At 60.9% G+C, this 108,743-nt stretch carries 127 protein-coding genes and 1 tRNA gene (2 of these 128 running past the window's edge); 74 read left to right on the top strand and 54 right to left on the bottom strand.

From position 1 onward, the window contains the following. Positions 1 to 143, bottom strand: partial view of a tetratricopeptide repeat protein gene (locus ACK509_RS08360; protein ID WP_410766020.1) — the 5' portion only. It extends 601 nt beyond the left edge of the window; 143 of the gene's 744 nt are visible here — the first part of the coding sequence; it begins with the start codon at positions 141 to 143; its stop codon lies off the left edge, out of view. A 90-nt stretch (positions 144 to 233) separates the two neighbouring features. Here ACK509_RS08360 and ACK509_RS08355 point away from each other — a divergent pair, with 90 nt between their 5' ends. Together ACK509_RS08355 and thpR are read left to right on the top strand one after the other, a co-directional pair. Then, positions 234 to 854, top strand: a complete 621-nt coding sequence (locus ACK509_RS08355) for a histidine phosphatase family protein (RefSeq protein WP_410766019.1) — start codon at positions 234 to 236, stop codon at positions 852 to 854. A gap of 42 nt (positions 855 to 896) precedes the next feature. Continuing rightward, positions 897 to 1,451: an RNA 2',3'-cyclic phosphodiesterase gene (gene thpR, locus ACK509_RS08350; protein ID WP_410766018.1), complete on the top strand. Its 555-nt coding sequence runs from the start codon at positions 897 to 899 to the stop codon at positions 1,449 to 1,451. A gap of 3 nt (positions 1,452 to 1,454) precedes the next feature. On the opposite strand, the gene ACK509_RS08345 is transcribed toward thpR, so the two are convergent. Further along, positions 1,455 to 2,390, bottom strand: a complete 936-nt coding sequence (locus tag ACK509_RS08345; RefSeq protein ID WP_410766017.1) for a DMT family transporter — start codon at positions 2,388 to 2,390, stop codon at positions 1,455 to 1,457. A gap of 151 nt (positions 2,391 to 2,541) precedes the next feature. Here ACK509_RS08345 and ACK509_RS08340 point away from each other — a divergent pair, with 151 nt between their 5' ends. The 6 genes from ACK509_RS08340 to ftsY all read left to right on the top strand — a co-directional run bounded on the left by ACK509_RS08340 (position 2,542) and on the right by ftsY (position 5,786). Further along, complete coding sequence (locus tag ACK509_RS08340; RefSeq protein WP_007544136.1) at positions 2,542 to 2,694, top strand: 50S ribosomal protein L39e; 153 nt, start codon at positions 2,542 to 2,544, stop codon at positions 2,692 to 2,694. A gap of 3 nt (positions 2,695 to 2,697) precedes the next feature. Beyond that, positions 2,698 to 2,976 carry a 50S ribosomal protein L31e gene (locus ACK509_RS08335; protein ID WP_410766016.1) on the top strand — a complete coding sequence of 93 codons (279 nt, stop codon included), beginning with the start codon at positions 2,698 to 2,700 and terminating at the stop codon, positions 2,974 to 2,976. Between the two features lie 3 nt (positions 2,977 to 2,979). After that, positions 2,980 to 3,645, top strand: a complete 666-nt coding sequence (locus ACK509_RS08330; protein WP_410766015.1) for a translation initiation factor IF-6 — start codon at positions 2,980 to 2,982, stop codon at positions 3,643 to 3,645. A gap of 164 nt (positions 3,646 to 3,809) precedes the next feature. Continuing rightward, the gene (gene rpl18a, locus ACK509_RS08325; RefSeq protein ID WP_410766014.1) at positions 3,810 to 3,986 is read left to right on the top strand and encodes a 50S ribosomal protein L18Ae; all 177 of its coding nucleotides are present in this window, start codon (positions 3,810 to 3,812) and stop codon (positions 3,984 to 3,986) included. After that, positions 3,986 to 4,456 (top strand): prefoldin subunit alpha, encoded by a 471-nt coding sequence (gene pfdA / locus ACK509_RS08320; protein ID WP_410766271.1) that lies wholly within the window; start codon positions 3,986 to 3,988, stop codon positions 4,454 to 4,456. The genes rpl18a and pfdA overlap by 1 nt, the downstream gene beginning before the upstream one ends. Before the next feature lie 22 nt (positions 4,457 to 4,478). Then, positions 4,479 to 5,786, top strand: a complete 1,308-nt coding sequence (ftsY, locus tag ACK509_RS08315; protein WP_410766013.1) for a signal recognition particle-docking protein FtsY — start codon at positions 4,479 to 4,481, stop codon at positions 5,784 to 5,786. 21 nt (positions 5,787 to 5,807) lie between these two features. On the opposite strand, the gene ACK509_RS08310 is transcribed toward ftsY, so the two are convergent. From ACK509_RS08310 to ACK509_RS08300, 3 genes are all read right to left on the bottom strand, one after another. Then, on the bottom strand, positions 5,808 to 6,425 hold the full coding sequence (locus tag ACK509_RS08310) for a LysE family translocator (RefSeq protein ID WP_410766012.1): 618 nt from the start codon (positions 6,423 to 6,425) through the stop codon (positions 5,808 to 5,810). Positions 6,426 to 6,432: 7 nt separating this feature from the next. After that, positions 6,433 to 7,416 carry a D-2-hydroxyacid dehydrogenase gene (locus tag ACK509_RS08305; protein WP_410766011.1) on the bottom strand — a complete coding sequence of 328 codons (984 nt, stop codon included), beginning with the start codon at positions 7,414 to 7,416 and terminating at the stop codon, positions 6,433 to 6,435. A gap of 73 nt (positions 7,417 to 7,489) precedes the next feature. Then, the gene (locus tag ACK509_RS08300; RefSeq protein ID WP_410766010.1) at positions 7,490 to 8,539 is read right to left on the bottom strand and encodes a type IV pilin; all 1,050 of its coding nucleotides are present in this window, start codon (positions 8,537 to 8,539) and stop codon (positions 7,490 to 7,492) included. Positions 8,540 to 8,695: 156 nt separating this feature from the next. Here ACK509_RS08300 and ACK509_RS08295 point away from each other — a divergent pair, with 156 nt between their 5' ends. From ACK509_RS08295 to ACK509_RS08280, 4 genes are all read left to right on the top strand, one after another. Continuing rightward, the gene (locus ACK509_RS08295) at positions 8,696 to 10,084 is read left to right on the top strand and encodes a signal recognition particle protein Srp54 (RefSeq protein WP_410766009.1); all 1,389 of its coding nucleotides are present in this window, start codon (positions 8,696 to 8,698) and stop codon (positions 10,082 to 10,084) included. A gap of 133 nt (positions 10,085 to 10,217) precedes the next feature. After that, positions 10,218 to 10,799 carry a magnesium transporter gene (locus ACK509_RS08290; RefSeq protein WP_410766008.1) on the top strand — a complete coding sequence of 194 codons (582 nt, stop codon included), beginning with the start codon at positions 10,218 to 10,220 and terminating at the stop codon, positions 10,797 to 10,799. Then, positions 10,800 to 11,360: a magnesium transporter gene (locus ACK509_RS08285; RefSeq protein WP_410766007.1), complete on the top strand. Its 561-nt coding sequence runs from the start codon at positions 10,800 to 10,802 to the stop codon at positions 11,358 to 11,360. Between the two features lie 52 nt (positions 11,361 to 11,412). After that, a complete protein-coding gene (locus ACK509_RS08280) occupies positions 11,413 to 12,381 on the top strand; it encodes a nucleoside recognition protein (protein ID WP_410766006.1) in 969 nt (322 codons plus the stop codon). Between the two features lie 2 nt (positions 12,382 to 12,383). Here ACK509_RS08280 and ACK509_RS08275 read toward each other — a convergent pair whose 3' ends face one another. Together ACK509_RS08275 and ACK509_RS08270 are read right to left on the bottom strand one after the other, a co-directional pair. Continuing rightward, the gene (locus ACK509_RS08275; protein ID WP_410766005.1) at positions 12,384 to 12,800 is read right to left on the bottom strand and encodes an RNA-binding domain-containing protein; all 417 of its coding nucleotides are present in this window, start codon (positions 12,798 to 12,800) and stop codon (positions 12,384 to 12,386) included. After that, the gene (locus tag ACK509_RS08270; protein ID WP_410766004.1) at positions 12,797 to 13,366 is read right to left on the bottom strand and encodes an AAA family ATPase; all 570 of its coding nucleotides are present in this window, start codon (positions 13,364 to 13,366) and stop codon (positions 12,797 to 12,799) included. Before ACK509_RS08270 ends, ACK509_RS08275 begins: the two co-directional genes overlap by 4 nt. 102 nt (positions 13,367 to 13,468) lie before the next feature. Here ACK509_RS08270 and ACK509_RS08265 point away from each other — a divergent pair, with 102 nt between their 5' ends. From ACK509_RS08265 to ACK509_RS08255, 3 genes are all read left to right on the top strand, one after another. Next, positions 13,469 to 13,843 carry a YccF domain-containing protein gene (locus ACK509_RS08265; protein ID WP_410766003.1) on the top strand — a complete coding sequence of 125 codons (375 nt, stop codon included), beginning with the start codon at positions 13,469 to 13,471 and terminating at the stop codon, positions 13,841 to 13,843. 43 nt (positions 13,844 to 13,886) lie between these two features. Beyond that, a tRNA-Arg gene (locus ACK509_RS08260) sits at positions 13,887 to 13,960 on the top strand. 348 nt (positions 13,961 to 14,308) lie between these two features. Then, the gene (locus ACK509_RS08255; RefSeq protein ID WP_410766002.1) at positions 14,309 to 14,506 is read left to right on the top strand and encodes a hypothetical protein; all 198 of its coding nucleotides are present in this window, start codon (positions 14,309 to 14,311) and stop codon (positions 14,504 to 14,506) included. 147 nt (positions 14,507 to 14,653) lie between these two features. Here ACK509_RS08255 and ACK509_RS08250 read toward each other — a convergent pair whose 3' ends face one another. The 5 genes from ACK509_RS08250 to eif1A form a co-directional block, all read right to left on the bottom strand. Beyond that, positions 14,654 to 15,067 carry a hypothetical protein gene (locus ACK509_RS08250; protein WP_410766001.1) on the bottom strand — a complete coding sequence of 138 codons (414 nt, stop codon included), beginning with the start codon at positions 15,065 to 15,067 and terminating at the stop codon, positions 14,654 to 14,656. A gap of 308 nt (positions 15,068 to 15,375) precedes the next feature. Next, a complete protein-coding gene (thsA, locus tag ACK509_RS08245) occupies positions 15,376 to 17,019 on the bottom strand; it encodes a thermosome subunit alpha (RefSeq protein ID WP_410766270.1) in 1,644 nt (547 codons plus the stop codon). 291 nt (positions 17,020 to 17,310) lie between these two features. Beyond that, positions 17,311 to 17,850, bottom strand: a complete 540-nt coding sequence (locus tag ACK509_RS08240) for a KH domain-containing protein (protein ID WP_410766000.1) — start codon at positions 17,848 to 17,850, stop codon at positions 17,311 to 17,313. Positions 17,851 to 17,958: 108 nt separating this feature from the next. Next, positions 17,959 to 18,819, bottom strand: a complete 861-nt coding sequence (rio1, locus tag ACK509_RS08235; RefSeq protein WP_410765999.1) for a serine/threonine-protein kinase Rio1 — start codon at positions 18,817 to 18,819, stop codon at positions 17,959 to 17,961. An 84-nt stretch (positions 18,820 to 18,903) separates the two neighbouring features. Beyond that, on the bottom strand, positions 18,904 to 19,191 hold the full coding sequence (eif1A, locus tag ACK509_RS08230) for a translation initiation factor eIF-1A (RefSeq protein ID WP_390225098.1): 288 nt from the start codon (positions 19,189 to 19,191) through the stop codon (positions 18,904 to 18,906). A gap of 105 nt (positions 19,192 to 19,296) precedes the next feature. Here eif1A and ACK509_RS08225 point away from each other — a divergent pair, with 105 nt between their 5' ends. After that, the gene (locus ACK509_RS08225; RefSeq protein WP_410765998.1) at positions 19,297 to 19,476 is read left to right on the top strand and encodes a hypothetical protein; all 180 of its coding nucleotides are present in this window, start codon (positions 19,297 to 19,299) and stop codon (positions 19,474 to 19,476) included. An 18-nt stretch (positions 19,477 to 19,494) separates the two neighbouring features. Here the strand turns inward: ACK509_RS08225 and ACK509_RS08220 are convergent, their stop codons facing one another. After that, positions 19,495 to 20,481, bottom strand: a complete 987-nt coding sequence (locus ACK509_RS08220; protein WP_410765997.1) for a tyrosine--tRNA ligase — start codon at positions 20,479 to 20,481, stop codon at positions 19,495 to 19,497. Between the two features lie 86 nt (positions 20,482 to 20,567). On the opposite strand from ACK509_RS08220, the gene ACK509_RS08215 reads away from it, so the two are divergent. Next, entirely contained in the window at positions 20,568 to 20,879 is a 312-nt protein-coding gene (locus ACK509_RS08215; RefSeq protein WP_410765996.1) for a PLDc N-terminal domain-containing protein, read from the top strand. A gap of 61 nt (positions 20,880 to 20,940) precedes the next feature. Further along, the gene (locus ACK509_RS08210) at positions 20,941 to 21,168 is read left to right on the top strand and encodes a hypothetical protein (protein WP_410765995.1); all 228 of its coding nucleotides are present in this window, start codon (positions 20,941 to 20,943) and stop codon (positions 21,166 to 21,168) included. Between the two features lie 12 nt (positions 21,169 to 21,180). Here the strand turns inward: ACK509_RS08210 and ACK509_RS08205 are convergent, their stop codons facing one another. After that, positions 21,181 to 23,169: a DUF460 domain-containing protein gene (locus ACK509_RS08205; RefSeq protein ID WP_410765994.1), complete on the bottom strand. Its 1,989-nt coding sequence runs from the start codon at positions 23,167 to 23,169 to the stop codon at positions 21,181 to 21,183. 112 nt (positions 23,170 to 23,281) lie between these two features. Between ACK509_RS08205 and ACK509_RS08200 the strand changes: the two genes are divergently transcribed. Both ACK509_RS08200 and ACK509_RS08195 read left to right on the top strand, forming a co-directional pair. After that, entirely contained in the window at positions 23,282 to 24,205 is a 924-nt protein-coding gene (locus ACK509_RS08200) for a prohibitin family protein (RefSeq protein WP_410765993.1), read from the top strand. Next, complete coding sequence (locus ACK509_RS08195) at positions 24,205 to 24,549, top strand: hypothetical protein (RefSeq protein WP_410765992.1); 345 nt, start codon at positions 24,205 to 24,207, stop codon at positions 24,547 to 24,549. The genes ACK509_RS08200 and ACK509_RS08195 overlap by 1 nt, the downstream gene beginning before the upstream one ends. 23 nt (positions 24,550 to 24,572) lie before the next feature. Here ACK509_RS08195 and ACK509_RS08190 read toward each other — a convergent pair whose 3' ends face one another. Continuing rightward, positions 24,573 to 25,445, bottom strand: coding sequence for a PhzF family phenazine biosynthesis protein (locus ACK509_RS08190; protein ID WP_410765991.1), 873 nt, complete (start codon positions 25,443 to 25,445; stop codon positions 24,573 to 24,575). 48 nt (positions 25,446 to 25,493) lie between these two features. Next, positions 25,494 to 26,420: a ribonuclease Z gene (gene rnz / locus ACK509_RS08185; protein ID WP_410766269.1), complete on the bottom strand. Its 927-nt coding sequence runs from the start codon at positions 26,418 to 26,420 to the stop codon at positions 25,494 to 25,496. Between the two features lie 100 nt (positions 26,421 to 26,520). Between rnz and ACK509_RS08180 the strand changes: the two genes are divergently transcribed. Continuing rightward, positions 26,521 to 27,546, top strand: a complete 1,026-nt coding sequence (locus ACK509_RS08180; protein WP_410765990.1) for an AAA family ATPase — start codon at positions 26,521 to 26,523, stop codon at positions 27,544 to 27,546. After that, a complete protein-coding gene (locus tag ACK509_RS08175) occupies positions 27,546 to 28,151 on the top strand; it encodes a protein sorting system archaetidylserine decarboxylase (protein WP_410765989.1) in 606 nt (201 codons plus the stop codon). Before ACK509_RS08180 ends, ACK509_RS08175 begins: the two co-directional genes overlap by 1 nt. A gap of 533 nt (positions 28,152 to 28,684) precedes the next feature. Here the strand turns inward: ACK509_RS08175 and ACK509_RS08170 are convergent. Both ACK509_RS08170 and ACK509_RS08165 read right to left on the bottom strand, forming a co-directional pair. Continuing rightward, positions 28,685 to 29,722: a nitrous oxide reductase family maturation protein NosD gene (locus ACK509_RS08170; protein ID WP_410765988.1), complete on the bottom strand. Its 1,038-nt coding sequence runs from the start codon at positions 29,720 to 29,722 to the stop codon at positions 28,685 to 28,687. Positions 29,723 to 29,848: 126 nt separating this feature from the next. Next, positions 29,849 to 30,805 (bottom strand): methyltransferase domain-containing protein, encoded by a 957-nt coding sequence (locus ACK509_RS08165; RefSeq protein WP_410766268.1) that lies wholly within the window; start codon positions 30,803 to 30,805, stop codon positions 29,849 to 29,851. A 98-nt stretch (positions 30,806 to 30,903) separates the two neighbouring features. Here ACK509_RS08165 and ACK509_RS08160 point away from each other — a divergent pair, with 98 nt between their 5' ends. From ACK509_RS08160 to ACK509_RS08150, 3 genes are all read left to right on the top strand, one after another. Next, a complete protein-coding gene (locus tag ACK509_RS08160) occupies positions 30,904 to 31,215 on the top strand; it encodes a DUF5658 family protein (RefSeq protein WP_410765987.1) in 312 nt (103 codons plus the stop codon). 83 nt (positions 31,216 to 31,298) lie between these two features. Continuing rightward, complete coding sequence (locus ACK509_RS08155) at positions 31,299 to 31,868, top strand: TATA-box-binding protein (protein ID WP_410765986.1); 570 nt, start codon at positions 31,299 to 31,301, stop codon at positions 31,866 to 31,868. A gap of 51 nt (positions 31,869 to 31,919) precedes the next feature. Then, positions 31,920 to 32,300 carry a hypothetical protein gene (locus tag ACK509_RS08150; RefSeq protein ID WP_410765985.1) on the top strand — a complete coding sequence of 127 codons (381 nt, stop codon included), beginning with the start codon at positions 31,920 to 31,922 and terminating at the stop codon, positions 32,298 to 32,300. A 32-nt stretch (positions 32,301 to 32,332) separates the two neighbouring features. Here ACK509_RS08150 and hisG read toward each other — a convergent pair whose 3' ends face one another. Beyond that, positions 32,333 to 33,178 carry an ATP phosphoribosyltransferase gene (gene hisG / locus ACK509_RS08145; RefSeq protein ID WP_410765984.1) on the bottom strand — a complete coding sequence of 282 codons (846 nt, stop codon included), beginning with the start codon at positions 33,176 to 33,178 and terminating at the stop codon, positions 32,333 to 32,335. A 62-nt stretch (positions 33,179 to 33,240) separates the two neighbouring features. Further along, a complete protein-coding gene (locus ACK509_RS08140; RefSeq protein WP_410765983.1) occupies positions 33,241 to 33,753 on the bottom strand; it encodes a winged helix-turn-helix transcriptional regulator in 513 nt (170 codons plus the stop codon). A 152-nt stretch (positions 33,754 to 33,905) separates the two neighbouring features. Here ACK509_RS08140 and ACK509_RS08135 point away from each other — a divergent pair, with 152 nt between their 5' ends. Beyond that, positions 33,906 to 35,198 carry an amidohydrolase gene (locus tag ACK509_RS08135; RefSeq protein WP_410765982.1) on the top strand — a complete coding sequence of 431 codons (1,293 nt, stop codon included), beginning with the start codon at positions 33,906 to 33,908 and terminating at the stop codon, positions 35,196 to 35,198. 48 nt (positions 35,199 to 35,246) lie between these two features. Beyond that, entirely contained in the window at positions 35,247 to 36,533 is a 1,287-nt protein-coding gene (locus ACK509_RS08130) for an adenosylhomocysteinase (protein ID WP_410765981.1), read from the top strand. 48 nt (positions 36,534 to 36,581) lie between these two features. On the opposite strand, the gene ACK509_RS08125 is transcribed toward ACK509_RS08130, so the two are convergent. Together ACK509_RS08125 and ACK509_RS08120 are read right to left on the bottom strand one after the other, a co-directional pair. Then, positions 36,582 to 37,298: a hypothetical protein gene (locus ACK509_RS08125; RefSeq protein ID WP_410765980.1), complete on the bottom strand. Its 717-nt coding sequence runs from the start codon at positions 37,296 to 37,298 to the stop codon at positions 36,582 to 36,584. 40 nt (positions 37,299 to 37,338) lie between these two features. Beyond that, positions 37,339 to 38,874 carry an ATP-binding protein gene (locus ACK509_RS08120; RefSeq protein WP_410765979.1) on the bottom strand — a complete coding sequence of 512 codons (1,536 nt, stop codon included), beginning with the start codon at positions 38,872 to 38,874 and terminating at the stop codon, positions 37,339 to 37,341. 122 nt (positions 38,875 to 38,996) lie between these two features. On the opposite strand from ACK509_RS08120, the gene hjc reads away from it, so the two are divergent. Then, complete coding sequence (gene hjc, locus ACK509_RS08115) at positions 38,997 to 39,419, top strand: Holliday junction resolvase Hjc (RefSeq protein WP_410765978.1); 423 nt, start codon at positions 38,997 to 38,999, stop codon at positions 39,417 to 39,419. Positions 39,420 to 39,433: 14 nt separating this feature from the next. Here hjc and ACK509_RS08110 read toward each other — a convergent pair whose 3' ends face one another. Then, entirely contained in the window at positions 39,434 to 40,081 is a 648-nt protein-coding gene (locus ACK509_RS08110) for an SWIM zinc finger domain-containing protein (RefSeq protein ID WP_410766267.1), read from the bottom strand. A 204-nt stretch (positions 40,082 to 40,285) separates the two neighbouring features. Between ACK509_RS08110 and ACK509_RS08105 the strand changes: the two genes are divergently transcribed. Beyond that, entirely contained in the window at positions 40,286 to 40,489 is a 204-nt protein-coding gene (locus tag ACK509_RS08105) for a hypothetical protein (protein WP_390225053.1), read from the top strand. A gap of 64 nt (positions 40,490 to 40,553) precedes the next feature. Here the strand turns inward: ACK509_RS08105 and ACK509_RS08100 are convergent, their stop codons facing one another. Continuing rightward, the gene (locus ACK509_RS08100; protein ID WP_410766266.1) at positions 40,554 to 41,621 is read right to left on the bottom strand and encodes a DNA primase; all 1,068 of its coding nucleotides are present in this window, start codon (positions 41,619 to 41,621) and stop codon (positions 40,554 to 40,556) included. Between the two features lie 131 nt (positions 41,622 to 41,752). Here ACK509_RS08100 and ACK509_RS08095 point away from each other — a divergent pair, with 131 nt between their 5' ends. From ACK509_RS08095 to ACK509_RS08075, 5 genes are all read left to right on the top strand, one after another. After that, complete coding sequence (locus tag ACK509_RS08095) at positions 41,753 to 42,346, top strand: hypothetical protein (RefSeq protein WP_410765977.1); 594 nt, start codon at positions 41,753 to 41,755, stop codon at positions 42,344 to 42,346. A 109-nt stretch (positions 42,347 to 42,455) separates the two neighbouring features. Continuing rightward, a complete protein-coding gene (locus ACK509_RS08090; RefSeq protein ID WP_410765976.1) occupies positions 42,456 to 44,378 on the top strand; it encodes an ABC transporter substrate-binding protein in 1,923 nt (640 codons plus the stop codon). A 5-nt stretch (positions 44,379 to 44,383) separates the two neighbouring features. Further along, on the top strand, positions 44,384 to 45,205 hold the full coding sequence (locus tag ACK509_RS08085; RefSeq protein ID WP_410765975.1) for a phosphatase PAP2 family protein: 822 nt from the start codon (positions 44,384 to 44,386) through the stop codon (positions 45,203 to 45,205). Positions 45,206 to 45,260: 55 nt separating this feature from the next. Beyond that, positions 45,261 to 46,625 (top strand): MFS transporter, encoded by a 1,365-nt coding sequence (locus ACK509_RS08080; RefSeq protein WP_410765974.1) that lies wholly within the window; start codon positions 45,261 to 45,263, stop codon positions 46,623 to 46,625. A gap of 59 nt (positions 46,626 to 46,684) precedes the next feature. Further along, positions 46,685 to 48,391 (top strand): histidine kinase N-terminal 7TM domain-containing protein, encoded by a 1,707-nt coding sequence (locus ACK509_RS08075; RefSeq protein WP_410765973.1) that lies wholly within the window; start codon positions 46,685 to 46,687, stop codon positions 48,389 to 48,391. 68 nt (positions 48,392 to 48,459) lie between these two features. On the opposite strand, the gene ACK509_RS08070 is transcribed toward ACK509_RS08075, so the two are convergent. After that, on the bottom strand, positions 48,460 to 49,203 hold the full coding sequence (locus tag ACK509_RS08070) for a DNA polymerase sliding clamp (RefSeq protein WP_410765972.1): 744 nt from the start codon (positions 49,201 to 49,203) through the stop codon (positions 48,460 to 48,462). A gap of 183 nt (positions 49,204 to 49,386) precedes the next feature. Between ACK509_RS08070 and ACK509_RS08065 the strand changes: the two genes are divergently transcribed. From ACK509_RS08065 to ACK509_RS08055, 3 genes are all read left to right on the top strand, one after another. Next, positions 49,387 to 49,785 carry an ArsR/SmtB family transcription factor gene (locus ACK509_RS08065; RefSeq protein WP_410765971.1) on the top strand — a complete coding sequence of 133 codons (399 nt, stop codon included), beginning with the start codon at positions 49,387 to 49,389 and terminating at the stop codon, positions 49,783 to 49,785. Next, positions 49,782 to 50,204 (top strand): low molecular weight phosphatase family protein, encoded by a 423-nt coding sequence (locus ACK509_RS08060; RefSeq protein WP_410765970.1) that lies wholly within the window; start codon positions 49,782 to 49,784, stop codon positions 50,202 to 50,204. The genes ACK509_RS08065 and ACK509_RS08060 overlap by 4 nt, the downstream gene beginning before the upstream one ends. Positions 50,205 to 50,279: 75 nt before the next feature. Then, entirely contained in the window at positions 50,280 to 51,053 is a 774-nt protein-coding gene (locus tag ACK509_RS08055; protein WP_410765969.1) for a 23S rRNA (uridine(2552)-2'-O)-methyltransferase, read from the top strand. A gap of 286 nt (positions 51,054 to 51,339) precedes the next feature. On the opposite strand, the gene ACK509_RS08050 is transcribed toward ACK509_RS08055, so the two are convergent. The 3 genes from ACK509_RS08050 to ACK509_RS08040 all read right to left on the bottom strand — a co-directional run bounded on the left by ACK509_RS08050 (position 51,340) and on the right by ACK509_RS08040 (position 54,462). Next, the gene (locus ACK509_RS08050) at positions 51,340 to 52,059 is read right to left on the bottom strand and encodes a queuosine precursor transporter (protein ID WP_410765967.1); all 720 of its coding nucleotides are present in this window, start codon (positions 52,057 to 52,059) and stop codon (positions 51,340 to 51,342) included. Continuing rightward, positions 52,052 to 52,228 (bottom strand): ribbon-helix-helix domain-containing protein, encoded by a 177-nt coding sequence (locus ACK509_RS08045; protein WP_410765966.1) that lies wholly within the window; start codon positions 52,226 to 52,228, stop codon positions 52,052 to 52,054. The genes ACK509_RS08050 and ACK509_RS08045 overlap by 8 nt, the downstream gene beginning before the upstream one ends. An 80-nt stretch (positions 52,229 to 52,308) precedes the next feature. Then, positions 52,309 to 54,462 (bottom strand): twin-arginine translocase subunit TatC, encoded by a 2,154-nt coding sequence (locus ACK509_RS08040; protein ID WP_410765965.1) that lies wholly within the window; start codon positions 54,460 to 54,462, stop codon positions 52,309 to 52,311. A 131-nt stretch (positions 54,463 to 54,593) separates the two neighbouring features. Here ACK509_RS08040 and ACK509_RS08035 point away from each other — a divergent pair, with 131 nt between their 5' ends. Together ACK509_RS08035 and ACK509_RS08030 are read left to right on the top strand one after the other, a co-directional pair. Then, positions 54,594 to 55,865: a twin-arginine translocase subunit TatC gene (locus ACK509_RS08035; protein ID WP_410765964.1), complete on the top strand. Its 1,272-nt coding sequence runs from the start codon at positions 54,594 to 54,596 to the stop codon at positions 55,863 to 55,865. Positions 55,866 to 55,956: 91 nt separating this feature from the next. Further along, entirely contained in the window at positions 55,957 to 56,265 is a 309-nt protein-coding gene (locus tag ACK509_RS08030; protein WP_410765963.1) for a hypothetical protein, read from the top strand. 43 nt (positions 56,266 to 56,308) lie between these two features. On the opposite strand, the gene ACK509_RS08025 is transcribed toward ACK509_RS08030, so the two are convergent. Beyond that, positions 56,309 to 56,782 carry an SRPBCC family protein gene (locus ACK509_RS08025; protein WP_410765962.1) on the bottom strand — a complete coding sequence of 158 codons (474 nt, stop codon included), beginning with the start codon at positions 56,780 to 56,782 and terminating at the stop codon, positions 56,309 to 56,311. Between the two features lie 71 nt (positions 56,783 to 56,853). On the opposite strand from ACK509_RS08025, the gene ACK509_RS08020 reads away from it, so the two are divergent. Next, complete coding sequence (locus tag ACK509_RS08020; protein WP_410765961.1) at positions 56,854 to 57,492, top strand: histidine phosphatase family protein; 639 nt, start codon at positions 56,854 to 56,856, stop codon at positions 57,490 to 57,492. 9 nt (positions 57,493 to 57,501) lie between these two features. Here the strand turns inward: ACK509_RS08020 and larE are convergent, their stop codons facing one another. Next, the gene (larE, locus tag ACK509_RS08015; protein WP_410765960.1) at positions 57,502 to 58,380 is read right to left on the bottom strand and encodes an ATP-dependent sacrificial sulfur transferase LarE; all 879 of its coding nucleotides are present in this window, start codon (positions 58,378 to 58,380) and stop codon (positions 57,502 to 57,504) included. A 140-nt stretch (positions 58,381 to 58,520) separates the two neighbouring features. On the opposite strand from larE, the gene ACK509_RS08010 reads away from it, so the two are divergent. Together ACK509_RS08010 and ACK509_RS08005 are read left to right on the top strand one after the other, a co-directional pair. Beyond that, positions 58,521 to 60,512 (top strand): MutS-related protein, encoded by a 1,992-nt coding sequence (locus tag ACK509_RS08010; RefSeq protein ID WP_410765959.1) that lies wholly within the window; start codon positions 58,521 to 58,523, stop codon positions 60,510 to 60,512. Between the two features lie 86 nt (positions 60,513 to 60,598). Further along, on the top strand, positions 60,599 to 60,862 hold the full coding sequence (locus ACK509_RS08005) for a hypothetical protein (RefSeq protein ID WP_410765958.1): 264 nt from the start codon (positions 60,599 to 60,601) through the stop codon (positions 60,860 to 60,862). Here ACK509_RS08005 and ACK509_RS08000 read toward each other — a convergent pair whose 3' ends face one another. After that, positions 60,863 to 61,270 carry a hypothetical protein gene (locus ACK509_RS08000; RefSeq protein WP_410765957.1) on the bottom strand — a complete coding sequence of 136 codons (408 nt, stop codon included), beginning with the start codon at positions 61,268 to 61,270 and terminating at the stop codon, positions 60,863 to 60,865. Between the two features lie 156 nt (positions 61,271 to 61,426). Here ACK509_RS08000 and ACK509_RS07995 point away from each other — a divergent pair, with 156 nt between their 5' ends. Next, a complete protein-coding gene (locus tag ACK509_RS07995; RefSeq protein ID WP_410765956.1) occupies positions 61,427 to 62,551 on the top strand; it encodes an ORC1-type DNA replication protein in 1,125 nt (374 codons plus the stop codon). A 51-nt stretch (positions 62,552 to 62,602) separates the two neighbouring features. Next, entirely contained in the window at positions 62,603 to 63,295 is a 693-nt protein-coding gene (gene rpiA, locus ACK509_RS07990; protein WP_410765955.1) for a ribose-5-phosphate isomerase RpiA, read from the top strand. A gap of 54 nt (positions 63,296 to 63,349) precedes the next feature. Here rpiA and ACK509_RS07985 read toward each other — a convergent pair whose 3' ends face one another. Continuing rightward, entirely contained in the window at positions 63,350 to 63,517 is a 168-nt protein-coding gene (locus tag ACK509_RS07985; RefSeq protein ID WP_410765954.1) for a DUF1931 domain-containing protein, read from the bottom strand. A 193-nt stretch (positions 63,518 to 63,710) separates the two neighbouring features. Here ACK509_RS07985 and larB point away from each other — a divergent pair, with 193 nt between their 5' ends. The 3 genes from larB (at position 63,711) to ACK509_RS07970 (ending at position 66,490) form a co-directional block, all read left to right on the top strand. After that, positions 63,711 to 64,466 carry a nickel pincer cofactor biosynthesis protein LarB gene (gene larB, locus ACK509_RS07980; RefSeq protein ID WP_410765953.1) on the top strand — a complete coding sequence of 252 codons (756 nt, stop codon included), beginning with the start codon at positions 63,711 to 63,713 and terminating at the stop codon, positions 64,464 to 64,466. Positions 64,467 to 64,841: 375 nt separating this feature from the next. Then, positions 64,842 to 65,081 carry a GIY-YIG nuclease family protein gene (locus ACK509_RS07975; RefSeq protein ID WP_410765952.1) on the top strand — a complete coding sequence of 80 codons (240 nt, stop codon included), beginning with the start codon at positions 64,842 to 64,844 and terminating at the stop codon, positions 65,079 to 65,081. 35 nt (positions 65,082 to 65,116) lie between these two features. After that, the gene (locus ACK509_RS07970; protein ID WP_410765951.1) at positions 65,117 to 66,490 is read left to right on the top strand and encodes a phosphoglucomutase/phosphomannomutase family protein; all 1,374 of its coding nucleotides are present in this window, start codon (positions 65,117 to 65,119) and stop codon (positions 66,488 to 66,490) included. 19 nt (positions 66,491 to 66,509) lie between these two features. On the opposite strand, the gene ACK509_RS07965 is transcribed toward ACK509_RS07970, so the two are convergent. The 3 genes from ACK509_RS07965 to samp2 form a co-directional block, all read right to left on the bottom strand. Then, on the bottom strand, positions 66,510 to 66,878 hold the full coding sequence (locus ACK509_RS07965) for a winged helix-turn-helix domain-containing protein (protein ID WP_410765950.1): 369 nt from the start codon (positions 66,876 to 66,878) through the stop codon (positions 66,510 to 66,512). Positions 66,879 to 66,987: 109 nt separating this feature from the next. After that, positions 66,988 to 67,386 (bottom strand): GNAT family N-acetyltransferase, encoded by a 399-nt coding sequence (locus tag ACK509_RS07960; RefSeq protein WP_410765949.1) that lies wholly within the window; start codon positions 67,384 to 67,386, stop codon positions 66,988 to 66,990. Between the two features lie 9 nt (positions 67,387 to 67,395). Further along, a complete protein-coding gene (gene samp2, locus ACK509_RS07955) occupies positions 67,396 to 67,596 on the bottom strand; it encodes a ubiquitin-like small modifier protein SAMP2 (protein ID WP_410765948.1) in 201 nt (66 codons plus the stop codon). 149 nt (positions 67,597 to 67,745) lie between these two features. Here samp2 and ACK509_RS07950 point away from each other — a divergent pair, with 149 nt between their 5' ends. Further along, positions 67,746 to 68,039 carry a GYD domain-containing protein gene (locus ACK509_RS07950; protein WP_410765947.1) on the top strand — a complete coding sequence of 98 codons (294 nt, stop codon included), beginning with the start codon at positions 67,746 to 67,748 and terminating at the stop codon, positions 68,037 to 68,039. Between the two features lie 89 nt (positions 68,040 to 68,128). Continuing rightward, a complete protein-coding gene (locus ACK509_RS07945; protein ID WP_410765946.1) occupies positions 68,129 to 69,115 on the top strand; it encodes a replication factor C small subunit in 987 nt (328 codons plus the stop codon). Here the strand turns inward: ACK509_RS07945 and ACK509_RS07940 are convergent. Together ACK509_RS07940 and ACK509_RS07935 are read right to left on the bottom strand one after the other, a co-directional pair. After that, entirely contained in the window at positions 69,112 to 71,334 is a 2,223-nt protein-coding gene (locus ACK509_RS07940; protein ID WP_410765945.1) for a GAF domain-containing protein, read from the bottom strand. The two genes, ACK509_RS07945 and ACK509_RS07940, sit on opposite strands and share 4 nt — an antisense overlap. Positions 71,335 to 71,487: 153 nt before the next feature. Continuing rightward, positions 71,488 to 71,973: a TspO/MBR family protein gene (locus ACK509_RS07935; RefSeq protein WP_410766265.1), complete on the bottom strand. Its 486-nt coding sequence runs from the start codon at positions 71,971 to 71,973 to the stop codon at positions 71,488 to 71,490. A 123-nt stretch (positions 71,974 to 72,096) separates the two neighbouring features. Between ACK509_RS07935 and alaS the strand changes: the two genes are divergently transcribed. The 9 genes from alaS to ACK509_RS07890 all read left to right on the top strand — a co-directional run bounded on the left by alaS (position 72,097) and on the right by ACK509_RS07890 (position 81,233). After that, positions 72,097 to 74,865 carry an alanine--tRNA ligase gene (alaS, locus tag ACK509_RS07930; protein WP_410765944.1) on the top strand — a complete coding sequence of 923 codons (2,769 nt, stop codon included), beginning with the start codon at positions 72,097 to 72,099 and terminating at the stop codon, positions 74,863 to 74,865. A 132-nt stretch (positions 74,866 to 74,997) separates the two neighbouring features. Continuing rightward, a complete protein-coding gene (locus ACK509_RS07925) occupies positions 74,998 to 75,594 on the top strand; it encodes a hypothetical protein (RefSeq protein WP_410765943.1) in 597 nt (198 codons plus the stop codon). 48 nt (positions 75,595 to 75,642) lie between these two features. Further along, positions 75,643 to 76,416, top strand: a complete 774-nt coding sequence (locus ACK509_RS07920; RefSeq protein WP_410765942.1) for an alpha/beta fold hydrolase — start codon at positions 75,643 to 75,645, stop codon at positions 76,414 to 76,416. A 70-nt stretch (positions 76,417 to 76,486) separates the two neighbouring features. Then, the gene (locus tag ACK509_RS07915; RefSeq protein WP_410765941.1) at positions 76,487 to 77,194 is read left to right on the top strand and encodes a type 1 glutamine amidotransferase; all 708 of its coding nucleotides are present in this window, start codon (positions 76,487 to 76,489) and stop codon (positions 77,192 to 77,194) included. Positions 77,195 to 77,275: 81 nt separating this feature from the next. Further along, a complete protein-coding gene (locus ACK509_RS07910; RefSeq protein ID WP_410765940.1) occupies positions 77,276 to 78,439 on the top strand; it encodes an acyl-CoA dehydrogenase family protein in 1,164 nt (387 codons plus the stop codon). Between the two features lie 106 nt (positions 78,440 to 78,545). Further along, entirely contained in the window at positions 78,546 to 78,836 is a 291-nt protein-coding gene (locus ACK509_RS07905; RefSeq protein WP_410765939.1) for a hypothetical protein, read from the top strand. A 165-nt stretch (positions 78,837 to 79,001) separates the two neighbouring features. Then, positions 79,002 to 80,381 carry a PGF-CTERM sorting domain-containing protein gene (locus ACK509_RS07900; protein ID WP_410765938.1) on the top strand — a complete coding sequence of 460 codons (1,380 nt, stop codon included), beginning with the start codon at positions 79,002 to 79,004 and terminating at the stop codon, positions 80,379 to 80,381. Between the two features lie 85 nt (positions 80,382 to 80,466). Next, positions 80,467 to 80,790 (top strand): ferredoxin family protein, encoded by a 324-nt coding sequence (locus ACK509_RS07895; protein ID WP_410765937.1) that lies wholly within the window; start codon positions 80,467 to 80,469, stop codon positions 80,788 to 80,790. A 71-nt stretch (positions 80,791 to 80,861) separates the two neighbouring features. Continuing rightward, complete coding sequence (locus tag ACK509_RS07890; protein WP_410765936.1) at positions 80,862 to 81,233, top strand: VOC family protein; 372 nt, start codon at positions 80,862 to 80,864, stop codon at positions 81,231 to 81,233. Between the two features lie 47 nt (positions 81,234 to 81,280). Here the strand turns inward: ACK509_RS07890 and ACK509_RS07885 are convergent, their stop codons facing one another. After that, positions 81,281 to 82,408, bottom strand: coding sequence for an ATP-binding protein (locus ACK509_RS07885; protein WP_410765934.1), 1,128 nt, complete (start codon positions 82,406 to 82,408; stop codon positions 81,281 to 81,283). Positions 82,409 to 82,681: 273 nt separating this feature from the next. Here ACK509_RS07885 and ACK509_RS07880 point away from each other — a divergent pair, with 273 nt between their 5' ends. After that, positions 82,682 to 83,134 (top strand): ferritin-like domain-containing protein, encoded by a 453-nt coding sequence (locus ACK509_RS07880; RefSeq protein WP_410765933.1) that lies wholly within the window; start codon positions 82,682 to 82,684, stop codon positions 83,132 to 83,134. Positions 83,135 to 83,234: 100 nt separating this feature from the next. Here ACK509_RS07880 and ACK509_RS07875 read toward each other — a convergent pair whose 3' ends face one another. From ACK509_RS07875 to ACK509_RS07860, 4 genes are all read right to left on the bottom strand, one after another. Then, entirely contained in the window at positions 83,235 to 85,346 is a 2,112-nt protein-coding gene (locus ACK509_RS07875; protein WP_410765932.1) for a heterodisulfide reductase-related iron-sulfur binding cluster, read from the bottom strand. A gap of 65 nt (positions 85,347 to 85,411) precedes the next feature. Beyond that, entirely contained in the window at positions 85,412 to 86,134 is a 723-nt protein-coding gene (locus ACK509_RS07870; RefSeq protein ID WP_410765931.1) for an energy-coupling factor transporter transmembrane component T family protein, read from the bottom strand. Next, positions 86,128 to 86,838, bottom strand: a complete 711-nt coding sequence (locus tag ACK509_RS07865) for an energy-coupling factor ABC transporter ATP-binding protein (protein WP_410765930.1) — start codon at positions 86,836 to 86,838, stop codon at positions 86,128 to 86,130. The genes ACK509_RS07870 and ACK509_RS07865 overlap by 7 nt, the downstream gene beginning before the upstream one ends. Next, entirely contained in the window at positions 86,839 to 87,417 is a 579-nt protein-coding gene (locus ACK509_RS07860; protein WP_410765929.1) for a biotin transporter BioY, read from the bottom strand. An 87-nt stretch (positions 87,418 to 87,504) separates the two neighbouring features. Between ACK509_RS07860 and ACK509_RS07855 the strand changes: the two genes are divergently transcribed. Next, the gene (locus tag ACK509_RS07855; protein ID WP_410765928.1) at positions 87,505 to 88,110 is read left to right on the top strand and encodes a conditioned medium-induced protein 4; all 606 of its coding nucleotides are present in this window, start codon (positions 87,505 to 87,507) and stop codon (positions 88,108 to 88,110) included. A 44-nt stretch (positions 88,111 to 88,154) separates the two neighbouring features. Here ACK509_RS07855 and ACK509_RS07850 read toward each other — a convergent pair whose 3' ends face one another. Further along, positions 88,155 to 88,451 (bottom strand): hypothetical protein, encoded by a 297-nt coding sequence (locus ACK509_RS07850; protein WP_410765927.1) that lies wholly within the window; start codon positions 88,449 to 88,451, stop codon positions 88,155 to 88,157. Between the two features lie 183 nt (positions 88,452 to 88,634). Here ACK509_RS07850 and ACK509_RS07845 point away from each other — a divergent pair, with 183 nt between their 5' ends. The 6 genes from ACK509_RS07845 to ACK509_RS07820 are packed head-to-tail and all read left to right on the top strand — an operon-like array spanning position 88,635 to position 93,734. Then, positions 88,635 to 90,743, top strand: coding sequence for a minichromosome maintenance protein MCM (locus tag ACK509_RS07845; RefSeq protein WP_410765926.1), 2,109 nt, complete (start codon positions 88,635 to 88,637; stop codon positions 90,741 to 90,743). After that, positions 90,744 to 91,049: a hypothetical protein gene (locus ACK509_RS07840; RefSeq protein ID WP_410765925.1), complete on the top strand. Its 306-nt coding sequence runs from the start codon at positions 90,744 to 90,746 to the stop codon at positions 91,047 to 91,049. A gap of 44 nt (positions 91,050 to 91,093) precedes the next feature. Further along, the gene (locus tag ACK509_RS07835; protein ID WP_410765924.1) at positions 91,094 to 91,432 is read left to right on the top strand and encodes a hypothetical protein; all 339 of its coding nucleotides are present in this window, start codon (positions 91,094 to 91,096) and stop codon (positions 91,430 to 91,432) included. Further along, entirely contained in the window at positions 91,429 to 92,265 is an 837-nt protein-coding gene (locus ACK509_RS07830) for a hypothetical protein (RefSeq protein ID WP_410765923.1), read from the top strand. Before ACK509_RS07835 ends, ACK509_RS07830 begins: the two co-directional genes overlap by 4 nt. Positions 92,266 to 92,295: 30 nt before the next feature. Continuing rightward, positions 92,296 to 93,075, top strand: a complete 780-nt coding sequence (locus ACK509_RS07825; RefSeq protein WP_410765921.1) for a hypothetical protein — start codon at positions 92,296 to 92,298, stop codon at positions 93,073 to 93,075. Continuing rightward, entirely contained in the window at positions 93,072 to 93,734 is a 663-nt protein-coding gene (locus ACK509_RS07820; protein ID WP_410765920.1) for a P-loop NTPase, read from the top strand. The genes ACK509_RS07825 and ACK509_RS07820 overlap by 4 nt, the downstream gene beginning before the upstream one ends. A 36-nt stretch (positions 93,735 to 93,770) precedes the next feature. Here the strand turns inward: ACK509_RS07820 and ACK509_RS07815 are convergent, their stop codons facing one another. After that, positions 93,771 to 94,637: a transcription initiation factor IIB gene (locus tag ACK509_RS07815; RefSeq protein WP_410765919.1), complete on the bottom strand. Its 867-nt coding sequence runs from the start codon at positions 94,635 to 94,637 to the stop codon at positions 93,771 to 93,773. A 223-nt stretch (positions 94,638 to 94,860) separates the two neighbouring features. On the opposite strand from ACK509_RS07815, the gene ACK509_RS07810 reads away from it, so the two are divergent. Continuing rightward, on the top strand, positions 94,861 to 95,094 hold the full coding sequence (locus tag ACK509_RS07810; protein ID WP_410765918.1) for a hypothetical protein: 234 nt from the start codon (positions 94,861 to 94,863) through the stop codon (positions 95,092 to 95,094). A gap of 253 nt (positions 95,095 to 95,347) precedes the next feature. Continuing rightward, complete coding sequence (locus ACK509_RS07805; protein ID WP_410765917.1) at positions 95,348 to 95,869, top strand: hypothetical protein; 522 nt, start codon at positions 95,348 to 95,350, stop codon at positions 95,867 to 95,869. A 45-nt stretch (positions 95,870 to 95,914) separates the two neighbouring features. Here ACK509_RS07805 and ACK509_RS07800 read toward each other — a convergent pair whose 3' ends face one another. Both ACK509_RS07800 and ACK509_RS07795 read right to left on the bottom strand, forming a co-directional pair. Further along, the gene (locus tag ACK509_RS07800; RefSeq protein ID WP_410765916.1) at positions 95,915 to 96,658 is read right to left on the bottom strand and encodes an AAA family ATPase; all 744 of its coding nucleotides are present in this window, start codon (positions 96,656 to 96,658) and stop codon (positions 95,915 to 95,917) included. A 66-nt stretch (positions 96,659 to 96,724) separates the two neighbouring features. Next, positions 96,725 to 97,141 (bottom strand): HIT family protein, encoded by a 417-nt coding sequence (locus ACK509_RS07795; protein ID WP_410765915.1) that lies wholly within the window; start codon positions 97,139 to 97,141, stop codon positions 96,725 to 96,727. Positions 97,142 to 97,336: 195 nt separating this feature from the next. Between ACK509_RS07795 and ACK509_RS07790 the strand changes: the two genes are divergently transcribed. Continuing rightward, positions 97,337 to 98,287 carry a hypothetical protein gene (locus tag ACK509_RS07790; RefSeq protein WP_410765914.1) on the top strand — a complete coding sequence of 317 codons (951 nt, stop codon included), beginning with the start codon at positions 97,337 to 97,339 and terminating at the stop codon, positions 98,285 to 98,287. Positions 98,288 to 98,307: 20 nt separating this feature from the next. On the opposite strand, the gene ACK509_RS07785 is transcribed toward ACK509_RS07790, so the two are convergent. The 5 genes from ACK509_RS07785 to ACK509_RS07765 form a co-directional block, all read right to left on the bottom strand. Continuing rightward, positions 98,308 to 98,931: a uracil-DNA glycosylase family protein gene (locus tag ACK509_RS07785; RefSeq protein WP_410765913.1), complete on the bottom strand. Its 624-nt coding sequence runs from the start codon at positions 98,929 to 98,931 to the stop codon at positions 98,308 to 98,310. Positions 98,932 to 98,950: 19 nt separating this feature from the next. After that, positions 98,951 to 99,184: a hypothetical protein gene (locus ACK509_RS07780; protein ID WP_410765912.1), complete on the bottom strand. Its 234-nt coding sequence runs from the start codon at positions 99,182 to 99,184 to the stop codon at positions 98,951 to 98,953. 54 nt (positions 99,185 to 99,238) lie between these two features. Then, entirely contained in the window at positions 99,239 to 100,090 is an 852-nt protein-coding gene (locus ACK509_RS07775; protein ID WP_410765911.1) for a ribose-phosphate diphosphokinase, read from the bottom strand. A 93-nt stretch (positions 100,091 to 100,183) separates the two neighbouring features. Next, the gene (locus tag ACK509_RS07770; protein ID WP_410765910.1) at positions 100,184 to 101,002 is read right to left on the bottom strand and encodes a hypothetical protein; all 819 of its coding nucleotides are present in this window, start codon (positions 101,000 to 101,002) and stop codon (positions 100,184 to 100,186) included. Between the two features lie 52 nt (positions 101,003 to 101,054). Then, positions 101,055 to 101,399, bottom strand: a complete 345-nt coding sequence (locus ACK509_RS07765) for an SWIM zinc finger family protein (protein WP_410765909.1) — start codon at positions 101,397 to 101,399, stop codon at positions 101,055 to 101,057. A gap of 102 nt (positions 101,400 to 101,501) precedes the next feature. On the opposite strand from ACK509_RS07765, the gene ACK509_RS07760 reads away from it, so the two are divergent. The 3 genes from ACK509_RS07760 (at position 101,502) to ACK509_RS07750 (ending at position 105,005) form a co-directional block, all read left to right on the top strand. Further along, on the top strand, positions 101,502 to 102,638 hold the full coding sequence (locus ACK509_RS07760) for a tRNA (guanine(26)-N(2))-dimethyltransferase (protein ID WP_410765908.1): 1,137 nt from the start codon (positions 101,502 to 101,504) through the stop codon (positions 102,636 to 102,638). Positions 102,639 to 102,699: 61 nt separating this feature from the next. Next, complete coding sequence (locus ACK509_RS07755) at positions 102,700 to 104,061, top strand: YihY/virulence factor BrkB family protein (protein WP_410765907.1); 1,362 nt, start codon at positions 102,700 to 102,702, stop codon at positions 104,059 to 104,061. Between the two features lie 5 nt (positions 104,062 to 104,066). Then, positions 104,067 to 105,005: a phosphatase PAP2 family protein gene (locus ACK509_RS07750; protein WP_410766264.1), complete on the top strand. Its 939-nt coding sequence runs from the start codon at positions 104,067 to 104,069 to the stop codon at positions 105,003 to 105,005. Positions 105,006 to 105,035: 30 nt separating this feature from the next. On the opposite strand, the gene ACK509_RS07745 is transcribed toward ACK509_RS07750, so the two are convergent. Together ACK509_RS07745 and glnA are read right to left on the bottom strand one after the other, a co-directional pair. Then, positions 105,036 to 105,242, bottom strand: coding sequence for a hypothetical protein (locus tag ACK509_RS07745; protein WP_410765906.1), 207 nt, complete (start codon positions 105,240 to 105,242; stop codon positions 105,036 to 105,038). 105 nt (positions 105,243 to 105,347) lie between these two features. Continuing rightward, a complete protein-coding gene (gene glnA, locus ACK509_RS07740) occupies positions 105,348 to 106,718 on the bottom strand; it encodes a type I glutamate--ammonia ligase (protein WP_410765905.1) in 1,371 nt (456 codons plus the stop codon). Between the two features lie 126 nt (positions 106,719 to 106,844). Here glnA and lrp point away from each other — a divergent pair, with 126 nt between their 5' ends. Next, on the top strand, positions 106,845 to 107,303 hold the full coding sequence (gene lrp, locus ACK509_RS07735) for an HTH-type transcriptional regulator Lrp (protein WP_410765904.1): 459 nt from the start codon (positions 106,845 to 106,847) through the stop codon (positions 107,301 to 107,303). A gap of 176 nt (positions 107,304 to 107,479) precedes the next feature. Here the strand turns inward: lrp and ACK509_RS07730 are convergent, their stop codons facing one another. Next, positions 107,480 to 108,565 (bottom strand): aminopeptidase, encoded by a 1,086-nt coding sequence (locus ACK509_RS07730; protein ID WP_410765903.1) that lies wholly within the window; start codon positions 108,563 to 108,565, stop codon positions 107,480 to 107,482. A gap of 118 nt (positions 108,566 to 108,683) precedes the next feature. On the opposite strand from ACK509_RS07730, the gene ACK509_RS07725 reads away from it, so the two are divergent. Next, positions 108,684 to 108,743: the start of a threonine aldolase family protein gene (locus tag ACK509_RS07725; protein WP_410765902.1), read on the top strand. 966 nt of this gene lie beyond the right edge of the window; only the first 60 of its 1,026 coding nucleotides appear in the window; the start codon lies at positions 108,684 to 108,686; the stop codon falls past the right edge of the window.

The raw sequence follows: 108,743 nt of genomic DNA, 5'->3' as shown, positions 1-108,743 counted from the left end.
GTGAGGACGCGCGAGTCGACCGGGTCGACCTTCGTCGGGTCGACCTTCAGCTCCGGCGGGTCGAGCGAGAAGTCCGAGTAGTCTTGGTCGAAGCCCTGACCCTCAGAGAACTTGTGCGTTCGGTTGCCGTCGTCGTCGGTCATATAGCCGCGCTTGGGTGTCGAATCGGTTAAACGCTACGTCAGAACGCTGATATCGACCGCTTTTTAGCCTCGGGTGGTGGCCGTCTACCAATGAACGTCCCGACGGCGACGGTGGTCTCGTTCGTTCGCCACGCCCACTCGCCGTACGTCCCCGACACCGAGCGTACTCGCGGCCTCTCACGACAGGGTCGCCGCGCCGCCGCACGAGTTACGACGCTCCTCAGCCCTGTCGCGGATGTCGTCGTCACCAGTCCGTACGAACGGGCGAGAGCGACCGTCGAAGGCGTCGCGGACGTTGCCGACGTGCCGCTCGTCATCGACGACGACCTGCGAGAACGCGAACTGGGAGGCCAGCACGTCGAAGACTTCGAGTCGGCGGTCGAACACCTGTGGGCGAATCCGACTGACTCGCACCCCGGTGGCGAATCCCACGTCGAAGCCCAGGCTCGTGGTGTCGGCGCGCTCGACCGACTACTCGAAGCCTACCCCGGACGCCACGTCGTCGTCGGCACCCACGGCACGCTCTTGGCCTTGATTTTGAACGACTTCGACCCACACTACGGCTACGAGTTCTGGTCTGGTCTGTCGATGCCCGACGTGTACGAAGCGACCTTTATCGACGGGAATCTCGCTGGCGTCGTCCGGACGTGGATTCCCGACGAAGACAAGCACGCAGAATCGGACGCACTCGCAGACACAGACGACGATTGAGTCGGCGGAATCTATACGTCCGTTTCCGTGCTATCTCTTCTCATGCGGTTGTTCGTCGCTCTCGACCTCCCAGCGTCGCTCTCCGATTCGGTCGCGGACGCACAGGCACTCTTCTCCGATGCAGACGGTCTTCGATACACCAACCCGGCGCAGGCGCACATCACCCTCAACTTCCTCGGCGAGACACCAACGGACCAACTGCGTCACGTCACCGATGCCGTCGAAACCGCCATCGACGAATCGGGTGTCGAACCGTTCGACGCTTCTCTCGGTGGCTTGGGTGCGTTCCCGTCGCTCGATTACATTCGCGTCATCTGGGCCGGTGTTCACGACGGGGCCGACGAGATGACTCGAGTCCACGACGCACTCGACCCCGAACTGGCGGCGCTCGGGTTCGACCCCGACGAGCGCGACTTTTCGCCACACCTCACCCTCGCGCGGATGAACGACGCGCGAAGTAAGAACTACGTCCGCGATATTCTCGAAGAGGAAGCACCCGAGATTGGGTCGTTTCGCGTGCGCGAAGTTCGAATAAAGAAGAGCGAACTCACGTCGGAGGGGCCGAACTACGAGACGGTCGCTCGCTGTTCGCTCTGAAGGTCAGTCGTCGGTTGGCCGACTCCGCCGGCCATCGACCATACGCCGGAGTTCACCGCGAATCACCGTCCGCTTGAACAAGAGGAAGCCGACGAAGATGAACACGAACCCGAGAACGGTCGTGAGCGTCGGCACGCGGTCGAGAACAATCCAGTCAGCGAGAGCCGCAAAGAGCGGAATGACGTACTCTAAGAGGCTTGATTCGACGGGGCCGATTCGGTCGAGCAGCCAGAAGTAGAGGAGAAACCCACCCGCGCCCGCGACGACGGCGAGGTAGACGAGCGTCCCAACCGACGTCGTGGTCCACACTGCGTCGGACGCGGACTCCCACGGGAGGGCGATGCTCGTGAGGTGGAGCGTGACTGCGCCGATGAGCATCATCCACGCCTGCACGGCGAGCAAGGACATGTCCGTCTCGCTGTCGTGGGTAAACACCGCGCCGAGGGCGAACGCGAGGGCGGACCCGAAGACGAGGACTGCACCGAGAAGATTGGAGGAAAGAAGGTTCTCGGGATTCGGGTTGGCGATGATGACGAGACCCAGAAAGCCGAGGACGAGGCCGACTACACTGAGCGGCGAGAGCTTTCGGCGCGACGACGTGAGTCGGGTGAGCGTCGGCGTCATCAGCGGGATGATGCCGAGGAGGACAGAGGCGACAGAGCCGGGGATGTACACTTGCCCGGAGAACAACAGCGCGTGGTGTGCGCCGATGGCGAAGAAGCCGCCCGCGAGGATTCGACGCCACTCAGAGCGTTCGGGAAGGAGTCTGTCGCCGCGGGCGACGGCAATCACGAAGAGGAGGAGCGCCGCGATGTCGAACCGAATCGCGCCGAGGAACGCGGGTGGGATGAATTGAAGGGCGATTTCGGTCGAGAGAAATGCGCTCCCCCAGATAGCAGAGAGGGCGAGAAAGGCGACGATGGTGCGGGACCGACTCATCTTCTCGGCGTTGTCTGTCGAAGGTACTGAATGAGTCGGTTCGGCGGCGTCTGCGTCGCACGTGGCTCGATTCAACCGTGTGGGGACGCCTCACACTACTGAAACGCGAAGGAACAAGATTTTATGCGGAGGAAGGAAAGTGTAGCCCACTATGGGTAAGAAGTCGAAGGCTAAGAAGAAGCGTCTGGCGAAACTCGAACGCCAGAACAGCCGCGTTCCGGCGTGGGTTATGCTCAAGACCGACATGGAAGTCACGCGAAACCCCAAGCGTCGCAACTGGCGGCGAAGCAACACTGACGAGTAACCAATGAGCGCAAACGATTTCGAAGAGCGAGTCGTCACCGTCCCGCTCCGCGATGTGAAGAAGGTCCCGTCGTACGAACGTGCAGGCCGCGCGATGAAGCTCATCCGCGAACACCTCGCACAGCACTTCAAGGTCGATGCAGACGCAGTCCGCCTCGACCCGCAAATCAACGAGAACATCTGGGCACACGGCCGCCAACAGCCACCGAGCAAGTTCCGCGTCCGCGCCGCCCGATTCGACGAGGACGGCGAGGCAGTCGTCGAAGCCGAACCGGCAGAGTAAACGGTGATTCGCGCCTCCTTCGCCGGTTCTTCGTACATCGGCGTCTTCGCACGGACGACGAACGATGTCCTCCTCGTTCGCCCCGATGCTGACGATTCACTCGTCGACAACCTCTCCGACGAACTCGGCGTGCCTGCGGTCACAACGACCGTCGGCGGGTCGGCAACCGTCGGCGCGTTAGCGATGGGTAACGAAAACGGGCTGCTCGTCACGAACCGAGCGACGACCCGCGAAAAGGAGGCACTTGCCGAAGCTGCAGACGTTTCGGTGTACGAACTCCCCGGCCGAATCAACGCCGCCGGAAACGTCGTACTCGCCAACGACTATGGCGCGTACGTCCACCCGGAACTCTCTGACGAAGCCGTCGCCGCGGTCGAAGAGGCACTCGAAGTGCCCGTCGAACGCGGTGACCTCGCGGACGTTCGTACCGTCGGAACCGCCGCCGTCGCAAACAATCGCGGCGTGCTGTGCCATCCGAAATCACGCGAACCCGAACTCGAAGCGCTCGAAGACGTCCTCGACGTTCGAGCGGACATCGGGACCATCAACTACGGTGGCCCGCTCGTCGGGTCCGGGCTCGTCTGCAACGACGATGGGTACATCGTCGGCGAAGACACGACCGGTCCAGAACTCGGTCGTATCGAAGACGCGCTCGGCTTTATCGATTGAGTTGGTTCACCAACTGAGTGGATTCATCCACTGAGTGGGTTCATCGACTGAGTTGATTCATCAACTGAGTTGATTCATCAATTGAGCCGCGTCGGCGTCTTTTCTCTTGGCGCTTACTACTCCGAGTAGGAAGATTCTTCCCGCTCGATGCCCGAGCCACAGCCATGAGTCAGTTTACTATCAGCGGGACGTTTACGTCCCGAGGCGTCTCCCACGGCTTTACGAAGACCGTGGAGGCACCAAACGAGGAAGTTGCACGAGAACACGTGTTCTCCCAAATCGGCAGTGAACACGGCATCAAACGCGTCAAAATCGAACTCTCGGAGGTGTCCGCAGCATGATGGGCGGTGGCCAGCAGCAACTCCAGCAGCTCTCGCAGGAGATTCAGGCACTCGACCAGGAAATCGAACAACTCGAAGGCGAAGTCTCTGAGCTGAACGCAGAAAAGCAGGAGATGGACGAAGCCATCGAAGCCATCGAGACGCTCGAAACCGGTTCGACGGTGCAGGTGCCCCTCGGCGGCGGCGCATACGTCCGCGCAGAAGTTCAGGACATCGACGAAATCGTCGTCTCGCTCGGTGCGAACTACGCGGCCGAACAGGACCAGTCCGGTGCTGTCGAAGCCCTCCACCGCAAGCAGGACGCCCTCGACGAAGAGATTGCAGGTCTCCGTGGCGAAATCGAAGACCTCGAAGAAGAGAGCGAACAGCTCGAACAGCAGGCGATGCAGGCCCAACAGCAGATGCAGCAACAGCAGATGCAGCAGATGCAGCAGCAGATGCAGGGCGAAGAAGAAGACGCTGACGAGTAAACTCCCCTAACTCCTTTCACAGATGTTCGACGGACTGAAAAAGAAACTCAACCGCTTCCGCCAGGATGTCGAAGAGACGGCGGAAGAGAAAGCCGAAGAAGCCGCCGAGGAAGAAGCCGAAGCCGAGGCTGAACCTGTCGAAGCCGAGACGGCAGATGCAGACGCCGAAGAAGCAGCGGCGGCCGACACATCGACTGCCGAGGAGGCAGTCGAGGAACCACAAGAGTCCGAAGTGGTGTCGGAAGACGGCGACGCTGACGCCGAGGCCGAGCCTGTAGCCGAGACGGCAGACGCGGAACCGGCCGAACCGGCGACCGATTCCGAACCTGTGGACGACACAGATTCCGAGTACGTCTACGAGGGCGAGCGACCCGAATCGCTCGCCTCCGACGCGGCAAAGCAGGCGCTCGCCGCTGAGGAAAAAGAAGACTCGTCGAGTTCGAGTCGCCTGAAGCGCGCCGCCGCGTTCGCCACGGGGAAAGTCGTCATCGAGGAAGAAGACCTCGAAGACCCCCTGTGGGAACTGGAGATGGCGCTGCTCCAGAGCGACGTGGAGATGCAAGTCGCCGGAGAGATTCTCGAAACGATTCGCGAGAAGCTCATCGGCGAGACGCGCAAGCAGGTCCAGAGTACGGGCCAACTCGTCGAAGAGGCGCTCCACGACGCCCTGTACGAAGTCATCAGCGTCGGGCAGTTCGACTTCGACCAACGCATCGCCGAGGCGGACAAGCCCGTCACGCTCATCTTCACCGGCATCAACGGCGTCGGGAAGACGACGAGCATCGCCAAACTGGCGAAGTACTTCGAGAAACAGGGCTACTCGACCGTACTCGCTAACGGTGACACCTACCGTGCGGGCGCGAACGAGCAAATCCGCGAACACGCCGAGGCGCTCGACAAGAAACTCATCGCCCACGAGCAAGGTGGCGACCCGGCGGCCGTCATCTACGACGCCGTCGAATACGCCGACGCGCACGACATCGACATCGTGCTGGGTGACACCGCAGGCCGTCTGCACACGTCGAACGACCTGATGGCGCAGTTGGAGAAAATCGACCGCGTCGTCGGCCCGGACCTCACCATCTTCGTGGACGAGGCTGTGGCCGGACAGGACGCCGTCGAACGCGCTCGCAAATTCAACGAGGCCGCGTCCATCGACGGTGCCATCCTGACGAAGGCAGACGCCGACTCCAACGGTGGGGCGGCAATCTCTATCGCCTACGTCACGGGCAAGCCAATCTTGTTCCTCGGCGTCGGCCAGGGCTACGACCACATCGAACGGTTCGACCCCGAAGCGATGGTCGAACGACTCCTCGGCGACGACGAGTAACACTCCCAGTCCGTCGAACCTTTATTCGAGTAGCAGTACGACGCTGAGCAGCAGCATCGTCCCCGCGCCGACGTAGTTCAGCACACTCGAGAGGCGTGTCTCGACGAGTGCATCACCGAGTTTGTCGGCACCGAGTGCGACCCCTGAGAGATAGATTGCAGTCAAAACAGCGTATATCGCTCCCAACACGGCCATTCGACTGCCTGCACTGGGGCCGCCGCCAGCGAACCCGGGGAGGAAAGCGAGAAAGAACAGCGCAACTTTCGGGTTGAGGGCGTTGACGAGGACGCCACGACGGAAACTGTTCGCACGCTCGGTTTCGACTGCCGGGTCGAACTCGTCGTCTCGAAGGGCGACGACGCCGAGATAGAAGAGATACAGCGCGCCCGCGTACTGGATGGCGAGTGCGGCCTCAGGAACGGCTTGGAGGAGGGCGGCAACACCGAGTGCGGCGAGCATCGTGTGGAGCAGTACCCCGGTTGCGATGCCGAACGCCGATTTGACGCCCGACTCCCGTCCGTCGATGCCGCGCGCGAGGACGTACATCGTATCGGGTCCGGGCGTGAGGATGAGCGCAATCGCTGCCGCGGAGAAGGCGAGAACCGTCGAAAGTTGCAATCCGAAGACGAGACCAGCCATAGCCGACCTACGAATCCGTCTGCGATGAATCCGGGGCTTGCGGTAGCACTTGGTTTCGGAGTTCCTCGCCACTCGCTAATCGCCCGACGTTCTCGGTGAGGATATCAGCGACTCGCGTCCAGTAGTGTGGCGTGTAGCCCGAAACGTGGGGAGTGAGATAGACGTTCTCGAAATCCCACAGCAGATGGTCGTTCGGAAGCGGTTCGGGGTCGGTTACGTCGAGTGCCGCCGCGTGAATCTTCCCCTTCTGGAGTGCCGTGACGAGTGCGTCGGTATCGACCACGCCGCCGCGCGCGACGTTCACGAGAACGGCCTTCGGTGGGAGCGCGCCAAACGCGTCTTCGTCTATCAGTTTTCGTGTCGTGTCGGTCAGCGGGCACGCGAGAACGAGGTAGTCTGTCCGTGGGAGGATGGACTCCAAGTCATCGAATCCGACAACCTCGTCGATACTGTCGGGGCCGCCCTTCTCTGGAGAGTATCGCGCCCCAATCGTCGTGACGCCGAACGGTTCGAGGCGTTCGGTGATTGCCTGCCCAATCGCACCGAGGCCGACGACAGTGACGGTCGAATCCTTCAACTCGCCCATCGCTTGGAAATGCCGCCACTCGTGGCGCGCTTGGCGTCGCATCCCCTCGTCGAGACGGCGTGTAATCATGAGCATCCACCCGAGGACGTGTTCGGCGATGTTCGGGCCGTGAACGCCAGAGGCGTTGGTGAGTGCGATACCGCGCTCGCGGAGGGTTTCGAGCGGAAGGTGGTCGTACCCCGCGGCCGCCCCGGCAAAGAGCCGAACGTTGTCGGCGGCGGCGAGGACATCGTCCGGAAGGTGGACGCCCGTGATAATCGTCGCATCGGCGGCCAATTCGAGCGCCTCGTCGGTCGTTTTCGGATGGTCGAGAGAGACGTCTGGGAGGCGCGCCCGGAGCGCATCGACGTACACCTCGGCGGGAATGCCGTGTGTCGATTGGTCGAGAACGAGAATACGGGTCATCGTTCCAACCCTCGTGACGTGGCTGAATAAGTCCGTGCGACAGCGGCAGAGTCTAGTATTTACCGAGGGCGTCTCAGGTAGTTGGACAGACGATGACGCTCTCGCCGGTGGTCGTCTCTTCGACGCTCGCGGTGACGCGCTCGGTTTGGAGCGTAACGAGGAGGACGACGTCTTGGAAGTCGGCTGAAGAGCCCGTTTGGGAATTCCCGAGTTCGAAGAGGTAGATTGCCTCGTTGTCCGAGAGAGAGATGTTGCCGTCGTCGTCCAAGTACGGCCCGACGTACGAACTCGCGGAGTCCTGGTCGCCGAACCCGGCGATGTTCGGGGGCTGGTCACCATCACGGAGGACGTACACCCATCCGTTCGACTCGTTCGACCACCGAGTGCGCGGGCTGATGTAATCTCCGGGCTCGTCCGCGGTGGCCGCGACTTTGATACCTGCGCCCGCAGGTTGGTCGGTGAACGTGTGCGAACGGGGGTTTCCGTTGTTGTTCACGTTACCCGGCCACGGGTCGTAACTCGCGTTACCGACCGCAACGTCGAGCCGGATGTCGATGTTCGGGCCGCCAGCGCCATAGGTAAAGCCCGTCCCCAACACCGTCACCTCTGCTTGGTAACCCGAGTTCGGGACCACTGCTCCATCCTCGATGGTGAACCCCTCGCTCGTCACCGGGACTGTCTGTGTCGAGAGGACGTGCGACTGGTCACCGTCGGCGTAGGTGACAGAGACACCGAGGCTATCAGCGCCGGTACAGACCGTATCGGTGTCGATATCGAGTTCCAATCGCTCGCCTGCAGACCACGCCCCATCAGAGAGGTCGCCCGTCTCCGACGGTTCGACTTCGACGGTTCCGTTCCCCGTATTGAACTTGACGACGAGGTTCTCGGCCTGTACGTTCCCGCCTGCTTCGTGGACCAACACGAGTTTCTGGTCGGTTATCGACGCGTTCTCGACGGAGATTTCGACCTGTCCTTGCTGTGTGAACATCGGTGCAGGCTCGTTGAGCGAATCCGTGAAACCGAGAAATAGCACGACTGTCGTGCCCGAAAGGAGGACGATAATCACGAGCATGAGCGCGACGCCCATCACGGGCGAGATGGCCCGAGCGTGCTCTCTCGGCATTTCTCTATCGAACTTTACTCAGAAACATAGCTAAAGAAGTTCGATAAATGAAACTTGGATCTCATTTACTCGTGTTCACACGACGTGAGTATTTCGGCGTCGCTGGCGGCCGTGACGGATAAAGCCTTTACCAGCGCGACGGCCTAGAGGTGGACAATGGTACTCGACAATCTCGGGAGTTCGCTCCGTGGCAGTCTCGATAAGCTACGGGGGAAATCCCGCCTCGACGAGGAAGACGTCCAGGAGATTGTCAAGGAGATTCAGCGCTCCTTGCTCTCTGCTGACGTCGATGTCAGCCTCGTCATGCAACTTTCTGACTCGATTAAAGACCGGGCACTCAACGAGGAACCACCGGGTGGCACGAGCGCCCGCGACCACGTTCTCAAAATCGTCTACGAGGAACTCGTCGGCCTCATCGGCGACTCGACAGAGATTCCGCTCCAACCCCAGACCATCATGCTCGCGGGTCTGCAAGGGTCGGGGAAGACGACCACCTCCGCCAAGATGGCGTGGTGGTTCTCGAAGAAAGGGCTTCGTCCCGCGGTCATCCAGACCGACACGTTCCGCCCCGGTGCCTACGACCAGGCAAAGCAGATGTGTGAGCGGGCGGAAGTCGATTTCTACGGCGACCCCGACTGCGACGACCCGGTCCAAATCGCCCGTGAAGGACTGGAAGCGACGAAAGACGCCGATGTTCACATCGTGGACACGGCCGGTCGCCACGCGCTCGAAGACGACCTCATCGCCGAAATCGAAGAGATAGAGTCGGTCGTCCAACCCGACCTCAACCTGCTCGTCCTCGACGCGGCAATCGGACAGGGCGCGAAAGACCAGGCCCACCAGTTCGACGAGTCCATCGGTATCGGCGGCGTCGTCATCACCAAACTCGACGGGACGGCAAAGGGTGGCGGTGCGCTGACCGCCGTCAACGAGACGGACTCCTCTATCGCCTTCCTCGGCATGGGTGAGACGGTTCAGGACATCGAGCGCTTCGAGCCGAACGGTTTCATCTCTCGCCTGCTCGGTATGGGCGACCTGAAGCAACTCTCGGAGCGCGTCGAGCGCGCGATGGCCGAGACGCAGGCCGAAGACGAGGATTGGGACCCCGAGGACATGATGAAGGGGAACTTCACCCTCAAGGACATGCAAAAGCAGATGGAGGCCATGAACAAGATGGGCCCGCTCGACCAGGTCCTCGACATGATTCCCGGTCTCGGCGGCGGTCTCAAAGACCAACTGCCGGACGACGCGATGGACGTCACGAAAGACCGCATGTTCTCCTTCGAGGTCATCATGGACTCGATGACCGAAGAGGAACTCGAGAACCCCCGCAAGGTCGGCGCGTCTCGGGTCAAACGCATCGCCCAAGGCTCCGGTCGTGACGAGGAGACGGTCCAAGAACTGCTCGAACAGCACCGCATGATGGAGAAGACACTCAAGCAGTTCCAGGGCATGGGTGACGGCGACATGCAGCGGATGATGAAGAAGATGCAAAAGCAGGGCGGCGGCGGCATGGGCGGTATGGGCGGTATGGGGCCGTTCTAACTCGCTACGACTTTTTCGACACAGCTCTCCTCTCTACGGTTCTCTTTGCGGCCCTCTCTGTCACGATTCTTCCCGGTGTATCTCGATTCCGGATACACCCGACTTTTAACGCTCGCCCCCGTCGCACCCGACAATGACGGTACGAGACGTCGCAGTCGAGGCCTACCGCGAAGCCCTCCCTGCGCTCTCGACGAGCCTCGTTGGTGGCCTCATCGCGGGTGTCGTCCTCGGCGGTATGCGTGCTGAACTCCGCGCAGTCCCCGGATTGCTCGTCCTCGTCCCGGCGCTGCTCGCAACCCGTGGTAACGTCTACGGGTCGTTCGGTGCGCGAATCGCCACCGCACTCCACCAGGGTCTCATCGAACCGACGGTCACCGCTGGCGACACTCGATTGCGTGCTGCCGCTGCGGCCGCCATCGCAAACGGCATTTTCACGAGTACGTTCGCATCCATCGTCGCGTACTTCCTCTTGACCGCGCTCGGTGAGTCGGTTGCACCACTCCCGATTCTCATCGGTGTCGCGCTCGTCGCGGGCCTGCTCTCGGGTATCGTCCTCTCGGTCGTCGTCGTGACCGTCGTCTTCGCGGGCTATCGACGTGGACACAATCCCGATACGATTGTCGGCCCCGTGGTCACGACCACCGGCGACGTGTTCGGGATTCTCTTTCTGCTCATCGCCGTGAGAACCGTCCTCGTCATCGCAGGGGTGTTCTAAGTGGCGACAGACTGGACCGTTCGGGCGATTACGCGGGCGATGCTCCCCGTCTTACTCGTTCTTACACTCGTCGAACTCGGGAGTGGTCTCGTCCTCGGAAGTTTCGAGGCGAAGTTGCTCGAATATCCCGCGTTGCTCGTCCTCGTCCCCGTCACCATCGGGACGGCGGGGAATCTCGGGAGCATCCTCGCCGCACGCCTCTCCACGTCGTTCCACCTCGGGACGCTCTCGTTTTCGACGGATGACGACGAACTCGTCGGCAATGCGATTGCGACGATTGCGCTCGCACTGACGATGTTCCCGATTATCGGTGTGGGCGCGTGGGTGTTGACCTTCTTGCTCTCGGGGAGTACCGCACTCTCTATCGAGACGATTCTCCTCGTCGCACTGTCGAGCGGGGCGGCACTCGCCATCTTGGCCGTCGTCGTGACGTTCGCTGCGACGTACATCGCCTACCGATTCGGGCTCGACCCCGACGACGTGGTGATTCCCGTCGTCACCAACGTCTGCGACGTACTCGGCGTGCTGGTACTCTTTGCCACCGCGCAGGTGTTCGTCTGACTCCTGCGGTCTGACCGACGTGGCTTAGTTTCCTCACTTCGGACCACGACGTATGCAACCGTCGGTCGTCTTGCCCGTCCTGTTCGACGTACTCCCGCGAGTCGCACGCATCACCCTCTACATCGCTCTCGGGGTGTTCGCCGCGAACCTCGTGGTCTCTCTCGGTCTCGTCGAACGAATCGCCGGTCTCTCTCGGTATCTCACGGGTCCGGCGAACCTTCCCGACGAGGTTGGCACGGCCATCGTCACGACGGCCGCTTCGACGACTGCTGGCTACGGCATGCTCGCAGAGTTCCGCGAATCCGGAAATCTCGATGACCGAGAGACGCTTATTGCTGTTACTATCAACACGTTCTTCGGCTTCGTCCAGCACATTTTCACCTTCTACTGGCCGGTGCTGATTCCGATTCTGGGCTACGAAGTCGGCTTGCTGTACGTCGGTTCGCGCGCCGCAATCGCACTCGCCATCACGATTACCGGCGTCGTCGCTGGCGCGGTGCTACTCTCAAGCCGACCGACGACCACAACCTCCTCAGTCGAAACCGACGGTGCTGGCGACGAAGCCAACGACCAGACGAAACGCGAACTGGTCGAAGAAGCCGCCCACAAGACGTGGCGCAAACTGAAGCGTCTCGTGCCGCGTCTCGCACTCGTCTACACGCTCGTGACGCTCCTCGTCCAAACGACGGACCTTGACGCACTCACAGCCTTCGCCGACCCGCTCGCAACGCTCGTCGGCCTACCCGGTGCGGCAGTGCCCGTGATTGCCGTGTTCGCGTTCGATACGACCGCTGGCGCGGCGACGATTGCACCGCTCATCGGTGAGACGTTCACCTCCACGCAGGCGGTTGCGACGATGCTTCTCGGCGGCATCGTCTCCTTTACCGTCTCGACGTTCAAGCGGTCGATTCCGTTTCAGTACGGCATCTGGGGCCCGTCGTTCGGGTCGAAGGTCATCGTCGTCAACACCAGTCTCAAAATCGTCTTTATCGCGCTCGCGGTGGCGCTGTTGGTCGCCTGAAATTAGCGGTCGGCCGGGTCGATTGGCTTTCCGTCTTTCGTCGGCGGCGCGATGTGGTCGATGAGTTCGTCAACGGAGGGGTCGCGCACGCGAACGTGGACTTCGATGTCACCGAGTTCGTCGGGACTGCCGACCGAGAAGTTGACGACGCCCTTGAACGCGGCTTGCTTCTTGAGCGAAAACGAGAAGCCTTCGTCGTCCTTGCGCTTGGCGAACTCGCGGCGTGCGGTATCGAGGATGGTCTGTTCGTGCAGGCGTTGGGAGAACCGTTCGAGTTCGTGCGACTCGCCGACCAATCGGCCGGGTTCGGATTCCACTTCGACTGCCGGGAAGATGTTCGAGATTGCATCTTTCACCCGGTCGGTGACTTCCGTGTCACGAACGGGTGCTTCGATGCGGACATCGACGCTGTAAATCATTGTTCTGCCTCCGCGACGGCCTCTGGGCCGTCTTCGAATAGTCGCGTGATCTTCTCCCGGTACGCTTCGAGGGAGTCTGTATTTTGAATCACGACGTCGGCGCGCTCCATCGCCTTACCCATGCCGAAGTTCAGTTCGCGCTCTTCGCGCTTCTTCAGGGCTTCGAGGTCGGTATCGCTCTCGTCGCGCCCGCGGTCCAACAGGCGGTCGGCACGCATCTCGAACGGCGCTTCGACGCTCACGAGTACGAACTCGTCGCCGAACGCCCCGTGGAAGCAATCTAGTTCGACGCCCGAGCGAAGGCCATCGACGACCACCAAGTCGTTCGATTCGAGGTGTGACTCGATGACGGGAAGCGACCGTGCGGCGATAGCGTCGTCACCCTCTTCCTCGCGGAGTGCTTTGGCAATCTTCCCGTGGTCGGTCGCCGGGTCGAGACCGCGGTTTCGGCACTCCTCGCGGATGATATCGCCCATCGTCACGACAGGAATTCCTGCCTCGCGGGCGACGTCGGCGAGTTCGCCCTTTCCGCTTCCGGGCAGGCCAACTGTCCCGATGACTTTCATGGGCGGTCATACCGCGTTGGCGCTGTTAAACCCCTCCTTTCGAACCGTCCACTTCTTTCGGCCTGCCGCGTGATTTTTCCACCACCCCGACGTGTACTCACTATGGCAGACCGCTCTCTCCTCGTGCGGGCCCTCTGGTTCATCTTCATCGGTTGGTGGGCCACGCCCGTCGTCGTCAACATCGCGTGGTTCCTCAACGCCACCATCATCGGTATCCCGCTCGGCATCGCACTCATCAACCTCGTGCCCACCGTGCTGTCGCTCAAAGAGTCGCGAAACCTCTCGGCTGAAGACGGACGGAGTCAGCACTCACTGCTCGTCCGTGTTCCGTACTTCATCTTCGTCGGTTGGTGGCTCAGTTGGTTCTGGGCCAATGCGGCGGCGTTCTTCGCGGTCACGATTATCGGCCTCCCCATCGCGTACTGGATGTTCAATCGACTCCCCTACGTGACCTCGTTGTACCGGTTCGACGGATAGAAGCCGATTCGTTTTTCATTTGGCACCTGTTTGTGAGAGACGAGGGCGCGTAGCTCAGTTGGACAGAGCATCGGACTTCTAATCCGACGGCCGCGGGTTCGAATCCCGTCGCGCTCGCTCTCGTATTGAACGAAGTGAAATCGAGAGCGCCGCGTGCGGGATTCGAATCAGGGAGCAACTCGTTGCGACCGAGGTTCGAATCCCGTCGCAAACGCTTCGCGTTTGCTCAATCCCGTGAACTCTGTTCACTGAGTCCCACTCGCGTTGCTCTCGGGAGTCCTGTCGCGCTCTTTTGGTTTTTCATGGGAACCGTCGAGCGGCAGCGAGGTGTGTTGGAATCCTCTATGAGCGACAGTGACGTTCTCACTCTCGTCGTTCGATTAACGCACTCTTACTCCGGTGTAGGACTTCGTTATCTCTCTGTTTTGGCAAACATTCATCATTCCGTGGCGTGTGTTCGGACCAATGGTCTTCTCACCGATGTCGCTCCCTCAGGAACTCTTCGTCCACGAAATCGACCACGCCGTCGTCTACGGGGACGCTGAGAAGGAGACGATTCTGCACGAAGGGTCGGTTCGAATTCTTGGTAACGGATGGGTCGAGGTATCGAGCGGTCGATTGTTCTCGCCGAATGCCATCCACCACATCGACGACGAACGATAGTTAGCGGAGTTGCAACTCGCGGCCACACTCCGGGCACGTTTCATCGACGATAGTCACCGAGGCGTCGCACGCTGGACAGAACTCTCGGTAGCACGCTCTGTCGCCCATAGTTGACCTCTCCCCGCCAGCGACGAAATCGTTCGGGTGCTACTCGTCGGCGATGTCGGGGTCGGGGCCGGCGAAGTTCGCGCCAATTTCTTCGCTGTACCGATGGGCGTAGACACTCGGGAGCGCGAGTAACTCGTCGGGTGTGCCATCTTCGAGGACGCTGCCGCCATCGGTGACGATGATGCGGTCCGCGTCACGCGCGATTGCGGCGCTGTCTGTGGCGACGACGAGTGGTGCTTCTGGGTTGCGTATCGAAGCGAGCGTCGCACGAAGGCGTGCGGGTGCGGTGGGATGGGGCGCGTGGATGACGGGTGTGACGCCAGGGAGGACTGCGGTTGCGACGGCGGCCGCTTCAGCGACGTGGGGGCTGACTACTGCGAGGAACGGCTGTCGTCTGGACGAGGTTGGAGAGTCCGAGACGGCGAGGGTGTCCGTAGTCCCGGTGGAGGACATATCTTGTTAGTCGATGTCATGGGTCATAAGTAGGCGTCGGTGATTCGTCATTTCGATGTGAATAACCCCACGATTAGCTGTATTTGTCGAGAAATAGCTTCGAAAACGGATGTTTCGACACTCGGGTGTGTTCGTTGCGAAATACCTGTCTCGTGGGGTATCGTTTACGTCGATGTTAACGTCGGTTTCACTCGTAGAGCGACGGCTGGCTGGGGTGAAACCGTAGAAAATGATGTGAAACCGGGCCGACGGTCGTGTGTCGATTCGGGAGTCGGTGGTGAGTGTATGGTGGCCTATGAGGGAGCGATTTACATCGCGCCGCCCATGCCGCCCATACCGCCCATTCCACCCATGCCGCCCATACCGCCCATCTCGTCATCGTCGTCGTCACCGGTCTGGCCACCGGAGAGGTCGCCAGCCGCGATGACGTCGTCGATGCGGAGAATCATGACGGCGGCTTCGGTTGCGGATTCGATGGCTTGGGTCTTGACACGGAGGGGTTCGACGACGCCCTCTGCTTCCATGTCGATGACGTCGCCCGTGTAGGCGTCGAGACCGGCAGCGAACTCACCGGCGTCGTGGCGCGAGCGGAGGTTCACGAGCGAGTCGATGGGGTCGAGACCAGCGTTCTCTGCGAGGGTGCGTGGGATGACATCGAGTGCCTCGGCGAAGGCTTCGACGGCGAGCTGTTCGCGACCGCCGACAGAGTCAGCGAATTCACGCAGGGCGAGCGAGAGTTCCGTCTCGGGTGCGCCGCCGCCGGGGAGTACTTTGCCGTCTTCGAGCGTCGTGCGAACGACGCCGAGCGAGTCGTCGATGGCGCGTTCGAGTTCGTCGACGACGTGTTCGGTGCCACCGCGGAGGATGAGCGTGACGGACTTCGCGTCTTCGACGTCTTCGACGAAGATGCGCTCGTCGCCGCCGACGTCCTTCTGGGCAACAGAGCCAGCGAAGCCGAGGTCGTCTGCTTCGAGGTCGTCGAGGTTGCTGACGACGCGGCCACCCGTCGCGCGGGCGATGCGCTTGAGGTCCGAGGACTTGGCACGGCGGACCGCGAGGATGCCTTCCTTGGCGAGGTAGTGCTGGGCCATGTCGTCGATGCCGTCGCCGACGAACACGACGTCTGCGCCGACGTCAACGAGCTGGTCCACCATCTCCTTCAGCTGTTTTTCTTCCTGGTCGAGGAACTGCTGAAGCTGGTCGGGGTCGGTGACGTTGACTTCTGCGTCGATTGACGTCTCCTTGACTTCGAGTGCGTCGTCGAGGATGGCGATGTTCGCGTCTTCGACGCCGTAAGGCATGTTCTCGTCGACGCGTTCCTTGTTGACGATGACGCCTTCGACGAGTTCGGAGTTGTTGATAGTGCCGCCGACGACCTTCTCGACGGAGATGTTGTCCGTGTCGATGCCGTCTTCGTCCCGAACGGCGAGTACGCCGTCGACGACGAGTTCGGCGAGCAGATCCTTGGCGGACTCTGCGCCCTTGCCGGTCATCGCAGTAGCGGCAATCTTCAGGAGGGTTTCGCGGTCGTCCTCGGTCACGTCGATAGCCTTCGATTCGAGGACTTCCTTGGCCTTCTCGGCGGCCTGACGGTACCCCTGTGCGATGGTCGTCGCGTGGACGTCAGAGTCGAGGAGGTCTTCTGCTTGGTCGAGCAATTCGCCCGCGATAACGACAGCGGTCGTCGTCCCGTCTCCGACTTCGTCTTCTTGCGTCTCGGAGACTTCGACGATCATGTTCGCCGCGGGGTGGTCGATGTCCATCTCTTTGAGGATGGTGACGCCGTCGTTCGTGACGACGACCTGACCCGACGAATCGACCAGCATCTTGTCCATTCCCTTGGGGCCGAGCGTCGTGCGTACGGCTTCGGCCACGGCTTTTCCGGCTGTGATGTTCATCGACTGTGCATCTTTACCGGAGGTTCGCTGCGAGTCTTCACCCAGGATAATCATGGGTTGACCCTGCTGCATTCGCTGCGCCATGTTCAGCGCATTCTTTGTTTGTGATTCTATAAAAGCGTTTTGAACCATGGTATGTTAAAACGCAACACAGTGTCGCCATCGAATGGCTGCGGTGGCTGTCGATTATGCGGGTTTATTACCGTCGTTGGAGCGGAATTCGGCGTGCGCCGGAGAGGGGTCCAAATAGTCAGTTCCTCGTCCCGAACTGCGAACGTCGCGACTCGACGGGGGGTGATGATGAAAAAACGATACGTGGCGTCAGCACCGCATCGGTGTCGGTGACTAGTTGTTGCGGACGTTGAAGCCCTGGGTCAGTTCGTTGTGCTTCCGTTCGAGGAACGAGTACACTGCACCGTGCGGGGCACCATCGAGAATCATCTCGACGGCGCGGCGAACCACTTGGACCTCTTCGGCCTTGCCGATGATGCCGAGTGTCGACCCGTAGATGACGACGTCGGCACCGGTGAGTTCTTCCATGAGTTCGCGGGTGCGACCGTTCTCACCGATGAGGCGGCCTTTCTTCCGACGCATGTCGTTCTTGTTCCGCGAGTGGTTGTTGATGTCGATGAGTTCGAACATCATCATGTCGTCTTGCAGGAGCGCAAGTGCGTCCTCGGGGGCGAAGCCGCGACCGACGGCGCGAACGATATCGGGGGCAATCATGCCGAGAACGGGGTCGCCGACGCTGTCGATTGCGACGCTTCCGTTCTCCGAGTCGATATCGAGTCGAACTTCGGCACGTTGCTCGATTTCTCGCATCGTCGAGCCACCTTCACCAATGAGAACACCGATACGGTCCTGCGGCACCTTGACGTGCTGCATAGGAGTCGATACCCAGTGGAACGGTTTAAGCGTTCGCTCGCGGGGGCGCTACGTGTCCTGTTCGCATACATCGCTGCGACGAATGGCAGCTCGCGACCGATTCGAGTCTTACTCGTCGGCTTCCTCGTCGGCAGTCACAAAGTCGTACAATTGGTCGGCATCCACATCGGCACCCTGTCGGCTGAAGAACTTGGCGACGTTGCGGCAGTCGCGCTCTAAGAACGAGACGGCGTTCGGGTGGTGGATGGTGACCGCCTGACCGAGGTCGATGACGACGAGTTCGCCCTCGTGGATGATGAGATTGTATTCGGAGAGGTCACCGTGGACGAGTCCGGCGCGATAGAGTCGTCGCATATACTCGCGGACGACTTCGAAGGCGGTCTGTGGATTCTCGACGTTCACTTCCGAGAGCCGACGGGCACGGTCGTCGGCCTGTCCGACGAGTTCCATCACGAGGACGTTTCGCTCGACGGCGATTGGGTTCGGGACGCGAACCCCCGCTCGCTGGGCGCGTTGGAGGTTGGCGTACTCCTTTCGGACCCACGCCATGACGACTTGACCTTTGTCGTGGCCGATGCTCTGGAATCGCGGGTCGCCTTCGAGATAGTCGCGCATGTGACGGAAATCGGAGGCGTTGATGCGGTATATTTTGACCGCAACGTCGGTATTCTCGTCACCGAGCGCCTCGAAGACGTTCGCCTCTTTTCCCGTCGAAATCGGGCCACCGAAGGCTTCGATGTAACCGTCTTGGACGAGTTTGTAGATAGCCGCGAAGGTTGCGTCGTCGAACACCGATTGCTCGACTTTGAACTGGTCGGCATCCTTGAGCCGCATCCGAAACTCGTCGAAGTCTCTGTCTTTCCGCTTTGCGATGCGGTCTGCTTCCGACACTGAGAGGTCGATTTCCTCCCATTCGTCTCCGAACGCCTCCCCTTCTTGGGGTTCGACCAATCCGAACTCGTCAGTCATTGGACTGAGGCTACGGGAGGCGAGATGAAAAGCGCAAGGCTCTAGATGTCGAGCCTACGCGAGAACGCGAGTACGAAGTGAGCGTTACTGGATGTGACCTTCGCGACGGAGTTGGTCCGCTTCGGACTTCTCGTATCGCCAGGACACGTCTGCTTTCTCGTCTTGCCAATCCCACGGTTCGACGAGTACAACGTCGTCTTCTCGAATCCAGATGCGTTTTTGCATCCGACCGGGGATGCGCGCGGTCCGCTCGACGCCGTCAGCACAGCGGACGCGAATACGATTGGCACCGAGCATGTTCGTCACGACGGCGAACACTTCGTCGTCGTTCGGCATTCGGAGGTCTCGGCGGCGCTCGTTCTCGTCGCTCATATGCCACGATTCTACGTTATCGTGTTTAAACCCGCCGACGTTTGTTCGCATTTGAACCTCCCGTCAAGCGACGGGTTTAGGGCCGCTGGCCCTCGCGTTCGTGGTATGCTCGATAAACTCGGTACGAAAGGTCTTGCCGGAATCGCCTGTCTCGTCCTCGGAATCGCTATCGTCGCTATCCAAGCACCCATCGTCGCCGCTGGTCTCGCGTTCGTCGTCGCTGGACTCGGCCTCGTCGCTGGCGGTCTCGCAGAGAACGTGATGAAGATGTTCGGGATGGCCTGAGTCGGCCTCGTTCCCCAATTAGGCGTTTATCTTCTCGCGGCCAGGTGCGATGAGTTCGTCGAGGTAGCCAGCGAGCGCGCCCTTCGCGTCGAGCGGGTGGAGTTCGCCCGATTCGAGTTCCTCTTCCAGCGACTCGTAGTCGTCGTATTCGAGGTTGCCGCCGTACTTGTCGGGGCGTTCGACCACGACGCGCTCGAAGCGTGGGAAGATGTGGTACTCGAAGATTTGGAGGACGGGGTTCTCGCGTTCTTCGCCCTCGTCGGTCGGTTCGGGGTCCGCCGTCGGCGGGCAGTAGGCGTCGTTGACCTTCGCTTCGATATCTTCGGTGGAGTCCTCCATCGAGAGGCTGACACCCGACGACGAGGACATCTTGCCGATGCCCGTCGAAAGGTCCGCGATGAGCGGCGTGTGTACACAGGTCGGTGCCGCTTCGTCGATGCTCGGGAGCGTATCGCGGGCGAGCATGTGTACTTTGCGCTGTTCCATCCCACCGATAGCGAGGTCCACGTCGAGGTACACGATGTCGAGTGCCTGCATGATGGGGTAGACTGCCTGCGCGACGGTCACGCTCTCACCGCTCTTGATTTCGGCCATCGCGCGCTCGGCACGCGAGAGCGTCGTCTGGAGTTCGAGCGAGTGCAGGTCGAGTACGTAGTCTTCGTCCAACTGGAACTCCGAACCGAGGACGAACTCGGTCTGACTCTCGTCGAGACCGTAGGCGATGAACTGCTCTTTCATCCGCTCGGCCGTCTCGCGAATCTCCTCGAAGGTGCCCTTGCCGTTGAGGTATGCGTGTACGTCTGCGAGAAGCACGACGATTTCGAAGCCCGCCTCCTGCAGGTCGATGAGCTTGTTCGCCGTGAGCATGTGACCGATGTGGAGGACGCCTGAAGGCTCATAGCCCACGTACGCTCGCTTTCCATCGGGGTCTGTGGCCAGCGCGCGCACTTCGTCCTCCGTGACCACTTCGGAGGCGTTCCGAGTGATCAGGTCGTATGCGTCCATACGTGGTTTCTGACGGGGATATGGGATATGACTTCTGGAACGCGAGTGGCGAAACCGACAACATACTTCGACGCTAAGTCCGGGTGATGTCCGACTCCGGAAACACAACCCGTGCCCCGATTTTCATCTTTGCGGCGCTCATGCTGGCTGTCTTCGCCCTCCTCGTGGCGATGTGGGCCTCGGTCAGCGGCGGGGCGTTTATCCCCTACATCATCGGCTTCGGTGTGTACTTCCTCGTCTTCCACGTCTATCTGCCCTATCGGGTTCACCGAGATGCGACGTTCAAAGAGCGAAATGCAACAGTGTGGGCGGCGATTGCGTTCTTCATCCCGATTCTCGGGGCGGCGCTCTACTTCATCGTCGGCGGTTTGATGGGCGGCGAAGCGGCCGCAGAGTGATTTCCGCAGGTAAAGTTCACGAACCACGACCTTTTCGCAGATGGCGTGCCTTTATTGGACGATGCCCTCCGACACGCTCTTGAAATCGATACGACGCTGGCTCATGGTCGTCGTGCTGTTTCTCGCACTCCTCGTGTATCTCGTCGCCTCGACTACTTCTGGTGTCTATCTGGACAACCTAATCGTTCTTCTCGCAGGAGTCGTGGCGTTGAGTTCCGGTCTCTTGGTGATTATCTCGTTCACGCGAGACTACCTCGTGGGACCGTCGCCAACTGATTCGAGTTCTTAATCTAACACTCGCTCACCGCCGGTTTTCGGCGCGATGTTCCGAAATAATCTGGTCAACCATCGACTTTTGTTCTTCCTTCTGGCGCTCTTTCGCACGCGCCTCCCACTCGGCAATCGCCGATTCAACTTCTTTCTCGCGGGCAATCGCCAGTTCGTCTATCTCCTGAATCGAGACTCCATCAGAGGGTGATATCGGGATTTCAGCGTCGAAGAGAATCTCCTCTGCGACGTCCGAAAGATTTCCGTTACGGAGGACGACGCGAGGCTCGAACTCGGCGAGTCGCTCCGCCGTCGCCCGGCCCGCCCCACTCGCATCGCGGAAGTACACCACGTCGCCCGCCGAGATGCCGTACTGTTCGACCGTCTCGTCGAGTGCGGCCTTCGTGAACTGCTCGACGATTTTCACGGGCACGAGGTTCTTCTCCATATTTACGTCCGCGAAGTTCGAGTGGTCGAGTTTCCACAGCGACTTCAGGCGTTCGAGCTTTTCGGAGAGGGCTTCGTTCGTCTCCTCCAGCGATTCGACTGTACGCTCCAATCGGCCGTTGTCGCGTTCGAGTCGATTCACCTCGCGGCGTTCTCGTGCCTCTTGACGCTCTTTTCGGCGGGCGTCCGAGAGTTCCTTCTTGTACTCCTCGATGGTCTCGTCTTTCGATTCGAGTTCGTTGCTGAGTTCGTCGATGTGCGATTCGAGGCGTTCCACGCGGGATTTCAACTCCCGAATCTCGCGCTCTTCGGGCGACAGTTCGGGTTGTTCGGATGCTTTCGCACCTCCCTCGTTGTCGTCGCCATCGTCGTCGGACTGCATCTCTCTGAGGACGGCTTCGACCGACTCCTCGCCGGAGATTACCTGGGCGATGACTTCTTCGCGGTCGATTTCGGCGGGCACCTTTCTGGAGATGCGCTCGAACTGGTCCTCGTGGGCGTCGAAGGCGAACAGTGCCGCGGCGAGTGCGTCGCGTTCGTGGTCGTTCTCGTAGGCCACGTCGCGGGTGCGGTGGAGTTTTTCATCGACCGCGATATCGCTCGGTGGATTCCAGCCAGCGGCGTCGAAACTCCGCCGGAACTTCTCGACGGTTTCGGGCATTGGATAGACGTCTGCGGCGACGAGTGTCGGGCGACCGCGTTCGATGAGCCACTCGATGATTGCAGGTGTGTCGGCGGTTCGGGTCGAATGCACGTCCAGAACGCGACCGTCGAGGCCGACGACGGCGACGCCGGTGGTCGTGCCGGGGTCGATGCCAACGATGACGCGGTCGCGGCGCTTGACGAGTGGCTCGAAGTCGATACCGTCGCGGCGTTCACGCTCGATTTCGATGCGGGTATCGCCCGAACGCCTGCTCGACACGGGAATGTCCTGTGGTCGGGCTTCGACGGTGAAGATGGCGTTCGAGTAGCCGCCGTACTTCTCGGTTACGTCGCGTTCGTACTCCAGACTGGCCTCCTTGAGCGCGGATTCGACTTTTCGGGACTGGCGCTTGACAGACCCGTGAATCCGGCGCGTGTAGCGGTCTTGACTCCACCCACCCTTGCCGGTCGAGCGCCCGCGAGAGACCTTGACGGTGGTCGTGTTCTCGAAGGCTGCCACCTCGTAGCCGACGTTGGCGAGCGCAAGTCGTGCGGCCGCTTCGGCTTCTTTCATCGGGTCTTTGCCGTACGGGATGCCGTGGCGACCGGCCACCCGCGAGAGGGGTTCCGGTCGTTCTGCTCCCGTGACTTGCACCAACCGTGACTCGTGTGGAAGCCACCGCAAAAATCGGACGAGGTCGTCCTTGTCAGTCGCCAGTTCGTACATGTTGTCGGTCGCAATCAGCGCGGGTTCGTCCCGTTCGATGAGGCGACGCAACTTTCGGAAAGAGACCACGTCTCGCTCGACTGTTACCTCGTCGGCGCGGCTGTCCAACACGACGAGCGCGTACGAGGGAGAATCGCCACGAATGTCGCCGCTTTGGATGTCGATGCCGAAGACGACCGAGTCGAGCGCGCTCGTCCGGTCGTTCACGATACCGACTAGGTACGCACTGAATATATACTCCACGCCGGGGTGGAATCTGTACTCGTGGCTCCTCATGTAGGTCGAAGAAACTAATTAGCGAGCTGAAAAATCCGGCACGATGAGTTCTGACATTCCCTCCCCGCCCTCGACGACTCCCCGGTCGTTGACGCGGATGGTCCTCATTGGCTGTCTCGCCCTCCTGTTGATTGCGTCTCCCGTCGCCGGTCTCCTCGCGTGGGAACCCGTCGAAGAAGGGAACGTCAAAGTCGTGAAAAAGTGGGGTGCGACCACCGGGACCGTCTTCGAACCCGGTGCGCACGTCGTCAACCCAATCTCCCAATCGACCGTCTCCATGTCGGTCCGCCCGCAGTCCTACACGATGTCTGCGAAGAGTAGCGAAGGCAACCAACAGGGTGACGACGCCATCACGGTCCTGACACAAGATGGTCTCCGGACCGATATCGACGTGACCGTCCGCTATCGAATCGACGCCGCGAAAGCGGTCTCGTTTTACCAGAACTACCGAACGCTTGGAACGGCCGAAGAACGACTGATTCGCCCGTCGATTCGCTCGGTACTTCGGACCGAAGCGGGCCGACTTCGCGTCACCGAAATCTACACCGGTGAAGGACAGACGAAACTGAAAGCTGCCGCCGAGAAGGAACTCAGCGAAGAGTTCGCCAAAGATGGCCTCATCCTCGAAGCCGTCCAGATTCGCAACGTCGAACTTCCCTCGGAGTACGCCCAAGCAGTCGAACAGAAGGAAATCACCGAGCAGCGCCGCCAACAGAAACAAGACGAACTCGCCGTCGAAGAACTCGAAGCAGAGCGAAAACGCATCGAAGCACAGGGTGAGGCCGACGCGAACCGCATCCTCGCCGAATCGCTCTCTGACGAGGTACTCGCCCAGAAATACATCGAGAAGTTAGACGAGACCGACACGGTGTACATCCCGGTCGGCGAAGGCGGCTATCCGCAGTTCGTCCGCTCGCTCGACGACGATTCGTCTTCACAAGAACGTTCGACCAACAGTTCCGCCTGATGCGATTCGTTCGTGAACTCGCCGTCGTGGTCGTGCTCTTGGCACTGTTCGGCGCACTCGTGCGGTCGGGTACGGGCCGAATCGTGCTGCCACTGGTGAGTCTCGTGGTCGCCGCTGGACTCGTGATACTCTTGTTGAAACAACCAGCCTACGCCAGAACGACGGTTGGTTCACGGACACGAATCCTCGATTCGACGGGCTCGAAAACCGACGCGCAGTGTGTCGAATGCGACGCACCAGCGACGCGAGTTCGACGTTACGTCCGCGAGTTGGTCGTCCTCGGCGTCCCTGTGGTCTTACTCGAAGACGGTCGCGTGCCGGTCTGTGACGACCACCGCAAGTAAGGCGTCGCCACGCTCCGATACCGTCAGACGAGGTTCCCTTCTGCGACGAACTCGACACGTCCACCGACGCGGATGTCGATTCCGTCGCCGGTCGTCTCCGATTCGAGATGAAGGAGCGACGGACGGCCCATCTCGTAGCCCTGTTCGACAGTCGCTTCTACTTCACCGTCGCCGAAGTACTCGTGGTGTGCGAGATAGCCCGCGAGACACCCGTTTGCGCTTCCAGTCGCCGGGTCTTCGGGAATCCCGTAGCCGAGACAGTACATGCGCGCGGCGAAGTCGTTGGTTTCGTCGCGTGGGTCTGGGCAGAACAAGAGCAGATTCTCGACGCCAGTCTCTTCGAGCAGTTCTCGATAGGCGATTGGGTTCACCTCACTCCGGCCGAGTGCGTCGCGGTCGCGGAGCGGGACCATCACCGCCGGAAGCCCAGTCGAGACGACTTGCACGGGCCAATCGGCATCCACGTCCGATTCGCCCAGCGAGAGAACCTCTGCGAGTCTGTCGTGTTCCAGAGTCTCACCGAAATCCGGTTCGTTCTGCTTCATCCAGTAGGTCTCGTCGTCACCCGACCCGCGAACCGTGACGGTAATCGGGCCGACGCCGAGGTTCAGAGTGATTTCATCGCCCGCGTCGTAGTGTTCGCGGAGGACTGCGGCGGTTCCAAGTGTCGGGTGCCCGGCGAATGGAATCTCCGTCGCTGGCGTGTAGATTCGTACGTCGTAGCCTCCTTCGCTCTCGCCTTCGACGAACGTCGATTCTGAATAATTCATCTCGACGGCGAGTGCGGCTTGCTCGTCGTCCGAGAGCGAGTCTGCGTCTTCGAAGACGGCGAGTTGGTTTCCGGCGTACTTGGCCGTCGCGAACACATCGACGATGTGGAAAGCGTTCGTCGGCATGGTCGTTGATGGACCGAGAAGCGAGAAAAGCGTGCCTCCGATTCGTGGTTACTCCTCGGCGTCCGAAAACGGAATCTCCACCGTCTGGCCGTCTTCGGCGACGAACACGTCACCGTCGAAGACGCTCGTTGCTTGCTCTAAGAGCGGGTCTGGATGGGCCGCATAGCGGGCCGAGATGTGAGTCAGCGCGAGTTTTCGGACGCCTGCATCTCGGGCGACGCGAGCGGCCTCGCGAGCGGTTGCGTGACCGGTTTTGACCGCCCGCCCCGACTCTTCGTCGGTGAAGGTCGCATCGTGAATCAGCAAGTCTGCATCTTCGGCGACCTCGGCGGTCGAATCGAGCGGCCGTGTGTCACCGGTGTAGACGAGTTTGCGACCGGGCCGGGGTTCGCCGACGACCTGTTCGGGTTCGACGATGGTGCCGTCTTCGAGTTCCACCGACTCGCCGTTGTGGAGTTTGCTGAACTCGGGTCCGACCGGGACGCCGAGTTCTTCGGCGCGTTCGCGGTTGAATCGGCCGGGTCGGTCGTCTTCAACCAGTGTGTAGCCGACCGAGGAGGTTCGGTGTTCGGTCTCGAAGGCGCGGACTTCGTAGTCTTCGCCCTGATACGCGACGTTGCCGGGGCGGGTTTCGTGGACCGAGACGTGGAAACTTGGTTGGTAGCCACCGGAGTGAACGAGTTGCTGGAGGTGGCGTTTACTCCCCGGCGGGCCGTGGATAGCGAGTGGCTCTTCGCGTTCGTTGAAATCGAGCGTTTGAATCAGGCCGGGAATACCGAGAATGTGGTCACCGTGGAGGTGGGTGACGAAGAGATGCGAGATACCGAACCCCGTCCCGTACCGCATCATCTGGCGTTGGGTGCCTTCCCCGCAATCGAACAACAGGCGTTCGCCGTCGCGGTTGACCAGAACCGCGCTCGGCGCACGCACAGTGGTAGGAACCGCCCCACCGGTTCCGAGGAAGGTCGCGCGCATGGACATGGACGATACTCATCGCGGCGGCGGTAAACGTGCGTCGAATCCTTCTGAGTTCCGACCGACCGATTCTTACCCACCGGTCTGTTACCGCAGTCCAATGGACGCGCCGCTGTGGACTGAGACGCACGCACCGACGCTCGAAGACCTCCCACAGCCGGAGGCACGCGAGCGTCTCCGCCGCGCCGTCGACGAACCCATGAACCTCGTGGTGCAGGGACCGCCGGGCGTCGGCAAGACTGCCGCCGTTCGCGCTCTCGCCCGCGAGGCGCACGACGACCCCGAAAACGACCTCATCGAACTCAACGTCGCCGATTTCTTCAACCGAACGAAGAAGCAGATTCGCAGCGACCCGCGGTTCGAGCAGTTCCTCGACGGACGGAGCAGAATGGCGAAACGCGACATGATTAATCGCGTCCTCAAGGAGTCTGCGAGTTACGCCCCGATGTCGGGCACGTACAAGACTATCGTCCTCGACAACGCCGAAGCCATCCGCGAGGACTTCCAGCAGGCACTCCGCCGCGTGATGGAACAACATCACCGAACCACGCAGTTCATCATCGCCACGCGCCAGCCTTCGAAGCTCATCCCACCGATTCGCTCGCGCTGTTTCCCCGTCCCGATGCCCGCACCGGACGACGACGCTCTCGAAGCTCTCCTCGCCGAGATTCTCGATGCAGAGGGCGTCGAATACGACGCTGGCGGCCTCAAATTCCTCACCGACGCCTCGGACGGTAACATCCGCAAAGCCGTCCTCTCAGCCCAGCGAACTGCGAACGAGGCCGACGAGATTACCATGTCGTCGGTCCACGCTGCGCTCGGAGAAGTTGGCTTCGACGACGAACTCAAGACGCTCCTCATTCAGGCCCGAGACGGCGATATTCGGGATGCCCGAAAGAGCATCACGACGCTCCTCGACGACGAGGGCTACGAAGGCCAAGAACTCCTCGCCGACATTCTTCGAGTTGCGGACGCTACGCCCGAGAAGTTCGGCCCCGGCGAACTCGAACACCTCCACAAAATCGCTGGCTCGGTCGATTTAGACCTCGTGACTGGTATCGACGACCGACTGCACCTCACGCACCTGCTTACCAGTTGGGGCGCAGAAGTTCGGAACGAAGCATAATGAAGTTCGCACCCGGCTATCGACGCTTCGCGGTTCCTGCGTTCTTCGGCGCGGCCATCTTCGCCTTCGTGTTCCCACCAGTCGGCGCACTCTTGCTCGCCTTCGGTGCGTTCGTCCTCTGGTTCTTCCGCGACCCCGGGCGCTCGCCCCCAGACGAAGCAGGCGTTATTTCGCCTGCCGACGGCCACGTCTCGGTGATTCGAGAAGAGGGCGATAGGGTCCGAATTGGTGTGTTCATGAACGTCACCGACGTACACGTCAACCGTGCCCCGGTTTCGGGGACGGTACGAGAGGTGACCCACCGCCCCGGTGCCCACAAACCGGCGTTCTCGAAGGACTCGGACAAGAACGAGCGCGTGGATATCGTGGTCGAATCTGCGGATGGCGAGTTCGAGGTCTCCCAGATTGCGGGCGCGTTTGCCCGTCGGATTCACCCGTACGTGAGCGAGGGTGACGAACTCGCCCGTGGCGAGCGGTTTGGGCACATCGACTTCGGGTCGCGGGCGGACGTGTTGTTGCCGCCGGAGTTCGAAGTTGAGGATGTTGTCGTTGAGAAGGGTGAGAGTGTGAAGGCGGGCGAGACGGTGTTGGTGAATAGGGAGTAACTTGTGAGTTCAGTATTTTGACAACAACTTTCTAACGTTAGTGTGTCGGCCCTGTTGTGCCCTCCAACACCTCTCGTTCGTCGCCTTCTCAGTGGTGGTACGGCGTTTTGTTGTTCCCTCTCTCGGTCGTCCTCGGAATCATTTCGAGACAGACGCTGGTACTCTTTGTTCGAAATACCGGTTCGGAAGAACCACTCGTCCCAATTGGGTGGTTCGTCCTCAGTTTCCTCACAGATTTGGTAATGATTCTCCTCAGCCTCGTTATTCTGGTTTCTCTCCTACTGGACATCCGAAAGATACGGAAAGCAGAGACCGCGTGGCGGCCCCATTGGATATGGCTCGCCGTTGGTGTCCTTCATATAATCGCGTCGGTGTTCAACCCACTTTTCGTCGCGTCAGTGCCGCTTCTGATATTCTACCTCTACCGACGAGGAGTACAGGTCGGGGCACCGAAGTTGGCGTACAAGTAGTCTCTCGGCTACGTAGAACTCTGATTTTTGACTATCCTTCCCACACCCGGTAAGGCGCTCCACTCATCCCGAAACCGAATTGTTCTCCACCACGTTCCCCGACGACCGAATAACCGTCACACCACGCACATTTCCCGAGCCACTGTTCCCGGTAACCACGTTCTCGTCGCTCGATATCAGGAGAATCGCGTTGTCGCTACTGGACCGAACGGAGTTGTTCACGATGCGGTTCTCGTCGCTGGAACGAAGCCGAATTCCCACTGGATTCGAGGTGGCGACGTTCGCTGCGACAAGATTCCCTGTAGAGAAGTCGGCCAGCAAAATTCCGTAGAAGCGATTCGACACCGAGTTGTTCACGAGACGATTGTCACGGGCGGCAGACAGCCAAATTCCGGCGATTCGGTTTTCGTTCGCCCTGTTCTCCCGCAGAGTATTCTCGTGTGCGCCGATGAGTACGATACCGAACTCGTTGTTCGACGCCGTGTTGCCAACGAGGGTATTGTTTCGCGCTCCCGCTTCGACGAGGTGGATGCCGAACAGTGCGTTGTCTCTCGCGGTGTTGTTCACGAGCGTGTTGTTCGCGCTGGACTCGAGGAGCGAGATGCCCCGAAGTTGGTTGTCGCGGGCGACGTTGTCCGCGAGTCGGTTATCGTGGGAGTTGAGAAGCGAGAGTCCGACGCGATTGTTCGCCGTCGTCGTTCCAACGACGTTTCCGTCAGTGACGCCGATGTAGCGGATGCCATCGTCCCAGTCGGTGACGGTCACGTTCTGTACGGTGACGTTTTCGAGTGGTTGTTTGGTGTTCGAACGGGCGACGATACCGGCCGTTCCGAATGTGCCGACGCCGTCGAGGCGATGACCGCGACTGAGGAGAACGACATCATCTGACTGAATGCGGATGCAGGTCCCCGCTTCACTGTCAGTGATGTCAGTAGTGAGTGCGTACCGACCCGGTTCGCTAATCGTGGTACACGAATCGAGGGTTTGCGGTCGCTGCGCGTCGGTCACCGTTTCGTCGGCGACGACCCAGAAACCGCCACCGGCGACGACGAAGACGGCGATGAGAGCGAACGCTTTCCAGTACTCGGCGGTTCCCACCATCAGTAGATATTACCCACCAACGTCGATAGGAGTGTCTCCGAATTCGATTCGATACGTAGCGTTCAGGATGGGCATCGCTCAAACGTCGGAGATTGTTCTACGTGATATCGAGAACTGTTCGGCTCCCTACTCGTTCAACAGATGGACGTACCGAACCAGCGACCGGTGAACTCGCCGCTCGAACACCTGTTCTACGTCCCAGCCAACGTCCTCGGCAACGTCAACCCACGAGCGGTCGGCGACCATCACACACTGTCCTGAGACGCGTCGAACCTCGCTCAAAGCGCCGCGAACCAAGTCCTCCAGTGTGTGCCGGGCAATCTTCGATTGTCGGCCATACGGTGCGTCGAACACGACGCCGTCGATGGAGTCGTCGCAGAATGGGAGCGACGTCGCATCGCCGCGAACGACGTTTCCAGACCCGACGTAATGGTCCACGTTCTCCTGTGCGCCGTAGGCCATCTTCTCCTGTGCATCGACGCCGACGACGTCGGCACCGGCTAATCCGGCCTCTAACAACACGCCGCCGGTCCCACACATCGGGTCCAGAATCCGAGCGCCGGGTTTCGCACCGGCTATGTTGACGAACGCCCGTGCATCGAGCGGTGCCATACTCCCCGGTTGGAAGAACGGTCTATCGGTCGGCTTTCGGTCGCCGTAATCACGAATCGACTCGACGGCGGTCCAGCCAACGAGACACTTGCCCTCAGAGAAGTAGACGCGGAGTTCGTGGTCTGGGTCGTCCAAATCGACGCCGAACCCGCGTTCGACCAGCGCGCTTCCGATGCTCATCTCGGCGTCGCTGGTACTCACACCCGTGAGTCGGCGCACGTCGCGGGCGCGGACGGCGACGGTTCCCTCGCGGTCGATGTTCGCGGCTTCGACGAGCGAGCGGGCCGATTCGATATCGGGGTCGCAGTGGCCGACGAGTTCGACCATTCGGCGAGTGTAAGCCAAGGTTCTCGCGCGGTCGAAATCGACACCCCGAGCGGTCGCCAGTCCGGGCGCGACGATATCGACGCCCGTCGCGGCCGATTCGGCTTCGCGGGCGGCGAAGTCGTCTTCCTCACCGGCGAGTTCCAATCCGTACACGCTCGGACCTAACGGGCCGCAAAAATGAGGGTATCGGTCCCTGCTGAGCCGACAGTGAGAGTTATCTAATCGGCTTTGCATCCTCCTGCATGGCTTCACTCGACACGATGTTGTGGGGCGCGGCGGTTCTCACCTACGGGGTTGGCGACTACCTCACCACCGTCGTCGGCGTCAAGATGGCCGGTATTCAGGAAGGCAATCCAATCGTGCGACTGCTCTCTGGCGGTGACCCTGGCCCCGCGTCTTTCGCCGTGTTGAAGCTCATCTCAGTTGGGCTCTTTTTCGCTGTCTACTGGTTGGTCAAGCCCGCATTTGCGCGCGTTGCTGTTCCACTCGCGCTGACACTTCTCGGCATCGTTGTCACGGGAAAAAATCTGCACGTCATTCGTCACCGTCTGTGAATTCCTCGTCTTCTGTTACACCAAACCTGTCAGGTTACCGCACCAATCTTTTTAAACGTTAAATACGTGACTTAAATTGGTATATGACCGACCCGAAGGACACAATCAATATCGAAAACGTCGTCGCCTCCACGGGAATCGGCCAAGAACTCGACTTACAGAGTGTGGCGATGGACCTCGAAGGTGCAGATTACGACCCCGAACAGTTCCCGGGTCTCGTCTACCGAACGCAAGAGCCCAAATCTGCGGCCCTCATCTTCCGCTCCGGTAAAATCGTCTGTACGGGCGCGAAGTCAACAGACGCCGTTCACGAGAGTCTCGAAATCGTCTTCGACAAACTCCGCGAACTCCAGATTCCCGTCGATGAGGACCCCGAAATCACCGTCCAAAACATCGTGACGAGTGCCGACCTCGGTGTGAGTCTCAACCTCAATGCTATCGCGATCGGGCTTGGACTCGAAAATATCGAGTACGAACCCGAGCAGTTCCCGGGTCTCGTCTACCGAATCGACGAACCGAGCGTCGTCGCACTGCTCTTTGGGTCGGGGAAACTCGTCATCACGGGCGGCAAACAGCCGAAAGACGCCGAAGAGGCCGTCGATGTTATCTCTGAGCGCCTCTCGGAACTCGGTCTCCTCAACGGAAGTTTCTAAGTTCGAACCCGAATCGACTGCACCTAAGTTCGTCGCGTCCAAGATGGCGGTATGGACGCGCTCGCCTTGCAGACGGCCGGTTCTAATACGACGGTTCTCGCCGTTGCGGGAACCTTTGCGTTGTTTGCGCTGTTTCTCTCTCTTACTGCTCACATCGCCGCACGGAACGTCCTCGGCGACGTCGAGGTGAAGAAAGCATTCGCCATCGGTCCAGCGATTGCGGCAGTTGCAGTGGTCTCCACCACGTTCGGCCTCAACTCGTTTCTCGCACTCGGCGTCGCGCTCGTACTCGATTTCGTCCTCGTGCGGTTCTTACACGGCCAACCGAATCGGCTGTCTGCCTACGTCGTCTTCATCCACTTCATCGTCTCTGTCATCATCGGCGTGGTCCTCTTCGGCCTGCTCGTCATCCTCACGAGCGCGCCAGTGTAGAGAGATACGAGATAAACCGAGAAAGGCCCGACTTATTCGACGAGACGCTCGATTTCGGTGACGAGAATCCCGCTCGCACCGACGTTCTTCAACTCAGTGACGACTTCGAACACGTCACGTTCGTTGACGACGGCGTGAACGGCGACCGTATCGTTTCCGGCCACGTCCATCACCGTCGGCCCGCCGAGTCCGGGGATGACTTCGCGCACGTCGTCCAGTCGGTCACGTGGAGCGTTCATCATCAGGTAGCGTTTGCCCTCGGCAGTGAGGACGGATTCGAGCGCCATGACGAGTTGTTCGACCTTCGGGTCGTCCACGACGTCGGGGTGGGCGAAGAGTCGAACCGACGACGAGAGTACTTCGTCGATGATACCGAGGCGATTCACCCGAAGCGTCGTCCCCGTCGAGGTGATGTCGATGATTGCATCGGCCATCTCGACGTGCGGGGTCAGTTCTGTCGCACCCGTGACTTCCACGACTTCGGCGTCGATGCCTTCTCCTTCGAAGTAGGTTCGCGCGATGTGCGGGAACTCGGTAGCGACGACCTTTCCTTCGACGTCTTCGGGCGACTCGATATCACCGTCTTCGGGGGCAGCGAGGACCAGTCGGCACTTCCCGTATTCGAGGTCGAGGAGGTCGGCGAGTTCGTGTCCGGATTCACTTACTTGGTCCAGTCCAGTAATCCCGACTTCGGCGGCACCGTCGCGGATGTATTCGGGGATGTCGGCGGCGCGAGCGAAGAGGACGGTCACCTCGGGGTCGACCGTTCCGGCGTAGAGTTTTCGTTCGGCCCCATTGTCGAGGTGGAGACCGGCGCGTTCGAGGAGTTGAATCGTTGGCTCGTGAAGACGGCCCTTGTTGGGCACGGCAATTCGCATACTCGATTCTCACACTCAGGGGGTAACTGGCTTTCGCCACAGACAACGAGAATACGTCTCAGCTATCCTTCGATGGCGGCACTGAGCATACGGTCGAACTGCTCTACGAACGGTTCGGGAAGCGATGGAGAGACAGATTCGAGGAGGTGTGCGGTCCGGTCCGGGTGCGTGAGTTCGAGTGTGACGTGATTGTGAAGATCGCGCTTCTTGCAGACGATATCGCACTCGACGAGGTGGTCGAGATGCCATTCGAGCGTGCTTCGTGCGACGCCGATTTCGTCGGCCACGTCGCCGGGGCGTGCCTCACCGTGTTCGAGTACGTGTCCGAGAATTGCGCGAGCAGTGTCGCGGCCGACGAGCGCGAGGACGCCGCGCTCCCACGAATTGAACCCCGGTTCGAAGTAGTGGGTCCGGCCGTAGAACTCTCGGCGTTCGACAGCGCCGTCTGCAATCAACCGGCGAATGTGGTGTTGGACTTGGCCTGGTGCAAGGTCGAGCGAGCGAACGAGTTCGTTGAAGTGGACGCCCGGATTGTGCGTGATATACTCGGCGACGAGGGTGCGTGTCTCGGTCATGGTGCTGATACCCCGATTCGGAGTCGAACGGAGTCGATACTGACCGGTAGCAAATTATGAAAAGTAAGTAGGGAGGCTCGTTCCCAACTTCCGAGAAACGGTCAACGCGGCCGAGACGGTGGATTCACGACGCCCGCCACAGAACGCCTTGTATGAACACGCTTCGCATTACGGGTGGGCAGGTGCTCCGACCCGATATGACGGTCGAATCGGCGGACCTACTCGTCGACCGAGACGAGGGGACGATTCTCGAAATTGGAACCGAGATTGACGCCGACGCCACAGAAACGCTCGACGCCGAGGACTGTCTCGTCATGCCCGGTCTGGTCAACGCACACTGCCATGCCGCGATGACGTTGCTCCGTGGGCACGCCGACGACAAACCGCTCGGTCGGTGGCTCCAAGAAGACATTTGGCCCGCAGAGGCCGCGCTCACGCCCGAGGACGTGCGCATTGGAACCGAACTCGGTATTCTGGAGATGATCAAATCCGGCACCACAGCGTTCGCCGACATGTATTTCGAGGTTCCTGAAGTCGCCGCCGCCGTCGAGGAATCGGGCGTTCGCGCGCGAATCGGCCACGGTGTCGTCACCATCGGCAAGGACGAAGCGGACGCGTGGGACGACGCCGACGAGTCCCTCGAGATCGCCCGCGAGTTCGACGGGGCCGCCGAGGGTCGTATCCACACCGCAGTCATGCCCCACTCGCTGACGACGGTCGGCGAGGAGTATCTCCGAGAACTCGCTTCGACGGCGCACGAAGAGGGCATCTCGGTCCACTACCACGCCAACGAGACGACCGACGAAGTAGACCCAATCGTCGAAGAACGCGACGAGCGCCCTCTCGCTTACGCCGAGGAGTTGGGTATGCTCACCGAGGCTGATTTTATTGCTCACGGCGTCCACACCGACGCAGAAGAAATCGACTTGCTCGCCGAGTCGGGAACGGGTGTCGTCCACTGCCCGGCCTCGAACATGAAACTCGCCTCCGGCATGGCCCCGATTCAGGACATGCTCGATGCTGGTGTCACGGTCGGTCTCGGGACCGACGGCGCGGCATCGAACAACGACCTTGACCTCTTCGACGAGATGCGCGACGCCGCGATGCTCGGCAAACTCGCCAGCAACGACGCGAGCGCAGTCGCCGCCTCCGACGTGGTTCGCATGGCAACTGCCGGGTCTGCCGACGTAATCGGCCTCCCCGGTGGCCGCCTCGAAGTCGGTGCAGTCGCCGATATCGCAGTTATCGACCTCGACGCACCGCACCTCACCCCCGCGAACAATCTCGTCAGCCACCTCGCTTACGCCGTCCGTGGGTCTGACGTTCGCCACACCGTATGTGACGGGCAGGTTCTCATGCGCGACCGAGAGGTGCTGACGCTGGACGAAGAAGCGGTCAAAGCCCGTGCCCGCGACGCTGCAACCGAACTCTTCGAGCGCGTCTGAGTGATTTTTCTTCGGTAGGGTTTTCGGAACCCTCTTCGAATCGCCTGTATGAGCGAACACTACGCTCCCATCACCGAGCATCTCGACGATGTCGAGGCCGCTCGAAAAGAGGGACGCCGCAAGATGGACTGGGCACTCCAGCACATGCCCATCCTGCAAGAACTGCGCGAGCAGTTCGAGGCGAACAAACCGCTCGACGGTGAAGTCATCGGAATGGCCATGCACGTCGAAGCGAAGACGGCAAACTTGGTCGAACTTCTGGCCCTCGGTGGCGCAGAAGTCGCCATCACTGGGTGTAACCCGCTTTCGACCCACAACGACGTGTCTGCCGCACTCGACGCGAACGACGACATCACCTCCTACGCCGTTCGCGGCGTCGACGACGACGGCTACTACGCCGCTATCGACGCGGTCGTCTCGCACGAACCGACCATCACCGTGGACGACGGCATGGACATGGTCTTCACCATCCACGAGGAGTACCCCGAACTCATCGAGACCATCGTCGGCGGCGCAGAAGAGACCACGACGGGCGTCCACCGCCTGCGCGCGATGGACGCCGACGGAGAGTTGAAATACCCCGTCTTCGCCGTCAACGACACGCCGATGAAGCGCCTGTTCGACAACATCCACGGCACTGGCGAGTCGTCGCTGGCGACCATCGCCATGACGACCAACCTCTCTTACGCCGGGAAGAACCTCGTCGTCGCTGGCTACGGTCACTGTGGCAAAGGTGTCGCCAAGAAGGCCGCCGGACAGAACGCGAACGTCATCGTCACGGAAGTCGATTCACGTCGCGCGCTCGAAGCACACATGGAAGGCTACGAGGTCATGCCGATGGCCGAGGCCGCGAAAGTCGGCGACGTGTTCATCACGACCACCGGCAACCGCGACGTCATCACCCGTGACCACTTCGAGAACATGAAAGACGGCGTCCTCCTCGCCAACGCCGGTCACTTCGACATCGAAATCAACCTCGAGGAACTCTCGGACCTCGCCGTGGACGAGTACGAAGCACGCGACGGTGTGGACGCCTACGAGATGGCAGACGGCCGCCGCCTCAACGTCCTCGCCGAGGGTCGCCTCGTCAACCTCGCCGCACCCATCTCGCTCGGCCACCCGGTCGAAGTGATGGACCAGTCCTTCGGCGTGCAGGCAGTCGTCGTCCGCGAACTCGTCGAAAACGCAGACGCCTACGACGCTGGTGTCCACGACGTGCCCGACGAACTGGACCGCGAAGTCGCCGAAATCAAACTCGCCGCAGAGGGAATCGAATTCGACTCGCTCACCGACGAGCAGTCCGAATACATGAATAGTTGGGCGCACGGGACGTAATCGACTCCCGATTTTTCGTTTTTAGCGTTCGATAGCGACGTCGTCGAGTCAGGAGCGACGTCGCTGGGTCGATTCTGCGGCCTGCCGCCCGCGTTCGGTCCACTCACCTGCGCGCCAGAGACAGGCGATACCGCCAATCCACGCGGTCAATCGCATGGCGTCGAGGTGGAGTCTGGATGGTTCTTTCCACCCCCATCCAGTCGGTCGGCGCTCGCTCTCGACGGGACTCACTTTGTAGTAGGTTCCGCCGCGCTCGATGAACAGCGTCCCACTGTCGTACACCTCGTCTTCGATGACGGTCGCAGAGCCGTTTTCGATTGCCGAACGGGCGAACGAACGCGCGTCGGCGTACTCCTCTGCGGCCGCATTCCGCACGGTTTCGTCCGCGACTGGTTCGAGTTCGATGACGAGTGTGCTGTTTTCGATTGATTCGACCGGTTCGTAATATTGGCCGTCGATGCGAACGTAGTCGTAGTCGTTCGGAAGCGGTTCGTCGAGTGTTCTGTCGTGGTCGAGTGGGACGCGGAGCGAGTCGCCGTCTGTGAGGGCCGCCGCAACCCCACACTCGCGCGTCGAAGTCGCACCGTAGCACCATTTGATATCCGTCCACGTCTCTGCTTGCTTGGGGATTCGCGCCGTCTCTTCGGCTTCGTAGGTAAGTTCGGTTTCGTACGAGACCGACTCGGGATAGAGATAGAGGGGGTTCGCCAGCAGGGCGACACCGAGGACGAGGAGACCGAATGCACGCCAGTTTTGGCGGTTCATATTCGCGCCAAACCAGTCGAATCGTATAGGTTTGATGGCACTACCGCCGGGCAGAAATCCCGAGACCGAACACGCCACCGAACACTGCACCCCACACGATGTGTGCGAACACTCCCGGCAGCGAAAGACTCGGCAGTGGTGCGGGAATTCCGACGGCTTGGAGCCATAGCGGCATGATGACCCCTGCGGCGAAGAACGACAGAAACACCCCGTAGCCAGTGCCGAGGGCGGCCATTTTGAGAGGGCTTCGGATGACGCCGCGTGGATTCCGACGTACGACGGCGACGGCGAAGAGGACGCCGAAGACGACGCTGTGGAAGAGGTGCATCACCCACCCGACACCACCGTTCATGACGCCGTAGAGGACGCCGATGACGGCGAGCGACCCCGTGATGAGTTGGAAGACCACTCCCATCACGACACCCGCGACGATCCCTGCGATGGCTGTCACGCCGAGAACCCACGGTGGTACACCGTACTGGGTTGTGGTGTCGATGACGCCGTTCTCGCCGGGGCGGGTGAGCGTGACTCTCACGACCGACCCTGAATCCGAACTGTCGATTTCGACGTCGCCGCCGTACTTGTCGGCGACGAGCAATCGGACGAGCGTGAGTCCAAAGCCCATCGTCGGGTCGTCGTACTCTGGTAGGTCACGGTCTTCGACGACGGCGGCGATTCGGTCGGGGACGCCCGGTCCTTCGTCGGCGATGTCGATTGTGACTGCATCTGTGGTCACTGTGACGCCGATATCCACCTGTGGCGACTCGGTTTCGGCGTGGACGATAGCGTTCTCGATGAGGTGTGTCAGTGCCATATCGAGGTGTGCGTCGGCGAGGACGCGCACGGTCTCGTCGGCCACATCGAGCGAAACCCGAGAGTTCGGATAGTGGCTACGAACCTCTTGGGCGGCGTTCGTGACGGCCGTCTTCACGTTGGTCGAAACCGGTCGCTCGTCCACAGGGCCGACGATAGCTCGAAGTTCGGAAATCGAGGTGTCGATTCGGTCGGCGTTTCGCTGGATGACCTGGAGACTCGACGCGTTCGCGGCGGTGTCGGTGGTACCGAGGTCGGCATAGCCGCGAATGACGTTCACTTTGTTCAGTACCTCGTGGCGCAGGATACGATTGAGGACGGTCAGTCGGTCTGCTTGTGCGGCTAACTCTTGGCGGTGTTTGTTCGTTGTCGCGGCACGGATGCCGGTGAGGACGCCGCCAATTGCACCTGCGATGAGTACGTTTGCGACGAGCGCCGACCGAGTGAGTTCGCTCAGCATGAGTCCGTCGCCGATACCGACGAAGGTGAATCCCAACACGGCGACCATCGAGACCGTTCCGAGGACGCTCCAGATGGCGACCGTTCTCACGAATCTGCCGTCGTAGGAACTCACTGCGAGTCCCATTCCGAACACCGTCAACCCCATCCCGAGAGTCAGAAACACACCCTGTCCGAGGACGAACTGTCCGAGTGTCGCACTCGGTTCGACCGACTCAAGGACCGTGTATCGCGTTGCGATAAACCCAATCAGTGCGATAACGAAGCCCTCCGGCTTGATATCACTCCCTCGAACCCCCGCCATTTGTGCCACTTCTTCACAAGGCTAGATAGTTACTCTTTGGATGACAATCTTGGTTCTGAGAATAATGGGACGACGCGCTTGCGGTCGCCCAATTTAAGAACGGGGGCGGCAGACTCACGAGTATGTCCTCGAACAGAAAGGGCGACCGACGAGAGCGCGAACTCGTCAACAAACTCGACGAGGCCGGATTCGCGGTCATGCGGGCACCTGCATCGGGTAGTGCGACGACGCGCGAACTCCCCGACGTACTCGCAGGGAACGGCGAGGTGTTCTACGCAATCGAAGCGAAGGCCTCCAGCGGTCGGCCTATCTATCTCACCGGCGAAGAGGTCGAAGCCCTGATTTACTTCTCGCAGAACTTCGGCGCGAAAGCCCGTATCGCGGTTCGATTCGACCGCGAGGATTGGTACTTCTTCCACCCCGGCGACCTCTATGTGACCGATGGTGGAAACTATCGAGTGAAGAAAGAAACCGCACTCGCAGAGGGCGAGCACTTCGATACGTTCGTCGGCGACTCGACGCAGACGCGCTTGGGCGACCTGTAACGTCTCGTTTTTACTCAGGCCAGCGCGGCGGCGGATTCTGTCGCACGAGGTCGAATAAATTGGCGCTCTACACGGCGAAGCCGAGAAGCCGGGAATCGGTAGGCACGCTGGTGTTCGAGGGCCCCGAGGTTCGCCGTCGCACGAACTGATTCGAGATAGATGGCTTCGAACACCGGTTCGTGGTCGCCGTATTCTTGGTTCGTCTCGTACTCCGAGACGAGTTTCCCTGTCGGCGTGGGCGTCTCGTCTGCGCGGGTGTGGAGGCGGCGCGTCACGACGAGGAGGCCGCCGCTTTCGCGGTCGCGGACGAGGTCACCGGGTCGGTGTTCGTGGTCGGGACAGAGTGCAGGCCCGTGGAAGTCCATCGAGACGAACGTCTTCGACCCACAGACAGCACAGGTCGCGCTCTTCTCGCCTGGCAAGGGTATCTCACCGAGCGTAATTTCGATGGCGACGCGGCGGAGGTGCTTGCATCGCGCGTGTCGGATGGCGTTGTCTGGACAGGTGCAGGTTCGCTCGTCGATATCGACGACGTAGGTTCCACCCTTTGTTTCGACGACGTAGCGGCCGTCTCGAAGCGGCCTGACGGCCATCGGTTCGGTTCGCGCACGGCGAGCGCGGCCGGTCAAGCCGTCGGCTGGAAGGGTTGTCTTCTGTCGCACCGGGCGGCGAATCGACGCGGGTGTGTGTGCAGTGTGCGTCATGGTTGTGGTGCGGTAAAACGCCCGAAAGACCCACTTTCAGGCGTCTATCCGTCGTATTTACATACGCGCCGAAGCGACCTAAACCCTCGTTTCGCGTGGAATTCTCCCAACCGGCGTCGTCTCATCGAAGCCCTTTTAGAACGGCCATGGATACGTCGTCGCATGGCTATTGAAGCGGAGATGCGTCGAAAAATCGTCGTCTCCATCGTCGCGGTGGGGGTGTTCATCGCCCTCATCGTTGGGATTGGCTCGGTCTACAACACCGGTGGACTGGCCGCGACGGGCGGTCTCGCACTCATCGGGGCTATCACAGCGTTCGTACTCGTGATGGCCGGTATCGGCGTTTGGCTGTCGCGCACGTCCTAAAGCGGCGACTCTTCTCTCGTTCTCGAACTTCTCTCTTCCAGCCTCGGCGCTCTCAAAAACCACCTCAGTCGTCGCTCGTCGCTGCTTCGTTCATCGCCGTCTGGTAGTACATCATCGGGTGGGCGATGGTGTCGCAGTGGTCGTCGCGGTCAACACAGAGGTCGTAGGCCTGCATCGTCTCACAGGTCGGGGGTGCGTACTGCGAGCCACCGGAGTCCACGAGAACTGTCGCGCGTGCTTCGAGTGCCTCGGCGTGGTCGTCGCCGACGATGCCTCCGATCTCTTCGGGCGTCAGCCCAACGCCGACGAGGAACGCCGCGAGCGAGAACGTCGCCTGATTCGAGAGGTCCTCACCGTCGGCGACCTGGCCGAGCAGTGCTTGCATACACGGTGGGAACTGGTCGGGCTCGACCGATTCCGTGTGGACGATGTTGATTGCGCCCCGGTCGCTCAGGAGGTTGCCGAGGCGTTCGACGTGGGGTGCGAGGGCATCGGCGAGTTGGTCACCGGCATCGCTGCCGCGAACGGCAAAGGGGAGGCCTTCGAGGACGCGACGACGGACGGCCTCACGCAAGAGTTCGTACAGTTCTTCGCGTTGTATTCGGACGCCTCCACCGTTCAAGGCGCGGTTGACGAGTCGCCACTCGTCGCCCCAGTCGGGTGTCGAAAAGGTGAGATACGGGCCGACATCGACCCAGTAGTATTCGGGTGCGCGGCCACGCGGTGCGTTTTCGGCGCGAACCGCATCGCTCAGGTCGAACTCCCTGAGTACGTCGTCGAGCGATGCTCGGGTGTCGTCGTTCGCTCCGTCACTCGCTTCGAAGTCGGCGACGAATCGCTCGTAGGCGGTGTTTGCCTCGGAGCGGGCGTACTTATCGACGGCCGCAGGCGTCTCGACGAGCGAGACGAGAATCCGCGAAATCGGATAGGAGAGCAGTTCTTCTTGTGTGTCCCACGTGTAGGGTTCGGCGGCTTCCACCGTTCCTTCCATGAGGGCGCGCTCGACGCGCTCTGCGCCACGCTCGACGGCAGGGGCGTCTTCGGCGATGAGTGTCGCAACCGCAACGTCTGCCGATTCCACCGCAGTCCGTGCGGCGGTGAAGAACGGGTATCGTGCGTGGAGCGGGCGCATCCGCATACCGCCACGTTCCGAGTGCCCACCGATAAACACGACGGATTCGGTGATGGTTCGGGTGAGGGTGACTGTCGTAACGGTGCGGACGCATCATACAACCTATTACGGACCCTTTCTTCAGAGAAGGTGTGCCGTACTTCGACTACCCGTGTCCGACCTGTCGCAGCACGACGAGTCTCCACGATGCCGACTGCCAGTTCGAGGGCATGCCGTGGGTCGATGTCGAACGCGCCTACGTCGATATCGTCTCGGTCCTGACGGGCGGTCCGTGCGACGAAAAGACGCTTCGCCGGGAGTGCCCCGGCGAGTGGGAGTCGATTCACCACGCCGCGCTCTCGCGTCTCAAACGCGACGGGCGTATCTCGGAAGCCAAGTCGGGCATGCTCCGACTGCTGACTGCCGAAGAGTTCCGCGAGGAGGTCTCCGAACCGACACGCGAACCGATGCGCACCCTCTACACCAAAGGGAGTGTCCCCGGATGCCACGATAACGCCGTCTTCGCTATGATTGCGTGGTACGAGATGGTAGGTCTGTCCTGGTCCGAAACCCGTGAAAACGTCGTCAAGTGGCTTCGAGACACCGGAACGTGGAAACGTGGCGGATTCGAGGAAGCCACCCCAGAGGAACTGGTCGAGAAGAAACGCCACGTCTACGACGCCGGATACGGGTGGAAAGAGAAGGCGACGGCGGCGAAACGCGTCATCGACCGCTATCACAGTTAATTCGTGCCACGCTGACACTCACGGGAATCGACTATTTTTCACGAAGCGAGCCAGTGATTGATAACGTTTGGGCGCGTGACAATAGGTACGAAAGACGCTTTGCGAGCCAATGTCCGACGCTATCTTCACGCCGTCTCGGCGGTCGGTCCTCGCCGCCGCAGGGCTCGCCGCGACCACCGGGTGTGTCCGGCGCGTTCGCTCTGCTCTCGACCGTGAGACCCCGAGACAGCTTTCACTGTCTGTAAAGACCCTTCCCGCAGACGCGGACCCGGCAGCGACGCGTATCGCCCGCGTACTCACCCAGAACCTCCGTCTCGTCGGCATCAACGCGACGCTCGTCCCCATGGAACTCGAGGAACTCTATCGTGACGTCCTGTTGAACCAGTCGTTCGACCTCTACATCAGCACTTTCCCCGGCTTTTCGGACCCTGACGTCCTCCGACTTCTCTTACACTCGCAGTTCGCCGTCGAACCGGGCTGGCAGAACCCATTCGGCGTTTCCGACCTCTCGCTCGACGAGTTACTCGAAACCCAGGCGATGGAGTCCGGTCGTGACCGAAAACAGACGCTCGCGGCCGTCCAGCGCAGAATCGCACGCGACCAACCCTTTACCGTCATCGCCTTCCCCGACGAGATCCGGGCGACCCGCGCAACCAGTTTCCTTGGCTGGAACCCGCAGTGGACCGGAAAGGCCACCGACTTTCTCCAACTCACGCCTGCCGAACTCGCAACGTCGCCATCGATTCCACCAGCCATCAGGGACAGCGAGACGGTGGAGACGAACCCTGAGCCACCGGCAGCGGACTCGACGACACGGGCGACGAGGACCGACACCGAGTCTGCACCGGAGGCGACGACGACGACACCCTCGTCCGAAACAGACCTCATCACCGCGCGGATGACGATTGTAGACCCCCGCCCGACACGAAACAGAAACCCGCTTGCGGTCGAGTTCCGAGGCGGAGTCCCGCTGACAGACCTCGTCTACGACTCACTCGCCCGACGCGTCGATGGTAGTCTCGTGCCGTGGGCGGCCGAGTCGTGGTCGTGGGAGACCGCGGAGTACACCATGCCCTCCGTGACAGTCTCGCTTCGACCCGGCCAGACCTGGCACGACGGCGAAGCCCTCACTGCCGAGGACGTGGTGTTCACCTACGAGTTCCTCGCCGACACCTCGCTCGGTGAGTTTTCCACACCCGTCCCTGCGCCGATGTACCGTACCGAGTCGTCGCTCGTCTCCGATGTGCGCGCCCTCGACGACTTGACGGTCGAACTCTCGTTCGCCAACGCGAGTCCCGAAGTCGCCGTCAACACCCTCACGGTCCCGCTTCTCCCCGAACACATTTGGCGCGAGACGGCGAGACGCGCGAGCGTCGCTGGAATCGATACAGGGCGGCAAATCACCGAAGCACTCGTGTGGGGGAATCCCAGGCCAGTTGGAAGCGGCCCGTTCCAGTTCGCCGATGCGACGGTCGATACGTTCGTCTCGTTCGAACCGTTCACCGAACACTTCCTCGTCAGCGAAGACGAAAGCGGACCGCTTGGGCCGTATCAACACGCCTTCGCGTTCGACCAATTGCGCTTCGACTACGTTCCATCGAGCGCCGCCTGCGTGGAGTTGCTCACCTTAGACCGCGCGGACGCGACTGCCTCACCGCTCGCCCCGCAGTCTGCCCGCGACATCGGACGCGCCGAAAACCTCGACTTCCACGTCGTCCCCTCTACCGGGTTCTATCACCTCGGGTTCAACGTCCGAACTGCCCCGCTCAGCGACCCGCGGTTCAGGCGCGCGATTGCGAGTCTCTTGGACAAGCAGTATCTCGTCGATTCGGTCTTCGACGGCTATGCGACGCCTGCGACGAGTCCCCTCGATGGGACGAAATTCGTCCCCTCTGACCTGGAATGGAACGGTGAAGACGCCGAACTCCCCTTTGTCGGAACGAACGGCCAACTGAACGTCGAACGTGCCCGCCAGCGGTTCAAAGACGCCGGGTATCGCTACACGGACAGCGGTAAATTGGTGTACGGGTGAGTGCGATGGTTTCGACGCTTCTCATCCTCGCGGGGTACGTGCTTCTCGGAGAACTCGTCTTACTCGGACTCGCAACGGCGGTGTTCATCAGCGGTTCACAGCGTGCCGAGACTCGCCGCCACGCGATTCGACGCCTTCGCCAGCGGGCACCGTGGTTAGGGATTCTCGTCGGCGTCCTCGTCGTCAACAAACTCGTCCGCGACATCATTCCCGAAATCTCGTGGCTCATCGGGTGGAACATCACACCACTCATCCACCGCTTCGAGGGCGCACTCGTCGCCGACTTACAGTCGCTCGCCTCACCGACTGTGACGCTCTACTTCTCGTTCATCTACATCTACGGGTACGTCTTCCTCTTGGTCTTCCCTTTCATCGTCTACCTCGCACTCGAAGACCACGAACCGATGCAGACGACCGCCGTCGCCTACACGCTCAACTACACGCTCGGGCTCTTGCTCTACGTTCTCTTCGTCTCCTACGGCCCGCGAAACCTCATTCCGGACCTCGTGCAACCACTGCTGTACAGCACCTTCCCGCAGTCGCAGATTCTCACCAGTGCGGTGAACACGAACACGAACGTCTTCCCGTCGCTCCACACGTCGCTTTCTGTCACCGCCGCAGGATTGGCCTATCTAACCCGCAACCACTATCCTGCGTGGGCGGCCACCGCAGCATTCCTCGCGGTCAGTATCACCGCGGCGACGATGTATCTCGGTATCCACTGGGTCTCAGACGTCGTCGCGGGCGTCGCTCTGGGACTGTTGAGTCTCGTCCTCGCACGACGGTTCGTCGCCCGACGTGCGGCCAAAACGCTCGATACCGAGTGAACCGAGAATCGAATACAGCGTAATGGTTAGGGACTTCTCGCACGATTGAGGTGTTGTGAGTTCACCCGAATCCTCGACGGCCCCTGACGCATCGATTCCCTCGGACGATGCATCACCCGGCACGCGTCGCGCGCTGGCAGTGGTCGTCGCAATCGTCTTTATCGACCTCTTGGGATTCGGGGTCGTCATTCCGATTCTGCCGTTCTACGTCCGGAGTTTCGGCGTCAGCGACGTGTACATCGGCCTGCTCGCGGCCTCCTACTCGCTCATGCAGTTCGTCTTCGCGCCGATTCTCGGGCGCATCTCGGACCAACGCGGGCGCAGGCCGGTCTTGATGCTCTCGCTCGTCGGGAGCGTCCTCGCGTGGACCGTCTTCGGCCTCGCTGGGGAAGTCGAACTCGTCATCGGGACGACGTTCGCCGTCGCCACGCTCTTCGTCTCGCGGATGCTCGCGGGCGCGATGGGTGGCAATATCGCAACTGCACAGGCCTACATCGCAGATATCACGCCAGTCGAGCGCCGCGCTGGCGCGCTCGGTTTGCTCGGGGCATCGTTCTCGCTTGGATTCATCTTCGGCCCTGCTATCGGCGGATTGATGGCGTCTGAGCCGGTCGTCACCGCTGCCCGCGACGTACTGCCGAGTTTCATCCCAGCGACGCGCTTCTCTCTGCCGAGTTTCACCGCCGCGGCGTTCAGTCTCGTGAGCCTCGGCTCTGCGTTCTTGTTCCTCCGCGAACCCGAACGGCAGCGGAGTCCTGCTGGACAGGCGACGACGACGCTCATCTCGCAGTTCCGAGACGCCCTCTCCGACGACTCGCTTCGAGGATTGGTCGTCGCGTTCTTCCTCGTCTCGGTTGCCTTCTCGGGCGTGCAGGTCATGTTCATCCCGTATGCAGCCGACATCTACGGCTACAACGAGACGGAGACGGCGCTGTTTCTGACCTACATCGGACTCCTTGGGACGTTGAATCAGGGTGTCGTCGTCGGCCGACTCGCAAAGCGATACGCAGAAGCCTTGCTCGCCGTCGTCGGCGCGATCTGTCTCGCAATCTCGCTCGCCGTCCTCCCGTTCTCCCCGAACGTCGGATCGCTGTTGCCATCGATTAGCGGGCCTGCGTGGCTCTCACCCGAACTGCTCGTATTGCTCCTCGTGGGGGCGCTTCTCTCGTTCGGCAACGGCATGCTGAACGTCTCGCTCTCGACGCTCGTCTCGGCCTCCGCGTCGTCAGAGAGACAGGGCAATGCCTTCGGGGTCACCCAGGGGTCGGGAAGCCTCGGCCGGACGATTGGACCGCCGACGATGGCCGTGTTCTACGTCCTCGCTTACTGGTCGCCGTTCGTCGCGGGCGCGATACTCCTCGTTCCGGTCGTCGCCATTCTCGTCACGATTGTTCGTCGTCCGCGGCCCACTATTTCGTGACAGATTCCCATACATTCAATACCCGCAACTGTTAGGCCACCGCGTTCAGAGTCATAGACGTGCTTGTGGGTGGCGTCGTCTCTCCCCTCGTGGTGTTGTGCCTGCTCGCAGCGATTGTGTCGTTCTCTATCGGGACTGTCGCGTGGCGTGAGGGGACCGAACCGGGGTCGAAGTCACTCGCCGTCTTATTGTTCGCAGCGACGCTCTGGGCCGGGTCGTATGCAGTCGCACTCACCGTGTTCGACCTCGGGCGACGCTTCTGGTTTCAGGTTCCTATCGACCTCGCGCAGGCGATTATCGCCCCAGCGTGGTTCGCGTTCGCGCTCTCGTATACGGGCCGCGGCGAACTTCTTTCGCGCAAGGTCATCGCCGGGTTACTCGCGTTTCCAGCGGTCACACTCGGCGTCTTGATGACGAATCCGCAGCACAATTTGCTGTGGAGTAACTACCGACTCGACCCAATTTTCGGTGCGGCGACAGTCCACTTCGACCCGAATTTGTGGTACTACCTGCACGCAGTCTACGGGTACGTCATCATCGGCACGGGCCTGCTCTTGGTCGTCGAGATGCTCGTCGAACGCCTGCCACACTATCGGGCGCAGGCGACCGCGCTCGCAATCGGCTCGACTGCACCGACCATCGCCCACGTCGCTCACACCTTCGGTCTCGGACCGTTTCAGATGATTAACTTCACCCCTGCCGCACTCGCGGTCACGGGCGCAACATTCGGATATGCACTCTATCGATTCCAACTATTCGGCCTCTCTCCGGCCACGGGTCGATTGGGTCGTCGCGCCGCCATCGACGACGTTGCGGTCGGGATTCTCGTCCTCGACCGTGAAGACCGAGTCGTCGATGCGAACGCCGCTGCGCGGTCACTTCTCGACATTGACGTCGCTGCGGTCGCACTCCAACCCGTGACGACTGTGCTTCCAAATATCGACTTCGAAGCGACTCGCCAACTGACCGAGGTGACGGTCAACCGCCGGAGTCGAACATACGAGGTGACGATTTCTCCCGTCACCGACCAGCACGGCCGCCGTCTCGGACGAACCGTGAGTGTCTCAGACGTGACGTCGCGCGTCCACCGTCGTCAACGGTTGGAAGTTCTGAACCGTGTGCTTCGGCACAACCTCCGCAACGACATGACGGTCGTCATCGGCTACACCGACATGGTCGAAGACAAACTCCCATCGGGTGACCGAAAGGCAGTAGAGACGATTCGCGGCCGGTCGAACGGCCTGCTTTCGCTCGCCGAGAAAGCCCGAACCGTCGAACGAGTGATGGCCGATATCGACGACGGTGGGCAGTTCGACGCTGCCGCGGCGATTCGCCAAACCACACGAGATGTCCAAGAAGCGTTCGACGCACCGCCCGTGACGATTACCGGCCCAGAATCGTTCACCGTCTCCGGAAGCGAGTCGGCGACAAGATTGGTCGTCCGCGAACTCGTCGAAAACGCGTACGAACACGGTGGCGACGACCCGACGGTCAGCCTCGACTTTGCTATCGCCGATGGAACCCTCACGATTCACGTCACTGACGACGGCCCGGGCGTCCCAGAGTACGAGCGGACGGTCGTCGAGATGGGGAACGAATCGCCGTTAAAACACGGTAGCGGCATCGGTCTCTGGGCGGTTCGCTGGACGGTCGATGCCCTCGGTGGCTATCTCGCGTTCGATGTCGAAGACGGGACGACGGCGACAGTTCGGGTTCCCTACTGGGACGTTGACGAACGCAGTACCGCGGACACGCCGAAGAACTGACACTGTGAGTCGTCACAGTACTCGTCGCTACGAGCGTAGAGGAAAACGGAGAAGCCGCGAGTGCGCGCTTAGTCGCTCTGGATACGCGGGGCGAGCATGTAAGTGATGTCGCCGAGTCCTTCTGCGATTTGGTAGTGAAGTTTGACCGGGAACTCTTCGCCGAGTTCGATGGTGACCTCGGCGTCGGAGGGAATGGCCTTGTTCATGTCTTTCAGGTAGTCGAGCGAGAAGAGCGAATCTGCCGAGCCTGCCTCGATGCTGATGAGGTCTGCGGGAGGCAGCGAGAGGTCGACGTCGTCGGTGTCGCCTTCTGCTTCGATGTGGAACGTCTCTTCGCCAGCATCGACACGGAGACGGATGTGGTCAGAGACCATATCCGCGGCCTTGATACCGCGGTCGAGGTGGACGCCTTCGAGGATGATGTTCGCGGGCAGGTCGAGGTCCGGAATGTCGGGTTCCTGCCGGATGGAGTCGGGGTCGATGAGCGCGAGGGTGTACGAGAGACCTTCGATACGAATGTTGAGCTTTCGCGTCTCTTCGTCGAGTTCGAGATTGATGAGGTCGCCAGCACCTGCCATCCCGGCGACTTCTTCGAGACGAGAGAGGTTGACGCCGATGACGCCGCCGTCTGCCTCGTAGGATTCGAACGCTGCTGCATCGAGGTCGAGGTCGACCATGCCGACGTTCGCGGGGTCGACCGCACGGATGGCGAGACCCTCCTCGTTGAGTCGAATCTTACACTCATCGACGAGCACGCTCACCGAATCGAGTGCGTCCCGAAGCGTCGCGGCACTCACGATGGCCTTGAACATATGTGCGGTCGTACGATTGCGGTGTTAAAAATACTCCTGATTTGATTCCATAGCTTGTTCCCGCGCGCCCTCTCGCGTGCGCGAGAACGGACCGGGCGAATCGTCGGTGGAAAAAGCCGGGACTTCTCGGTGCAATTGCCCACGCCGACACAACTATATGAACGATTGCTCAACCATGCAGGTATGGCAGACGCCTCGACACGACTTCGCCACCTCATCGAAGACGAGGTCGGTTCTTGTTGCAGTACCGACGTCGATGCCCGACTCGACGAGTTAACCGCGCTCAAAGATGGGCTTCCGAGCGAGTACGACCGCGACCTCGGGGCAATGAAAGCACTCGGAAACGACACCCGCTATCTCATCACCCGCCTGCTCGCCGCCGCCGATGGCGAGCTCTGTGTCTGCGAACTCACGCCGCTGTTCGACGTGAGCGAGAGCGCGATTAGCCACGCGCTCTCGGACCTCACGGATGCCGGACTCGTCACGCGCCGCAAAGACGGGACGTGGCGGTACTACCGGACGACGCCGCTGGCCGAGCGACTCGTCGGCGCGCTCGATGCCGAACGAGGTGACAGCGAATGAACGAACACACGCGTGTCGCGTTCGTCTGCGTCCAGAACGCCGGTCGGAGTCAGATGGCGACTGCATTCGCTCGCCGCGAACGTGACCGACGCGGCGTCGAAGACCAAACCGACATCGTGACTGGTGGGACTGACCCCGCCGACAACGTACACGACGTGGTCGTCGAAACGATGTCCGAAGTTGGCATCGACCTCGCTGACGAGACGCCACGAGCGATTTCCGAAGACGAAATCATGGACGTGGATATCGTCATCACGATGGGTTGTTCTGCGGAGGGAATCTGCCCGATGACGTGGCGCGGTGACGCCCGCGACTGGGACCTTTCGGACCCCGACGGACAGGATTCCGAACGAGTGCGCGAGATTCGAGACGATATCGAGCGGCGGGTTGGCGAACTCTTCGACGAGCTGGAGTCGTAACATCCTGAAACGGGTTCACACGCGCCGAAACAAGCCGAAGCCGGTTTACGGACTGATACGCTAGAGTGGCCAACGATGGCGCGCAAGGACCACTACTACAACAAGGCCAAACAGGAAGGCTACCGTGCCCGGTCGGCCTACAAGCTCAAACAACTCGACGAGGAAGTCGGCTTGTTCGGCCCCGGCAACATCGTCGTTGACCTCGGTGCCGCCCCCGGTGGGTGGCTTCAGGTCGCCTCGGAGAAAGTCAAAGACAACGGCAAAGTCGTTGGCGTTGACCTCCAGCGTATCCGCAATCTCGACAGAACCAACGTCGAGACCATCCGCGGCGACATGACCGAAGACGAGACGAAAGACAAGCTCAAATCTATTATCGGTGAGAAAGGCGCTAACGCAGTCGTCTCTGACATGGCACCGAACATGACCGGCGAGTACTCGCTCGACCACGCTCGCTCGATTTACCTCGCCCGGCAGGCGTTCGAAGTCGCACAGGACTTGCTCGCAACCGGCGGCGACTTCGCAGTGAAGGTGTTCGACGGCCGCGACCTCGCGGACTTCCGCGCCGAGATGGAAGGGAGCTTCCAGTACGTTCGCTCGATTCGACCTAACGCCTCGCGCGACAGCTCTTCAGAGCAGTATCTCGTGGGCAAGCGCTACCTCACCGCACCAGTTCGCTCCGGCGACGAATTGGACGTCGAAATCATCGACGTGGGAAGCGAGGGCGACGGTATCGCCAAAGTCGAGGACTTCACTGTTTTCGTTTCTGGGACTGAAACCGGCGAGACGGTTCGCGTCAAAATCACCGACGTGAAGCCGAAGTTCGCGTTCGCAGAGCGACTCGACGAGTAAGCGCTCGGCTCCTTGTGTGCGCCCCGCACGTGGTTTATTTTACTGCCCGGCGTTCGTCGTTACTCTATAATTACAAGGTCGAGTTGAAGTCTCGTGGCGCACCCTCGCCAGCCCCCTCGACACGCTCCTGTCGCAAGAATATCTCCAAACGACGTGTACGTCCCACAGTTCGGACAACGAATGCCCATCTCCATTCCGTCGAGTTCTGTGAGTCGGACGCGGCGCTCATCGGCCATACGCCGTGTGGTATGCTACCAAAAGAGATAAGACGTGCGTCGAAGCGAAATTAGTCTGCGACCCACCCGTCGGTCGATTCGGTGCTTTCGTCGCCAAACAGGCTGACGACAGCGTAGACGAACGGTGTATCGACGAACGCGATGAGCAGTTTCAGGAGGTACTGTCCGGCGATGAGCGAGATAAGCACGCTGCCGGGGAAGGCAGTTCCGATACCGAGGACGGTCGGCGCGACGTAGAACGCGACGCCGACGAAAATGACCGTGTCGATGGCTTGACTCGTCGCCGTAGAGAGGATGTTTCGGAGCCACAAGTACGCACCGTCGGTCATGTCGCGGATGCTGTGGAAGACGATGACGTCCCAGTTCTGACTCACGAGGTAGGCGAGTAGACTTCCGGCGACGATGTTCGTTCCCGACCCAAGCACGTTCGCGAACTGAGTGGCGAACTCGGTGTCGGCGGCGGGTGCGGCAATCGTACTCCAGACGAGTCCGAGCAAGACGAAGTTCATCGCAAAGCCGACGTTGACCATGATTTGGGCTGGGCGGCGACCATACAACTCGGCATAACAATCGGAGGCGAAGAACGTGAGCGCGTACGCCAACGCCGCACCGGGCATGATGATAGCGGGCCCAATCACGGGAAGTTCACCAATCGCCGACGGGAGCGGGATAGCCAAGAGCTTCGAGGCGGTCAACTGTGCCGTCGTCAGCGCCGTGATGAACAGACCGACGAGGACGATTTGCCCGGTTCCTGCACGACTCTCACTCATTGGTATCTAGTCGATTGTGACGTTCGTCGATTTGGTCGAGAATGTCGAGCGTTTTACGGACCGATGCGCGAACTGCGTCGCTTCGGTTGACGAATTTCTTGTCCTCACCGACGTGCTCGTCGAGGTCTGCGAGCAACTCGTCGGGAATCTCGACGCTTATTTTGGCCATACCTGGCGATTCTCACGAGAATACTTACGCCTTTTCAAGGCCTCAGGCTTTACAATATAGCGGTTTGACAGGATGGGCTGTTACTCTGCCGCACCGCGTGCCGGAGCGAGATTCCGGCGACCACCGAGCGTGACCACGAAGAGGATGCCGAGTCCGGCGCCGTAGGCGGCCATCAGCGGAATCGTCACCATGAACATCGTCGTGATGCTCGCGGGGGTGAATATCGCCGAGAGGGCGAGGATAAGCACCGTGACTTCTCGCCAGCGGTTCCGCATCATATCGTAGGTGATGCCCGCGCTGTTGAGCAACACCATCAACACTGGCACGTCCGCCAGCAGGCCGATACCAGCCGTCGTGAAGAAGATGAGCCAGAAGAAGTTGGTGATGCGGTAGGCGATAATCATCTCTGCGGCGATGGCGTCCTCGACGAGGAACGTGATGACACCGGGTGCGACGTAGTTGTACCCGAGTACGAACCCACCGAGCAGACCAGCAGTCAGTGCGCCGGTCCAGAGGAAGACGGTCCGGCGGCGCTGGCGGACGACGTTGCGCTCGCGGAGCGCGGGCCACGCGAAGTACGCGACGAGCGGGAGTGTCGCCAGTGCGGCCACGATAGTCGAGAACTTCACTTCGAAGATGAGTGCCTCCATCGGGTGGAGGGCGACGACGTTCAGCACTTCTTCGGGGCGAACGGCCGCCGGAAGGCTTCGCAGGAAGTCGTCGTAGACGATTTTGATACCGCCGGTGTAGAGCCACCCGAACGTCACGGCGAGGACGGCCATGAACCAGCCGACGACCCAGAACGCTCTGGAGGTGAGCGATTCGACGATGAACGCGATGTCGGTGTAGTAGCCGCCGATGTCGTCTTCGTCGGTCTCGCCATCGGTGAGTTCAGAGAAGAACGCAGTCCCAGCGCGAGTGGTACGGTCTTCGAGTTCGTCCGGTTGGTCCTCGGACTCTGCTGCGGCCTCTCTCTCGGCTTCGGCTTCGTCAAAGCGGTCGAGGATCGCCTGTGCTTTGTCGTTGTTGCCCTCGTCGATTGCCGCCGAGGCGAGCGCCATCGCGCGGTCCTCGTCGACGTCGGTGAAGGCTTCCGGCGGTGCTGCGCGGATACCGTCCGCGTCGAGCGCGCCGAGGTCGAGTTTCGTCGGGTCACCGACACCGATTTTTGTCCGTTCTAATCGCTCGATGTCGCGGTAGACGAGGTAGCCGAGGCCGAGGACCAGCCCGACGATGCCGCCTGCGACGACGAACGCGCCGAGCGAAATCTGTGAACCGGGTTCGAGGAAGAAGTAGTCGCTGCCGATGTAGTCGAGTCCGACGTTCGCCAGCGCGACGCCGCCGTACTCGTAGAAGGCGTAGACGAGCAGTCCAGCCACGACACCGACGCCAGCCAAGAGATTCCAGTGGTACTTTGCGGTCGCCGCGATGTCCATCTTCTCGCTGCCGCGCTTGGCCGTGACGACGATTTTTGTGAGGTACAGGCTGATTCCGTAGAGCGTCAGCACCGGCACAGCCCACATGATTTGCGTGAAGGGGTCCGGCGGCGTGAACAGCGCACCGAACGCGAAGATGCCGACGGCGGCGTGACGCCACTTGTCGCGGAAGAGTTCGTAGGGGACGATTTCAGCGTACGACAGTCCCGTCATCGCGAGCGGGAGTTGGCTCGCAAGTCCGAACGAGAGGGTGAGCAGGAAGATGAACTGTGCCCACTTGACGATAGAGTACGTCGGCGCGAAGCCTGCGGCGTCGGCGTTCTGTGCGAGGAACGCGAACGTGAACGGGAAGAAGACGAAGTAGCCGTAGGCGACGCCGACGATAAACAGCACGACCATACTGACGCCGATGAGTACGAGTTTCCACGGGGCTACTGGTGACCGTGGCCACGCTCCGCGGGCCTTCAGCGCGTCCCGCGCGTAGTAGATGAACGGCGGCAGTGCCATGATAATCCCGACGACCATCCCGATTTTCGCCTGTAAGAGGATGACGTCGAACGGTGTTTGAGCGATAATTTCGACCTCACCGGCGACCGCGTCGTTCATCTGCGCGTACGTTATGCCCTTGAAGAAGTCCCAGACGTAGAGGCGCAGCGCGTAGAACGAGCCTAAAAACCCGATGAGAAAGACGATAAAGACCTTCTGGAGGTCTTTTTGCGCCGCTCTGAGCATCGCTCCGGCGGTCTCTCGGCCTGCCGAGAGGGCCGCTTGGGTGTCGTCATCGAGGGCGCTAGACATACGCGGTGAAAGCAGTTTGGCCGTTATCAATCTTTTTCACCGCGACGGCGCAGTCACGTGGCGTCGTCTCTCGATGAGCGACGGAGCCATCCGAAAAGACCTATAACTCGCCGGTTGCCTACATCACCTGAATGGCGGAGGACGAACGAGACGACGGGCCCTCTGCAGACGAACGTGAGCCGCCAGTCTCGACGACTGAGCGCCATCCACCGGCACTCGACGACGACGGTGATGGCGACGGGACCCTCGACGACGAGGACGACGAGACTACTGACGTCGATGCTGCGCCGGACGACAGCGACAGCGACGACTCTGATTCTTCCTCGACCGAGCCGGTTTACGGGCGTGTCACGCCACCTGAAGAGTCAGAACTCGGCTCCGACGAGGCTGACGAAGACGCTGCGCCTGACGGAGAGACGGACGACGAGTCCGAGACCGGTCACAGCGACCAGAGTCTGGTCGAGACCGACGAGGATGGAAATCTCGTCAGGAAAGACGAACAGACAAGCGAAGACGGCGAGGAGGGTGACTCCGACGAGCCTGGCTCGTCGCTGACCAAGACGCAACCCGAACTCCAAGCAGAACCCGAAGACGCGTACACCGATGACTTCGACGACGGACTCGTCGGTGGCGGCCCCGACACCGACCAAGAGATGCCGCTGACCGCCCACATCGAAGAGATGGTCCGGCGGGTCGCGGTCGTCTTGGGTGTCGCTGGGTTCGTCACGCTCCTCCTCTTCCCCGGTGCCGACATCGCCAACGCGCTGTTCGGATTGAACCTCCCGAGCGCGACGGACGTCATCAACTTCCTGTGGAACTCTCACATTCCCGGTGCAGACGCCATCGAATCGCGTCGCCCCCGCCTCTACGGTCCGCTCGAACTCATCATCACGAAGCTGAAAGTCGCCGGACTCGCGGGGACGGTCATCGGTCTGCCCGTCTTCGTCTACGAGACGTATCTGTTCATGCGTCCCGGACTCTACAAGCGCGAGCGCAAGTACTACCTCGCCGCTGTTCCGACGAGTCTCATCCTCGCGCTGGTCGGTGTCCTCTTCGCTCACCTCATCGTCCTCCCCGCGATTTTCGCGTACTTTACGTCCTACACCGAAGGGACCGCAGTCATCGCATTCGGCCTCAAAGAGACATTCAACCTCATCCTCATCCTGATGGGCTATCTGGCCATCGTGTTCCAGATTCCACTGTTCGTGCAGTTGGCCATCATGATGAAACTGGTCACGCGGACGTGGCTCGAAAACCGTCGCCTCCTGTTTTGGGGCGCGTTCCTCGGCATCGCGTTCCTCGTTAGCCCCGACCCGACCGGGATGGCCCCCATCCTCATCGCAATCACGATGATTGTGCTGTTCGAAGGGACGCTTGCGATTCTCCGGTGGACGGGTAACTAACCCTCTCTCGGCGTTTTAGCTGTTCGATAGCTGGTAGTATGTCCGACCCAAGCCAGAAGAATTATCGCCCGGAAGTTAAGTATCTGACAGAATGGCTGATGTCGTCTCCGTGCTTCTGTTGGCCGTTCCGCTGTGGCTCGTCGTGAGCGCGTGGGTTAGCCTCGACGCGTCGAACCGCAGTTCTCACAACGCCTTTCTCTGGGGACTCTCGGTGTTCGTCGGTGGCCCTCTCGGGTTACTTCTCTACTTCAATATCGGGAGAGACCGAACCTACGACACATCACCAGCAGAAACACGACACTCTCGAACAGGACTTATCCAGTGTCCGAACTGCCAGTCACTGGAGAAACCGACTCGTCGCTCGTGTCGGGTCTGTGACGAACCGTTGCAGTCGTCGTAGATTTCAGCACTCCACACAGTCGGTGACTACGACTCTGTAGGGACTACGCCGATTCCGTCGCCTCTCGTTTCTCTGTACCGTTCGGCTCTTCGACGCGCGCTTTCAGCGCCTCGTTCATCTCGATGAATCCTGCTCGCGTCTGCTCGCCGATGAACCGGAGAACGAGGCCCGCAAACAGCCCTGTAAATCGCTCGGCGTGGGTGAAGCGGGTTCGTTCGCCACCGTCGAGCGGTTCGAGGTGGAATCGGTGTTCACCGTCGAAGATGCCGGGGGTAAACAGGTGGCCAAGCCAGCGGAGTTCGCGATTCGGCTCACAGCCAACCACGTCGGGCGTGAACACCGATTCGCGGCCACCGGGTGGTTGCATGTGGACCGTCAGGGTCGCTCCTTCGTTCGCCCGACCCGCGATGCGCATGAAGGGATTCCAGTCGGGATAGTGGTCGAAATCAAGGAGAACCGCCCACACGTCGGTCGGTGGCGCGTCGATGTCGATAGTGGTCGAAAGTTCGTGAGCCATACACACTCTTCGTCGTCTGAGAGCGTGAATCACGCGCAAAGGTTGATAACCGGTGAGGTAAGAGACGACCTATGGCAACCCTCCTACTCGCCCGACACGGCGAGACCACGTGGAACCGTGCTGGGCGAGTACAAGGATGGGCGCCTACCTCACTGACCGACCGTGGTCAGGCGCAGGTACAGGCGCTTGCGACGCACGTCGCAACAAACTACGAAATCGACCGCGTCATCTCTTCGGACCTCGAACGCGCCCAAGAGACGGCTCGTCCACTCGTGAGTGAACTCGATATCGAACCCGCGTTCGACCCGTCGTGGCGCGAACGCGACGTTGGGTCACTGCAAGGTCTGTTGGCAGATGACCTCTTTAGGACCTACCCGCAGTACGCGCTCAACCAAGTCGGCGCACCCGCCGCCCGCGAACGCCCACCGAGCGGCGAGAGTATTATCGACACCCAACGTCGAGTCATCACCGCGTTCGAGGGGCTCTCAGCGTCGCTCGAAGCCGACGAGACGGCAGTCGTCGTCACGCATGGCGGACCGATTCGCCTCATTCTCGGCAAGCTTCACGGCCTCGACATCGAGACGACGATGCTCGACCTCTCGGTCGAAAACGCGAGTCTGTTCGAACTCGCTATCGAGGCCGACGAAGAGACCGAAGTGTCCGAATATCACGTAATCGCAGAAAACGAGACGCGTCACCTCCCGGCCTAAACTGGTCTCCTATTCTCGAACCGGGTAGTCCTGTGCGAACACGTCTTCGACGAGCAGGTCTTCGTCCGACTCGTCGGCCGCAGGGCTGACGCTCCCAGTTCGGTATCCATGGAGGTCCAGCGTGACGTGGTCGAAGCCGACGCCCTTCAGGTGGTCGCGGGCGGCACGAACGAAGTCGGGGTCGAGTGCGGCCTCCAGTTCGTCCGGAGCGACTTCGATACGGGCGAGACCGTCGTGGTCGCGGACGCGGAACTGTTCGAAGCCCCACGTCCGGAGGATGCTCTCGGCCTGTTCGACACGCGAGAGGCGCTCTTTGGTGACTTCGAGGCCAGTCGGAATACGAGATGAGAGACAGGCCATCGACGGCTTGTCGGCGACAGAGAGGCCGTACTCGTCGGCAATCTCGCGTACCTCGTCTTTCGTGATGTCGTGGCCAAGAAGTGGCGAGAGTACTTCGAGTTCTTCGACGGCGCGGAGGCCGGGTCGGTGTCCCTCGCCGGGGTCGGATGCGTTCGTCCCGTCGCACACTGTCTCGATACCGCGCTCGCGGGCGGCCTCGTACATTCGGCTGAGGCGCATCGTCCGACAGTGATAGCACCGGTCGCCGTCGTTGACGACGAAATCCGGGTTGTCGAGTTCGGAGAATTCGACGACGATGTGAGGAATCCCGATTTCGTCTGCGACGCGCTTTGCATCGTCTAATTCGGCTTCGGGGAGTGTCTCGCTCTTGGCCGTACAGGCGACTGCGTCGTCGCCGAGGGCGTCGTAGGCGAGTGCGGCCACCACGCTTGAGTCTACGCCGCCGGAGAAGGCGATGAGGGCACTATCACGCTCTGCGAGTGCCTCACGCGCTGCATCGGCCTTCGCCGCGACGGTTCGCTCGCTCATAGCACTCCTTTCCCAGTCGATGCTCAAAAGCCCCTCGTCACCGGCGCGGACGACCGGAAAATTGGTTTGCGGGTCGAATTCCTCTTCGGCCCCGCTCGCACCCGCTATTTTTTGGTAGCTGGCGCGATAGGTCCGGGCGAATGGAGTTCGAGACCATCCCCGGCGTGGGCGAGAAGACGGCAGCGGCGCTCTCGAAACTCGATAACGCCGAAGAAGCCCTCAGAGACGGCGACGTAGCGGCGCTCTCGAATGCCCCCGGACTCACCGTCGGGCGAGCGGCGGCCATCGCGCGCGGCGCGATTCGACGCGAACACGACGACGCTGGTGGCTTTCTCGCCACCGACCGCTCGACCGAACTCTACCGCGATGCACTCGCGCTCGTCCAGTCCCGAACTGTCACGAACTACGCCGAACGGCGACTGGAGACGCTGTTTCCGACCGGCTCTCACTCGCGCATCGAAGAAGTTCGCGCCTTCGCCCGCGATGCGCTCGAACACGAACCCACCCCCGACGTACTCGACGCGCTCTCGGGTGTCGAACCCCTATCCGAACCGCCGACAGTCCGCGTCCGCGAACGCTGTATCGCCACCGCCGACGCCGAGCGGTACGCCGACGCCAAATCGACCTTCCCCGAACTCTCTATCGAAGTCGTCGAAGACGCCCGCGGTATCGCCGAACTCGCTCGCTCGTACTCGACCGTCGTCGTCCTCGACGAGACGTTCGCCGGAATCGACGTGGAGGGTGACGTGCGCGTCACCCCCGACGCCACCTCCCGAATCGACGAACTCGTTCCCGAACGCCTCCTCAACTTCTTCGCCGAAAACCGCGAGACGCTCCACGCCGCGGCCGCGGTCCACGAAGCCGCCGAACTCGACCCCGCCTGCGACATCGACGCGCTCGAAGACGCGCTCTCGCGGCTTTCTGACGACGGAACCATCGTCGGCGACGACGAGTTGACGCGACTGTCGAACGCCGTCTCCGACCTCGACGCCGCCGTCTCGACTGCTGAATCCGTCGCTAACGACCGCCTGCGCGACGTCATCCGCGAGCGCGACGTGACCATCGAGGGCACGGACTTCCTCTCGCTGGTCGAACAGGGCGCTCGCGTCGATTCCTTGCTCGGTCGGGAACTCGAAGACGAGTTCGATGGCGCACTCGCCGCCGCCCGCGAACACTTCGTGGATTCGCTGGGCTTGATGGGTAGTGAGGCCGCCTTCGCCGAGCAAGTCTTCCCCGAGAATCCGTCGTTCCCACTCGAACACGACGAGGCCGCGGTCGGTCGGCTTCGAACCGAACTCAAAGCGGGACGCGACCGGCGCGCAGCGAAGTTGAAAGCCGAACTCGCCGCCGACTTGCAGACACTCCGCGGCCCGGTCGAGACACTCGTCCGCGACGCCCTCGAACTCGACGTGAAGTTCGCTGTCTCCCGATTCGCCCGCGACTTCGACTGTGTGTTTCCCGAGTTCACCGGCACTGCTGGCGACGGCGAACCCGGTTCGTTCGCTATCGACGGCGGGCGCTCGCCACTGCTCGACGTCTCTTTCGAAGACGTAGACCCCGTGGACTACGAGGTCGCGGGCGTCACGCTCCTCTCCGGTGTCAACAGCGGTGGGAAAACTTCGACGCTCGACCTCGTGGGTCTCATCGTCGTCCTCGCCCACATGGGGCTTCCCGTCCCTGCGGAGTCTGTCGAATTGAGTCGGTTCTCCGAACTCCACTACTACGCGAAATCGCAAGGCACCCTCGATGCGGGTGCGTTCGAGAGTACGCTCCGCGACTTCGCCAACCTCACCGACGGCGCGGCCGATAGACTGGTTCTCGTAGACGAGTTGGAGAGCATCACTGAACCCGGTGCCTCGGCCAAAATCATCGCCGGAATCCTCGAAGAACTCGCCGAACAGGGTGCGGCGGCGGTGTTCGTCTCCCACCTCGCTGGCGGGATTCAGGAGGCCGCAGACGTGTCGGTTGCAGTGGACGGTATCGAAGCAGTTGGACTGGAGAATGGTGAACTCGTGGTGAATCGCTCGCCAGTGAAGGACCACCTCGCGCGATCTACTCCGGAATTGATTGTCGAGAAGTTGGCTGGAGAGAACGAGACGACGTTCTATGCACGGTTGTTGGAGAAGTTCTAGCCCACTCTTTTCTGCGTCGGGGCCGCCAGAGACGACCCGCTCGCGGTGCAGTTCATTTTATTACATTTTGACATCAATTCCGGCCAATGCCCTCCAGCGAACTCTCCCCCGAAGAACAGTACGAACTCACCTATCGGGCGACGAAGAATGCGCTTTGGGACGTACTCGGCACCGCGGTCTATCTCGTGTTTCTCATCGTGGCGGCGAGTATCGGCCTGTTCGTCTTGTTCTTCCCGTCGGTGTTGAACTTCTCACAGAGTCCGAATCGTCCCGTCTTACTCGGTGCCGCCGTGGTCGGAGTGTTGATTTTTGCAGTCGCAGGCTACCGAATCTACCAACTCACGCGGTAATCAGTAGGCCACGTATCGACTCGTCACGTCCCAACGAATCGTTGCGATGAGTCCAACCAGACCGGCGAGCGACATCCCGAGTGGAACGAACGTCGTCGGGTCGGTGTAGTCGCGGCTTGTGTCGAAGTCGAAGTAGTAGTACACGCCGTCGCGTTCGACGACCTGTGGGAGTCGCCCGGGGCTCTCTTCGAAGTGAAGTGTCTCGCCTTCCAGTGCGCGGTCAACGTACTGCTGTTGTGTCGCCGAGAGCGAGTCGTACGACGGCTGGACTGTCTCGGGTACGTCGGTCCTCTCGCGGTCGAACTGATAGGTGTAGTCGCTATCACCAAAAAACCCGAAGCCGAGAATTCCGAACCCGAGGAGTGCAAGCGCGAGTACGAGAGCGGCGAGTTGGAGACGACTGGCCATACAGTCTCAATTCATGATATCGAGTTAACTTTTCTTCGACACATGCTCTGATGGCTGAACTGCCCGTAACAACCCGCTCAGGCCTCCTCACTGTCAGACTCTCGTCGGACAGTTCCCAGTAAACGATTAAGTCCCCCGCGCGTTGTATTCTAATCAATGAGGGAGGACCCCGAGGAGGGGATGCTGTCGTGGGATGAGACGGTATTCCGCGACGAACACGTCTTCGAGATCGATTTCGTCCCGGAGACGTTCAACCACCGCGAAACACAACTGCAAAGCCTGAAGTACGCACTCAGGCCCGCAGTTCGCGGTTCGCGTCCCCTGAATACGATGGTTCGTGGCCCGCCAGGGACGGGTAAAACCACGGCCGTACAGAAGCTCTTCGGCGAGTTGGGCGTCCAGTCGGGCGTTCGAACCGTTCGCGTGAACTGCCAAGTCGATTCGACACGCTACGCAGTGTTCTCGCGCGTCTTCGAACACATCTTTGAGTACGAACCCCCGTCTTCCGGAATTTCGTTCAAGAAACTGTTCGGGCAGATTACCGACCGACTCGTCGAAGACGACGAGGTGCTGGTCGTCGCACTCGACGACGTGAACTACCTGTTCTACGAAAACGAGGCGTCAGATACGCTCTACTCGCTCTTACGTGCCCACGAAGCGCATACTGGGGCACGCATCGGCGTCATCATCATCTCGTCGGACCTCTCGCTCGACGTTATCGACGAACTCGATGGCCGTGTCCAGAGCGTCTTCCGCCCCGAAGAGGTGTTCTTCCCGCGATACGACGTGGACGAGATTTTCGACATCCTCCGCGGGCGCGCAAAGCGCGGCTTCCACGATAACGTCGCTGGTGACCCCGAAATCGACCGTATCGCCGAACTGACCGCCGACAGTGGCGACCTTCGGGTCGGTATCGACTTGCTCCGTCGCGCCGGTCTCCACGCCGAGATGCGGGCCTCTCGAACCGTCGATTTAGACGACGTCGAAGCGGCCTACGACAAGTCGAAGTACGTCCACCTCTCGCGGGTCCTCCGCGGGCTTTCGGACCCCGAGCGCGAACTCGTCCGCGTCGTCGCCGAGTGCAACGGCGAACGCGCTGGTGAGGTGTTCGAGGCGTTCCACGAAGAGACCGGTCTGGGCTATACGCGCTACTCCGAACTCGTGAACAAACTCGACCAACTCGGTATCATCGAAGCCCGCTACACCGAAATCGAAGGCCGCGGCCGAACGCGCTCTATCTCGTTGACCTACGACGCCGACGCGGTGTTAGACCGCCTCTGAGCGGGCAGAAAGTCGGGTCCCTTTTTACTCGTTGCCGCAGTCGATTCGCGCATGAAGACCACTGGTGGAACCGACGAACAGAAGCGTCGCGCGGCGCTCGCCGCCGCCGAAGCAGTCGAAGACGGGATGGTCGTCGGCCTCGGGACCGGCAGTACGACCGCCTTCGCTATCCGCGAACTCGGCGAACTCGTCGCCGGGGGCCTCGATATTCGCGGCGTCCCCACCTCGTTTGCCGCCCGCGAACTCGCCCACGAAGAAGAGATTCCACTCGCGTCGCTCGACGAGATTTCGAGCATCGACCTCGCCATCGACGGGGCTGACCAAGTCGCAACGAGCGACGGTGCGCTCGTGAAAGGCGGCGGTGCGGCCCACGCCCGCGAGAAAATCGTCGATGCGTTCGCCGAGCGCTTTCTCGTCGTCGCTGACCCCTCGAAGATGGCCGAGACGCTCTCGCACTCAATCCCGGTAGAGGTCCTTCCGACGGCGCGAACGACGGTTTCGGCGGCCATCTCGGACCTCGGAGGCGACCCAGTACTCCGCCGTGCCGAGCGCAAAGATGGGCCTGTCGTCACCGACAACGGAAATCTCGTCCTCGATTGCGACTTCGGCGAAATTTCGGATTCCGAGTCGCTCGCAACCTCGCTGTCTACCGTTCCCGGTGTTGTCGAACACGGAATCTTCGTGGACGTCGCTGATCTCGTCTACGTCGGCACTGCTGACGGTGTCGATGTCGTCGAGTTCTAGAAGTGCGCTGTCGCTCTGCGCTTTGCGATAAATAGGAGTAGTTTTTGAACCGGTTTACAGGTCGCGGGGCTGGACCGTCTTACGGTCGTTCTCTTCTGCACGTCGTGCAGCGTCGTCGAGAAGTTCCTTCACTTCCTCGTCGAGTGCGTCGTAGAAGTCCGAGGCCACGTTTTTGTCCTTGAGCGCTTCTTTGACGGCTGCCTTGACAATGAGGTCTGCCATACATGATTCCTTACCGAAGCTCCTTTAATAAACGTTTCTATATTTTTGCCTAATAATGCCGTATTCGGCGGTTATGGCGCTTATCTAACGACGAAATTCGTGTGAGAATTCTCCCTTATATATCTATCTGGTTCGAGCCCCGATATCGACGCGAGAACGACGGGTATGAGTACACTCGGGCCAACTGACGGCCATGCGCGACATTCTCGACGCCGTGGCGTCCGGCGACCTTTCGCCTGCCGAGGCAGAGGCCAAGCTTGCAGGGTACACGACGACGGGTGCGGGCCGATTCGACGCCGCCCGCGAGACGCGTCGTGGTGTCCCGGAAGCGATTCTCGCCGAAGGAAAAACACCAGACGAGACTGCGACACTCGCCGCGGCAGCCGTCGAAACGAGTGGCCGGGCACTCATCACGCGTGCGTCTCACGACCACGTCGATGCCGTGAAAGCGATGCTCTCGGATGCCGATATCGACAGCGACCCCCGTGCTGGGACGATTGTTGCGACCGAACCGGGATTCGAGCGCCCGACCATCGATGCGACAGTCGGCATCATCACCGGCGGCACTTCCGACGCAGAGGCGGCTGGCGAGGCCGCTGCCGTCCTCCGTGAGATGGGTGCCTCCACCGAACGCATCGAAGACGTTGGCGTGGCCCACCTCGGGCGCGTCCTCGACCACCTCGAAACGCTTCGTGAAGTGGACGTGCTCATCGTCGCCGCGGGGCGCGAAGGCGCACTCCCCACCGTCGTCGCCGGATTGGTCAACACGCCGGTTATCGGTCTCCCTGTCTCGACGGGGTACGGCCACGGTGGCGACGGTGAGGCCGCCTTGCTGGGGATGATTCAGTCGTGTACCGTTCTCTCGGTAGTCAACGTCGATGCGGGGTACATCGCGGGAGCGCAAGCGGGACTGATTGCTCGCGCCGTCGCCGCCGCCCGCGACGACTGATTTTCTGTCACTCGTCCACTTTTCAGTTAGAAAACCGACCGGTTTTCGTGCGCACGCACACGCGCGAAGCGCCTATATGTGTAGACGTCTCTAGAACAAATTACCGGCTTGGTGGCTGCCGGATACCGACAATGCCAGTATGTGACCACTGCGGGTCACACGTTTCCGAGCGTTTCGCACGCGTGTTCGCCGACAAGCACGGGCAAGTCCTTGCCTGTCCAAACTGCTCGGCGAACGCGGGTATCGCGGAAGTCGCACGGCAACGTGCCCGCACTGCATGACCACTGAAGCGGCAAAAGACCACCACGCGAAGCCAACACCGAATGCACGAGTTCGAGCGGAGGATTCATCTCCTCAGACTTGAACCACTTTCTCGTGCATTTCGTCTACATGGTCGAGTGTAGCGATGGCTCACTCTACACCGGGTACACCACGGACGTCGAGCGACGCGTCTCCGAACACAATGCGGGGACTGGTGCGAAGTACACTCGCGGGCGGACGCCGGTCGAACTCGTCCACGTCGAGGAGTACGACTCCAAATCAGCGGCCATGTCCCGCGAGTACGAAATCAAGCAACTCTCGACGAAGAAGAAGCGCCGTCTCACAGAGTCGTAACGTAGTTTTTTGATGTGCGCCGGAGTGGTTCGAGTATGGACCAGATTGCTTTCGGGACCGATGGGTGGCGCGCCACGTTAGACACGTTTACCGACGACCGAGTCCGCATCGTCGGCCAGGCCGTCTCGGAGTACCTCTCCGACGAGGGTTACACCGACCCCGTCCTCGTCGGCTACGACGCCCGCGAAACCTCGCCCGGATTCGCCGAGTCGCTCGCCGAGGTCATCTCCGGAAACGGTTTTGATGTTTTGCTCCCCGAGCGCGACTGCCCGACGCCCCTCGTCGCCTACAACATCGTCGAGCGCGGCCTCTCTGGTGCGCTCATGGTCACGGCCTCCCACAACCCGCCTGAGTACAACGGCGTGAAGTTCATCCCCTCCGACGGCGCACCGGCACTCCCCGAAGTGACCGACTCGGTCGCCGAACGCCTCGCCGAACCCGACTTGCTCCCCGAATCCGAGCGCGGAACCATCGAGCGCGTGGACCTCGTCTCGCCCCACGCCGACCACGCGATGGACCTCGTCGGCAGCGACCTCTCGGAACTGACCGTCGTCTACGACGCCATGCACGGGAGCGGACGCGGTGTCACCGATGCGTTGCTCGAATCCGCCGGTGCGGAGGTCGTTCGCCTCCACTGCGAGCGCGACCCGACCTTCGGCGGAAAGTCGCCCGAACCCTCGGCCGAAAACCTCGAAGCCCTCGCCGACGCCATCGACGAACACGACGCAGACCTCGGTGTCGCGAACGACGGCGACGCCGACCGACTCGCGATTGCGACGCCCGACCGTGGCGTCCTCGACGAGAACCTGTTTTTCGCCGCCGTCTACGACTACCTCCTCGAATCCGACTCCGGCCCTGCGATTCGAACGGTCTCGACGACGTTCCTCATCGACCGCATCGCCGAAGCCCACGGCGAGGAAGTCTTCGAGACGGCTGTCGGCTTCAAGTGGGTCGCTGACGGCATGCGCGAACACGACGCCCTCATGGGCGGCGAAGAGTCGGGTGGCTTCTCCATTCGCGGGCACGTCCGCGAGAAAGACGGCGTCCTCATGGGCCTGCTCGCGGCCTCCGTCGCCGCCGAAGAGCCCTTCGACGCCCGCCTCGACCGAATTGCAGAGGAACACGGCGACATCGTCGCAGACAAAATTAGTATCGACTGCCCCGATTCCGAGAAATCTCGCGTCCTCTCGGACCTCGAAGGTGAACTCCCCGAGACGGTTGCGGGGCGCGAAATCGCCAAAGTCGTCACCATCGACGGCTTCAAACTCCTCCTCGATGACGGTTCGTGGCTCTTAGTGCGTCCCTCTGGAACCGAGCCAAAGCTTCGCGTCTACGCGGAAGCAGGCAGTGAAGAAGCCGTGTCGTCGCTCCTCGAAGCGGGCGACGCGTTGGTCAGACCGCTCGTCTAAGTCGCTGACTGGCTGTCGGTTACTCGTTTTTCTCGTCGCGTGGTCGGACGACACCCCGATACGTCGAAGTAAAGAGCGGCAGGTGTTCGGCGTGTTCGGTGAGCGTGACCGTCTCGCGTGAGACGCGCACTAAATTCGCCGCTTCGAGCTTTGGGAGGTGTTCTTCGGCGATGCCGACTGCCGTTCGCTCTCTGGTTGGTGTATCGACTTGATTCGGGGGAATATCCAGTAGCCGCCCTGCGAGTGCCGCTGTGAGCTCCGCGAACGAGACTGGCGTGTCTCGTCCGTGGAGATACTGGATAACGTATCGTCGCGCTGGGTCTGCTAACGCATCGAAGACGCAGTCCCAATCGCTGAGAATGTGTGGTTGTTCGTCTCGCTCTCCCATTGGTTCGACCCGTCGGCAATTGTCGGCGAGAGATTATGTCTGTGTCGGTTGTTAACATTAGACAGAATAGTTCTCCCCACAAGCACGTTCTCGGCTCACTGACGGTCCGTTACTGAAAATCGTCGTGGACGCCGCGGAATCGCTCGCCTTCGTCCTCACGTTCACCCTCGGCGCGCTCGATAGCGAAATCCAGTGCTTCGTAAAACGGGCGTACTCCGGCATCGAACGTGGCGACGAGTCGCTCTCGGTTGGTGGCGGCTGCCCGCACCAGTTTCGTTCCAATCCCACGTCCACGACGACTCGGCGAGACGGCGACTGCTTCGATGAAGTCGCCATCGAGGACGAGCGCGCCGACGACACGACCGGAAGATTCGGCGACCAGACAGTCGCCCGCGTCGAGTTTCGTGCGGATGTCCGATGCGTCGGCTTCGAGTAACCCCGCATCGAGGATGCGCATCACGTCGAGAAAGTCGTCAGCTGTCCCCGCTCTGACGGTCAACTTGCTCATCGACGTGACTTACCCACCTTTGATGAGACGAAGCACCTTCACGTAGTCCACTTCGACGGGTTGGTCTTCGGGGACGGGGCGGCCATCGACGAGTACGGACACCTCGTGGGGACTCAGGTCGACGGCCTTCACGAGGTCAGCGTAGGTGCCGTCGTCGTCCACGGTGAGTTCGTGGGTCTCCTCGCCGACGACTTCGACGGTGACGTTCATGCGGGTTCGTCTGGCGGCAGTGGCTTTCAGTCCGTCGGCTCGTGACTCTCTTCTCGCCGCAACTGTCTCGAATCGATGGCGATGTGAGTCTTTAATGTGATGTCTGAACAACATTTATGGGCGTCTTCGGACGCGAGGAAGACACCACTATGCCGACGTACGTCACCCTCTGGAACTACACACAAGACGGGATGAGCAAGATAGACGAGAGTCCGGCCCGCCTCGATGCTGCGACCGACCTCATGGAGTCACTCGGTGGCGAGTTGAAGTCGTTCTACCTCACGATGGGGCAGTACGACCTCGTGACTATTGCCGAATTCCCGGACGACGACACTGCGGCGAAAGCACTGCTTCGCATCGGCCAAACCGGCGCTGTCGCCGGTGAGACTCTGAAAGCGTGGCCGGAAGACGACTATCGCGACCTCATTGCGAACCTGCCCTGAGTGCGCGATTCGTCGTCGTTGCTTCCAATTTTTTCGCACGATGGACTACTCTCGGACGGTTTATGTGCCGGGCGCACTGTCAGTCTGCTATGAGCGAGGCCGCGGAGTCGGGCGACGCCCCGACGGGTCGTGAAATTTGGATCGAGAAGTATCGACCGCAGACGCTCGACGACGTCTACGGACAAGAGGCAATCGTCGAACGTCTTCGGAGCTATATCGAGCGCGACGAACTGCCTCATTTGCTCTTTGCAGGCCCGGCAGGCGTCGGCAAGACGACCTCTGCAACCGCGATTGCCCGCGCCCTCTATGGCGACAATTGGCGAGGTAACTTCCTCGAACTCAACGCTTCTGACGAACGCGGTATCGACGTGGTGCGCGACCGAATCAAGAACTTCGCGCGCTCGTCGTTCAACCCCGAACGCGGTTACACGATAATCTTCCTCGACGAGGCCGACTCGCTGACGAACGACGCACAGTCGGCCCTGCGCCGCACCATGGAGGAGTTCTCAGACAAGACGCGCTTTATCCTCTCGTGTAACTACTCCTCGAAGATTATCGACCCCATCCAGTCGCGGTGTGCGGTGTTCCGCTTTTCGCCACTCGGCGACGAAGCAATCGCCAACCAAACCCGTGATATCGCCGAAGCTGAGGGTATCGAACTCACCGACGACGGCCTCGACGCACTCGTCTACGCCGCAAGCGGTGACATGCGACGCGCCATCAACTCTCTCCAAGCGGCGGCAACCACGGGCGAAGTCGTGGACGAAGAAGCCGTCTACATGATTACGGCGACCGCCCGCCCCGAAGACATCGAGACGATGGTACAGGCGGCAATCGATGGCGAGTTCACGACGGCACGAAAGAAACTAGAGACACTCATCGTCGATACCGGGATGGCTGGTGGCGACATCATCGACCAACTTCACCGCGCCGTCTGGGACTTCGACCTCGACGAGCGAACTGCGGTCCAACTGATGGAGCGCATCGGTGAGGCAGACTACCGCATCTCCGAAGGTGCAAACGAACAGGTGCAACTCGAAGCGCTGCTCGCGTCGCTCGCCCTCTCGGAAAACTAAGTCTCGAACTCGAACCGCGCGCCGCCGATTTTTCCTTCGGTCACGCTACAGGTCCAGCCGTGCGCATCGGAGATTGACCGAACGATGGCGAGTCCATAGCCAATTCCGTCGTTGCCGGAAGTCTGTCCGGGCTCGAACACCTCGTTCCGGCGTTCGGGTTCGATACCAGGGCCGTCGTCTTCGACGTAGAACCCATCTCGGTCTTCGAGTTTGCCGACGGTGACGTGGACATCCTCACTCACGTGCTTGACGGCGTTTCTGAAGAGATTTGCGAGGAGTTCGACCAACCGGTCGGGGTCGGCATCGATGGCGACACCGGAGTCTGCTTCCAGCGTCGCGTCCATGGTTTCGGTCGTCATCCACGCTCGACGAGCGATGTGTTCGAGCGAAACCTCGACCGTCTCGCCGACGAGTTGGCCACGTCGAGCGAGCGACAGTAGGTCGTCGATGAGTACTTCCATGCGGTCGAGTGCGTTATCTGCGGTCTCGAACCGGGATTCGTCGCCCGTCTCACGCGCCAGTTCGAGGTTACCGCGAGCCACACCAAGCGGGTTTCGCAGGTCGTGACTGACGATGTTGGCGAACTCTTCGAGTCGCTCGTTCTGTCGCTCTAATTCGAGTTCGCGCGCCTTGCGATGGGTGATGTCCGTGTAGATTGCGTAGCCTGCGCCGCGTTCTTCTCCCGGCGAGAGTGGGACCACGTTCAAGATGAAGTCGCGAAAGCCGTTTTTCGTCTGGCGTCGGACCTCGCCACGATAGCTCTCGCCGCGTCCGACGAGGAGTTCCGGTGGGCACTCCGGTACGTCATCGGGTTGGTCACTCGTCGGCCCAACGGGGCAGATACGACTGAGGAGATTCGTGTCGTCGATTTCGTCCGAACAGTAACCGAACGTCTCTTTGAACACTTGGTTCACTTCGGTGACTTCGACGGTGTCGTCACGCACGTCGAATGCGACTGCGGCATCCGAAATGTGTGCGAACAGCGCGTTCAGGCGGTCACGCTCGTCTCGGAGGTTCGCTTCGGCCTGAATCCGCTCTGCGGTCACCGAGACGTGGTCCATGAGTAACTCGGTGAGTTCTGCGTCGCGCTGGCTGAACGTATTCGGCTCGAAAGACGCCGCTTGAAACACAGCGATGTCACCGATTGGGACGCTCAACCCCGAGCGGTACATCTGCTTGACTGGCTTTGCATCGCTGTCGGTGGCGATATCAGAGACGAGTTGTGTTTCGCCGGTCAGGTGCGTTTTGGCCGCGACGCCGCCGTCTTCGAGCGTGGTTCGCTGGGCACCGCCTTCGGGCGCGTCAGACGAGATTGCCATCGGAACGATTGCACCGTCTTCGACGACGCCGATATAGCTCAAATTGAATTCGAGAATGTTGTCGGTGACTTGAACGGTTCGTTCGAACAGTTCTTCGAGGGTCGTCGCCGCCGCGAGTTTCGCCGCACCTTGGTGAAGTCGCTCGATTTGTTCGCGGCCTTGGCGGACCTGTGCTTCCGTCTCGATGCGTGTTCGGGTTCCTGCGATGTACGACGCGAGAAGTTCGGCGAGTCGGAGGTCGGTTTCGTCGTAGGCATCTTGCTGTTTCGAAATCGCCTGGAACACGCCCACGTCTCCGATTGGAACGCTGACGGCCGACCGATACGAGGGTTCTCGTGGTTCGGCGATCGGGTGGCTGTGTACGTCGTCGATGAGGAACGACCGCGCGTTTTGAAACGTCGAGCCGACGATGCCTTTGTTCGGTGGAATCGGTCCGTCTGATTCGTCGTGGGAGTTACTCGCCCGGATGTAGAGGCCATCCGAGTCGGCGATGATAATCGACGTGTTGTCGAACGCCAAAATCCGGTCTGCGAGGTCGATGCCACGCTGATAGAGTTCATCGACCGTCTCCGACATGATGAGGCTCGTCGTTCCCTCGTAGAGCCGTTTGAGTCGGCTATCTTCGGACTCCCGCGCTGTACGTTGTGCGAGTACCCATCGGACCTGCCTTTCGAGGGCCTTCTGGTCGCCTGCGGGGACGTAGGCGTCGAATCGATTTGGGTCCGCAATCGCCTCCGGGTCGGCGTCGGTGTACAACACAACCGGAACGTCAGACGACACGCTCGCGCCCGGGTCGCTCACGACCACACACCCCGGCGTCGAAGTGCCATCACGGTCGCTTTCACGCAACACACGGACGCTCTCGCCGAAGTCAACGTCGTCAGCGAGCGCGTCGTCCACGAAAACAATATTCTCGGCTGTTTGCACGTCTGTCTCACTAACCCACGGTCACCCACTGCATAACCGTTGCGGCATGGGTGCCGAACGTATTAACTGCCTCCTTGTGGGCTCTGTCGGCTTTTCACAACGATTCTGAGTTCAAAATATACCCGACTAATTCAGCGACCAAAATCCGTAATTGAGGACGGTTGCGAAGGCGACCCACGCGAGATATGGGACGAGCAGGAGTGCGGCCCGCCGGTCCACCTGTGCGAACTCCCATATCGTCAGGAGAATCCCTCCGAGCAACCCCACGATGACGACTAACCCGAGTGCGGGCGACTCCAACCCGAAGAACGCCGCCGACCACGCGACGTTGACCACGAGTTGGCCGCCGAAGACGATGAGTGCCCGTCTGCTTCGAGGGCTGTTCGACTGGGAGACGAGATACGCCGCCACTCCCATGAGTGTAAAGAGCGTCACCCAGACCGGTCCGAAGACCCAGTTTGGCGGGGCGAACCACGGGCGGACGAGCGTGTCGTACCACGACCCAATTGCGGTGACGGTGAAGACGCTCCCGACGACACCAGCCAGTTGTGCAAGAATGACCCACCCGAGCAGTTCGGCGACGTTTCGCCGACGAATGGACGAGAGTTCCATACTGCTGTAATTGGTCGGCGTGCAGATGAGCGCCACGGTCGTGTCGGTGAAAAACGTCCCAAACCGGGCGTCTGCGGCCATTTCCCGGAACTGTTTTACCTCACGGTAGACCAGAGTTGGGCAATGAGCGAACTCGAAGCGGAGTACCGCCTCGACTATTTCGAGGAGGAAGACTTCTACCGGAAGCAGTGCCCCGTGACGGGCGCGTACTTCTGGACGCGAGACCCGGACCGCGAGACGTGCGGTGAGCCACCGGCCGACGACTACACCTTTATCGACAACCCCGGATTCGACGAGGAGTACACACTCGAAGAGATGCGCGAGAAGTTCCTCTCGTTCTTCGAGGAACACGACCACGAGCGTATCGACCCGTATCCGGTCGCCGCGAACCGCTGGCGTGACGACGTCCTTCTGACGCAGGCATCTATCTACGACTTCCAGCCACTCGTCACGTCCGGCGAGACGCCGCCACCGGCCAACCCGCTCACCATCTCCCAGCCCTGTATCCGCATGCAGGACATCGACAACGTGGGTAAGACCGGCCGCCACACGATGGCGTTCGAGATGATGGCGCACCACGCCTTCAACGCCCGCGAAGAGGCCGGTGACAAGTACGCCTACGAGGGTGAAGTCTACTGGAAGGACGAGACGGTCCGTCTCTGCGACGAGTTCTTCGAGTCGCTCGGCGCTGATATCTCCGAAATCACCTACATCGAGGACCCGTGGGTCGGCGGCGGCAACGCCGGACCCGCGTTCGAAGTCCTCTACCGCGGTGCCGAACTCGCCACCCTCGTCTTCATGTCGATGAAACAGGACCCAGACGGCGACTACGAACTCAAAGACGGCAACACCTACTCGCCGATGGACACGTACATCGTGGACACCGGCTACGGACTCGAACGCTGGACGTGGGTCTCCCAAGGCACCCCGACGGTGTACGAGGCCGTCTACCCCGACATGATTGCGTTCCTCAAAGAGAACGCAGGCATCGAACACACCGACGAGGAAGAGAAACTCATCCACCGCGCCGCTTCGATGTCGGGCAACCTCGACATCGACGAAATCGACGACCTCTCGACTGCGCGTGCGGAAATCGCCGACGAACTCGGTGTCGAGACGGAGAAACTCACGTCGCTGCTTCGCCCGCTCGAAGACATCTACGCCATCGCCGACCACTGCCGTACTCTGGCATATATGTTCGGTGACGGCATCGTCCCCTCGAACGTCGGCACGGGCTACCTCGCTCGGATGGTCCTTCGCCGCACGAAGCGCCTCGTTGACAACCTCGGCGTCGATGCGCCGCTGGACGAACTCGTGGACATGCAGGCCGAGCGCCTCGACTACGAGAACCGCGACACCATCCGCGACATCGTCCGCAGTGAAGAGCGCAAGTACCGCGAGACGCTCAAGCGTGGGTCTCGCCGCGTCCGCCAACTCGCCGACGACTACGCCGGGTCCGAAGAGTCCATCCCTGTGGACGAACTCATCGAACTCTACGACTCGCACGGCATCCAGCCCGATATGGTGCAGGAAATCGCCGAAGAGCGTGGTGCGTCTGTGGACATTCCCGACGATTTCTACTCACTCGTCGCCGACCGCCACGAACAGGTCAAAGCGAGCGAAGAGACCACCGAACGCGACGAGCGCCTCGCCGACCTCCCCGAGACGGACAAACTCTACTACGACGACCAGGACCGCACGGAGTTCGAAGCAGTTGTCCTCGACGTGTTCGAGCGCGAGGAGGGCTACGACGTGGTCCTCGACCAGACGATGTTCTACCCAGAAGGCGGTGGCCAACCCGCCGACCACGGGACGCTCTCGACGGACGATACGACCGTCGAAGTGAGCGATGTGCAAATCGAGGGCGACGTGATTCTCCACCACACCGACGAAGACCCCGGTAAGGGAGAGTTCGTCCGCGGCCAACTCGACGTCGAACGCCGCCGTCGCTTGATGCGACACCACACGGCGACTCACGTCATCGGCCACGCAATCCGCGAAGTTCTCGGTGACCACATCCGACAGGCCGGTGCCTCGAAAGGCGTGGACCGCTCGCGTCTCGACGTGACCCACTACGAGCGCATCACGCGCGAAGAGGTCAAGCAAATCGAACTCGTGGCCAACGAGTTCGTCATGCGGAACATCCCGGTCAAACAGGAGTGGCCGGACCGTCACGACGCCGAGAAGAAACACGGCTTCGACCTCTATCAGGGTGGTATCCCGCCGGGAGAACAGATTCGACTCATCCACGTCGGCAGCGACGTGCAAGCCTGTGGTGGGACCCACGTCAAGCGAACGGGTGACATTGGCTCCATCAAGGTGCTGACGACCGAACCCGTCCAAGACGGTGTCGAGCGCGTCGTCTTCGCCGCTGGCAACGCCGCTATCGAGGCGACCCAGCGCACCGAGGACGCGCTCTACGACGCGTCCGAAATCCTCGACGTGAACTGGGAGGACGTCCCCGCGACGGCCGAGCGGTTCTTCACCGAGTGGAAGGCCCGCGGAAAGACTATCGACCGCCTGAAGACCGAACTTGCGGAAGTTCGCGCGACCGCTGGAGCAGACGAAATCGACATCGGCGGCGCGTCCGCCGTCGTCCAGCGACTCGACGGCGACGCAGACGAACTTCGTGCGACCGCTAACGCCCTCGTCGAAGACGGCACCGTCGCCGTCCTCGGCTCTGCGGCAGGCGGGAGCGCCCAGTTCGTCGTCGGCGTCCCCGACGGTGTCGCAATCAACGCTGGTGAAGTCGTCGGCCAACTCGCTCGCAAAGTCGGCGGCGGCGGTGGCGGCCCTGCCGACTTCGCACAGGGCGGCGGCCCCAACGTTGACGCGCTCGACGAGACGCTCGAAGAAGCTCCTGACATCCTTCGAACCGTCCTGAACGCGTAAGCGGACACTCGTGGACTTTTCGCTCGTTTTCTACGTTGTCCTGTGAGCGATGCGTCTCAGACGCTATTTTTGGTATATTTTTTGTAATAACGTTAGATAGACATAAGTGGTGATACGTGTTGGTTGATGACAATGATTTATGGCGAATTGCTCGACGGGCGTACTTCCTGCCACTCTGTCTTGATTCTCGGAAGCGGCCGTTCGTCAGGGCTTACAGAACTCGTCGATGTCGGTTCGCCGTCACGAACGCCGTTACTCGTGATTTCGTTTTCGCCACAGGTCTCGTCTGACATCGACTATTGGCAGGACTTCCTCGGCTTTCGACCACCCGACCTTACGGTCATCACGACCGACTCAGCCACCGGAACTCCCAACACCGAAGACACCGTGTCGCACGTCTCTGCACCCTCCGATATGACTGGTATCGGTATGCAGGCGACCGAACAACTCGCGTCGTGGGACGACGAATCGGGCCTTCGGCCACTCGTCGTCGTCGATTCGCTCACGATTCTCCTCCAGTACGTCTCGGTCAAGTCGCTGTATCGGTTCTTACACGCGCTCACCGTTCGGTTGGACGCGTCCGGCGCGCGCGGACTCTTCTTTCTCGACCCGCAGACACAGGACGACAAAACCGTCTACACGTTCGCGTCACTGTTCGACGCGATTGCAGAGCGTGACGAAGAGACGGGTGCCGAGGAGTCGTCTGAATGGTCCATCCGTTCGCGGTAGCACCGAGAGACGGGCACGCCTAAGTCGGTCGGTCGCCGACTCGGCGATATGCCTACGGCAACAAACGACGGCGTCAGTCTCTATTACGACGCCGATGGGGACGGCGAAACGGTCGCGTTCGTCGGCGACGCGGGATACGGTGCGTGGCAATGGGGCTGGCAACACGCCGCTCTCGCTGGACCATTTCAGAGCCTCGTTATGGACGTTCGTGGGTCGGGCCGGTCCGAAGCGCCCGACGGTCCGTACCGAGTCGGTACGCTGGCACACGACCTGAACGCCGTCCTCGCGGACGCCGGTGTCAGAAAAGCCCACGTCGTCGGCCTCGGCTTGGGTGGGATGATTGGTCTGCAAGCCGCGCGAAGCACCTCGCGCGTGAAGTCGCTCACCGTCATCGGAAGCGCCGCATCGGGTGCCAACCTCGACGTCGAACCACTCTACGGTAACCCCACCATCGAGGACGAGGTTCGAGAGTCGCTGACTCCTGCGCTCTCCGAGGAGTTCCGTGCTGACTTCCCCGACGTGTGCGACCAGATTGTCGGGTGGCGGCGTGAGGAAGACGCCACACTCAGTTCGTGGGCGGCACAAGCCGCCGCTATCGAGGCGTTCGATGCCGGGCCGCTGTACGAAATTACGACGCCGACGCTCGTCCTTCACGGTGAGAACGACCCGGTGTGGCCCGTCGAAGGCGGTCGCACACTCGCAGATGGGCTGCCGAACGGTGAGTTCCAGTCGTTCGAGGGTGCGCGCCACCTCGTCACCGTCGAGCAGTCGCGTCTCGTCAACGACGCGCTCGTCGGCTTTCTCGAAGACAACATGGAGTAGGCGTCATCAGCAGCGGCCAATTCCGTCCCGGGCGCAACTCCTTTGGCCACCTATGGTCTGTATTCGGGTAATGACCAGGCCACGCTTTGCCTTCTTGGATGCGTCACACTCCGACTCGAGCACCTCTCGGAACTTCCGCCGCGAACTCGACGCCGACCTCTCGGAGTTCGACGTGACCGAGGGGAACCTTCCGGCACACTTCGACTACGACGGTGTCGTCATCACGGGGTCGTCGTCGTCGGTCTACTGGGACGATGAGTGGATTCAGAATCTCCTTTCGTGGGTCGCAGAAGCCGACGAGCGCGGCCTGCCGATTCTCGGTGTCTGTTTCGGCCATCAAGTCGTCGCTCAGGCCCTCGGCGGGACCGTCGAAGACATGGGTGAATTCGAACTCGGCTACAGCCGAATTTCGAAAACCGATGACGGCGACGAACTCCTCTCGGACATCTCAGAGGAGTTCCTCGTCTTCACCTCCCACGGCGACGTCGTGACCGAACTCCCGCCGGGTGCGACCCTGCTCGCCGAGAACGAGTTTGGCGTCCACGCGTTCCGCCGAAACCACGCCTTCGGCGTGCAGTTCCACCCCGAGTACGACATGGACACCGCAGAGAAGATTACCCGGTCGAAAGACTTCCTCCCCGACGACCAGATTCAGTCGGTTCTCGATGGCATCACCGCCGAGAACTTCGATGCGGCTTGCGAGGCAAAGCGCCTGTTCGACAACTTCGTCATCTACGTCGACCGCGTTCGCGCCGAATCTACTACATCTGCGGCCTGAACGACTTCGATTTTCGCGTCCGGCGTCGCCACGAGACGTGTGAGCGAATCGCTTTTCACTTCGCCAATCGCACGGTCTATCATGCTCGATTATCTAGGTCTCGAATCGGACCTCACCAGCGAAGAGAAGATGGTCCGCGACGAGGCCCGCCGATTCGTCGAAGAGCAGGTCAAACCCGACATTGGCGAGCATTTCGAAGACGGGACGTTCCCGACAGAACTCATCCCCGAGATGGGCGAACTCGGCTTCTACGCGCCCAATCTCGACGGATATGGCCTCCCCGGACTCGGCCAGCGCGCCTACGGTCTCTTGATGCAGGAACTCGAAGCAGGCGACTCCGGCCTGCGTTCGATGGCGAGCGTACAGGGGTCGCTCGTTATCTACCCGATTCACGCCTACGGCTCTGAAGAGCAGAAGGAAAAGTGGCTTCCAAAACTCGGGACCGGTGAGTACGTCGGGTGTTTCGGCCTCACGGAACCCGAACACGGGTCGGACCCGGCGGGCATGCAGACCCGTGCCGAACGTGATGATGACGGCTACGTCCTCAACGGGTCGAAGACGTGGATTACGAACTCTCCAATCGCCGACGTTGCGGTCGTCTGGGCGCGTGACACCTCGACCGAAGACTCGCCGGTCCGTGGATTCCTCGTCGAGACCGACCGCGACGGCGTGACGACGAACAAAATCGACGACAAACTCTCTATGCGCGCGTCGGTGACGGGCGAAATCGGTCTCAACGACGTGTGGATTCCCGAAGCGAACGTCCTTCCCGGTGTTGAAGGCATGAAAGGCCCACTGTCGTGTCTCACGCAAGCCCGCTACGGTATCTCGTGGGGTGTCGTCGGTGCGGCCCGCGACGCCTTCGAGACGGCCCTCCAGTATGCAAAAGACCGCGACCAGTTCGGCGGTCCAATCGCCCGCTTCCAACTCCAGCAGGGCAAACTCGCCGAGATGGCGACACAAATCACGAACGCCCAGTTGCAGGCCTACCGCCTCGCCGACCTGAAAGAGCGAGGTGACCTCCGACACCAGCACGTCTCGATGGCAAAGCGCCACAACGTCCGGGTCGCCCGCGAGGTGACGCGCACGGCCCGCGAGATGCTCGGCGGAAACGGCATCACGACCGACTACTCGCCGATGCGACATCTCGCCAACATCGAAACTGTCTACACCTACGAAGGTACCGACGACATCCACACGCTCGTTCTCGGTGCCGATTTGACCGGAATTCCGGCGTTCAAATAGTCGCAGAAGCGACTCACCGAGGCGCTTTCGACATTGTGTGTGACGCGTGCCAACAATACACATATCTATATACCCTGGGGGCCGTATCGTCTCACGGAACCATACAATGACTACTTCGGCACAAGACCGTCCAGCCCCTCTCGACCTCTCACACGAAGAGTCGTGGGTTGTCCACACTGCCCTGCTCGCCGCAATCGAGCGGGCATATTCCGAGGACGAAGAGCCGACGCCAGCGACAGACCTGCTCGTGCGGGTCGAAGCAGGCAACGAAGATTTCACCCGCGCAGAACTCGACTATATCGTAGACGCACTCTGCGACTATCGTGACGAAGCGCCCGACCGCGACGTCGAATTCGTCGCTCGAGCGCTCGCTCACATCGAGGCTGCAAAAGCGTAAGTACCGCCCTCCAACTGCCCTCCCGTTTCCTTTCACTCAGTCGCTTGTCGCTCACTACTGATACCACTCTGAAATGACAATTTAGAAAGTAATTAGTTGGTGGTTTGAAACTACCAACCAATGCGCCCCTCCAACATGAACGTCGTCCTGGTTATTGCTCTCGCAATGGCTCTTCTTACGACAGCAGTCGCACCTGCAACGGCCTCCCCAGAGCCCTACGAGTTCACAGAAAGTGCGTTCTACGGCGAACAGGGTGAGGTCGTCTCAATTACACTCGAAACGCCAGATAGCGCGAACAACACGTTCGACGTTCACATCGGCGACGAGAACCAGGGATTTCTCGTCCACGCAACGGTGGTTGACGAGAACGACGATGGAACCGTCACGCTCGAAATGAACACCTCGACTGCTGGTCAGACCGACCCTGAATCGTATCTCTCCGTTGCTGGTGACGACTCGATTCGAAACTCGTCGCAATCGACGTACTATCTCTCGAATCTCCTTGATGCCGGTGACTACGAACTTCGAACCGGACCAATAGACGACCCGAACGATACGGCGACGCTCGTCATCGAAGAGAACGACTCTGCGGTTGACCCGATTTCGGCGACGCCTATCCCGAAGCCACCGGAGGAACCCGAGTTCGTAGACCCTCTTTATCTGGCAACTCCCGGTATCGATAACACCGCGACGATTCAGGTCGCGTTCGATTCGAGCAGAACCGCAACGCTCCGTATCTCGGCCAACGAAGGGGAGTCCAACGGCACCGGATACAACACGACCGTCGAACTCGCCGACGGTAACGGCGACCGGAAAGCCACCGTGAGTATCGACTTGACTGCATCCGCCGACGCAACGCCAGACGAGTATCTCTCTGTCTCAAATGGTGACCGAATCGAGGATCTCTCGTGGAACGACTCGGCGACGACCATCACGGCAGAGACGGACTACGACCTCTCACTCTCCGACGGGAACGAGACCGTTGACATCGGCACGCTCGTCGTGCAAGCAAAACAGGTTCCCGAGACCACTGGTTCGAACGCGTCGTTCGCCGAGTCTATAGTACACGCCCCCCTGAACAACAACAGCGTTGCAAACATCACCGTCGAGTTCGGCCCTACCACAGAGCGTGCGACGTTCACCGCTGGGTCCGAATCTGACGGCTTCTACTCGACCGGCCAACTCATGGATGCCGACGGCGACGGACAAGTCGTCTTCTTACTCAACCTGACTGCACCCTACAACTCCGACCACTTCATGACCGTTTCCGAGGGTGACGAGGTTCATGGGTTCTCCATATCCCGACCGAGAAATTACACCGAGAGCGAACCTGACCTCGAATACGACCTCGAACTCACTGCCGGAGGAAACGTCACCGACATCGGGACGCTGGTGCTTTCGGAAGGTCTGAAGACGACGCAAGCGACAGCGACCGACACAACGACCGAAGCGACCTCTACCACTGGCTCCGACACGCCGGGATTCGGCCCAGCAGTTGCAATCATCGCGCTCGCCGCAGTTGCACTGGTCGCCACTCGTCGCTGACTGGTCTCGAATCACTTCGTTGTCTTCGAATTCTCTGACCCGTGATGAAGACGCTTTAGTATCTCCCCCAGCGAATTTTCAGCAAATGGCTATCGACCCGAATTTCGACCAGAACCGCAAGAAAGCAGGAGAAGAAAACGGTGTTACTGTCTGGGGCCCCGTCGAACCACCGGAGAAACTCGGCATCCACGGCACCCACGTCGCCGTCGATTACGACATCTGTCTCGCAGACGGCGCGTGTCTCGAAAACTGCCCCGTGGACGTGTTCACGTGGGTCGATACGCCCGACCACCCCGTGAGCGAGATGAAAGTCGAACCCACGAACGAAGACCAGTGTATCGACTGCATGCTCTGTGTCGATATCTGCCCCGTGGATGCAATCGACGTGGACGCCTCCCGGCAAGCCTGACCCGTCTCACACACGCCCGAGAAACTGCCCATAGGCCGCCGTTTATTGTTCTCGCTCGCGTCAGTCGTCTCATGGGACTTATTCACACTGCACTCGTCATCTCGGACCTCAAAGCGACCCGTGAGTTCTACACCGTCCTCGGACTCGAACAGACCTCTCAGTTCGAACTCGATGGGGTACAAAACGTCTATCTCGGGAGCGACGACACCGATATGGAACTCCAACTGAAGTACGACCCAACCTCGACGGCGCAAATCGAACCGTCGGGTATCGACCACGTCGCCATCGAAGTCGAGAACGTGGACCAGGCGTTCGAAGAGATTCTGGAAGCCGAGAATCCCGACGTGGTGAAAGCACCGCTGAATATCGACGCCGCGGATGCCCGTGCCGCGTTCGTCAAAGACCCGGACGGCTACGTAGTCGAACTGGTCGAGTACATCTAAGATATTCTCGGCGTTCGCCCTACACATCGCGGAAAACCCGTCGTAAGTCACTCGCTCGACGATATCGAAGTGGCGCTTTGCAACCGAAGTTCGACTGTCGTCCCCGATGGGGTCGCATCAACCGTGATTGTGCCGTCTAAGTTCGTAATAATCCAAAAGACGAGCGCCAAGCCGAGGCCGCTTCCGTGGGTCAATGGCTCTTCCGCACCGCCGGTCAGAACTTGTTGTTCGTCAACTGGTAGCCCCGGTCCGTCGTCGTCGATACGAACAACAGTCTCGTCGGATTCGTGGGTGAGCATCACCTCGATAGTTGGTTCGCTCCCGCTGTACGTCGCCGCGTTGTCGAGGAGTTCGGTGACGGCGTCTGCGAACTCCGGTGAGGCAAATGTCACTGCCTCTTTTGGAGCGGTGAGCGCCACCTCGACGGCTGGGTGTTGACGGTTGGTTTCATCGACTGCCTCGTGGACGACAGGAACGATGTCTGTCGGTCTGGTAACCGGGACGGTGCGCGTCAACTGCTCCAGTTTCCGACTCTTTTCAGCTGTCGCCAGTAATCCTGTCGTGGTCGAGCCGATAATCTGTGACCACCGCTTTTCGTCGCCGCTCGTTCGGCTTTCGAGGAGTTGCGCGTATCCATTGACGACGTTCAGGTCGTTGCGGAGGTTGTGACGGAGGACGCGGTTGAGAACCGAAATCAGACGGTCACGGTTCGCGAGGTCCTTTTGATGATAGAACCGTTCGAGTACCTGCCGCGTGACCTCTCCGGCGAGTTCGATGAAGATGCGTTCGACTTCGGTAAACTCTCCGTCTCGTGATTCACGCGCTACAAAACACATCGTTCCGTAGGGTTCGCCGAACACGTCGATTCGAATTCCGAGATACGTATCGAGTCGATGGAGTTGATAGGCGTAGTCGTCAGCCCACCCTTGGTTCCCCGCGTCGTTGAGTGCTACCGGTCGAGATTGCGCTACCGTTCGTCGGCAGTACGAGTTACTGAGTTCTGCTGTGAGTCCTTCAGGATATGGGCCGTCGGGCGAGTCAGTCGAACTGACGACTTCCCACTGATCGGTGGCTTTGTCGATATCCGTGATGTGGCCGTGTTCGATGCCGAGGTATCGGGTCCCGATTTCGAGAACTCGCGCCAAGGCTTGTTTGCGCGGCAGTGGCTGATGCATCAGCCTGTAAAGTTCGCTTCGTGCCTCGTCACCCGACAGCGACCGAGATGCATCACCCTGATTCACGATATAAGGTTCCGATTTTCCGGTCTGTTTTTTCGACGGGCGGACACTCTCACCCGGAGCAATCTGGTATGGTTGTTGAATATTGTTCTCAATCTGTCTTTATACCTGTTTCTACGACTGAACTACCGGGGTCTCTCTGAACAAATGCGGACCTTCCTGCCGGAGGCGAACAGGTATTTGTGGTCAGAGATTCAACAGTAGAGTGCCATGTCTGAGGACGTAACTGCGCTGTTGAAGCGCGCGTATCATGACGAACTGGAAACGGTGATGAACTACATGACGAACTCCATCGTCCTCGACGGAGTCCGGGCCGAGGAGATAAAGGAGTCGCTCAAGGCGGACATTCAAGAAGAGTTGGGCCACGCCGAACAAATCGGCAACCGTCTCAAACAACTCGACGAGAAACCACCGGGTTCGGGAACGTTCGAGGCCCGCCAACCTAACCTCCAGCCACCGGAAGATAGCACGAACGTCAGCTCGGTCATCGACGGCGTCCTCGAAGCCGAAGAGGACGCAATCGAGACCTACCGTTCGCTCATCACCGCTGCAGAGGAGGCCAACGACCCCGTCACCGAGGACCTCGCGGTGACTCTCCTCGGCGACGAAGAAGCCCACCGGACGGAGTTCCGCGGCTTCAAGAAAGAGTACGACCGCGACTAACGCGCGTCGCCTCGGTTCGACCCGTTTTCACGTTTTTTTGCCCAGTGAGCAACTGCTACCGCTCGTCAACACAGCAAAAATAAAAAACGCTGAAACCTGCTCAGTCCGCCGAGGCGGGCGTCGTTTCCGACCCGACTGCGCCAGCCTTCGCGTCGAGTGCTTCGACGATAAGCTCTGAAATATCGATAATCTCGATGTCCTCCTCGTAGTTTCCGGTCTTGCGTCCGTCTTCGTACATCGTCGCGCACATCGGACAGGCGACGACGAACCGCTCGACACCGCCCTCTGTATCTTCGAGGGCTTCGCGGAGGCGCTCTTCGGAGGGCTTGGACTCTTCTTCGTGGTCGATCCAGAGACCGCCGCCGCCGCCACCGCAACAGAACGAGTCGGCGCGGTTACGCGGCATCTCGGCGAGAGAGACGCCCGTCGAACGGATGACCTCACGTGGTGCCTCGTACTCACCGTTGTAGCGTCCGAGGTGACACGGGTCGTGGTAGGTGACCGTCTGGTCGGTGAGTTCGCTCCCCGAGAGACCGAGGCGGCCGTCGTTCACGAGCGACTCGACCAGTTGCGTGTAGTGGAAGACTGGGTAGTCGAACGAGTCGTCCATTTCCGGGTACTCGTTCTGGAACGTGTTGTACGAGTGGGGGTCCGTACAGACGATTTTCTCGAAGTCGCAGTCGGCCATCGCGGCGACGTTGTCCTCGACGAGCATCTCGTACAGACCTTCTTCGCCGACGCGGCGCACGTCGTTGCCGTCGTGCTGTTCGTCCTCGTAGAGGATGCCGTAGGAGACGCCGGACTCCTCGAAAATTCGGGCGAGCGAGCGAGCGACGGCGCGGTTGCGCTCGTCGTAGGATGGGTAGTCGCCGACGTACCAGAGGAACTCCACAGGTTCGTCGCGGGCGTCCGGAACCTCGAAGTCGAGTTCTTTGGTCCAGTCCGGGCGCTTGCGTTGTGGGTCGCCGAAGGCGTTGCCGTTCGAGAAGATGTTCATCATCGCTTCCTGAACCGATTCCTGTTGCTGACCCGTTTCGGTCAGGCGACGGTTCATCTCGGTGAAGTGCGCGAGGTGTTCGATATCGACCGGACAGGCGTCCATGCAGGCCATGCAGGCCATACAGGAGTCCATCGACTCACTGGCGATAACCGAAGTTCCGCCGTCCGCGACGATGTCGATTGAGTCGCCGCCCGCGTCAAGTGAGTCTCGGTAGGTCTTCAAGTCGAGAATCACGTCGCGGGGGTCGAGGTTGCGACCGGAGGCCTTCGCCGGACAGGCGTCCGAACAGCGGCCACACTTCGTACACGCGTCGAAATCGAGCAGCGCCTTCCACGAGAAGTCGTCTTCCGAGACGTAGCCAATCTCGTCTGGCGGGGTGTCTGCCGGAACCTTGGGCAGGCGAACGCCTGCTTTCTCGTCGGCGGTGATGAGGTTCGCATACGACGTGAGCATGTGGAGCGGTTTGGCGTACGGAATCGCCGCGACGAACGCGAGTGCGAGAATCGCGTGCGACCACCAGCCGAGGCGGTAGAGGCTTTCGGCCAGTCCCGGACCCATGCCGACGCCCTCGAACACGAGCGCGACGAACCAGCCGACGAAGCTCACCGTCTCGAAGTCGGGGAAGCCAGTGCCGACGATGCGGAGGGCTTCGATGACGTAGCCACCGACGCCGAGCAAGAAGAGCGTCCAGATGAACGCCGCATCTTCGAAGCCGGTGTGCTTGCCCCACAGGCGGGGGTGACGGACGCCGTAACGACGCCAGAGGGCCATGCCGATGCCGACGACGAAGGCGAGGCCCATGAAGTCCATCACGAAGGAGTACGAGAGGTAGAACTGGCCGACGAAGAAGGACTCTTGGGAGAGAAGCTTCGTCCAGATGTCCATGTCGATAGCGAGGATGGTCGTTCCGATGAGGAGCGTCAGAAAGCCCCAGAGGATGAGCGTGTGCATCACGCCCGCGTAGGTGTCTCTGTCGAACTGCTTTCGATTCGAGAAGACGAGTCTCGTCGCGCGCACTGTTCGCCCCGGTAAATCAGACAGGCGGTCAAACGGGTCGTCGCCACCACGAGCGTATCTCGCAATCCGCTCGTACACCCCATATATGAATACGAGGATGGCGATACCAGCGAGGCCGTAGAAGAGCGCCTCACCGGTTGGACTAATCGTCCAGAAGGTCTCCCGAGTGACCTCCGCCTGGGCCACAAATACCATAATCAATCACCGGAGAACGAGGTGTTAAATCTTGTCAACGGAAATCGCCGCTGTCCGCCGAAATCTCAGGCAGATATGACGAGAGAAAGTATTGCAGCAATCCCAAGTCCGAGTGCGACAAGAAGTGCCGGGAAGTCGTGTCGCCCGAATCGAAGTTCCGGAAGCGTCGGGTTCCACGCGAAACAGCGTGCCCGAAGTGCGAGTGCGAGCGAATCTGCCCGTGCAAACGACCGACGAAGGCCACCCGCTGCGACGAGCGAGAGTCGTTCGTGGAGTCGCCGTTCGGTTCCCAGTCGGGCCGCCTGCGCTTCTCGAACTCGCAGTAAATCGCGTCGCACGAGCGGGAGAAACCGGAAGACGAGCGAGACGCCGACGCCGAGCATGATTCCAACTCGCCCCGGGACGAGTCGCTGCACTGCGGCGCGCGAGTCTCGAACCGGCGTCGTTCGGACGTAGGCGGCCGCAACGAGAAACACGAGGACGACACGAATACTCGCCAGTGCGGGGTCGATGGCGTCGCTTGGAACGAACCACGGCGACCCGAGTGTGACCCCTTCCACGATGGGTGCGAGAAGGAGGAACGGAACCGCGAATTTGAGCGCCGAGAGCGACGCCCGGACAGACGTGTTCGCGGCGCGCAGACAACCGAGTGCGACGACGCCGAGGACGAGCAATCCCATGGGTGTCGTGTAGGCCAGCGCCGCCGCCGCGAACGTGACTTGGACGGCGAGTTTCGCTCGCGGGTCGAGTCGGTGGGCGAGTGAGTCACCCGGTTCGTAGCTCAACACGGCGAATCAGGCGCTCGAACGTCGAAGTGGGCGAGTTCGTCGTTCACGTCGGCCGGTTCACCGTCGAGGACGACCCGCCCGTTCGAGAGTACGACCACGCGGTCGGCGAGCGAAATCACGTCGCGCAGGTCGTGGGTGACGATGATGAGGCTCGTTCCATCTTCCCGAAGTTCCCCTAATCGGTTCAGTACGGACTGTCTCGCCGGTTCGTCTAACCCCGTAAACGGTTCGTCGAGAACGAGGTGGTCGGGGTCCATCGCCAGTGCGCCAGCGATAGCGAGGCGTTCGACCTCACCGCCGGAGAGGGTGTCCACGCGGTCGGACTCGCGACCTGCGAGGTTGACGGCGGTCAACGATTCCTCCACGCGCCGGTCGATTTCGTCGCGGTCGAGTCCAAGGTTCTCGGGGCCGAATGCCACGTCCGCGCCGACGGTGGCCGCGACGAGTTGGTCTTCGGGGTGTTGGAACACCATCGAGACGGCAGTTCGCGCGGCGACGAGGTTCTCGGAGACGTCGCGGTCGTTGACAGTGACGCTCCCCTCGTCGGGTTCTAAGAGGCCGTTGAAGTGACGAACGAGCGTCGTCTTCCCCGACCCGTTCGCCCCCGCGAGAGCGACGCACTCGCCGTCCTCGATGGTGAGGTCGATGCCATCGAGTGCGGCCGTCTCGCCGTAGCGGTGGACGAGCGACTCGACCTGAATCATCTAATTTGCCGCGATTGCGTCGCTGCGGACGATGCCGACGGCGGCGGCGATTTTGAACGCTTCGGCAGGGATGAACGCGGCCGAGGCCACCCAGAAGGCCGCCCCGAGGCCGATGTTCTGGACGAACGCGAATCCAATCGTTCCGAGGGCGTAGATGACGACGGTTCCGGCGACCATCGCGCCGACGAGTCGGAGCGTGTTCACGCGGTAGTCACCGAGCGTGACGCCGTTGTGGACGATAGCGCCCGTGACGGCGGCGGCGAGGGGATACGAGAGGAGGTAGCCACCGGTTGGACCGACGAGCGCGCCAAAGCCAGCAGAGCCACCGGCGAAGACGGGTGCGCCGAGACTTCCGGCGACGAGATAGAGTACCATCGACGCGCCACCCCAAACTGGTCCAAGAAAGATACCGGCGAGGAAGACGACGAGTACCTGCATCGTCACCGGAATCGGCGAGAGTGGATTCGGGAACGACACGTACGCGGCCGCGCCCATGAGCGCCGCAAAGAGCGCCGCACGAGCGACGTTGCCGACGAGTTCGTCGCCGACGAGTTCGACAGAGTCGTGTTCGGTTGCCATACGCTCGCTGTCTCGTAAACCAAGTTTAATATGCCGGTTTACGAGGGTCGGAGACATTCAAGATGCTTCGCGTTTTATTCACTCTCTATGGACGAGAAGACCGCCGAACTCCGTGATATCTTCATCGAGACGACCGGGTCGGACACTGTCACCGAGCGGCAGTCCGAAGGACGCGGCTCGCTCGCCGACGTTGGCGACCCTGAAGAAGTTCGCACACGCGTCCGCGGGGACATCCAACAGATGCGCGAGCGATTCGAGTTTCGGACCGAACTCGGAACCGACGCGCTCGTGAGTCTCGTCGTCGGCTACTACGGCGGCGACACTGATGAAGCACTGGCGGCCGACCTCGATATCGCTCCCGACGAGGTTCGAACCGCTCGCTTCGACCTGCACCTCGTCCGCGACGCCGACCGCGACACTCCCTTCGATTACGACCGCTTCGAAAAGCTCGTCGCCAACGACCGCTCCGACGAGGAAGTCGCGGACGAACTCGACACCGAGGCAGATATTGTCCGGCTCTTTCGCCCTGTTGCGGACGCGGACCTTCGCTCTACACGAGTGAACCACCGCTTCCGCGACGACTTCTCGGATTTGCTCACCGACGAGGCGCTCTCTGAGAACCTCACTGAAGAGACCCGTCGAACTGGGCTTCGAGAGGCGACAGAAGACATCGAGACGGACGTGTCGTTCTGAGACGCTTCTTACTGGCGTCTCTGCGAAAAAGTTGTGGCGTCGTGTTATTCGACGCCGGTCGCTTCCATCCCACCCGCAATCGACGTGACGGGTATCACGTCGGCTTCGTGGTCTTGCAGGATTGGCGGACTGAGCAGTCCGACGATTCCTTCGAACGATTCTGCTTCGAGGACGAGGTAGAACGTGTGTTCGTTCGGGGCGACGAAGGCGTTGTGAACCGTGACGCCAAACGACTCCTCGGCAGTTTCGAGTCTGTCGTGGAGTTCGCTCGCTTTGCCTTTGTGCTCCGGTCTCGCCCAACAGTTATCCGGTGAGTGCGTCAACCGGACGATGAATTGCATTCGAGTTCAACACCTCTGTTCTGCGCGCCGCTCGGGGTCGTTCGTGACGACGCGAGAACCACACTAGTGTATGTCACCCAGTAGCATAATGGGGCTGGTAGGGCGGCGAATTCGGTGAACGTGAGGTGACCCCGCTCGGCGACGACGAAGGTTCTTAACCAGTCGGGAACAAAGGAAAGTTCGATGGCGCAGGCCCCGCAGAATCGAGAGTTGACAGAGCGGTTTATCCAGTTTTACCGCAACTACTATCGAGAGCAGATTGGACAACTGGCACAGCAGTATCCGAAAGAGAAACGGTCGCTGTACATCGATTACAACGACCTCTACACGTTCGACACCGAACTCGCCGAAGATTATCTGACGAAACCTGGGCAGTTCCAAGAGTACGCCGAAGAGGCACTTCGCCTGTTCGACTTGCCCGCGGACGTCAAACTGGGTCAGGCACACGTTCGGATGCGGAACCTCCCGGATAACATCGACATCCGCAACATCCGGGTCAACGACAACCACATCGGGAAACTCATCTCGGTCCAAGGAATCGTCCGCAAGGCGACGGACGTGCGGCCCAAGATTACCGAAGCCGCATTCGAGTGCCAACGCTGTGGAACGATGAGTTATATCCCGCAGGGCGACGGTGGCTTCCAAGAGCCACACGAGTGCCAGGGCTGTGAGCGACAAGGACCCTTCAGAATCGACTTCGACCAGTCGAACTTCGTCGATTCACAGAAACTGCGGATTCAAGAGTCCCCCGAAGGCCTGCGCGGGGGCGAGACGCCGCAGAGTATCGACATGAACCTCCAAGACGACGTGACCGGCAAGGTCACCGCCGGTGACCACGTCACCGCCGTCGGGATTCTCCACATCGAACAGGTGAGTTCGGGCAACGAGAAGACCTCCGTCTTCGACTACTACATGGAGGGTATCGCGCTCGCAATTGAGGACGAAGAGTTCGAAGACATGGAGATTACCGACGAGGACATCGCCGAGGTCATCGAACTCTCGAACAACCCAGACATCTACGAGAAGATGGTCGCCTCGGTCGCGCCCGCCATCTACGGTTACGACCAGGAGAAACTCGCCATGATTCTGCAACTCTTCTCCGGTGTCACAAAGCACCTGCCCGATGGCTCTCGGATTCGTGGCGACCTGCACATGCTCCTCATCGGTGACCCCGGTACCGGTAAGTCGCAGATGCTCTCGTACATACGACACATCGCGCCACGTTCGGTCTACACCTCCGGTAAGGGTTCCTCGTCCGCCGGTTTGACCGCCGCCGCCGTCCGCGACGACTTCGGCGACGGCCAGCAGTGGACGCTCGAAGCGGGTGCGCTCGTCCTCGCCGACAAAGGAATCGCGGCGGTGGACGAACTTGACAAGATGCGCCCAGAGGACCGCTCTGCGATGCACGAAGGACTGGAGCAACAGCAAATTTCGGTCTCTAAAGCCGGTATCAACGCGACGCTCAAGTCGCGGTGTTCGCTCCTCGGCGCGGCGAACCCGAAATACGGCCGGTTCGACCAGTACGAACCTATCGGCGAGCAAATCGACCTCGAACCCGCGCTCATCTCGCGTTTCGACCTCATCTTCACCGTCACCGACAACCCGGACCCCGATTCGGACTCTGCACTCGCCGACCACATCCTGAAGACCAACTATGCCGGTGAGCTGAACACCCAGCGAACTAACGTGCCGAACTCGGAGTTCACCGAAGAACAGGTCAACGCCGTCACCGACGAAGTCGCACCCGACATCGAGGCCGACCTCCTTCGCAAGTACATCGCCTACGCGAAACGAACGTGCTACCCGACGATGACCGACGAGGCAAAACAGGTCATCCGCGACTTCTACGTGGACTTCCGCGCTCGCGGTGCCGACGACGACGCCCCTGTTCCCGTGACGGCGCGTAAACTCGAAGCACTCGTCCGTCTCTCGGAGGCCTCTGCCCGCGTTCGCCTCTCCGATAAAGTCACCCGCGAAGACGCCGTTCGCGTGACCGACATCGTCGAATCCTGTCTGCGCGACATCGGGATGGACCCCGAGACTGGTGAGTTCGACGCCGACATCGTCGAGACCGGTCGCTCGAAGACCCAACGCGACCGTATCAAGAACCTGCTCGAACTCATCCGCACGATGCAAGAAGAGTTCGAGGAAGGCGCGCCGCACGACGACGTACTCGAACGTGCGCACAGCGAGTTGAACATGGACGAGAGTACCGTCAACGACCAACTGGAGAAACTCAAGATGAAAGGCGACATCTACGAACCGCGCGGCGACGTGTACCGGGCGACGTAGATGGACCGAATCTCCGCCATCCGGAACATCGAAGACGCCATCCGCGACTTCGAGTCGGGCGATGCTGACCTCGCCAATACAGAACAGCGCGTCGTGACGGTCCTTCGGACGTTCGCAACCGAGTTCGAGACCGACACCGGCGAAGGGTCGCTCGATGCGTGGAAAGCCGTCGGCGACGAACGCGCCGAAGGCATCGTCGTCCTCGCCTCTGGCGAAGCAGACGCGAAGGGTCGCGTCGAAGGGTTACTCGCCGATGCGACCGACACAGAGACGACAACCATCGACTTCTCGGTCGAACAGGTCTGACCGCTGTCGAACGACTTTTCTTCCCACTTGGTGACCGACTTGCTGTGCTACTCGTCGTGACGTATTCGAAGGCCGCGCGGACGACGCTTCGGAACATCTGTCGAACCCACGACGAGACTATCGTCCGACGATTCGGGCGGGCAGCGTTGTTCGATGCGACCGAACTCGGGGCGTTTCTCGCGCTCCGCTTGAAACAGAAACACGACCACGACGTGCAGATTCTGGAGACAGAACCGTTCAACGAGTTCGAGTCGGTTTCCGAATCGGTCCGGACCGCGGCGGCTGAATACGAAGCACGCGACGCGACGTCAACCCCCTACGCGAAATTCGCGGTGGGGACCGATCATCCGTCTGTCGCCGATATGCGAACCCGTGAGCTATGAAAATCCGACTTCTCGATGGGACGGTTCGAACGGGACGCGGTATCGACCTCTTGGGGTTCGAACTCGACGCCGAAACCGTCGCCGATGCTGTCCGTGACGAGGCCAGTGTTCCAGAACTCACTATCGACTGTCCAGCACCCGGCCCCGGCCACGAAACGCTTGGCGTCGTCTCGTCTTCGCTTTCGTCTCCCGGGAACTTGTTCGAAGCAGTCGGGCGCTCTCGCGGCGAGTCATCGCCTGCCGATTCCGACCTCGCTCGTCTCGAAGCAAGACGTAGAGACGTGTCTACATCGGCGAACGCCACCCCACCGGACCTCGATTCGGCACGTCAGCGAGTCGCAGAAACCGGTGCCGACGTGGCGCGATTGCGAGAAGAGACGGCGGCGCTTCGCGGGCGGCTCACGGCGCACCGTGAAGCCGAAGACGACGGGGCGGTGGCTGACGTTGGAAGGAAACTGCGCGAGACGACGACGAAACTCTCCGAAGTCGAAACCGAGCGAATCGCCGCAGAACAGCGATTGTCGGCGCTCGAACGAGAGGCACGAGGCGTCCGAGACCAGCGCGAAGAACGACTCAAACTCGAAGATGCACTCGACAACCGTCGTCGCGAGTCCCGCGCGTATTTCAGCGACCGCTATGCTTCAGCGGCAGAACAGACGGCTGAGACACTCGCCGATTTTGCATCCGGTTCAGTCGCTTTTGACTCACTCCTAACCACGCTCGCTTGCATTCGGCTCGCCGACCTCGACGCACCGGTGGTTCTCGCCTGCGACTTCTTCGACGACGCTGAGACGGCGGCCGCCGCGCTCGATACGCCAGTTATCCGGCTTTGATTTAAATACGAAGAGGCGACCATCCCCGTCATGGATTACACGCTCGATGTTTCGACTGTTGACGGCCTGACGCTCGTCTCGGTCGTTCTCGATAATACGGCCCCTATCGACCGCCGGGTGCGCGTCGAAAACCACCTCGGTGGACCAGTATTGCCGCCACGTCGTCGTGGTGTTCCCGAGTCGGGGTGGGACGAGATGGGGTACGAAGGAACGATTCCCGCCGAATCGACCCGCGCACTCGGTTATTCGTGTCCCGTCGTGCCCGATGGCGACGCGGAAGATGTCGAAGTGGTCTCTGTCGAGGTACTCGGTCGCGCTGTCGAAGACAGTGAGATGACGCCCGACGACGTGGTGCGCGAACTTGGTCCCTCTCGCCCGCCCGCAGACGTGGTTTCGGTGTCACCGGCCGTCGAATCGACGAACCGCTCTGCCAACGACGAGAGTTCACCCACAGAGAGTGAACCGACCGCAACCGACGGCGACGTTGCGGACGCGGTTGCCGACGTACCGATTCGAGAAACTCCAGTTTCGCCTACACCCAACACCGCCAAGGCCGAGGTGCTTCCTGCGGACCTCCACGCCTACTTCGAGGCCCTCGAACGACAACTCGAACTCGCGGAGTGCTTGGAAGGCGTCGGCGTCAGCGACGCAGCGACCATCCTCACGGAGTCGGATGCCGACCCAACGTCGCTTCCCCACCTCGATGCCGAGCGTGAGACGTTGCGGCAGATTGCCGCGCGTGCGACTGCCTTGGCGGACCGAGCGGCGAAAGTGTCTCCGACGACTGACGCACTTGGGAGAGTCGCATGATTCTCGCCGTCGTCTCGGGCAAAGGTGGCGTCGGCAAATCGACGCTCTCGTTCGAACTCGGTGCAGCACTGGACGCCGTGGTCGTCGATGCCGACTTGGGAATGGCAAATCTCCCCTACGCGCCCGGCCCGGACCTCCACGACGTACTCTCCGGGCGAGCAGAGCCGGTCGAAGCAGTCCGTGAGGGTGGGCCGGTGACACTTCTCCCCTGCGGTAGAAGCCTCGTCGGCGCGCGGTCGGCGGACGTTCGAAAGCTTGCAGCGACGCTTCGGTCGGTCGAAGCGGCCTACGGCGACGTAGTCGTGGACTGCCCCGCCGGGATGCGCGCGGATGCAGGTGTCCCACTCGCCGTCGCCGATGCCTGTCTCATCGTTGCCTCGCCGAAAGGTTACGCGCTCGCGGATGCCGTTCGAACGCGCGAACTCGCTCGTGAACTCGACTGTGGTCTCGTCGCCGTCGCGGTCAATCGTGTCATCGACGACGCGCCGCTGGACGCCTTTGCCGACGTACTCGGTGCGCCCGCGACGGCGATTCCGGCAGACCCGAAACTAGGGAGGGCAATCGAGCAGGTGAACCCGGTCGTCGCACGCGCACCGAACTGTCTCGCCAGTGCGCGAATTCAGGAACTCGCATCGGCAGTCACCGCCTGCCGGTTGTGAGAAGAGTCGCTCTTTCTTCAGTCAAATACTCGCTGTTCAGTCACGGAGTGCGACGTAGGTCTTCCGCAGCGTGACGGGCGTCACGTCCGCGACGTCCGCCGCTTCGGACTGCGTGCAGTCGGCGTTGAGGTCGCGGGCAGCGGTGTAGAGACAGGCCGCGGCGACGCCGCAGGGGTTCTTGCCGCCAAGACTACCGTCTTCCTGTGCCTCAGTCGCGTACTCGCGGGCGAGACGCTCCACGTCGCAATCGAGGTCCAGTTTCGTGGCGAAACGAGGGATGTACTCAGTCGGTGGCGTCGGCGCGATGGGCAATCCAAGGTCGCGGTTGAGCGCGCGGTAGGCGGCCTGTTGTTCGGCCTCGGTCGATTTTGCGACTTCACACACTTCTTCGACGCTTCGGGCGACGCCCATCACGCGACAGGCGGCGTAGATACACGCGGCGGCGAAGCCTTCGAGCGAGCGCCCGCGAAGGAGGTTTTCTTTTTGCGCGGATTTGAACAGCGTGCAGGCTTGGTCGCGGATGGTATTAGGGAGCGACAGCGCGCTCGTCACGCGACGAATCTCGGTGAAGGCGTAGACCTGGTTGCGCTCGCGCTTGCTCGAAATGCGGGCGCGGTTGTGCTGACGGCGGAGGCGTGCGAACTTGCGGCGCTTGCGGCCTTTGATACGCGTCGAACGACCGATTTTGGTCGAAAGCCCGCGGTCGTGGCGCGAGTGGGTCAGTGGTGCGCCCGTGCGTGCCGGGTTGCGGTCGTCGTCGGAGAACGAGCGCCATTCGGGGCCGTGGTCGATTCGGTACTCGGAGACGACGAGTCCGCAGTCCGAACAGACCGTCTCGCCAGCGTCGAAATCGAGGTGTCCGTTACATTCTGGGCAACCATTGGGGGAGTGTGCTTTACTCATTACAATTGAAAATCGGCGCTGAAAGGGTATTTAAATGGAGGAAAATTCGGGGGTTCGGACCCCATTTTTGCCCATCGAACGTACCGGTCACCGGTAGGCTATTGCTCTCTATCTGTGGGTGTAGACGCAACGACAGGTGACCAACTGAGAGAATGGCCGATTCCGAGGGAATATCACATTCACAACAAGAAATTTGTACTCTCTCAGACCAGACCTATAGAAGATGTTCGAGAGATTCGAATCGAATCGCTACACTATCCGTGGAATTAGCACGACTGGTGTCATATTCTTCGCATCTCTCGTCGCCGTCGTCTATGGAGATGTCAAGATAACCAATCCGTTCGTGGTGCTGTTGCTCGTCGTATTCGGTGGTGTCTTCTTTTACCTCACTGCTGGAAGTATCCACGAGTTACTCTCTGACGGCGAAAAATCGGATGAGAGAGACAGCAGTTCGTAGCGTCGGTTACTCAGACGAGCTGTGAACCGCCCACGCTCTCTGTAATAATTATCAAAACTGGTGTTTAGTTACTGTGCAAATACAGCGTGTCGTGGTTCGTCCGATTGTCGCTGGTGCCTAAAGTTGAGTCGAGCGAATCGAGCGGCTCACAGAACGACACTCTCGCTACGACGACATCTCGGCCTTCAGTGCAAATATCAAACGTGAATTTTGGTGGAAAGGCTTTTGTCAGGATAGGCTCGACACTTGAGCGATGGGGCTCTCGGATATCGCCGCTGAATTAGGGCCGGTGACGACAAAGCAGCGCCAGCGCAACGTCCCGACGATTGACGACACGGGTGTCTCGCTCCGTACGCGTTTCGAGACGCACGCAGACGCGCTTCCATGTACGCCTGCGGCCGCGGAGCAGGTTGTCGAGGCACACGAGTCAGGCACGGCGCTCGGAGACAACGCTCGCGCGGCAGGTATCGCTCCGGTGACGGCGGCGAAAGTACTCCACTGTTGCGGCGTGACCGGTGTGAACCCCCTCGCCCCGGAAGCACGCCGCATCGTACGCGATTGGATCGATGGCCGTCTCTCGCGAGCGGATGCGCTCGCACTCACTCGCGCGGACCCGACCGAGTTCGCGCTGGCGACGTACATCGAGACACACGACCCCATTGTCCCCCTCGCCGAAGCAGTCCAGGGTGCGCTGACGAATCACGGCGATGCCGCTGTGGCAAAGCGCGACTCTCTGGCCGAAACGATGAGTTCGGTCACTGACCTGCAGTTCTAACGAGACCTCTCTCCCCTCTCGATTTTTGGAAAGTAGTGCCCCGACTCAGCGACGGACGTATCCTTCGACCGACGAGAGGACCCCACCCGACTCAGTTATCGCCGAGAGTTCGATATCGAGCAACACCGACGCCGCCGCAACGACACCAGCGGCGAGTTCGTCGTCTTCGTTGGCCGCCGGTGCCTCGGTGACTGCTGCGTACTCGCTCTCGGGAATCACCACGTCCGCGTCGTCGAGCGCGCCGAACGTCGAAACGACCGCATCGACGGAAGCACCAACGTCGGCAACACGAGCGCGAACGCGACTGACTGCATCGGCACCGCGAACGCTTGCGGGCGCGACCAGCGCAACTCGCTCGCACGTCGTCGCGGCGGCGACCGCGGGATTCGACGCAATCGGCGGTGTGTCCACGATGACGTGGTCGAACCGATTCGCGGCATCCGAAATTCGTCCTTCGAAGGCTTGGGCCGCATCGGGCGTCATCGCTCGCGCAAGTCGCTCGAACGGTGCGGCCGCCGGGCAGACGGCGACCCGCCCTGCAGCATCGATATCCAGATTCACGAGTCCCGACGACAGCGGTTCGTCTACCTCGTCGGTGACGAGTTGGGTGATATCAGGACTGAGCGTCCCAGAGACGTAATCAGAGAGTCCGTGGGTCGCAAACGAAGCATCGAGAATCGCTACGCCGCGGCCGTCTGCGGCCAACGCTGAGGCGAGTTCGACTGCGAGTCGCGTCGTGCCTGCGCCTCCCGTCGTGCCAACCAGTGCGAGCGTCGTCGGAACTGACATACGACGACTGGTTTTGTTTTCAGATTAATACCTTCGGTCGCTGGGGAGTACAGAAAAAGAGGCTACTTACGCCGAAATCGCGGCTTCGATGTCGTCCATCTCGTCGTCCGAGAGGTCGGGACGCTCGCCTGCGACTGCGTGGATTGGCGCGCCGCCGTCGCCCTCGAATCGCGGGACGATGTGGATGTGGACGTGGTCTACTTCCTGTCCGGCGGCGGGGCCGTTGTTGATACCGACGTTCGTCGCATCGGCATCGACGGCGTCTTCGACGCGGGGGACGAGTTCCGAGACGGCACCGAACAGTTCTTCAGAGAGTTCGGCGGGTACCTCGTCGAGACGTTCGTAGTGGTCTTTTGGAATCACGAGTGTGTGGCCCGACGCGAGCGGGTTCACGTCGAGAAACGCCAGCGTGTGTTCGGTTTCGTGGACGACTCGTCCGGGGATGTCGCCGGATGCGATTGCGCAGAAGATGCAGTCGGGCATGTGTGAGGAGTTGCGTGGCGAGGAAAAGAAAGTTTGGAGCCACCTGCGTTTGGTTTTCTTCGCTGTTGGTTGGTTCGCTGGGAATTGCGACACGACGAGAGCGAACCCAGAAAGCCACTTTCTGTGGACTGTTCAGGAGTCGCCGTTCGAGTGGATGCCAGCAGATTCATACGGTACGAATTTGACAGCCAACGCATGCCGACTGCCCTCCACAACCTCCACAAACGGGTCGGAGTCGTAACCGCGCTTCTCGCGTTCGTTGCTGGCGCATTCGGACCGTTTGGACCGCTTCAACGATTCTTTGAGAGTGATATTGTTGGACTCGTCGGGACGGCCCCGGTGGTCATCGTCGAACTGGCGGCGTTCCTGGTTCCACTGCGAATCGCCGTCTTCTGTGGCAACCGATTCGTACGCGACAGAACAGTCCACGGCGAATTTCTGCGGCGAGCAGGTGTAGAGGCTGGTGTGGGTTCGCTCGTTGGAACGACACTCGGCGTCCTCGCCGGACGGGTCTTAGAGCGAGTGTTGGTGTTTGGGACGCTCCTCGATGGGCGACCGGTCACGGTGGATTCGGTGTCGTCAGTCGGCTCTTCAGTGTTGTTTTCACTTCCGCCCTTGGTCACGCTCTCGTACAGCATTCTCCCCGTCGCAATCGGGGTGGCACTCGCATTCTTTGCAGGGACGAGCCGTGGGCTGGCGACTCATTCACGGCCACAGGTACTCCGAACTGCGTCTCTCATCGCAGGTCTCTGTGGTCTACTCGGCGGATTTAGCATCGTCATGCTGCCGTTTGGCTGGCTCTTCGCAAACGAAAACCCCGTTCTCTCGTGGCCGTTGTATGGTCTCGTCCTCAGGGTCATCGCTCCGCTGGCCGCGGCGATTGCTATCGCGTTCTTCGTCTCTACTCCCGTGACGCGCAGTCACACAGGCACGATTGCCGCTGCGACACTCGCAGGAATCGTCGCCGGTGGGACTACTGCCTACGGCTACCTCGTTGTGACCGACGTTCCGGCTATCCAAACGATGCTCTCGTCTGCCACTGGGTTTCTGGTCACGAACGTCCTCACACTGCTCGTCGTCGTCGTTATCGCAGTGTTCGCTGGCGGCGCACTCTCGCGTACTGTGGGAAGAACTGCGACTGAGTGACGACTTGGCTCGTCGCCTTCTCAGGGCAACAGGCTCGCTAGCTCCTCGAAGTACTCGTCCAACTCGTAGCCGAGTCGAGAGAGCCACACGTCCCGATACGCGGGATGCAACAACGGAACGACAGTGTAGCCAAATCGCTCGCTCTCAACAGGCTCTAAAACCGTCTCCAGAAACCCACCCAACGAAATCCCATCCAGCGAAAACACGCTCTCTGTCGCGTGTCGTCCGGTCGGAATCACCACGTCAGGTTCGATGGTTTCTAACTCGGCGACGAGATGCTCACGGCAGTTCTCTTTCTCCGCCGCCGTCGGTGCCCGGTTCGACCCCTCGCCGTCCGAGGGAAAACACTTCACGGCGTTGGTGTAGAAGACGCCCGATTCGTAGCCGACGGTGGCCATCGTCTCGCGGATTCGGCGTCCCGAATGCTGGGCCGTGTAGGACATCCCCGTCCAATTGCCGCCTTGCCAGCGGTCGGCGTCGGGGTTGCCCGCGCCGGGTGCTTCGCCAACGACGACGATGGTCGCATCGTCGGGGCCGACGCCCCACGAAATTCGGTTTCGGCACTCCACGAGTGCAGGACAGCGTGCGCAGTTGGCTTCGACGATAAGTGTGTCTGCTGAGTTCGGAAACGCTGGGTCTGTCATTCCGAAAATGGCCTCAGGATTACTCCGTCAGCGGCATCACGATGCCGAAGATAATCGGCGAGAAGAGCAACAACAGCACGCCAATCACTTCTGCGTCGAAGAACAGGGTTCGCTCCCATCCGGGGAGTTGCCCGCCGCTACTTGCTGCCAGTGCGACCTTTGCGCCGACTGCACCGAAGATGAACAGTGCGATACCGAGGCCGACTCCTGTCTTCGTCAAACGTGGATAATCGAGTTTTCCGTACCGTCCCATACACTCTTGAGGCACATAATCCACTAAAACCGTTGCGAGAGGGTGTGTGACCTGCTAGCGCTCCAACACCGGCGCGAGTGCGGGCGCGACAGACACTGCGCTCACGTCGCGTTCGAGCGTATCCGTACCGATGACGCGCTCGATGCCAGCGCGGGCGAGTTTGGTTCGCGCGTTGCGCGCGAGAAGCGGGTGAACGGTCGCACAGAAGACGCGCTTTGCACCGCCCTCGGCGAGGACAGCGACGGCCTCGCTCATCGTCGAACCGGTGGCGATGATGTCGTCGGTAATCACCACGTCGCGGCCTTCGAAATCAGCGTTGCTCGGCGTGATTTCGACTTCGGTCCCGCTGAGGCGGACCTTCTCGAAGTAGTCCGTCTCGCCTTCGCCGTAGGCGTCGCGGACGGTCTGGGCGATGTCGATTGCGCCCGAGTCGGGCGACAAGAAGAGTGGGTCGTGCAGGTCGCTGAGGGGGTCGGCGAGTTGTCCCGCGGCATCGACGATATCGACGGGCACGTCGAAGAAGTCGGCAATCGCGTCTTCGTGAGGGTTGACGAGGACGACGCGGTCGGTCGTCGTACTCACCGCGCGGGCGACGGCGCGGGCCGAGATGGGTTGGCCAACGTCGAACGCCTTGTCCTGACGGGCGTAGCCCATGTACGGAATGACCGTCGTCACGTCCTCGGCACCGGCCTCGCGGACGGCGTCTTGGAGTTGGAGTAGTTCGATGTAGTCGTCGTTGCTGGCGGTGCTGGCGACGATAGTGGCGGTGTCAGCGTCGAAACCGGGGACGGCAGCGAGCGTCTCGCCGTCCGGAAACCGGTCGTACTCGACGGCCGAGAGCGACTCGCCGAGTTCCGAAGCGAGTGCGGCCGCGAGCGCCTGGGAAGATGCGCCGGGTACGAGCATACTCCTCCGTCTCTCGTCGGTGGTAAAACCGCTTTTCGTTGGCGTCTGCGGAGATGTGTGTCAGCGTATCACGGCCTCGGTGTGCCCCGAACCTTACCGAACCGCGATGCCCGTCGCATCCAAGCCGAGTACCTGTGTTCGCCATTCACTCCCAGTCGTCTGCAAACAGAGCGTTCCAACGTCGGTCACTGCGTAGGTCGTTCGCGCGTCGTGTGCAAGCGAGACGACGGCCTCGGCCACCGGAATCGGATTCTCTTTCCACGTCTCGCCGTCGAGCGTCACGATACCGCCGGGCGTAACCGCGTCGGCACGTCCGTCAGGCATCGACTCGACCACGCTCGTCTCCGAGTCGAGAGTCTCCATCCACCCGTTCCCGAGGGCATAGAGCGCGGAATCGGTCGCGACGAGCGGTACTCCTGTGTCGCTTCCGAGTCGCCCCGCCGGGTCGGACACGTCGCGCACGTCATCCAGTCCGACGTGCGAGAGTTCGTCGCCAACGATTCGATAGACACCATCTGCGGCCGCGACGAGCGACCCGTCGAGCGCGCGCACGTCTTCGACCGTTCCGAGGTCGGTCCACCCGTCTTCTGCGAAGCGCGCGACGCGCCCCGATTCGTCGGCGGCGACGATTCGGTTCTGGTGAAAGCCGACTGCGACGGCGGGGCCGAAGTCGAGTTCATGGTAGTCGTCGCGGACGAGCAGCACGTCTTCGGCGGTTGCCACCGCGATTTCGCCTGGAGAGCCAGCGATGTCGCGCGGGTCGCACCGGTGGTCGATGCGGAAGCCACCGACTAAGTCGTCGGAGACATCGACGGTCACCACACCCATGTTCGCGGCGACGTACACCGTGGTCTTCTCGGATTTATCGGCGTAGACGCGTTTTTCATCGATAGAAAGGTCGAAGTCAGCCATCCCTTAGTTCGGCTTGGTCGCGCGATTCAGAAAGCGTTGTGGTCGGTACCACTTACAAAAATTCACGAACGTCTGAGTACCACATGTCGTGGTAATCCACTTCGTCGAGGGCGTCGGCGATGTCTACGGCGAGAACGTGCCAACATCGCTCGCCTTCGTCGGGGTCGAGGTTGTAGTGCGAGTCCTTACACGTACACCCGCGGTCTTCGACCACGTACTCGTCGTCGTAGCCGACGACCACGTCGAAGTCGCGGTAGCGTTTGACTCGCTTTTCGGAGACGGCTTCGATGGCCTGAATGCCTCTCTTTCCGTGGGCATCCACGATTTGCTGGACGATATCCGGCGCTAACTTACCTGCCTCGGCAAGCGCCGCTCGCCACGCTTCGGCCGTGTCCACACGCTCGCTTCGAGAGTCGCGGTCAAAACCCATTCGGTGCCGTAGTAATCGACCGGCGCGGCGCATCGCAATCGGTTTCCGCCCCCACGGGCGAATTGAGATATGTTCGTGAGCGAGGGAGGCGTCGAAATCGAGGTCGCTGACGCCCGAGACGGCGCGTCAGAAGGGACCGGTGACGGCGTCTTCTACAACCCGACACAGGAGTTGAACCGTGACGTGACGGTGGCCGTCCTTCGTGCCTACAAAGAACGTGAACCCCGCGCCCAGACGTATCTCGACGCGATGGCCGCCTCCGGGATTCGTGGTGTTCGAGCCGCCAACGAAGGCTACGACGTGACTTGCGCCGACCTCGACCCCGACGCGGTCGAACTCGCTCAACACAACCTCGACCACAACGGCTTCGACGGCGAGGCAGTCCACCGCAACGCGAACGGCCTCCTCTACGACTCTGAGACCGTCTTCGACATCGTGGACCTCGACCCGTTCGGGACGCCCATGCCCTTTGCCGACCCCGCAATGGCGAACACCCGCGACCTCGTGTGTGTCACCGCAACCGACACCGCTCCCCTCTGTGGCGCACACCAGAAGAGTGGGATTCGAAAGTATGGCTGTCTCCCGCAGAATACCGACTATCACTCGGAGATGGGCCTTCGCGTCCTCATCGGCGCACTCGTCCGCACCGCCGCCCGCCACGACAAAGCCGCGATTCCGATTCTCTCGCACGCGACGCGTCACTACGCCCGCACCTACCTCGAACTCGACGGACGCGCCACGAAAGCCGACGAACTCCTCGAATCGACCGGCTTCGTCTACAACTGCGAAGACTGTCTCCACCGCGAACACGAAGCCTCGCTCGTCGCGCACCCGCCCGAAGAATGTTCGAACTGCGGTTCGACGCGCATCCTCGAAGCAGGCCCGATTTGGCTCGGCCCCATCTGCGACCCAGCGTTCGTCGCGGACGTTCGTGACGAGATTACCGACGACTTCGACAGCGCCAAACGCGCCCGCAAGATGCTCGACACGCTCGAAGGTGAACTCGACCAACCGACACACTTCGACCAGCACCGACTCACGAAACTCTGGGGCCGCTCTGCCCCGAAGATGGAGGAGTTCCTCGAAGCCATCCGCGAGGCCGGATTCGAAGCGACCGACGCTCACTATCACGGAACCGCGTTCAAGACGGACGCAACCATCGCCGAAATTCGAGAGGCGACGGCCTCTTTGGACCCCGAAGCCTGAAGCGAACCTGACTGTCTAATTCGGGGTAGTTTCTTTGTCTCGCGTGTCGTTCGGGTGATACGTGAGCGCGCGAATCCGCGAAATCGTCTCCCTCGCTCGGACCGTCGTCGAAACGATACAGGACAGAGAAATCACTTTTCTCGCGGCGAGTATCTCGTACTACGCGCTCGTCTCGCTGGTTCCGCTGCTCGTCCTCGCGGTGGTCGTGACGACCGCGATTGGTGGTGCGGAACTACAAGCACAACTCGAGGAACTGATCAACCAGTACCTCGTGCCCGCCGGTCAGGGGATAGTCCAGCGAGCACTCGAAGACCAGACCGGTCAAGGGAGTATCGGTATCGTGAGTCTCGGTCTCTCCGTCTGGGGTGCACTCAAACTCTTCCGTGGCCTCGATATCGCCTTCTCGCGCATCTACGGGTCCGAATCCGGTGGCATCCTCGACCAACTCAAAGATGGCATCATCGCGCTCGTCAGCATCGGCCTCGGGACGGTCGGCGTCGCGGCACTCACGGCGCTCATCGCCTTGCTCGAACTTCCGTTCGTGCAGTACCTCTCGCCGCTCGTTCTGTTCATAACGCTCTGTGTCGCGTTCTTCCCGCTCTACTACGTCTTTCCCGACATGAAACTCCGGCCTCGGCAGGTCATTCCGGGGACGCTCGTCGCCGCCGTCGGGTGGACCTTACTCGGCGTCGGATTCGGGATTTACACGCAGTACACCGCGGGGTCGATTGCGGGCGCACTCGGGTCGGTCTTGCTTCTCGTCACGTGGTTCTACTTTTCGGGCGTGATTCTCCTCGCGGGTGCCGTCGTCAACGCCGTCTTGCTCGGCGATAGTGACGAATTACCTGTCGATGCCCCCGAGAACGGGCCGGGCCGTGGTGGTGACGGTGGTGACCACGGAAGCGAAATGGACCGGCAGGTACAACATCAGGGAGTCCGACATGAAGGGCATACGGATATGAGCGACGACCGAGGTGACAACGATGGACCGCACGGAGGCGAGGGCGCTGGTGACGACCAGCCCAACTCGTCTGTCTCTCCCCGCGGTGCGCCCGACATCGAAGAACTCGAATCGCGCGTCGAAGAGCTTCGCGCAGACCTCGATTCTTTCGAGAGTGACGTGACCGAGCGGACGGTAGAAAAGCCCAAACTCGAAGCCGAGATGAAGCGGTACGTCCGTCGCCGGATGCGGCGCGGCAAAGCCCGTGGGTGGGGGCCGTATCTCGTTCTCCTCTACGGTACCGTGCTCACGCTGGGGGCGTTTTACTACCTCCAGTCGGACCTCATCGCGGTCTTTGCGATGCTCGTCATCTTCCTCTCGACGCTCGGACTCTACGTCCTCTTCGTCATCTTCGGTATCGGCCTGAACGCCCTCGGTGTTCCAAGCCGCGCCGTTGATGCGGTTCGAGAACGTCGCAGCTAACAATGATGCTCTTGCAGACGCGTGGCATCGGCGAGAACGCACTCGCCAACGCACCCGACGTACTCGTGTTTCTGTTCGGGCTTCTCACCCAACTCGGCGACCAGTGGTTCTACTTTCTCGTCTTCACGTCGATGTACTGGCTCGCTCGCCCGCGACTCACGAAGCGCCCGCGACAGGTCGCTGCGACGTTCGTCGGCCTCGCGTTCGCGTCGCTCGCGCTCGTCACGGCACTCAAAGTCGGCTTCGCGCTCCCGCGTCCACCGACAGCGGCGATACCTGCTGCACCCGCGTGGCCCACGCCGCTCGCCGACCTGTTCGTCTCCTTTACGACCGACGACGGGTTTGGCTTCCCCAGCGGCCACGCCCTCGGAGCGACCGTCGTCTACGGCGCTGCTGCGGTCATGCTCGACATCTGGGACCGCCGTCGTCGCGTCGTCGCCGCGGCAGTCATCGTCGGTCTCGTCGCGCTCTCGCGGGTCGTCATCGGCGTCCACTACGGCATCGACGTGGTCGTCGGCGTCCTCCTCGGCCTCGGCCTCCTGAAAGTCCTCTTCACCGTCGCGGTAGACGAGGAAACGGGCCTACTCGACCCTGCTCGCGTCTTCGGCCTCTCTGCCGTCCTCGGTCTCGTCGCGCTCGGTACCGTCCTCGCCTTCGGCGGCCCGGGCCACACGGAACACGCCGCGGCGGCACTCGGCGGGTCACTCGGCGGATTCGTCGGGTGGACGCGCCTCTCCGACCACGAGTCGCTTCCGACGCTCTCGTTCCCCGTCGCGTTCGGCGCACTGGCCGTCGCGGGCGGGTTGTGGGGTGGCCTCGACGCGCTCGACGCGCCACTCCCGCTCATGGTTGTCGGGACTGCTGTGGTCGTCGCGTTCATCCTCGTCGCCCCGCAGTTGCAAGGGGCACTCGGGTCGTCGCAGGTCGCATCGAACGCCGACTAACCTCTCTTCCTCTCGCTTCGGCTTTCCCGCCTACCACCCGACGAGCGGCGCGACCAGTTTGGCGACGCCGACGAGGACGCAGATAACTCCGAGAAACCGGAACGCAACACCACCCGTCTCACTGGAGCGCGCTCCATCAGTTATCGGGCCGAATCGCCGGGCGAAGAGCATGTCCTTCGAGAAGAAAATGAGGACTGCACCGACGGCGACGAGACCGAGACCGGTGACGAGTGACATCGGTGTACGATTGCGTGCGCTGGCTCAAGAGTGTTCGTCAGCGTCGAAGCCGACGGCTCGGGATTCGAGTTCGAAAGAATGTAAGAGTCGGAATTCGAGGCGCGTTCAGTACTTTTCGAGGTACCGGTCGAGCTCCCACTGGGAGACTGCGATACGGTAGTCGTCGTACTCGGCGCGCTTGGCTTCGACGAACTTCTCATAGACGTGTTCACCGAGAGCGTTCTGGATGACTTCGTCTTCTTCGAGAGCGTCGATTGCCTCGCCGAGGTTACCCGGCAGCACGTCGATGCCGTACTCTTCGCGCTTGGCTTCGTCGAACTCGTAGATGTTCTCGCGGACCGGGTCGGGGCATTCGAGGCCCTTCTCGATACCGTCGAGACCAGCGTGGATGAGCGCGGCGAGTGCGAGGTACGGGTTACACGATGGGTCGGGGAAGCGCGCTTCGATACGGCTTGCGGCAGGCGTGCGTGCGGCTGGCTTGCGGATGAGCGCAGAGCGGTTGCGGTCGGACCATGCGACGTACACCGGTGCTTCGTAGCCGGGGACGAGACGCTTGTAGGAGTTGACCGTCGGGTCACACACGGCGGTGACAGCAGGCGCGTGTTCGAGGATACCCGCGACGAACTGCTTTGCCGTCTCGCTCAGGTTGAACTCGTCGTCGTCATCGTGGAACGCGTTTTCGCCGTTCTGGAACAGCGAGATGTGCGTGTGCATACCCGAGCCGTTGATTTTGGCGATTGGCTTTGGCATGAACGTCGCGTGGAGGTCGTGCTGTGCCGCGATAGCGCGGACGACAGACCGGAACGTTGCCACGTTGTCGGCGGTTGCGAGCGCGTCGTCGTACGTGAAGTTGATTTCGTGCTGGCCTTCGGCAACTTCGTGGTGCGAGGCTTCGATGTCGAAGCCCATGCTTTCGAGGCCGAAGATGATGTCACGACGGACGTCCGAAGCGAGGTCCTTCGGGGCCATGTCGAAGTAGCCACCGGCGTCGTTCGTCTTCGTCGTCGCGCGTCCGTCCTCGTCTTCCTGGAAGAGGAAGAACTCCGGTTCGGGTGCGGCGTTGACGTCGTAGCCGAGTTCGTCTGCGCGTTCGAGTGCGTCTTTGAGGACGCCACGCGGGTCGCCGCTGAACGGCTCGCCCGTCGAGGTGTTGAACACGTCGCAGATGAGACGGCCTGCGGCGCTCTCTTCGGTCTTCCGCCATGGGAGGATTTCGAAGGTGGACGCGTCGGGCTCGAGGCGCATGTCGGATTCCTGAATCCGGACGAACCCGTCGATGGAGGAGCCGTCGAAATAGATGCCTTCAGTGAACGCCTTTTCGGCCTGTGAGGCCGGAATGGAGACGTTCTTCACGGTGCCAAGAATGTCGGTAAACTGCAAGCGGAGGAAGTCGACATTCTCTTCTTCAATTTTGTCGACGACTGCCTGTGCTTCTGCGCTCAGGCCGCCGTCGGTGATGGCGTGTTCGTCCGTCATGTTCCTGGACACACGATTCGAACACCCGCACTATAAAGACCTTACCGCTTAATGCAATTCCCCGCGCTTTGCCACAGAATTGGATATTCGTAAAATTCTAATGCCCCCAGACGGTCTCTGAATGTAATGACGTACGAAAACCTCGACGCCAACCTCATCAATGCACTACTGGGCGACGGTCGCGCAAGTCTCCGAAGCCTCGCCGAAGAACTCGACGTTTCGGTGACGACGGTCTCGAATCACCTCCGAGACCTCGAAGACCAAGGCGTCATCGAAGGCTACACTCCCCGCGTCAACTACGACGCACTCGGCTACGACGTGACGGCAGTCATCCAGCTGAAAGTCGAAGGGTCTGCGCTCCCAGAGATTACCGAACGTCTGCGCGCAGAAAAGCAGATGATTTCGGTCTACGAGGTCACCGGTGACTACGACATCATCGCCATCGGCAAGTTCCGTGACACCGACGGCATGAACTCGCAGATTAAGAAGCTGCTCACGGATGCCGACATCCGCGAATCCAACACCTCGGTGGTCCTCAACTCTGTCTCCGAAAACGAACAGTTCGAACTGGACATCGAAGAGTAACACCCCCCTTTCTTCCACTACACGCCCGGCTAACAGCGGTGCGTCGCGGCTTCTCCCGCTTCTTTGACGGCCCTCCATTTCCACTGGAAAAACGAGCGACTGCGCTCTGGTTAGATTTCTGACTCCAGTGGAAATGTATGGGTTGCGTCGTTTGAAATGTTAGACCAAGGCTTCGATTAGAAGTCGTCTTCGAACACGAACGTTCCGTTGCGCTGGACGACTTCGCCATCGACTTCGATGACAGAGTCTTCGGACATGTCCACGATCATGTCCACGTGTTCGGCACTCTCGTTGACCTCGTTCTCGTCGCCCACGGTCTCGGGGTAGGCCGCACCGACGGCCATGTGGACGGTGTCGCCCATCTTCTCGTCGAAGAGCATGTTGTACGTGAAGCGGTCGATACTGCGGTTCATACCGATACCGAGTTCGCCGAGGAAGCGTGCGCCGTCGTCGGTGTTGAACACACCATCGAGGACTTCTTCGTTGCCCTCGGCGGAGTAGTCCACGACTTCGCCGTCTTCGAACGTCACGCGGACGCCCGAGACTTCGCGGCCCTGTCGGTACAGCGGCAGGTCGAAGTACACCTCGCCCTCTACCGAATCCTTGACCGGTGCGGTGAACACTTCGCCGCCGGGGAGGTTGTGCATCCCTTTGTCGTTGATGGCGGTGTTCCCCTCGATGCTCATCGTCACGTCCGTCTCGTCGCCGGATTTGATGCGCACCTCGTCGGCGTCGTTGAGAATCTCGACCATCTCTGCTTGGAGCGCTTCTTGTGCCTCCCAGTCGAGGCTGACCGCGTCGTAGACGAAGTTCTCGTAGGCCTCGGTACTCATGCTGGCGAGTTGCGCACTGCCCGGTGCAGGGTACTGGGTGAGACACCAGCGCTTCGAGAGGGCTTCTGCCTGAACTGGTTTGTAGGCGCGTTTCCACGCGGCGTTCGTCTCCGGCGAGATGTCGCTCTGTTCGGTCGCGTTCGTCTCGGCGCGGACGCGGATGAGGACGTCTGCTTCTTCGAACAGTGCGAGCAGGTGTTCGGGTGTCTCGAACTCGTCTTGCTCCGAATTTCGGAGGTACGCCCGCATGAACCGCGGGTTGTTGTTGGTGTTGACGACGTAGGCCCCGCGCTCGCCGAGGAGTTCGTTCAGTGCCGTTACGAGGTCGTCGGCGACAGGTGGGGCGGCGACGACGACCTTGTCGCCTGCTTCGACTTGGGTGGAGTGGTCAACGATGGTCTGTGCGTGTTCGCGGATGCGCGGGTCCATACCGCGCATGTGGGATGTACGGTGGCAAACACCTTTCGGAGTGCAATGTTTGGATTCCGGCCCGTCGCCGTCGCTCCGACCACCGATTATTTCTCACTCGCCGGGGTTGGTTCGACTAATGATTGACCTTCGAAGCGACACGGTGACGCTTCCGTCCGACGAGATGCGACAGGCCGCC

This window comes from Haloferax sp. DFSO60 (genome assembly GCF_046557615.1).
Taxonomy (GTDB): Archaea; Halobacteriota; Halobacteria; order Halobacteriales; family Haloferacaceae; genus Haloferax.
The sequence above is the reverse complement of the archived record's forward strand: the minus strand, read 5'-3'. Positions and strand labels throughout refer to the sequence as shown.

Bases quoted from the DNA above. Each gene is read 5' to 3' on its own strand.
- ACK509_RS08355 (WP_410766019.1), top strand. From the start codon at position 234: ATGAACGTCCCGACGGCGACGGTGGTCTCGTTCGTTCGCCACGCCCAC.
- thpR (WP_410766018.1), top strand. From the start codon at position 897: ATGCGGTTGTTCGTCGCTCTCGACCTCCCAGCGTCGCTCTCCGATTCG.
- ACK509_RS08345 (WP_410766017.1), bottom strand. From the start codon at position 2,390: ATGAGTCGGTCCCGCACCATCGTCGCCTTTCTCGCCCTCTCTGCTATC.
- ACK509_RS08340 (WP_007544136.1), top strand. From the start codon at position 2,542: ATGGGTAAGAAGTCGAAGGCTAAGAAGAAGCGTCTGGCGAAACTCGAA.
- ACK509_RS08335 (WP_410766016.1), top strand. From the start codon at position 2,698: ATGAGCGCAAACGATTTCGAAGAGCGAGTCGTCACCGTCCCGCTCCGC.
- rpl18a (WP_410766014.1), top strand. From the start codon at position 3,810: ATGAGTCAGTTTACTATCAGCGGGACGTTTACGTCCCGAGGCGTCTCC.
- pfdA (WP_410766271.1), top strand. From the start codon at position 3,986: ATGGGCGGTGGCCAGCAGCAACTCCAGCAGCTCTCGCAGGAGATTCAG.
- ftsY (WP_410766013.1), top strand. From the start codon at position 4,479: ATGTTCGACGGACTGAAAAAGAAACTCAACCGCTTCCGCCAGGATGTC.
- ACK509_RS08310 (WP_410766012.1), bottom strand. From the start codon at position 6,425: ATGGCTGGTCTCGTCTTCGGATTGCAACTTTCGACGGTTCTCGCCTTC.
- ACK509_RS08305 (WP_410766011.1), bottom strand. From the start codon at position 7,416: ATGACCCGTATTCTCGTTCTCGACCAATCGACACACGGCATTCCCGCC.
- ACK509_RS08300 (WP_410766010.1), bottom strand. From the start codon at position 8,539: ATGCCGAGAGAGCACGCTCGGGCCATCTCGCCCGTGATGGGCGTCGCG.
- ACK509_RS08295 (WP_410766009.1), top strand. From the start codon at position 8,696: ATGGTACTCGACAATCTCGGGAGTTCGCTCCGTGGCAGTCTCGATAAG.
- ACK509_RS08290 (WP_410766008.1), top strand. From the start codon at position 10,218: ATGACGGTACGAGACGTCGCAGTCGAGGCCTACCGCGAAGCCCTCCCT.
- ACK509_RS08280 (WP_410766006.1), top strand. From the start codon at position 11,413: ATGCAACCGTCGGTCGTCTTGCCCGTCCTGTTCGACGTACTCCCGCGA.
- ACK509_RS08275 (WP_410766005.1), bottom strand. From the start codon at position 12,800: ATGATTTACAGCGTCGATGTCCGCATCGAAGCACCCGTTCGTGACACG.
- ACK509_RS08270 (WP_410766004.1), bottom strand. From the start codon at position 13,366: ATGAAAGTCATCGGGACAGTTGGCCTGCCCGGAAGCGGAAAGGGCGAA.
- ACK509_RS08265 (WP_410766003.1), top strand. From the start codon at position 13,469: ATGGCAGACCGCTCTCTCCTCGTGCGGGCCCTCTGGTTCATCTTCATC.
- ACK509_RS08255 (WP_410766002.1), top strand. From the start codon at position 14,309: ATGGTCTTCTCACCGATGTCGCTCCCTCAGGAACTCTTCGTCCACGAA.
- ACK509_RS08250 (WP_410766001.1), bottom strand. From the start codon at position 15,067: ATGTCCTCCACCGGGACTACGGACACCCTCGCCGTCTCGGACTCTCCA.
- thsA (WP_410766270.1), bottom strand. From the start codon at position 17,019: ATGATTATCCTGGGTGAAGACTCGCAGCGAACCTCCGGTAAAGATGCA.
- ACK509_RS08240 (WP_410766000.1), bottom strand. From the start codon at position 17,850: ATGCAGCACGTCAAGGTGCCGCAGGACCGTATCGGTGTTCTCATTGGT.
- rio1 (WP_410765999.1), bottom strand. From the start codon at position 18,819: ATGACTGACGAGTTCGGATTGGTCGAACCCCAAGAAGGGGAGGCGTTC.
- eif1A (WP_390225098.1), bottom strand. From the start codon at position 19,191: ATGAGCGACGAGAACGAGCGCCGCCGAGACCTCCGAATGCCGAACGAC.
- ACK509_RS08225 (WP_410765998.1), top strand. From the start codon at position 19,297: ATGCTCGATAAACTCGGTACGAAAGGTCTTGCCGGAATCGCCTGTCTC.
- ACK509_RS08220 (WP_410765997.1), bottom strand. From the start codon at position 20,481: ATGGACGCATACGACCTGATCACTCGGAACGCCTCCGAAGTGGTCACG.
- ACK509_RS08215 (WP_410765996.1), top strand. From the start codon at position 20,568: ATGTCCGACTCCGGAAACACAACCCGTGCCCCGATTTTCATCTTTGCG.
- ACK509_RS08210 (WP_410765995.1), top strand. From the start codon at position 20,941: ATGCCCTCCGACACGCTCTTGAAATCGATACGACGCTGGCTCATGGTC.
- ACK509_RS08200 (WP_410765993.1), top strand. From the start codon at position 23,282: ATGAGTTCTGACATTCCCTCCCCGCCCTCGACGACTCCCCGGTCGTTG.
- ACK509_RS08195 (WP_410765992.1), top strand. From the start codon at position 24,205: ATGCGATTCGTTCGTGAACTCGCCGTCGTGGTCGTGCTCTTGGCACTG.
- ACK509_RS08190 (WP_410765991.1), bottom strand. From the start codon at position 25,445: ATGCCGACGAACGCTTTCCACATCGTCGATGTGTTCGCGACGGCCAAG.
- rnz (WP_410766269.1), bottom strand. From the start codon at position 26,420: ATGCGCGCGACCTTCCTCGGAACCGGTGGGGCGGTTCCTACCACTGTG.
- ACK509_RS08180 (WP_410765990.1), top strand. From the start codon at position 26,521: ATGGACGCGCCGCTGTGGACTGAGACGCACGCACCGACGCTCGAAGAC.
- ACK509_RS08175 (WP_410765989.1), top strand. From the start codon at position 27,546: ATGAAGTTCGCACCCGGCTATCGACGCTTCGCGGTTCCTGCGTTCTTC.
- ACK509_RS08170 (WP_410765988.1), bottom strand. From the start codon at position 29,722: ATGGTGGGAACCGCCGAGTACTGGAAAGCGTTCGCTCTCATCGCCGTC.
- ACK509_RS08160 (WP_410765987.1), top strand. From the start codon at position 30,904: ATGGCTTCACTCGACACGATGTTGTGGGGCGCGGCGGTTCTCACCTAC.
- ACK509_RS08155 (WP_410765986.1), top strand. From the start codon at position 31,299: ATGACCGACCCGAAGGACACAATCAATATCGAAAACGTCGTCGCCTCC.
- ACK509_RS08150 (WP_410765985.1), top strand. From the start codon at position 31,920: ATGGACGCGCTCGCCTTGCAGACGGCCGGTTCTAATACGACGGTTCTC.
- hisG (WP_410765984.1), bottom strand. From the start codon at position 33,178: ATGCGAATTGCCGTGCCCAACAAGGGCCGTCTTCACGAGCCAACGATT.
- ACK509_RS08140 (WP_410765983.1), bottom strand. From the start codon at position 33,753: ATGACCGAGACACGCACCCTCGTCGCCGAGTATATCACGCACAATCCG.
- ACK509_RS08135 (WP_410765982.1), top strand. From the start codon at position 33,906: ATGAACACGCTTCGCATTACGGGTGGGCAGGTGCTCCGACCCGATATG.
- ACK509_RS08130 (WP_410765981.1), top strand. From the start codon at position 35,247: ATGAGCGAACACTACGCTCCCATCACCGAGCATCTCGACGATGTCGAG.
- ACK509_RS08125 (WP_410765980.1), bottom strand. From the start codon at position 37,298: ATGAACCGCCAAAACTGGCGTGCATTCGGTCTCCTCGTCCTCGGTGTC.
- ACK509_RS08120 (WP_410765979.1), bottom strand. From the start codon at position 38,874: ATGGCGGGGGTTCGAGGGAGTGATATCAAGCCGGAGGGCTTCGTTATC.
- hjc (WP_410765978.1), top strand. From the start codon at position 38,997: ATGTCCTCGAACAGAAAGGGCGACCGACGAGAGCGCGAACTCGTCAAC.
- ACK509_RS08105 (WP_390225053.1), top strand. From the start codon at position 40,286: ATGGCTATTGAAGCGGAGATGCGTCGAAAAATCGTCGTCTCCATCGTC.
- ACK509_RS08100 (WP_410766266.1), bottom strand. From the start codon at position 41,621: ATGCGCCCGCTCCACGCACGATACCCGTTCTTCACCGCCGCACGGACT.
- ACK509_RS08090 (WP_410765976.1), top strand. From the start codon at position 42,456: ATGTCCGACGCTATCTTCACGCCGTCTCGGCGGTCGGTCCTCGCCGCC.
- ACK509_RS08085 (WP_410765975.1), top strand. From the start codon at position 44,384: ATGGTTTCGACGCTTCTCATCCTCGCGGGGTACGTGCTTCTCGGAGAA.
- ACK509_RS08070 (WP_410765972.1), bottom strand. From the start codon at position 49,203: ATGTTCAAGGCCATCGTGAGTGCCGCGACGCTTCGGGACGCACTCGAT.
- ACK509_RS08065 (WP_410765971.1), top strand. From the start codon at position 49,387: ATGGCAGACGCCTCGACACGACTTCGCCACCTCATCGAAGACGAGGTC.
- ACK509_RS08060 (WP_410765970.1), top strand. From the start codon at position 49,782: ATGAACGAACACACGCGTGTCGCGTTCGTCTGCGTCCAGAACGCCGGT.
- ACK509_RS08055 (WP_410765969.1), top strand. From the start codon at position 50,280: ATGGCGCGCAAGGACCACTACTACAACAAGGCCAAACAGGAAGGCTAC.
- ACK509_RS08050 (WP_410765967.1), bottom strand. From the start codon at position 52,059: ATGAGTGAGAGTCGTGCAGGAACCGGGCAAATCGTCCTCGTCGGTCTG.
- ACK509_RS08045 (WP_410765966.1), bottom strand. From the start codon at position 52,228: ATGGCCAAAATAAGCGTCGAGATTCCCGACGAGTTGCTCGCAGACCTC.
- ACK509_RS08040 (WP_410765965.1), bottom strand. From the start codon at position 54,462: ATGTCTAGCGCCCTCGATGACGACACCCAAGCGGCCCTCTCGGCAGGC.
- ACK509_RS08035 (WP_410765964.1), top strand. From the start codon at position 54,594: ATGGCGGAGGACGAACGAGACGACGGGCCCTCTGCAGACGAACGTGAG.
- ACK509_RS08030 (WP_410765963.1), top strand. From the start codon at position 55,957: ATGGCTGATGTCGTCTCCGTGCTTCTGTTGGCCGTTCCGCTGTGGCTC.
- ACK509_RS08025 (WP_410765962.1), bottom strand. From the start codon at position 56,782: ATGGCTCACGAACTTTCGACCACTATCGACATCGACGCGCCACCGACC.
- ACK509_RS08020 (WP_410765961.1), top strand. From the start codon at position 56,854: ATGGCAACCCTCCTACTCGCCCGACACGGCGAGACCACGTGGAACCGT.
- larE (WP_410765960.1), bottom strand. From the start codon at position 58,380: ATGAGCGAGCGAACCGTCGCGGCGAAGGCCGATGCAGCGCGTGAGGCA.
- ACK509_RS08010 (WP_410765959.1), top strand. From the start codon at position 58,521: ATGGAGTTCGAGACCATCCCCGGCGTGGGCGAGAAGACGGCAGCGGCG.
- ACK509_RS08005 (WP_410765958.1), top strand. From the start codon at position 60,599: ATGCCCTCCAGCGAACTCTCCCCCGAAGAACAGTACGAACTCACCTAT.
- ACK509_RS08000 (WP_410765957.1), bottom strand. From the start codon at position 61,270: ATGGCCAGTCGTCTCCAACTCGCCGCTCTCGTACTCGCGCTTGCACTC.
- ACK509_RS07995 (WP_410765956.1), top strand. From the start codon at position 61,427: ATGAGGGAGGACCCCGAGGAGGGGATGCTGTCGTGGGATGAGACGGTA.
- rpiA (WP_410765955.1), top strand. From the start codon at position 62,603: ATGAAGACCACTGGTGGAACCGACGAACAGAAGCGTCGCGCGGCGCTC.
- ACK509_RS07985 (WP_410765954.1), bottom strand. From the start codon at position 63,517: ATGGCAGACCTCATTGTCAAGGCAGCCGTCAAAGAAGCGCTCAAGGAC.
- larB (WP_410765953.1), top strand. From the start codon at position 63,711: ATGCGCGACATTCTCGACGCCGTGGCGTCCGGCGACCTTTCGCCTGCC.
- ACK509_RS07970 (WP_410765951.1), top strand. From the start codon at position 65,117: ATGGACCAGATTGCTTTCGGGACCGATGGGTGGCGCGCCACGTTAGAC.
- ACK509_RS07965 (WP_410765950.1), bottom strand. From the start codon at position 66,878: ATGGGAGAGCGAGACGAACAACCACACATTCTCAGCGATTGGGACTGC.
- ACK509_RS07960 (WP_410765949.1), bottom strand. From the start codon at position 67,386: ATGAGCAAGTTGACCGTCAGAGCGGGGACAGCTGACGACTTTCTCGAC.
- samp2 (WP_410765948.1), bottom strand. From the start codon at position 67,596: ATGAACGTCACCGTCGAAGTCGTCGGCGAGGAGACCCACGAACTCACC.
- ACK509_RS07950 (WP_410765947.1), top strand. From the start codon at position 67,746: ATGCCGACGTACGTCACCCTCTGGAACTACACACAAGACGGGATGAGC.
- ACK509_RS07945 (WP_410765946.1), top strand. From the start codon at position 68,129: ATGAGCGAGGCCGCGGAGTCGGGCGACGCCCCGACGGGTCGTGAAATT.
- ACK509_RS07935 (WP_410766265.1), bottom strand. From the start codon at position 71,973: ATGGAACTCTCGTCCATTCGTCGGCGAAACGTCGCCGAACTGCTCGGG.
- alaS (WP_410765944.1), top strand. From the start codon at position 72,097: ATGAGCGAACTCGAAGCGGAGTACCGCCTCGACTATTTCGAGGAGGAA.
- ACK509_RS07925 (WP_410765943.1), top strand. From the start codon at position 74,998: ATGATTTATGGCGAATTGCTCGACGGGCGTACTTCCTGCCACTCTGTC.
- ACK509_RS07920 (WP_410765942.1), top strand. From the start codon at position 75,643: ATGCCTACGGCAACAAACGACGGCGTCAGTCTCTATTACGACGCCGAT.
- ACK509_RS07915 (WP_410765941.1), top strand. From the start codon at position 76,487: ATGACCAGGCCACGCTTTGCCTTCTTGGATGCGTCACACTCCGACTCG.
- ACK509_RS07910 (WP_410765940.1), top strand. From the start codon at position 77,276: ATGCTCGATTATCTAGGTCTCGAATCGGACCTCACCAGCGAAGAGAAG.
- ACK509_RS07905 (WP_410765939.1), top strand. From the start codon at position 78,546: ATGACTACTTCGGCACAAGACCGTCCAGCCCCTCTCGACCTCTCACAC.
- ACK509_RS07900 (WP_410765938.1), top strand. From the start codon at position 79,002: ATGGCTCTTCTTACGACAGCAGTCGCACCTGCAACGGCCTCCCCAGAG.
- ACK509_RS07895 (WP_410765937.1), top strand. From the start codon at position 80,467: ATGGCTATCGACCCGAATTTCGACCAGAACCGCAAGAAAGCAGGAGAA.
- ACK509_RS07890 (WP_410765936.1), top strand. From the start codon at position 80,862: ATGGGACTTATTCACACTGCACTCGTCATCTCGGACCTCAAAGCGACC.
- ACK509_RS07885 (WP_410765934.1), bottom strand. From the start codon at position 82,408: ATGCATCAGCCACTGCCGCGCAAACAAGCCTTGGCGCGAGTTCTCGAA.
- ACK509_RS07880 (WP_410765933.1), top strand. From the start codon at position 82,682: ATGTCTGAGGACGTAACTGCGCTGTTGAAGCGCGCGTATCATGACGAA.
- ACK509_RS07875 (WP_410765932.1), bottom strand. From the start codon at position 85,346: ATGGTATTTGTGGCCCAGGCGGAGGTCACTCGGGAGACCTTCTGGACG.
- ACK509_RS07865 (WP_410765930.1), bottom strand. From the start codon at position 86,838: ATGATTCAGGTCGAGTCGCTCGTCCACCGCTACGGCGAGACGGCCGCA.
- ACK509_RS07860 (WP_410765929.1), bottom strand. From the start codon at position 87,417: ATGGCAACCGAACACGACTCTGTCGAACTCGTCGGCGACGAACTCGTC.
- ACK509_RS07855 (WP_410765928.1), top strand. From the start codon at position 87,505: ATGGACGAGAAGACCGCCGAACTCCGTGATATCTTCATCGAGACGACC.
- ACK509_RS07850 (WP_410765927.1), bottom strand. From the start codon at position 88,451: ATGCAATTCATCGTCCGGTTGACGCACTCACCGGATAACTGTTGGGCG.
- ACK509_RS07845 (WP_410765926.1), top strand. From the start codon at position 88,635: ATGGCGCAGGCCCCGCAGAATCGAGAGTTGACAGAGCGGTTTATCCAG.
- ACK509_RS07840 (WP_410765925.1), top strand. From the start codon at position 90,744: ATGGACCGAATCTCCGCCATCCGGAACATCGAAGACGCCATCCGCGAC.
- ACK509_RS07830 (WP_410765923.1), top strand. From the start codon at position 91,429: ATGAAAATCCGACTTCTCGATGGGACGGTTCGAACGGGACGCGGTATC.
- ACK509_RS07825 (WP_410765921.1), top strand. From the start codon at position 92,296: ATGGATTACACGCTCGATGTTTCGACTGTTGACGGCCTGACGCTCGTC.
- ACK509_RS07820 (WP_410765920.1), top strand. From the start codon at position 93,072: ATGATTCTCGCCGTCGTCTCGGGCAAAGGTGGCGTCGGCAAATCGACG.
- ACK509_RS07815 (WP_410765919.1), bottom strand. From the start codon at position 94,637: ATGAGTAAAGCACACTCCCCCAATGGTTGCCCAGAATGTAACGGACAC.
- ACK509_RS07810 (WP_410765918.1), top strand. From the start codon at position 94,861: ATGTTCGAGAGATTCGAATCGAATCGCTACACTATCCGTGGAATTAGC.
- ACK509_RS07805 (WP_410765917.1), top strand. From the start codon at position 95,348: ATGGGGCTCTCGGATATCGCCGCTGAATTAGGGCCGGTGACGACAAAG.
- ACK509_RS07800 (WP_410765916.1), bottom strand. From the start codon at position 96,658: ATGTCAGTTCCGACGACGCTCGCACTGGTTGGCACGACGGGAGGCGCA.
- ACK509_RS07795 (WP_410765915.1), bottom strand. From the start codon at position 97,141: ATGCCCGACTGCATCTTCTGCGCAATCGCATCCGGCGACATCCCCGGA.
- ACK509_RS07790 (WP_410765914.1), top strand. From the start codon at position 97,337: ATGCCGACTGCCCTCCACAACCTCCACAAACGGGTCGGAGTCGTAACC.
- ACK509_RS07785 (WP_410765913.1), bottom strand. From the start codon at position 98,931: ATGACAGACCCAGCGTTTCCGAACTCAGCAGACACACTTATCGTCGAA.
- ACK509_RS07780 (WP_410765912.1), bottom strand. From the start codon at position 99,184: ATGGGACGGTACGGAAAACTCGATTATCCACGTTTGACGAAGACAGGA.
- ACK509_RS07775 (WP_410765911.1), bottom strand. From the start codon at position 100,090: ATGCTCGTACCCGGCGCATCTTCCCAGGCGCTCGCGGCCGCACTCGCT.
- ACK509_RS07770 (WP_410765910.1), bottom strand. From the start codon at position 101,002: ATGGCTGACTTCGACCTTTCTATCGATGAAAAACGCGTCTACGCCGAT.
- ACK509_RS07760 (WP_410765908.1), top strand. From the start codon at position 101,502: ATGTTCGTGAGCGAGGGAGGCGTCGAAATCGAGGTCGCTGACGCCCGA.
- ACK509_RS07750 (WP_410766264.1), top strand. From the start codon at position 104,067: ATGCTCTTGCAGACGCGTGGCATCGGCGAGAACGCACTCGCCAACGCA.
- ACK509_RS07745 (WP_410765906.1), bottom strand. From the start codon at position 105,242: ATGTCACTCGTCACCGGTCTCGGTCTCGTCGCCGTCGGTGCAGTCCTC.
- glnA (WP_410765905.1), bottom strand. From the start codon at position 106,718: ATGACGGACGAACACGCCATCACCGACGGCGGCCTGAGCGCAGAAGCA.
- lrp (WP_410765904.1), top strand. From the start codon at position 106,845: ATGACGTACGAAAACCTCGACGCCAACCTCATCAATGCACTACTGGGC.
- ACK509_RS07730 (WP_410765903.1), bottom strand. From the start codon at position 108,565: ATGGACCCGCGCATCCGCGAACACGCACAGACCATCGTTGACCACTCC.